Consider the following 115,343-nt stretch of genomic DNA (forward strand, 5'->3'; position numbering starts at 1 on the left):
TCTGCACAGACCCTTCCAATCCGGCTACGGAATTTTTTGTTGGATTATGTGACGTCCGTTTTGGGGATTTCCCGGAAAATTATCTGCCGCTGCATTTAAAAGATCTGACATCCGATCCAGCCACACAGTCTCCTATTTTACATACCTCCGGCGAACTGCGCCAGAAGCTGTTTAAGATCTGCACAGCCATGAGCGTAGAAAATGACGTCTGCCGCAGCGGACGTTATATCATGTTGAAAAGTTATCTGATGCAGATGCTGATCCTGCTGCTGCGGGAACAGAGTGAACCGGTAAAAATCAATACCGGCTGCTCTTTTGAATCTACCAGCAAAAAATATGTGGTTGACCAGATCGTAAATTATTTTGAGGATCATTACAGTGAAAAGATTTCTTTAGATCAGATTGCAGAAAATATGTACTTAAGTCCTTTTTATATCTCACGTATTTTTAAAAGTGAGACAGGCGATACACCGATCCGCCACCTGATCAATATCCGCCTTGAAAAAGCAAAAGAATTGTTGGAAAACGGCTTTGACGGCAGCATCCAGGAAGTTGCAGCCGAAGTCGGCTATGATGATGTCTATCATTTCAGCAAGCTGTTTAAAAAACGGTTTGGGATGCCGCCGTCAAAGATCCGTAAATTATTATGATTCATTTAAAAATTTTTTCCAGAAATCTTTCGAGCCTGCGAATTCCAGTTCCTTGCCATTCTGGAATCTTTTACTGATAATGCCATCCTCTCCAAAACTTGGTGTGTATGTCAGATTTTTATATATTCATCGTCATATATGGGGGAATGCATATAATTCCATCTTTTACAATTAAATTTCCTGGATGAATAATATAACTTTCCCCTATGCGCTCCTTGTATTTTTCTCTGAAATTATTTAATGAGGTCGTTTTGTATTGCTTTCCTGACTTCACTTCAATCGGAAACATCTTATATTTTAATCTGCTGTTATTGGAAATGATAAAATCTATTTCCATATCATTTCGATGCTTATTTTCATTATAGTGTGTATAAAAATATAATTTATGTCCATTTGCCACCAGCATCTGAGCTATTGCATTTTCATAAAGCATTCCTTCATTAATCTGTAATTTGCCTGCCAATATCTGTTTATATACTTCATCTTCAAGTAATTCATTTTCATCAAATGCATGGCTTACCAAAAGTCCGGTATCACCCATATAACACTTTACATAGCTTCTTGTCTCATTTAATGATAAGCCAACATTCGGATCATTACACAAAAAGCACTCATTGGATATCATAGAATCCGACAGCCAGAAAAAAGTTTCTTCGTACTGGTCTGCGTAACTACCATCCTGCAGCTTTTTGAATACAACTCTTTTTTCATGCTGTGAAAGAAATCCCGGAATCTGGTCATAAATTGCAAGTACCTTACTTCGATACTTTGCATCTATTTTCATAATATCTTCCCGATACAATTTAAGAATGTCCCTTTTTTCTCTATCCACTTCTGTAAAATCTTTTTTGCTTTCAATAAATGTTACTACAGGCATAGGCATCCCACCAACAAGCATATACTGATGAAACAAAAGCATTGCCTGATTATGCATACTTCTTTCCAAAGGTTCTCTTTTTTCAAAACATTTTTTTATATATTCAACCAGCAAATCTTCTTCTAATGCTATTGCAAATTCTTCAAAATCCAATGGATACATATTGATATGTCTTTCTTCTGACGGTATGACGATGTTCTTTACATTTTCTCTGATAGATATCAATGAACCAGTTTCGATATAATCATATCTTCCATCTGCCACTAAATATTTTATCGCTGCTCTTGCCTGTGGAAACATCTGCACCTCATCAAAAATAATAAGAGAGTTTCTCTCTGTCAGTTTTGTTCCAAAATGTGTCTGTAATAACATAAAAAATGTATCCAGATCATTCAGATATTTCTCAAAATACCCCTCAACTTCCTTATCTTTTTTAGCAAAGTCAATCAGAAGAAAACTTTTGTATTCGCTTTTTCCAAATTCTTCGCAGATGGTAGACTTTCCAATACGTCTGGCACCTTCTATCAGTAAAGCTTTTTTCCCCTGACACTCCTTTTTCCATTCCAGTAGTTTTTTATATATTTTTCTTTTTAATATCATAGCTCCTCCAGATTATGCGCATATATATTTGTTCTATATTTTATGATTATACGCATATTATAAATTGTTTTTTGATTATACGCAAGTATTATAACCATATTTTTTATGATTATACGCACATTCTATAAAGTCATATGTTCATGCTTTTCCTCATTTCCAATCATAAATCTTACCTAATTATATCGGGAAAAGCATTTTATATTATATACTGTGTTATTAATTTTCTGGAATTTGCGATGATATATTATATAGTACTGATTCTAAACGGATTTTGAATTTATTTGCAGGGAGGCTTTTATATGTCAATGAATATTAACGGTTTAGGTAATACCTATAATAGTATCAATACAAATAGTAAACAGTATAAGGCATTGAAAGAAAAAAGCTGGTTATCTGGAGTAATTGAAAATGAATCCATGATGTCTCCGGAAGAAAAGATGATATATGAAATATTCGGTGGAAGGGATACGATTATTAAAAATCTGATGAAGCAGTTTGATTCGGACGGAGATTTATTAAATTCAAATGGTGTTGCAGGTATGGATGTTACTGGAAAAGGTACATCATGGCAGAAACTTACAAATATATCCGAAGATCATCGTCAAAAAATGTTTGATAATGTGAAGCGGGAATTTATTCAGGAAAAAGGTCTTTCAAATGGTGACACAACAAAGCGTTCCGATATTTTCAAAGATTATCAGTTGAGCGTCAGCAAAGATAAGCGTTTAAGTGGTACATGGACTTTAGAACAATATGAAGGACAGTATAGAGCTGCTATGTATGCGGCAGTAAAATCAGCCAATCCAAATTGGAAGCCCAGACAAGCATTTGATGCAAGCATTCTTGATAATGTCACAAGAGAATCCGTAGAAGCTACACTTGTCCAAAATGGTAACAGACTCGTTCATAATTCTATTGATGTATCGGTATAAAGGAGAGAAATGTATATAGGCGGCAAATTATTAACTAATCTGCCGCCCAACTTTTAGCTTCCTTATTTCTGATATTTACACCATTGATTTCACAGCATTTGCTATTTCTGTACACTATTCTTCATTATTAAAGGTGTCATTTTTTCCATGAGTGCATCCGCGATACCTCTGTTGGCACACCACAGGTGCGAACCCCTTCACCGACGCCGCGCTCGGCGGAATATTGTCAAGTGTGTATGTAAGATTTTATGAAATTGCTTCTATTCTCATCTGAATAAACTAAACTGAAAAATCAAATCTTCCGCCGATTTTATTCTCCTCCGACTTGATGGAATCCCAGTCAACGTTTTTGATCTTATCCAAAAGTTCTTCTTTTGAATTTGCCTGAACCGTAGTTTTTCTTACTTCGATTTGCTTGGATTGTTCCTTTTTCTTTATCTCTTTCTTCTCAGCAGCTTTCTTTTCCTGAATTTTTTCAAGATATTCTTTCTGACTGGCTGATGATTTTTCTAACTCTGCATAGAATGTTGTAGTTCCGTCACTATTAAAAGAGATGCCAAATTTTGTAATTTTTGTATCAGTATCTGCATTGCCGTTAGTCTTACCGAATACTCTTTCAAATCCGAACTGGGCATTGATTTCATCTGACATACGCAAGGCTCCCTCAATGCTATGCATTTTTTCTGCATAATACTTCGAATCTGATTATTTACACCTTCAAATCAACCTTGTTCTTTTTTATAACTTCTTTATGCTTTTTCATCGAGAATACTTCTTTTTCTTCCTTTGTATCCTTTGCTTTTTCCAACTGCTTCTGTAGGATTTCTTCGGCTTTTTCACTCATATTCTGGAGAAAGGATTTTACTTTTGAATCTTTATGTCCTATTGCTCATGAACTAATATTTCCATCTTTATCTATTGCCCATCCCTGTTCAACTCTCCATCCAATATCTGCTTGTTGCTTTGCAAACTGCTCATCTATTTTTTTCATGTTACCAATTTCTTTTATGTACTCATCTTCTAAGTCTGAATCATTTGCCATTTTTGTTAAAAACTGAGGAAAAATCGCTACATTCGTGGTAGTTGATTTACCATATTTCATCCCCGGACTATAATTTGCTGATACAAAACTATAATTGTCATTTTTTAGAAAGATAGGAAAGTTCATCCGCTGCAGTTTTTCGGGTTGTCCCTGTCTTTACATCTTCTGTTTGCTCCACAACCTGCTTTTCTGTGGTTTCCTTAGCATTATTTTTCCGTATATTACCGGTATAAGCATTTGTGTAAATATTAGAGTAATTGTTTACACCTGTAACTGCCATACTAACATCTCCTTTCGTATTACAAAGCTTTCATTACCTTTTATTAGCATAATAATCCCAAATACCATTAAGCATTTTCCGATCACCATCTGATACATTCAGATTTAGCCTTAAATCTTTCCAATCACCCGAATACTGCTGCGATAATTTCTGGTTATCCGACTGGATGGCGGATAAAAATGCCTGATATGCCGAATTTTGGATAACCCCATTTTCTTTAGATCTTGCAGTATTCTCCTGGTTCTCACCTATGTTCTGTTCATTTGCTGTCTGTTCACTTCCTTTATGGTAAACTACCGATGGGGTAAAATCCTGTAATTCTGACCAGATTTCTGTTGAAGTTGCCATAAAATTACTGTGATTTTCATATGCCTGATTCAGCATATCCAGTTCTTTTTCTTTGGTTAATTCCTCAATTTTGCCCGATTCTGTCACATAATACTCCGGCTCATAATCTTGTTCCGCATATTTTTCTTCAATGCTGTTTTTCATTTTGTTATATGCTTCTGCCATTCTGTTTACATGATGTTCAAAGGAATCAGTTTTTACACTCTCTGTATCTTCTTTGACAAATATATCCGTCACTTCCTTCTCAAAACGGTTCTGATAATCCATAGAACTGACAGAAGATAAATGTCGAAAGCTCTCCTGCCCTGTTTTGGAAATGGAAAGTGTATCTGTATACTGTGTCATTTTCTTTTCTAAATCTGCCGGAACATTTTGCTTTGTATTTTTCCTGCTGTTATGTTCGATTGCAGAATATGTAATATTTGTATTATTGTAAATCTTCATAGCTGTTTCCTTCCCAGATAAATACCATTAGACTCTAATATCAATCGGCACATACCTTTTAATTGTGTCTGTTTGTACCATTTCTGCTGCCTCTAAACTATCTGTAGCAAGCTGCTCCTGCAAAACCTCGTCTGGAAGTTCTTCCATATTCTCCACAGTTTTTTCCGTCATCTGCTCTGTCATTTCTTCGGTTGTCTCCGAAAGTTCGTCCATGATTTCAGACATCATGCCCTTGTTTTCCTCTGTTCCAAGAGCTTCATCCACCATTTCTTCCTTTCGTTCTTCTTCTGTTTTAGGCTTATTCCTCTCAGCAGCTTCCGCAATCTTTTCGCCATGTTCTTCTGCCTCGTCCATGACATGAAACATCTGTGAATTATTATACTCCTGATTTGCTGCCGCAATTTCATCCTCATAATTATGAAACATTTCCAGCTTTTCAGAGATTTCTTCCAAACTGTCAGCCTTTCGGTTTTTCAAATTTTCTTTTTGTGCTTCAAAAAAAGCCACCTTATTATCCCGTTCCTGCTGTCGCTGCAATTTTTCCTGTGTACTTTTCAACATATTAGAACTATTAAATCTATTTATCAGTAAACCTCCACCGGATAAATTGACTGTAAAACTCATCTGGTTCCTCCTTCCCGACAAATTAATACAAAAGATTTTTCTTCTTGTCATTTAGGCTTAACATACTATACTTCCTTATCTATCTTACTTGACGTTAGAGAGGAATCCTTTTTAGAATATGTACCATTGTTTGTATAAGTCGCACTTGCGCGGTTCGCAGCATTTGATATACCAGTTGCTTTCTGGGCTGTTTTGCCTGCAAAGGAATTGTAACCTGTAAAAACCGTTTTCAATGAACTGATATCTGCTTTCTTCAATTCATCTTCATCCAGCTCCAGCTTGTTACCCTTTCCTATGGTAATACCTATTTTAGAAAGTAAATGACTGGTTTTGTCTGTCATGCCTGTCATCCATGAAGCATTTCTAAGGACATCTTTTGTATTGGATTCTCCTGCCTCCTTAACAACATCATTATAATCATCAATAAAAGATTTCACTTTTTTGGTAATTGCATCCCAGTCATAATCCTCTACCTCTGTTTCTTCCCCGGTCTTTTCATCCTTCTTTTTTATTTTCTTTTTTTCCCAGAGTGACGCATCGTTTAGTGCATCTGCTGATTTTTTCAGGGAATCCGCACTTGTTTTCATCAGTGTAAGCTTCTGTGAAGTATCGCCTTTCCCCGATAATTTTTCTGCATCCTGCTTTGCATAATATGCTTTCATAAGTTTTCCATAGCTTCCGTTTTTAATCGCAGCATAATCAGAAAGCATATTGGTGTTTCCTACGGATGAACTGTCGGAAGTTCCTCCAAATAATGCGGAATAATCTACATTGCTGTTATATTTACTTGTGTAATCACTAAAACTCTTAATCTCTGACATAATACCATTCTCCTTTACCAACTATAAACGAATATCAATCGGTGTATACACTGCCTGCTGTGTTGCATTCTGTGCATTTTCCAGAGTCGGTGTTTCTACTGTCACCTGTGTTTCCCCTTTGATATCCGTATTCTTTACGCTGTCTGTCTCCTCTGCCGCAGCCCCCGCAGATTCCTGTGTTTTCTCGGATTTATCAGTATTGTTCTTTGTTGCAGTGTCTTCTGTATTGCTGTTCTCCGCTTTTGCAGCTTCTTCTACTGATTTATTTGCATCTGCAAGTGTAGACATCTGTGCTGCTGTCGCAGACTGTGCCTTTGCCTGCAGCTCTGCCAGTTCTTCTTCCTTCTTCTCAGTATTTCCTTTTCCGGCATCCTGTTTGATTTCAGATTCAAGCACACTGGCACGTCCCTGTATCTGTGTTGCCATACTTCCCTGCACCTTTGCCTGTTTCATGGAAGAATCTGCACAGATCATCGCCTGCATACTTGCCTGTGACAATCCAGTGTCTTTCTTTTTAGAAGTGTTACTTGTTCCAGCCACCATATCATCCATAGATGACGAATTTTTACTCTGCTGCTTATTTCTCTGCTCGATCTGGTGCTGTCTTAACTGCTGATTGAGATTGTTAATCTCCTGCTGTATCTCCTGACGCTTTTTCATCTTATCCTCTAATGACATTTCTTCATTCGAAGATAAATCCTGTAGCTTCTGCTGTGCATTTGCAATCTGATTCTGAATATTTTTACTTACAGAATCATTCCCCTGTATCATTCCCATTGTTCCTGTCTGCGTATTTGTCCCACTAAATCCATTGATTCTCATTTTAATCCTCCTTGTTTTGCGAAGCAAAATCCGAGCCCCATGGCGAGGAGAGGATTTAGCCTCCTTGTTTTGCGAAGCAAAATCCGAGTCCCATGGCGAGGAGAGGATTTAGCCTCCTTGTTTTGCGAAGCAAAATCCGAGTCCCATGGCGAGGAGAGGATTTGGCCTCCTTGAGCTTAAATTCTGAAATCCGTTTTCTAAAAAATCTGTACAACATGATTTCTCTTTACTGATTCTTTCGGCATATCTTTCTTTACAATAAACAGCGATGTTGTGAACCGCCCTTTTTTTGTTGTGAAGCAAATAAAAAACACCTCGAAGGTGCTTTTTGTCCTTATTCTACCTGTAACATAATACTTAGAACCACTTCCTGATTCTCCTGTTCTAAAGATATATCTCCCATATACATCCTTGCAACCCTCCGGATATTATGCAGTCCAATTCCATGCTCCTTCCCGGATTTTGTTGTCTCCGGCAAGTCACAGTCCTTATATGTTAATACTCCCTCATATCTGTTCTTTATGGTTATCATAAAAATACTGTTTTTCCGAAAAGAAGAGATACTGATATAAGGATTTTCTCCACTTACATTTTCCATGCAATTATCCAGTGCATTGTTTAAGATCACGCTTAAATCAAATGCATTTAATTTCGTATCCCCCGGATAATGAAAATCTGATATAAAACGAATCTGCTTTTCCTTTGCTTCTCTTAACTTTTCCATCAGAATCACATCAATGACAGGACTCCCCGTTTTTATCTCAGGAGATATTTCATTCCACTCCTTTTTCAAATGCTCCATATATTCTGCTGCATCATCCATATGATTCTCTGCCACAAGATGTTCCAGCATCTGTATATGATTCCCCATGTCATGACGCAGGCTGCGGATATCCTGATACAGCTTTTCCACTTCCCCGATATGCTTTTTCATATCACTGACCTGATTTAATACCAGCTCCTGACCTGTCTGTTCTTCCTGTGCCACCTTCCAGTTTTGAAACATCGTAGTCATAACAAGAATTGCTATGATAGAGATAAAATAATGCACAAAGCTTAAAGCTCCATAAAATCCATAGGTATCTGTCAGGCTCTTTCCTGTATCTTTTTCATAAATATTCAGATAATATTGTAGAATGCCATATCCTGTAACTCCCACAAGAGAAGGTATGATGAGCATTACCAGCTCTTTAACGTTCATTTCATCATTTTTGTATACATATGCTTTATTGATCAGACCGATTGCAACTGCAAAGAAAACGATACAAAGCACAATATCCAGAATTCTCGTTCCAGCATAAAGTCCATATTGCAGCCATTGTCTTTCTGCAATCGTATTCCCAAAAACCAGAGCTTTTGTGATAAAATCATCCAGTCTGTCTGCCATTGCAACCGCAAGCCAACGGATAGAAAAAAATGTCACTGCAAGAAATATTTTCTGATAGATGTTTCTTCTGTCCTGTACATACATCACAAGAAATGCAGCCACAACCCCCAGCATATATGCAGAAAAATTGCCAATCTGCTGTGGTATCAGATACAGCACAGACATAATTCCAATATAAACAATACTGACCAGAGCAGCTTCCCTTTTCTTTTTCATATATGGATATACAAAAACACCAAAACAGATTCCTGTAATAATCAAAATTGCAATAACAGAAAACTTCGATGTGATCATCCAACATCTTTCCACTAAACTCATCTGACTTCATTTCCTTTCCTCTGGTTATACTTCAGATACCTCCTCACAAACTCCGGATAATTCTTTTTTGCAATCAATGCAGTTCCATTTTTCATAGTTACACAAGTTGCATCATATTTTTCTACATATTTAAAATGTACAAGATAGGCTCTGTGTGTTCGGAAAAAATCTGTTCCTGCCATATCACTTAATTCCTGTAATTTACCATAGTATTCAATATCCGTACTTCGTGTATGGATAATAACTTTCCGGTTATACACCTCGGCATACACAATATCACGCAGAAAAATCTTTATATGACTTCCGGCGGTCTGTACCATAATATACTTTTCGTCTTTTTCAAGTCTGGAACTCCTTTTTATGTTATGGACTGCCTTTGTCACAACCTCTTTCAATTTCTCATCGGAAAATGGCTTAACCAGATAATGAAATGCTCCGACATCAAATGCCTGAAAAACATACTCCTCTGCTGCTGTCACAAAAATGAGTATCATATTCTCATTGTCCTGACGAAGCATCTTTGCCGTTTCCATCCCATCCATTCCCGGCATCTGAATATCCAGAAAAAGAATATCCGGCTTACTGCCACTTGCGATCAGTTCATCACCCGATAAATATTTATCTATAACCGCATCCGGCAATAACTTTTTTATCTTTTCTTCCAGTATCTGAACCATAGATACTTCATCATCACAGATAGCTATTTGCATTTTGCCACTTCCTTTTTGTCTGATAAATATATTTATTATATCGGACGAACAGATTATATCTGCCACAGTTGTTGTGAAATGACCTTTTTTTGTTGTGAAAAGAGCAGTAAACCATTATTGGTTCACTGCCCTGTCTTTTAGTCATGTCTGCACTATTAAAGAAATGAAATAAACTCCTTCATTGGTATACGCTGGGATTCGTGTCTATTTGCATCTGCTTTATCTTTTAACTTATCGGAATACTACTTTTATCTAGAGTAGTAGTAATTTATGAACTCAATGCCGCTACCAGCGATGAATATCTTTCCGTTTTTTATCTACTATTTACTAAAACGCAATCAACAATCTAAATCTGCAAATCAATAGTATTTCCTTCATTATTGTTCTTTTCCTTTGATTCCTCTGCGGATATATCTGCCTTTATTTTGCTATAAGAAACATTTCCTTTCGCTTTTTCGCCATACTCTTCCTTCAAACGGGCTAACTCATCATTATAAATTGATGTAAACACTCTTGCTCTTGCAAATTCTTCATCTGTACTTATAGCTTTCCAGTTTCTTGACTCTGGATTATAAGAAAGCGTTTTATTACCTTTTGAATCCCAAAACATACATGCAGCATTCATTTTGCCACCAGTTTTTTTCATGCTTGATTCATATATAGCCTTTCTATCAGGAGATACTGTTTCTCCATGCTGCATACACAATTTTCGGTAAGCATCATCATCCCTTTTTCCAGTAACAAATTCTTTTCTTGCAAGTTCTTTTATTGCTTCGTCAAATTCTTCTTCTGACATCGCAGGTTTATCTCGTTTTGTCATGATAGTATCCCAGTTCGGTTTTGTAAAGTTAATATCCACAGGCTTAAATCTTAATGAAAAATTGCCATAATCACATTGTGCTAACGGATCATTTGAACTTGCTTTTTTCCCGAACATCTGCTGAACCATTTGAGCATATTGCGAATAATTATCTCTTGTTATCTGCATAACATTATTCCTCCATATTGGCATATATTTCATCTGTTCCAAATTCACTAAATTGAAAAATCAAACCTTCCGCCGATTTTATTCTCCTCCGGTTTAATGGAATCCCAGTCAATGTTTTTGATCTTATCCAAAAGTTCTTCTTTTGAATTTGCCTGAACTGTAGTTTTTCGTACTTCGATTTGCTTGGACTGTTCCTTTTTCTTTGCCTCTTTTTCTCCTCAGCTTTCTTTTCCTGAATCTTTTCAAGATATTCTTTCTGACTGGCTGATGATTTTTCCAATTGTGCAAAGAAGGTTGTAGTTCCGTCACTATTAAAAGAGATGCCAAATTTTGTTATTTTTGTATCAGCATCTACACCACCGTTAGTCTTACCAAATGCTCTTTCAAAGCCGAACTGGGCATTGATTTCATCTGACATACGCAAAGCTCCCTCAATGCTATGCATTTTTTCTGCATAATATTTCGGATCAGACGCCATCTTCTCCATTTCTTCCTTTGAGAAAATAACCGTATACTCCTTATCACTTTGGGCTAAAATATCTTTGGCATTATCACCATTTTCAAAATCGGCAACCATAAAATCCATGTCGTTTCTTGATCCACGCAAATTCTCCAGCATTTTTTGTGCCGCTTTACTGAGATTTTTTTCAGCGATGCTTTCAGTCGTATTTTTCTTTAATTTCGTATTTTCTGTTGTTTGTGCTGTTTCTTTTTCTTATTTGCTGTACCAGTCTTGTAGTTGTTCTGGTAACTTGCATAAGCAGCCGTGGTTGTGCTTACATTCATTGACATATCCGTTGTCCTCCTTGTACATATCACATCGTAAATCCGTTTACCTGTTCTTTTCTATATATCGGCATAATTGTTTCGATTATGAATCTTATCATAAAGTTCTGGACTTCACGTGAAAAATCAAAAGTGCCACCTGGCACTGCTCCTATGCTCATTTTTTCCTTGCGTACAATATTTATTTTATGCTCTGGCTTCAAAAGAAGGTCTATCCTGATCCAAATAATCCGGCATCCCTCTCAATTCTGAACTTCCATTCTCTTTTACGAAATTATATTCGCTCCAATAAATAGAATAAAATTCATCTTTTTTTGCAAGTTCCGCTGGTGTCATCTCATAGCCCCAGCCATTTCCAAGATTAGATAATACCGTTACTCCCTGATACTGAATTTCAGCACCATAACCACCAGTAGTTAGAATTGGACAATTCAATGTTCCTCCTCCCGCCAGTGCAAACTTCTTTTCAGCAAAATTACTGCTTTTTCCTTCTGCCTTCTCCAAAAAATCCAATAATGATAATTCTCCACATCCTTTGCATTTCGAATTGCCAGTTTGTTTTTTTATAGTATTTTTAGCCTGTTCATATAATTGTTTTCTATCAGGTGCAACATCTGATAGATATTCTGCCCGTAAACCAAGAACCTGTCTGGAAATATATTCGTACTCTGTCTTATTTGCTGTCGTAGCTGCTCGTCGTGCCAGTTCTTTAATTTCACTAACAAATTCCGCATGCGTTTTTGAACTTTTCCCTTTTGTTGGAATATAAAGCCAATTCGGTTCTCCGTTACTGCATGAGGAAATTAATTGCTCTTTTCCAACAGTTCCTATACCTGACAATGATATACCCATTAACTCAACTCCTTATGTGACACTTCATAATCACCAAATATGTCATTAATTCTTGTTTCATATGCATACCACCGTGTAAATACAGACATATTCCCCAGGAAATTTTTAACTTTAGAGGTATCTTCTGACTTCGGATAATAATCTTCCATCAAATCCCAGACATTACAAATTTCCCCTTCCGATCCGGTGCGTAACGTCTGAAATGGAACCTTTAAATCGTAATTATTCTCTCCGATTGTTATTTTCAGATTTCCATTAAATTTATTGTCCTCTGTAAAAGATGTTACCTGTTCCTTGAAAAACATCTTAAAATTCTCAGGCGGTATCGCTGATTCCTTTGCCAGACTGCTCCTGCCAGCCTGATTTCTAAATTCAAAATTCCATGTGCTGTTAAAATCAAAACCACCGTCTAATGTAAGGCTGGAATTTGCTTCGATTTTATCACAGTCAATCTCATCCAAATCCCATTTTTCGGTCATTTGCTGGACAGATTCCCTCAATGCCGCATTGGTTTCATTGCATTGATAGTAATAATCTGAATTATAATAAGTCCAGTCACTGTGACTATCAGAATAGTATTTCTCATTCAATGCTTTTCCTTCCTGATAGTTTGCCTGACTTGCTGCCCTTGCATTTTCTTTTGCAAATACCTCATACATCTCACTTACGATTTGTGTATTATCTGCTTCATTGGTTCCGGATGTCTGATGCTGACTTGTCCGATAGGTACGCATGGAAGTACAACATTCCTCAAAATAGGAATTAAGTTCCTCTCTGCTCACCTTTCCGGCATAAAAATCGGTCATATGACTGGATATATCTTTCTGCATATCATAGCCAAAAGAATCTCCGAAGTTACTCTTGGGCATCCCTGTCACTACATTAAATTTTTGATAACAGTCACATACATATACCAGTGGTTCTGCCATATATGGATTTATATTTTCATTTTCCTGAACCGCACATTCCGTACTAAATTGAGGGATATTATTCTGCTTACGTTTATTATCATACGGCACGCCATTCACAGAATAATTAGCATTAATCTGCATAGTGCAAGTCCTCCTTATTAATCACGTGACACTTTATAATTAACATAATCACCGTCACTTTCATAATGACTCATTAGATTTTTTGTTCCCTGAACATTGCCATACATTGCTCATTCCCATATAAGACACATTATTAAATCACACATTTTACGCTTTCATATCGAAGTTGCCTTGTGATATTATGTCTTCGTTTATACTGCCAGCCTTTTCTTCACTATTTAATGCTTTTCTCGCCTCACTAAATGCCTCATAATATGTCATTTTTAATGCTGACTGAACCTGTGACTCTGCTTTTGTTTCTTTTTCCTGCCAGCCTACCCCCCCTGTATAGGTCAAAACTTCTTCGCCATCTTCATTGTATACATGAATTGCCGAGCCTGTCCCTGTTCCCTGATATTTTGCCTCATAAGGTATTCCAAACAGCATACAGAGCCATTTTTTGTCTGCTTCCTCAACTTCTTTCATTGCTGACATATTACCTGAATTCATTGATTGACTAAACTTTCCAATTAAAGCAGCTCTATTCGGGGCTACTTTGCTTACTTCCGTCTTTCTCAAATTCATAAATGCATTTCCCATATATACATTGTCCTGTGCATCTTTTTTTGCCAGATCAACAATCTTCTCTTTTAAAGAATCCGTTAATTTCCATTTGTTTTTTTCAGAAGATTTAGAAACATTTTTATTCGATGTGTTCCACACTTTTGCTGTGCTATAATTATTTGATATTTCCATTTAATTGAATCACCTCTCTGTTCTGTCATTTATGTAATCATACAATTCCTTATATGACAGATAACCTGATAAGTTGTTCGAATCATATTGTAACTGCATAAATTCTTTAATCATGCTCATATAGTCTTTCTTTTCATTTATGCTGTCAGAATCATAAGTGATGTTGCCATTCACACCACCAGCCGCATTCATGAAATCTCCAAAAGCATTTTTCGTAAAGCCTTCTACATCACTATATGTTGTATATGCAAGCATTTCCAAATAACTTGCATTTCTTGGATCAACATCATTTATCTGTACATTTGTATCTGTGTAATTTCCTTCTTTGTCCCAATATCTTACCCTGTATTCTGGGTTTGCCGAATCATATGCATCTGATTTATATACAGATGCACTACTGCCATCCGGAAATCCTGCTGCTGTTAATGCATTTCCACTAGCTTCTGTTCCCGACATATGTAATGTAATATTAGAAGATGTACTACTTACATTTGATAACAAACCGGAATTCATACCGTTTGCTTTCGCAGTGTTTCTTTTTGTTCCTGTATAATAATTTGAATAATTATAACCGTTAATTCCTGCTATACTCATTTTCGTTTCCTCCAATTATTTTCATTCCTCTGTCATTCGGAATCTATTCACTCTCCATAGCATAATAATCCCAAATACCATTAAGCATTTTCCGATCACCATCTGATACATTCAGATTTAGCCTTAAATCTTTCCAATCACCCGAATACTGCTGCGATAATTTCTGGTTATCCGACTGGATGGCGGATAAAAATGCCTGATATGCCGAATTTTGGATAACCCCATTTTCTTTAGATCTTGCAGTATTCTCCTGGTTCTCACCTATGTTCTGTTCATTTGCTGTCTGTTCACTTCCTTTATGGTAAACTACCGATGGTGTAAAATCCTGTAATTCTGACCAGATTTCTGTGGAAGTTGCCATAAAATTACTGTGATTTTCATATGCCTGATTTAGCATATCCAGTTCTTTTTCTTTGGTTAATTCCTCAATTTTGCCCGATTCCGTCACATAATACTCTTGCTCATAATCTTGTGCCGCATATTTTTCTTCAATGCTGTTTTTCATTTTGTTATATGCTGTTGCCATTCTGTTTACATGATGTTCAAAAGTATCTGACTTCACCCCCTGTGTCGTATCTTCCTTTGCAAATACCTCTGTTACTTCATTTTCAAACCGATTGACATAATCCATAAAACTAACTGATGATAAATGCTTAAAGATTTCCTGCCCTGTCTTTGAAATAGAAAGTGTATCTGTGTACTGTGTCATTTTCTTTTCTAAATCTGCCGGAATATTTTGCTTTGTATTTTTTCTGCTGTTTTGTTCGATTGCAGAATATGTAATATTCATATTATTATAAATCTTCATAACTGTCTCCCCTAAAAACCTTACCTGTACTCATATATTCACTTGTTTTCGCATTAATCTGTGTCCCTGCATTATCAATTATTTTTTGATTTGTTTTTTGGGCTGAAGCTATATAGGATTTCAAATCAATACTTTTGTCAACATTTGTATTATGTGTTCTTCCTTTCGTATTTTTTACAAGTTTTTCCTTTCCTGATGCACTTATCGTTAAAGTATCTCTTGTACCGTTGCAACCAGCATCTTGACTTCTTGTAGTCTTTTGTTGTTTTCCAAACAGCGCATTAACGAATGACTGATTGGTATAAATTCGGCTGTTAAAAAAAATATTCATAATATCACCTATATCCTTAATATGACTTATATCATGTTCCATTCTTTTATAATTTCATCGGCACTATTCTTCACATATTTTATACGCTCTGCACCAACTACGATTTTTTTGCACCAACTACGATTTTTTTGCACCAACTACGATTTGAGCACAAAAAAAGGACGAAACCGCCCTTTTCATGAATTCAGAAACAAATCTGCTACAAATCTGTTTCCATCCTGTTTTAATTGTAAATCCCCATCATACTTATCTATGCTCTGTTTCACATTTAAGAGTCCTATCCCTCTGCCTTTTCCCTTATCTGATACCGGCATACGTTTTTTCCATTTTACCTTTCCACAACTGTTTTCTATATGAACTACCGTCATCTTATGATAGGCACTGATTTTAATAAAAATATATTTGTCTCCGTCAGCATTTGCGGCAGCTTCAATCGCATTGTCCAGCAGATTCCCGAAAATAGTTGTTATGTCTATCGGCTCTATGTAAGATAATTCTACATTGTCTATCTTAATGTCCGAATGTATCCCTTTCTCCTGCATGACAGCATTTTTATCTGTCAGCAGAATGTTCAGTATCGGATTCTCTGTGTAAGATATAGGAATCAGTGGTGCCAGTGTACTTCTGATTGCCTCTGCATATTCGCCAGCCGTATGCTCCCTCTCTGTTCCATACAAATTCTCGATAGCCCTGATATGCTTATCCACATCATGTAATATCCGTACTGTCTGACTATATTTTTCATTCTGTGCAAGATAATACTCATACTGCATTTTTGCCTGTTGCTCCAATGCCTTTACGCGGTTTTCATAGTATCTCTTTTCGTCTGCCATTTTGACATAATACAAAAGATACAGGTCAGCCAAAACGATGCAACCCATATTTACCGCTGACAGATAGCTTTTCTGTCCATCCCTGAAATTCTGCACAATCACAAGCATATTGACCAGACTGTAAAAAAGCAGGATTCCATATATGATATATTGTTCTCTGGAACAGGCTACCTCTGTCCTTTTTATCAATCTGTTTATCAAAACATAGTATAGGAAAATCAGCACTATCTTTGAAAATGTCACTTCCAGACAATATTGCATGACCACATCAATATTTGATATTCCACAAATCTGCAAAAAACAGTGTAACAGAAGCACTCCCAGCGTTTCACATACAGACATACATAAAACCAGTACTTCACACTCAGTGATTCTACGGATTGGTCTGTCTGCATCTTCGTAATACAGAAAATATACCGTTACACCAACTCCAACAAACCATATCAGCAGATTCAATATTGCAAAGTTCAGCATATTTATGCCAAATGCAGTGATTCCCATCGCTATCTCTGCTGCTATGTACAAAGTTTTATTGCTGTAACTTTTCTTATATCTTTCATTCATAAATTGAAAAAGAATTGTACAGATAATAAAACAGGAAAGTCCATTACATATCGCAAGTAAAATCTTATCCATCTTCTATTCTCTCCTCTGGGTTTTCTGCAAAAATTTATTCATTTCTTCCCGGAAATCAGAGTTTCTTTTTTGTGCAAGGGACAGTTCTTTCCCATTGTCCAGATAAATATGAAATCCCTGTATCTTCTCAATATGTCTCAGATTTACAAGACAGCCTCTGTGATTTACCGCAAAATCATATGGTTGTAATTCTTCCACAAGGTTTTCAAATGTACATTCACATTCATATCTGCAATCTTCCAGAATAATTGCTGCTTTTCTGGATCTTTTTATGTACTCAAAATATAATATCTCGTTTAATTTCAAACGCACACAACCTGCTTTTGTTCCTGATTCATCTAGTATTTCAAATTCCTTTTCTATTTCCGGACATTTCTCCTGCCCCAGAATTTCCATAATCTGCGTTTTCATTTCTTCTTCATTGATCGGTTTACACAAAAAAGAAAACGCATGTACCTTATTAATCGCCTGTGCCATGTATTCTTCATAACTGGTAATGTATATAATTTTTATATCATGATTTTTTTCTTTCAGCTTTCTTCCGAGCGTAATTCCGCCCAGTTCTTCCATGGAAATATCCAGTATTCCGATATCAATCTTGTCATTATTGTTCAGCAGCTCATTCGCCGATAGAAATGACCGAATCTGATATTGAACCTGATATTCTGAAAGAATTTTATCCAGCATCAGCGCCGCTTTGTCAAGATCTTCCTTATCATCATCGCATATTGCTACTTCTAACAATCCATTCTCCTCCCTGTAATAACTTTTATTTTTCTATTATACCATATCGGCACTTTTTATAATTGCCGATATGGTATGGTCATCAAAATTATTTTTACCTTCCCTCTCTGCCTCGTTTCCTTGTACCCTGTCTGCCATATGCCTTCGTTCCATGGTATTTCTTTCTGGCTTCCAGTTTCTCTAAGAATTCATCATATACACTCATCTTATAACGGATACTCTTCATCTTAGCCGCACCATATCTCATCCTGTTCTTATATGCTTCAAACTCCTGTGACGTGTCCTCTGTTGGCGGCGGAAGCTGTCTGACACGCTCATGCATTGACATCTTCGTATAATCTGGTGGTATCTCCTGCTCTTCTTTATGGGAAGTCGGTTCTGTCTGTTCTTCTGATGCTATTCCCTGCCACTCCCGATTAAATTCATCAAACGCAGCACCATAGAACACTTTCTCCTCGTCATCACGAATGTTCTCTTTCTCACAGAACCGGTCAAAGCCCTCATATACACTGATATCCCCTTCTGTCTTTTCATATTCCTTTTGAACACTCCCTGCTGTATCTATACCGACACTTTCCTTAACATCAGATATATCCCATTCCGCATAATCATCATATCTTCCAGATTCCTGTTCAATATCAGCCTTTATGCGTTCATACTCCAGTCTGCTCTTTTCCTTCTTTTTCAGATATTCTATGCAATAGTTGTCTTCTGATTGGAGACTCTAGAAAAAGTGACATGATTACTGCAGAGATCGTCATGCAGGCAATCAATAATAATGAGATTTAGCAGTAAAAGCAGGGCAGCCTGCTTTTATTGTATTTTCCCTGATCTCTTAATCTGCATCATTTTTTATGTCGATCAGATAACTTGCAGATGTTGGTGCAGACAATCTGCGGATGCATAACAAATAAGATCTAAATCAGGTGCATCTAATTTGACGGACAACATTATATTCTCTGATCTTCTCTGTCATAATAAAATCCTCTCTTTCTTAAATTGCATACTTTTCTTTTACCTCTTCTGCTGTTGGGAAAATTCCGGTATCAACATATACTTTGTTTTCCCCGGCAACTACCTCTGCGATATGCGTATCATTATCTGCCATAAGCAGTTTTTCCGCTTTTGCACTCGCATTCTCCAAAGCTTCTTTTATCTCAGCCTCCTGCACCTTTGCACGGATTGCTTTTGTTTTTGGCATGAACTTTGCCCTGCGCCGCCTCTGATACATGGCATTGCGCTCACGAAGTCTTTGTTTTTCCTTTATTTCAGCCAGTTCTTCTTCCGTCAGTTCCTGTGCCGGAAGTTCCACTTTACCGATGAAGTTAAGGTAAATCTCTATCTCCATCACACGCTCGCCATCAATCTTTTCCGCTTTGTGGACAAGTATCTTATCCACAAATTCATTGATGATGACAGGTGTTAATTCCGTGATATCCGTGTATTTATGGACTAATGCCAGAAATTCCTCCGTCCGGTCTGTATCCTCGTCATACTGCGTAAGCTGCTCCCTGCATGCCTTAATGGACTGTTCCAGTTCTGCCTGTTCTTTTTCATACCCTGCCGATAGCATTTCATATCTTTTGTCAGGCAGTCTGCCAAGGGCATTGTCCTCATACACTTTTTTAAGAAGGATATCAAGCTCTGCATACCGCTTCTCCTGATGCTTTAACGCAGCCTTCAGCTTCTTCGCCTCACTCTGTTCCCGGATTTCTAATGCACTGCGGATGCTTTCGACAAATGCTCTCTCATCCATCCTTACACTTTTACACGCATACTGAATGGTTTCAAGCACAAACTGGTCAATCACCTTTGCCTGTATATTGTGCGAACAGCAGACCTTTCCTGACTGGTCATGGCTGTTATTATAATTGCCGCAGTTATAACAGGCTGGAGTTGTTCTGACACTGCCATCCGGCAGTCCTCTCCATTTTCTTCCGGCACGCTTTCCCTCATTACGATAATGCATCTTTCCACCGCAGTCCGCACAGAAAATCTTACCCACAAACGGATTTGACTCGCCCTCTGTGTTTATCCTGCGTTTGGTCTTTCTAAGCTCCTGCACCATATACCATGTTTTTCTGTCAATGATCGCCTCATGGGTATCCGTAAAGACCACTATCTCGTCACTATCATTTTTTACAGCAGTCTTATCCTTATAGGAAAGCTTCTTTGTACGGAAATTCACTGTATCTCCCATATATTCCGGTTTTTCAAGCATTCTTACGACACTTACTCCTGCCCATTCATATGGCTTTGACATATCACACCGGTTCTTATCTTCCGGATCTTTGATATATCCGTATGGCGGATTGTTGGTAATTGGTTTCCCGTCCCTGCCCTTTGCCTGCAATACCGCCTTTATCTTGCGGCTGCAGTCACGCAGATACCATTCATTCATGATATTTAAAAAAGGGGCGAATTCGCTGCTGGTGTTAATATCACTGTCAACACCATTAGAGATAGCAACGAAATGGACACCTTTTTCCCGAAAGAATACCTCCGTGTAAAATCCTACCTGTAGGTAATCCCTCCCGACTCGGCTCATATCCTTTACAATGACTGTGCCAATGCTTCCGTCTTCAATCTGTCGGAGCATTTCCTTCCATCCCAGTCTGTCAAAATTTCCACCGGAATATCCGTCATCTGTAAAATGCACCAAATCGGTATATCCATTACTCTTTGCATAGTCCTCCAGCATTTTCTTCTGGTTCACTATACTGTTGCTGTCTCCCGCAAGCTCATCGTCCCTTGAGAGTCGCTCATAAAGAGCAGTTATTCTGTTTTTCGATTTGTCAGTTGTCTGTCTGGTTCTGTTCATGCCGAACTCCCTTCCGGCAACTGACTTATTTGTGGTAGCTCTATCTTATCATAATCCGCTTTCTCTGTCAGCACCTCTCTTGAAATAATGTGGGAAATCTTGCCCGAAAAGGTATCTGTACTGTTTTTACTCGTTAATACCCTGATTTTGTAAACTGTCCCACCAATCCTGCGATAAAAAAATCCAGCTTCACATGAGCCGGACTTTCTATCGCCATTATTTAGTTTTTCTGCCTCCATAATCAATCCTTGCCTTTCTCTCTGATAAAAATTATAATTGTTTCATGCTTCCGCTTCGTGTAACCGAAGCTTTTGTTTATCCATACTTCATATCCTTTTTGCTCCTTTCTGTAATTGCTTTAGTGATAAAAAGAATTACTCTCTTCACTAATAGGAGAAATACGGCTACAAAATCGGAAGTGTTTTGAAATTATTTTTGAAAAAATTTTTAAGGACTGATTAAATTGCCAAAATATGAGGAACTAAAAGCTTTCCGCAAACAAAACTTAATACCGGAATACAACGATTCTTCCAGTGAGAAAACTATGCTGCACAGGGAAGCCCGTGCATTGGCAATCAGCCGTCTTGAAGAAACTGCACGAACCGAGGAAGAATTTGCAAATGTTATATCGTGGTGGGATAAACTTGATGACAACAGGGAACGCAGAGAGCGCTACCATGAAATCGGACGCTCTGAAGTACCGCTTGAATGGCACGCCTCTGATTATATCCTGCCCGGTAATGCCAACTATGATATGGTGCTGTGGCAACAGATACTTGCCGGCGATTTTATTGATTATATCTTTGATGAGCCGGATTACATCCATGAGCTTGTACGCAGTCAGGATTTATGCCTGATATTAAAGAATATGAAGGAACACCAGAAACAGCTTTTGTACTATGTGATTGTCCGGTCATACTCCACTCTCCAATACGCTGAGCTGAATGGAAAGACTGACCGCAATGTGCATGGTGTAAGGGAAACTGCCATAAAGCAGATAAGAAAGAAATATAAGACTGCTATTGAAACAAGGCTGCTTCATCTGCCTTGGACACTTACATTGGACGAAAAATATTTTCTTGAAAATGGGGCAAGAACTAAAGACGAAAAGAATTCTGAAAAACAGTGACTATGCTGCCTGAAATATATAACAGGGTAATATGATACTTTTAATGTTTTGTCAAAAAAAAATTGCGTTGAAATTTCAGAATGATAACCCTTGACCTATAATGTGTAATCGAATAGAATTGTTAATAGATTACAGTTTCTTTATATAGAAGTTATACGAATTGAATTTCAGACGATTGCTCTGATTCCAGTTAAATCAGATTGGAGTCTTTTCATGAAAAATCTATTTGAACATACCAGTTCCCCATGGATACGGTACAGTAGTTATGAATACAGCACTGCCGAAGATGGAACATTGTATATTGTAGTATCTGCGGATGCCAAACCAGAAATGTATAATCCTATGAAAGATGCAGAATCACTTGTACTGGATGCTGTCAACATCGGTTTGTAGGTCATGCATAAAGCGCCTGAAGATGAACTGAAAAGTATGGTACTTCGTTTCATCAATTCCTACGGATTTTTAGGCTTTATGACTGCACTTCCGACAACTGCGGAATTTATCACCTATGAATCTGTATATCTTCCGAAAAACCACTTTATTAAAGAAGAATCTCTATCAACAGAAAGTTATCTCGATTACTTTTATCCGTTTGATAAGATGGATTTTCATAAAAAAGGGATAGAATCCAGTTGGTCAGTATCTGACAGGAATGGCATTGCAATCGCACTTGCAACGGGAAAGAATCCACAGGCTGTTACGATGAGTTTTCAGAAGGAATATGCAGAACGCTATGACTGGCTGGTGAAAGAATTTTCCGACTGGGCATTTACCTTTACCACAAGTTTCTTATATTATATGGACTACGACAGTCTTGATGAACAGACAAAAAACCTGTATCGTCAGGGTATGTCTGCATTTGGCGGAATATCCCCGACTTACCATATCTCATTAGTGGAAAATGCCCCGGTTATCGTATGGAACTTCCATTCCCTGCTCGTCATGATCCAGATGTGCTTTTCTTTTATGCTTACGGATTCTGACTGCGATATGGAGCTGTGTAAGCACTGTGGCAGGGCATTTATCGCAAGCCGTAAGGGAAATGAGTTCTGCTCTCCGAAATGCAAGAATCAGTATAATGTCTATAAGACAAGGGTTAAGAAAAAAGAAGAATAGCTCCAATATACAAAACAAAGACGGCAAATCATCAACAACTTGTTGACGATTTGCCGTCTCTTATTTTTGCTAATGATAGTTACGCCATTGCAGACTCTCTCTTCTTAATAATCGCCTCAACTTCATCAACACCTGTTTCAGCTACATCTGCGATCTGATCCAATGTATAACCCTTTTTATACATATTCAGAATAAACTTTTCGCTTGTTTTTTCAGTAGCTTTTTCAGTAGCTCTTTCTTCAATTCCTGTACTCAGATTACACATAATTCTCACATCCTCTCTGAATTCTTGACTGATTGGAATATTATATTCATGTTCTATAATATCCAATTTTTCCTGTTCTTTCAATTCACTTGAAAGTAATGCTCCAATCAACCGGTGCATTTCATATTTTTCATCATGTTCCGGAATCTCATTTGTGATTCCTATTAACACAATGTTTAACAGATCGAGATTACCTTTCCAGTTACATGGTTTTAACATCTCATCTTTTGTCAAATGGATGTGGCTTAAGCTGTTATCATCCATGTTCATACATATCCATATGCTGAATACCTGCTTAATGTCGTCGTAGTTAGTATTTACAAAATCTCTTTCCTTTTGTGACGAAATCAGAATACCTCTGTCGCATTCTGCCATATTTGCCAATCTGATAATTGCTTCCATCTTCCAATTCCAAATCTGGAATCAATACATCGCCTTCCCAATGATATGTTAACTCCATACGCTGCTCCTTCCTTTGTGCTAAATGTTTACAGTTTCAATTAAAAGAGTATCACCTTCTTAATACAACATCTGCAATCTATCATTCACCACAAATGAGCCAGCCGCCTATGTTGTGTTATATCCGCGAACAATGAGCCAAGCTGACACGCTGGCGTGTCAATTTGGCGAATGTCGCGAGAGTCAAATGCTTGCATTTGACTAGCAGATGGAGGTTTCCGCTAAACAACACTGTTTTGGGAAATCTGACATCTACACTTCACAACATATCACTTCATTTCCGTAAGCCTGTGCCGTATCGATATGACGGTATCAAGGCTGACTGCCGCTTTCACTGCCTCTGCTGCCGCATTGTCTTCAATAAACCATGTTCCAAGTCCAAGCTGTGGAATCTTTACACCATTATTTAATGTTATCATTTTATCTGTCATCATGAATGATACCTCCTTTTTCCGAAGAGCATATTCCATGAAGTGAACTTCAAGTCAAGTATTTTCTTTCAATTTTTTCACTTTTTATTTTTCAGATACTTTTTTGTCTGCAGCCTTGCATACATACATATTCCGATCTGCCGCCGCGATCACATTTTTTAACTTTTCATGTTCGCCAATCGAATAACCGACTGCTGCGGTGATCGGTATTTCACAGTCCACCTGCACGGCTGCAAGTGTCTGTTTCCAGATTTTTATCATCTTTTCTGCCGTTTCACCGGTTCCTCCGGGAATAAGTGCAAGCATTTCATCACCACCGTACCGGAATGCCATACCGGTGTCACCTAAAGCAATCCGTATTGACTGCGCTGTTTTTACGATCATCTGGTCGCCTGCAAAATGCCCATAAGTATCGTTCACATGCTTTAAGCGGTTAATGTCCCAGTAAATAACAGCGATCTGCTGGTAATCATACGTCCTTTTCTCAATGATCGAAAGAAGTTTATTTTTATTATAGAGTCCGGTCATCTCATCCGTTGCAGCCTTCTGCTCCATCTTCATTGCACTTTTCAATGATTTCCGTATCACCTTGTTTACAATGTTCGATACAAACACAAATGAAATCGCCATGAGACAACGCGGCAGTACATAATATAACGCAATCGTCATACCCGGATCATCGTTAACCTGATTCAATAGAAAAATACCGTTTTGTGAAGAATTATCTAAAGAGCTCGTGGTAAGCAGCACCATATTTGCATCACAAACACCATAATAATACCCGGCATAAGTGCTGACTATAATCGAAAAAACCGTAAGCACAAATGTATAGATGGATAGACGTTTCGACGTATACATGCCTGCTATGATGATCGGCACCACAATAATAATGACCATGTGATATGTCAGTGAAATACTGGCAGCCATGATAATGAGGCTGATCGATGTTATACTGACATACTTTGTCAATGGATGCTCAAGTCATAACAACAGCAAAATCACAATATACAGGACAGCTAAAAAGCACCCGGTAAAATAACCTCTTGCAAAAATCGTTTTATCAACAATAAAAATTCCAGCGCAGTTTAACAACATTTCCACAGAATAGACAGCAATGCAGAATATAATAAAACGGAATACATAAATATTCTGTGTCACATTCTCTTTTTCATCATCTGGATCTTTACTGAATAACTTATGTATGGTAACATCCCATTTTTCCATTCACTGCACCTTACCCTTTCGGCTGATACCGGATATCCGACACATGATACACCGTAATAAATGCTTTCGGATCTTCATGATTCATATAATTCATTAATTTCTGATACTCATTTTTATCCACGATGGTAATAATCTCGTTGCGTTTCTGCATATTGTAAGCACCGATTGATTCATAGATTGTTGCCCCGCTGTGCAGATCATTGATGATAAAATTACGGAGTTCCTCTTCCTTCTCTGTAATAATGCATACACGGCGTTTGATATTATAATCAAAAATGAAATGATCTAAGATAATTCCATTAAAATAAGTTCCTAAAATACTGAGTACCACTGTCTTTTTATCATAAACAAAGGCTGCTGAAAGTGCAACACACATTCCTGATACAGACATTGCCCTTCCGAGATCCATATGCAGATATTTATTCATGATCTTTGCCACGATATCGAGTCCTCCTGACGATGCGTTACGGTTAAATAAAATACTTAACCCCACACTGACTACTAAAATATAGCATAATACATCCAGTTCCTGACTGTCTGTCATCGATCCGAAATCAGGAAAAACTCTTTCAAATACACCTAAAAATACCGGAAGCATGATGCTTGTATAGACAGTTTTCACTCCAAATTCCCTTCCACAGGTAAAAAAGCCGATGATAAGAAGCACCACGTTCAAAATCATGGTGATCGCCGACAACGGCAGCTGAATGAAATTTGAAAGCACGATTCCAAGACCGGAGATACTGCTGACAGATGCATGACTTGGCACCAGAAAAAAATACACTGCCGCCGCAATGATCGCCACTGCTGCTGTTAAGATCGCAGTCTCCTTCATAATCTCTATATAATTCACTTGTTTTTTCATAATGCTCCTCATTTCCATGCAATTTACTGCTAAGATATTTGCCAATGCAAATTGCTGTTTTTCTGATCATACTAGGTTTTCTACTTTGTTTTCCTTTGATGAAACACGGGATTTTTTATCAGCATTACGATCAAAGGTATCACCATGATGATCCATGTGACCGGTTCTGTCCAGATGACACCCCAGTAACCGAAATACCGGACAAAGACCGCTGTAAACACGATCTTACATATCATTTCTATAAAACTTGAAAGTATCGGTGTCTTATAATCTCCCACGCCCTGCATCGTATTCCGCAGGATCACGATCCACACACAGACCATTTCAAAGAGCATGTCCACCCGCAGATAGGTCGTTCCCCAGTACAAGATTTCTGCATTCTGTGTACTTGCGATAAAACTGACCAGATAACCGGCAATCGTATACGCCATGATCATTACCATCACTGCCCAGCCACATCCGAGCAGCAACGCTGCCTTTAACCCGGAAGTAATCCTGTCATATTTTCCGGCACCATAATTCTGCCCGCTGTATGTTGCCATGGTAGAACCAAGTACTGTGACCGGGAGTCCCCATATCTCGAATATTTTTCTTGCCGCTGTATGTGCCACGATCACAGATGTTCCAAGTGTATTGATCCCGGTCTGTAAGATCAGTGTTCCAAGATTTACAAGGCTCGACATCATTCCCATGGAAAGCCCGCCGGACAGCATCGCAAATACTTCTGATTTGTTCAGTTTAAAATGTCTGCGCTCCACCTGAAGGATTGGGAAATGCTTTTTGATATGTATCACACAGAGTACCACCGATACGACCTGCGAGATCACAGTCGCCACTGCCGCTCCGCCAACGCCCATGGAAAATACCAGAATACATACATAATCTAAAATCACATTCAGCACCGCCGCTAAGATCAAAAAGATCAGTGGTGTCATGGAATCCCCGATTGCGCGCAGGACATTTGCACACATATTATAAGCAAGCGTTACGAACATGCCGAGCACCAGAATACTGATATAAGTATACGCCATCTCTTTTTGTTCTGCCGGCACATGCATTACCGTAAGAAGCGGTCGTAAGAATACAAACACTCCTGTTACCAGTATGGCTGCCGTTATAAATCCTAAGAGAATCGTTCCCGCAACACTTCTTTTTAATTTTTCTGTGTCTCCTGCTCCAAAATACCTTGCAGTCACAACCGAAAATCCAAGTGTCATTCCATTAAAGAAACCGGTTAACAGGTTATAAAGGATTGAGACAGAACCGACTGCTGCAAGTGCGCCCTCGCCAAGCGTGCTCCCAACGATTTTTGTATCGATCAACCCATAAAAAAGCTGAAATAAATTGCCTAAAAACACCGGAATCGCAAACTGTAAGATCAGTTTTACTGGTTTTCCATCTGTCAGATTTGCACCATTTCGTTTCATTTTATTTTTATCTCCATATTAATCTCCATTCTTGCGCTGTTTTTTCAATAAAAACAGCGTTTTTATTTGCATCACAAGTTTGTGAGAAGCACAAATCTTGCGTGTGAAAAATGTATTTTTCACACTATGTTCTTCATATTATCTGAAATCTCCGTCCTTTTTTCTGCTCTCAAAATAAATAAAATGATCGATTGCATCTAAAATATCGGAAAAATCTTCCTGCGGCGCAAGGTCAATATAACGTTTTAAAAGCTCCTCTTCCTGATCTTTGTATCTTCCATAAAAAATATCATACAGGTTATGCCCGCGCAGATAGATTTTTATCTCCTCCATATGTTCTTTAATGTCGGATACACTCTGCATCTCATATCCTAATACTTCTGTCAGATGTCTGCCACTGCTGAGACGATACAGATATTCCTTCCATTTATCAAACAGCGTCTCATAAAATGCCTCCTCAGATGCGACCACTCCGAGTTCCGCCATCACTTTCGGATTAAAGAAATAGTTTTCAAAGGAATAATATTTTAAGATCAGAACATTCTCCGGTCTTACCTTTGGCAGTGTGTCGACATCCTCTAAACTCCGCTGTTCATAATAACGGCAGAGCTGTTTTCCTAATTCCATCCTGTCTTTTCCATCTCCGTCACGTATCATCAGAAACTGGTCACGCAGATAGATCTGATTCATATATTTCAGATTGGCATAAGTTTTGATATTTGTACAACTGTTTGTCGTGATGATCGCAATTCTTGAAAGTTTTCCATTTTCATCATAAGTCTCTGAATAATACTTCCGGATCAGAAGCGGCAGACGGCTCTTATCCTGCTTGCCTTCCACGATAAATACGAAATTCACATTCATCAGATCATTTGCCGTATAACCAAGGTCTTCAAGGATCGCACTCACATCCGTCTTTGCACACATCTTTGAATATCCTTCGCCATCTAAAACAATCTGTCTTATCTGCCTGCTGTTAAAATTTGCCAGCAAATTCGGCGAGTGCGTGGAAAAAATCACCTGATTTTTTCTGGACAGACGGTATAAAATCTCACCGGAAACCTTCTGAAGTTTCGGGTGAAGAAATATCTCCGGATCTTCGATCATAAGAATACTTGGAATCCGCCCTTTCGTCCCCGTATAAGTCTCAAGTAAAGACAACATATAAATGCTGCGCATGCCTTTTCCCATCTTCGCTACCGGTCTGGTCAGATTCTGCGCCGGATTATGGATCTCCGTCGTAACTTTTAACATCCGCTCCACATCGCGGTTCATGGAATAAAGGATTTCATCCTGTCCGCCGTTCTTCTTATAATTCTGGTTTACTTTTTTCGCAAATTCATCCAGATTCAACTGGTAAAGTTTATAATCTAACAGCTTTGCTGTCTCAAATGCATCCAGCTCTGCAGGCGACTTTTTCTCGATCAGACCAATACAGGAAAAACAGTGGCCGCATTTTTTTGCCTGATTAAACATACAGGTGTCCGCGCGCATCCGCTTTAACAGCTCATCCTCCTGAAGCATTAAAAGATCTCCCTGAAGCTGATTTAGATCACGCTCTGCATCCAGATAGTATATCTTTGGAAATATCTGTGGGATGCAGGAATTATTTTTGTGCTCCTTATCCTGATACCGCACCCATCCATCCCTGTGCGCGATAAAGGTAAACTGCAGCGCACCGCCTTCTTCGTTATTTTCTTTTACCGAAAAAGAAGGCAGCTTTTTGCAGAAATCTTCAAACCATGTCTCATATCTTTTATACTGGCTGACCACGCCATTCTGATGCAGCCATTTCAGATCTTCATCCAAAAATTCCAGTGACAGATCCATCTCGATATTGGCGCTGTCCCCGTCAAAATCTTCCGAAGAAATGCGATAGTCTCCAAAAGCCGCACGGATCGCCTCTAAGATTGTCGTCTTTCCGGTATTATTCTGCCCTACTAAGATCAGCGCATTTTCAATGTTATCGATCTTCATCTCATGGATTGCTTTAAAATTTTTAATATGGATACCGGTCAGCTTCATTTCCGTCTCCCTTCCTGCATCATTCTTTTCTTTTTTATTTTAACACCGAAATACCCGTCCGTCATCCATCTTTTTCCTTCCATAACTTATCAGTCATATTAAAAAATATAGTATGAAATATAAGTTCTTCTTTACAATGTTATAGCAGTGTGCTATAACAGAACTTGTCAAAACTAATATTTCATATTAGCAGAGTAGAACTCTGTGCGTTAAGTGCCATGTGAACAGGGAGTTGTCACACGGACGAAAAACAAAAGCAATGCTTTTGTTTGCGGTACAGAATTCGCATCCCGCTGCTGCATAAAGGTATATGTCTCCTCTATGCGGTTTTAGGAAACTGCTAAGGAAGGAGGCTTTTTTTATGAAAAAATTAAAAGAACTGTATCAACAATCACTAAAAGAGCTGTGTCGCACAAAGACGATCGTGCTCTGTGGACTCTTAGCTGCACTCGCCATCGTGCTTAGTCTTGTGGCAAGTATCCAGCTTGGTCCCTACATCAAGATCGGCTTTTCCGGTCTGCCGAACCGCATTGTCGAATTTTTGTTTGGTCCGGTTGTCGGATGCCTGTTTGGCGGTGCACTTGACCTGTTAAAGTATGTCTTAAAGCCGGATGGTCCTTTTTTCTTTGGATTCACCTTTAATGCCATGCTTTCCGGTCTGATCTACGGCAGCCTGCTCTACCGTCGTCCAGTCTCCATCAAGCGTATCGTGATCGCCGAGTTTTTTGTAAAGCTGGTCATCAACTGCGGTCTGAATACGCTCTGGATCTCCATGCTTTACGGCAAAGGATTTATTGCACTGCTCGGCCCGCGTGTGATCAAAAACGTGATCATGCTGCCGATCGACAGCTTTATCTTATTTTTCGCCCTGACTTACGCCAGAAAAATCGCAGCACAGTTTGGATTTTTCACAATAACAACAGGTGCCAAAGAGCGCGCCTGACAGGAATCCGATTTCATTAAAACAAGAACAACTTCTGCCCGTAGGGCTTTTTATGTAATAGGGAAAGACACTCCTTCACTACTCTGTGAAAGGGTGTCTTTTTAAATAATATCGGATTCCATACACATCTGCAAGCAGCCATCCGATCGGGATTGCCACCCAGATGCCGATCACTCCTATTCCGGCTATTTTCGGCAGTGTGTATGCCAGAAGAACTCTTGTTCCAAGTGAAATGATCGTCAGTATCAGAGACATTTTCGGAATATTCACCGCCCGGTAATAACCGTAAAGCATAAAAAGTACACCGATTCCGATATAACATGCCCCTTCAATCCTTAAATAGGTCACTCCGACTTCTATGATTTCTTTCTTACCCGCTCCCACAAATGCAGACATTACGACCGTGCCAAAGCTGTTTACGACGGATAACATATATGATAATAGATCATCAGTCCCACTCCCGATATATACTGGGAAATGGTCGTCGCCTCTGCAGTCCCTTTGATTCCCACCGCTGCCATCGCATCCGATCCGATATATCTGCCAACGATCCAGGTATCTGCCAGATTATAAAACTGCTGCATGACATTGCCAAGCATGAGCGGCAGTGCAAACATCCACAGCTTCGATGTGATATTTCCTGTTGTAAGATCCTGCTGTAACATACTAATCTTCATTTTTACACTGTTTTTAAGCACAAATCTTGCGTGTAAAAAATGTATTTTTCACACTATCCTCATTTTTTGCTGTTCTTTGTACATTCCATATTTGTACAAAAATACACTACCACGTTTTCCGCAGTCCTTTCGGATAATGATTTTTCATGACTCCACCAGCCAGTTTTCCCCAGCCGGTACTAAATCCAGCCGCCGTGATCAGGTACCAGCCCTTTTCACCATCATAAGAAAATGTTCCACCGTTTAAGTAACTGCGGATCATATCTCCATCCGAAGCTAAATCTGCAGCATAACGAACCTGTTCTTTTTTCAGTGCCAGAGCAAGTGCATGGGATGGCTCCAGACGATTCTTCTTTAACGTTCCAAGATGTAGTCCCGGACGTAAGACTTTAAGACCTTTTACAGACGGCATACCCTTCGGTGCAAGGTAAAGCTGATCTCCAAACTTCAGATATGTACCATTTTTCTCCAGTCCGGCTAATGTCTGCGGATCTAATGTATCTTTCGCAAAATCCAAAAATTCTACAATTCCCTTTCCCTGTACTTTCAGATCTTTTGCCGCGATTCCTTTTTCTTCACCATTCCGGCAATATCCCTGTCTTAGCGTTCCTTCTTTTTTAAGCACAGCCAGATAATGTCCTTCTCCATTTAAATGCTGTGGCCAGAGCCGGATCGTCTGTGCGATCTCCAGGAGTACCTGTCCTTTCTCTTCTTCAAAATAAGCCCACTCCGGTACTCCTGCCGACATGCCTTCTGCCTTTTTTACTTCCACGATATGAAACTCCGGGTGCCGCAACAAAAAGCGTGTCATGCTTCCTTCATTTTCTGCCGGTGCAAAAGTACATGTTGAATACACGATTCTGCCACCCGGTGCAAGCATGGATGCCGCACAGTCTAAAATGCCATCCTGCCTTTCGGCACAGATTTTAACATTTTCTGTACTCCATTCTTCACACGCCGCCTCATTTTTACGGAACATTCCTTCCCCGGAACACGGTGCATCCACCAGAATCCTTGTAAAATACTCCTCAAACACCTCTGCTAAACGCTGCGGTGTTTCATTTGTCACCATCGCATTTGCAATGCCCATCCGCTCCACATTTTCGGACAAAATCTTTGCCCGTGCCGGATGGATCTCGTTACAGATGAGAAGACCCTGCTCGTTCCACTGACCGGATATATACATTTCATTCATTCTTGCCGCGATCTGTGTACTCTTTCCACCCGGTGCTGCGCAAAGATCTAAGATCCGCTCCTGACAGGATGCAGCCTCTTTGTGCGCTATATCATGAAGCTCCGCTTCATGATCGCTATCTACACTCGCTCCGCTCGGCAGTCTTTTTATATCATAATCCCCCATCAGATAAGATACCGGAGCCATGGCACTCGGCTCCTGGATATAATACACACCAGCCTCATGAAGCGGATACTTTCCAGGGGTATCATCCTTTTCATAGTAAAATCCGTCTTTCGCCCATGCTACGGGCTGTAATTGAAACGGCACCTTGTCTTTCATCTGCGCAATATCTCCCTTGATGCTGTTTAACCGCAGTGCCTGATATTTTTCTTTCTCATAACTTTCTAAAAATGCTGGATATTCCTCTCCAAGCATCGATTCCATTCTGTTTAAAAACGCTTGTGGAAGCATTTTAAATCCTCCCTGCTTCTTCTTCCGATTCTTTCTGCTATAATTTTAATTCTTCCATTCGTTCAGCTCTGCTTAATTATCCAATAGCCACTTTTACTTGAGCCCTCATATTCAATTAAGCCATTATCTTTCAATTTATTTATCGAACGCTTAACCGTGCTTAATGAAACCTTCATCTGACTTGCCATTTCGTCCCGTGTCACATGCCCATCCTGGCGAATCAAATTCAAAAGTCCTTCTTCCAAAACACCAAGTCTTTGGGGGTCATTTTGAGGTTCATTTTGGGGTTCATTTTGAGGTTCATTTTGAGGTTCATTTTTTCTCTGATATACCCTACCAATCACATCATTCACCCTCTGGTAAATTTTCTCGTTAATTTCTGTATCAGTCTCCTTTTTTCGATATAAATTTACCCTAAAATCGCCATCAAAATCAATCAGCTCCGGTTTAGGCAAACCATACTCCTCGCAGGCTTCAAATAACCTCGGTATTCCGGTTCCCCATTTTTCAATGATTTTCATGTATGCAAAAGCTCTTGCGATTGCAGGATTTCTCGGTTTTGAGTAACCTTCCATCATTTTTGCAATCGTAACATTGTTCAGAAGCATACCTGGAGAAGTAATCTCCAGCCTGTTATCATACAATGCTACCTGTATGTTTCCCGGTTCCAGGTAACTACGATGTGCAACAGCATTTGCAATCAACTCTCTGATACTGTCTGTAGGCAGCTCATACACATCCTGTCTATACATTCCTTTTATCGTCATACCCATATTGATTTTTTCAAGTACATACTGGTATGCAGCTTCCATCTGTTCCTGAATGGAACCTTCAAATTCTCTTCGATCCACAAAATGGGCTCTATTGATTCCCTTGAATACACCACATTGAATAACTGGCTGCTGAAACATCCGTCCGGTCAGAAGTGCATACGCATTCGTCGGATATACATTTCCGCCTTCTTCCTTCAGAACCCCCCATGAAATCAGCACATTTTTGGTAACATCCTTAATCTTTGCCTTTTCGCTGTCCTGCCATGTATTTCGTATAGCAGTCTCTTTCATGCTCTTACAAAGTTCCTCAATCTCACCGTCAGTTATTTTCATATTCTGGCATATTTCACTGTCAAAATAGCGATTCTTCCCCTCCAGAATCAGTTCTTTTAACATATAATCTTCCACATGTCTGGTCGTGCCTGCCACACGCACATAAGTACCCTCAAACATGCCCTGTGATTTGATATAATACGGACGCTCTGCACCCGGAAGTATCTCCAACACAATCACTGTCTTATCCCTGACGGCCTGCATAGCAACATCTGGTCTGATAGCCGGCTCACAGGAATCAGAAATTGCATTGGTAATGGCATCCATGGTCTTATAAATATTATCTACATCCATTCCAACAACATCTAAAGACTTATCATCTATTCCAAAAACAATCCTGCCACCTCTGCCATTGGCAAAAGCTACCACTGTTTTCATGTATTTTTCGCTTTTTTCTGGTACAGTAATCTTGTACTCAACATTCTTTGATTCGCCGGAAAACAACGTATCTTCTGCCATATTGCTACCTCCTGATCTGAAATCAAATTGGTTTCTTTGTAAAGTTTCTGCAAATTTGTAATAATGCATGCTTCAAGTTTTGTTTCTGTAAAAGATATATCCGGCGTCAGCCCCAAAAATTCAACGACAACCGGATTTTTTATAAACTCCAGTTTATCCTGCTGATAAGTCAGAGTTTTTTCTTTCATTTCATGCTCTACGGGTTCTTTGTCTTTAGACTGTAATAAACGGTAATAATACTGTGTATCTATATTTCTCTGTAACGTGCGCACACTCCAGGTCTGTTCATATGCTTCTTTCTCATACCATTTACGTGCAGCTTCGTCATGCACCTGTAATAAAATTCTATAATGTTCTGTACATCATTCAGGATATTATCTGTTTTTTGAAAATTATTCATAATATCATTATGATCCATTTTTGTCACAACATTCATCCGTCATTTCTCCTCTGATAAAAAGGATCTGGTATATATGCCCAGATCCTTTCAAATTTAATTCCAATTTTCTCAGTCACAGATCGGTATCCGGTATTTTACCTTGCGGAAAATCTTCCACACAATAATTATCGGCATAGCCAATACCAGATAAGCCGTGGACAAAAGTCCTGCGGCACCACCAACGATCATCATAACCCAAATAAGAATCTGCATTTTTTCTACCTCTCATAAAATAATATTTTTGTTTTTATTTCATGAGAGAAAAAATGCCATTCTTTTTTCCATCCGCCCTTCTCACAAACTGCACTAAAAGCAGTCCCCGTGGAATGATCTCATCCGCCCTGCGGTACCAGATACTCCAGAACTGCAGGATCAGTGCCGGCAGTATGACAAGAAGTATCCTTACCGTGACCCCCGCCATTCTGCGCCAGTTTATAGAAGCAAATTCTTTTGCTCTCCCGCTTTCTAATGTCTCAGAGCGTCCTCTGGCAGTCTCTAACAATGCATCATGTGTTTTTACGATACGCTCGCCGGAAAGCATTGTCTGACCGGATGTTTTCTCATAAGATATCAGCTGAAAGACATCCGACTGGCTGCCCACGCAGGTCGTAAGCAGGATCATCCATGCGAAAAATAACGGCAATATTCTTTTATAACAGGTTTGTAAATTTACCAATTTCCTTCGCTTTTTTGTATATCTCATCACAGTTCATCTCCAGATAGACTTCTAACCCTGCTACTTCCTTATCGGAAAATCCATGATTCTTTGTAATTTTTCCCGGCGGAACCATGCCTTCTGCAATATCACTTCCACGTTCAAATCTCACAGACACTCTTTTTTTCCCATCGATCTTTAAAAATCCGGACTGTGTAAAGTTTACTTCTTCCTTTTTATTCATGAGAATCTCCATTCCTGCGCATATCAAGCTGATGCATAAGCACAAATCTTACCTGTGAAAAATGTTATTTTTCACACTGATCCGCTTTTCTGACTGCTTCTGCTACCTCAGCAGAAATATGCTCTGCCATATGTACCTTCTTCTCCGGCTCACGTTTTGCATGATATGTCTCTAACATTTCCCCGCGTTTGCGTGCGATCTCTTTTTCCAGCTCTCTTGCGGAGATCAGCACACATCCGGCTCCCCGGATGATGATCTGCTCTAAACCATCCGAAGTCGCAACCGTCACACGGTATTTTCTGCCATTTTCATGTGCGAATTTCTCGATATACTGATCGGCAGTCTCTGCCTCTCTCGTATAAACCACATGAATATTGTGGTAATCAAACATTTCTGTCTTATGCCCCTGCACACGGTATGCGTCAAACACCACGATCAGCTCACATCCGCGCATACCCTGATAATCACACATAATATCGAGAAGTTTTCCACGCGCCCCGTCTACATTATCACGGGCAAGTTCATTTAACTCATCCCATGCAAAAATGACATTGTAGCCATCCACAAGCAGATATTCTTTTTCCGACAGCGGCGGCGTATAAGTTCTTGTCACCGGCGGTACATTTGCACTGCTCCCTCCTGACCTTTTCCAGACATTGCGTCCCGGAGCAGATTTTTCCCGTTTATTAGCATTGTATGTCTGATTTAAGATTCTGTCAATCTCATCCGTGCCAATCCATTCTTCTTCCCTGCTCTGCTGCTGCATGTAAACCTGCTTTGGCTGCCATTCCTCTGTTTCTTTTGCCGGCTTTAGCACACTTTCCAAATGCATATAATCCATAACCTGATCCCATGGGACAACAAATCCTGCTCCATGGGCACAGAATACAGACCCTGTCGGATTTGCCAGATCACGCTCTGAATCATAACCAAGCGCCTCGACAACCTCCTCTGTATTATGGCATGGCAGATAACCGTGCAGCGTGCAGGTAAGGCTTCCATGTCCCTTGGTATATGCCATAACATCTTTTGCATAATCACGTATCGATGCAACCGGAATGATCCCTGTGAGTACTGCCATCTCTCCGTTCCGGTTCGGAGCATCAAATTTACCTGACATTCCTTCGATATCATTCATGGCACGTCCAATACATTCATTCGGTAGTTCAAGCCTGAAATCATACCATGGCTCTAACAGAACGGACTGTGCCTGTTTTAATCCCTGCCTTAAGGCACGGTAAGTAGCCTGTCTGAAATCGCCGCCCTCTGTATGTTTTAAATGTGCACGTCCGGCAACCAACGTGATCTTCATATCTGTAACCGGTGAGCCTGTCAGCACACCGACATGTTCTTTTTCCTCTAAATGGGTAAGCACCAGTCTCTGCCAGTTTCTTGCCAGCATATCCTCACTGACATCCGCTGCAAAGGTAAGACCGCTGCCGTTTTCTCCCGGCTCCAGCAAAAGATGTACCTCCGCATAATGACGCAGTGGTTCAAAATGTCCCACTCCCTCCACGGTATCTGCGATCGTCTCACGGTAAAGGATCTTTCCTGTGCCAAATTCCACCTCCACACCAAAACGCTCAAAGATCAGTGCTTTTAAAATCTCGATCTGCACTTCCCCCATGATCTGTATCTTGATCTCCTGCAGTTGTTCATTCCACACAATGTGAAGCTCCGGATCTTCTTCCTCTAACATCGTAAGTTTCGGCATCATTGCCTGTGGCTGTACCCCCTCCGGCAGGATCAGTTCATATGTCAGCACCGGCTCTAAAATCGGCAGTTCCGACTCCGTCTGGATTCCGAGTCCCTCTCCCGGATAAGTATAGGATAACCCTGTCACAGCACATATTGTTCCTGCTTTTACCTCATCTTGGGTCTCAAATTTTTCACCGGAATAAATGCGGATCTGGTTTACTTTTTCCTCCCAGATATCATCTTCCTTATTCTGCTTATATCCAGTCAGCAGATTTCTTGCCTTTAATGTTCCACCTGTGACTTTTAAATGCGTAAGACGGCTGCCCCCTGCGTCGCGCGTGATCTTAAATACAGTTGCGCCAAACTTCTCCGGATAATCCGGAATTTTGGTATATTCAGAAAGTGCCGCCAGCAGCTCGTCAATCCCGTCCATCTTAAATGCTGAACCAAAAAAGCATGGAAACAATTCCCTTTTCTGTATCATTTGACGGATATCTTCTTCCCCGATACTGCCGCCTTCTAAATATGTTTCTAAGACTTTTTCATTGCAGACAGCCACGTTCTCATAAAAATCCTCATCCAGATATGTTCCATCTGTATTTTTTGAAAAATCCACACAGGCACTGCCCAATGTATCTTTGATCTGTGCCAATAATTTGTCGTGGTCTGTTCCCTGCTGATCCATTTTGTTGACAAAAATAAATGCCGGGATATTGTAGCGCGCTAAAAGCCGCCACAATGTCCTCGTATGTCCCTGCACACCGTCCGCACCGCTTATGATCAGCACAGCATAGTCAAGCACCTGCAAGGTACGCTCCATTTCCGCAGAAAAATCCACATGTCCCGGTGTATCTAACAGTGTAAATTCACATCCTCCATACGAAAAAACAGCCTGTTTGGAGAAAATTGTGATTCCACGGTTTCTCTCCATTTCATTGGTATCTAAAAACGCATCTTTATTGTCCACACGTCCGGCTTTCCGGATGCTGCCACTTTTATATAATAACGCTTCCGACAATGTTGTCTTTCCTGCATCAACATGTGCTAACATTGCAATATTTATATGAGTCTGTGTCATAAAAATCTCCACTCCTGCTTTCTTTCACCTGCACTCATGATAACACAAAATTTGCATTAATGCCTTGCTTTTTTCTCTTCTCCCGGTATTGTTTTATGACACAAAAATAATTCAACGGATATCTCCCCCTCAAAGCCTTCCTCCACTGCTTCTAACTGGCATACCCTGTTTTTGTATCCCATCGGTCCGATCTGCGTGTCCGGACGCATCGCGAAAAATAATGCCGAAGAATGATGCTTTGGTGCGCATTTCAGATATTCCGTTGTGTAAAACTGCATCTGATAATCCCTGTCGCACTCATATTCGATCATGGGCAGGACACAGCCTTTGGGACATATCTGCGGCAGAAGTTCCATAAAGTCGTGCTTCATCTGTGCAATCTGTTCTTTGCTGAAATGTTCCAGATAGTGTTTATCTTCAAAACGTGTCTCTGCCTCTTTCCAGACATCATGGAAACGGATGCCATGAATATAAACACTGCTTTCTGCCTCTCCGGTCAGATGGAGCACTTTGGGTTTTGTATATTCCCCCGTCTTTAAGCGGAATCTTTTTTGTACCAGAACAGATCGGTGCTGTTCTGACAGCGTAACCGTAACATCCTCATTTCCCATATTCCAGAATGCTTCTTCGGACAATTCCTGCCCGTCTTTTCCCGTCAGTTCATAGCAGGTGATAAACAGCCTGTCAAGCTCCACCTGTTCTAACTCCCCTAACTCCGCTCCCTGTCCAAGCATATATAAAAACTGTATCTGTTCCTCTATATTATATCTCTCGCCAAGACAGGTGCCTGTTGCTGAAGCGGCCTCAAAACAGCAGCCACCGCTTACAATTTTTTCGATCCACACCTGGTCTGCTTCTTCCAGATTCTGCTTTAACTCTGCCCGGTTTGTCTTCGCTTCTTTGTATGTTCTGTTTCTGTGTTCATATTCCTGTTCCGACATGGCTGAAATTTCCCACAGATAAAATGTATCCTCTTTTTTTGCAATCATGGGAAGCACTGTATAATGTTCTCCCTCGCCATATGACAGATTCAGTATTTTTTGTTTCGTTACAGTTGGAAAAAGGGTTCTTAAATTTTGTGTATTCATAATATCTCCGTTCCTCCTAAATATGAAAAATATCGATCAGAAATACCATCGCCAATCCATAATAAGTGATCACTGCAACCAGATCATTCACCGTCGTGATCAGCGGACCGGATGCAACTGCCGGATCAATATGGATCTTGTGGAAGAACATCGGGATGATCGTACCTACAAAACCAGAGATTACCATCGCAACGACCAGAGAAATCCCAACGCACCCGGAAATCAGGAATGCTGACATCCAGGCATATTTTTTGAACAGGTGGATGTAAATGCCAAGAAATACAAGTGCCATGACGCCAAGGCTCGCTCCGTTTAAAAAGCCGATCTTCATTTCTTTTCCGAGAAGAGCCAGTTTTTTTCTGGTATCTAAATCCTCATCCACAAGTACACGGATCGTTACTGCAAGCGACTGCGTACCAACATTTCCTGCCATATCAAGCACCAGCGACTGAAAGCAGATCACGATCGGCAGAACTGCAACCACAGATTCAAATATTCCGACAACAGAGGACACTGTCATCCCAAGGAACAACAGTATGATCAGCCACGGCAGTCTCTTTTTCATACTCACGATCGTCGGTTCCTTTAAATCCTCCTCGGAGGTCAGACCTGCAAGTTTTGCATAGTCATCTCCCATCGCATCATCTACTAACTCCACGATATCTGTTGCAGTCAGAATACCGGCTATCTTTCCATCCTGTGTCAGTACCGGGATGGAATCCTCCTCATAATCTGCGATCTTTTCCACACATTCACTGATATTTTCATGTTCATACACATATGGATAAGAGCTGCTTATGATCTCCTGCAGAGGTGTATTTTCTCTCGCGATGATCAGATCTTTCAGATCGATCGCTCCGGCAAATTTTTCCTCTGTATCAGTAACATAAATCGTTGAAATATTATCATGTTCCCCCGCCTGGCGGACCAGTTCGCTCATCGCTTCCCGGATGGACAGCTCCTCTGAAATACAGACAAAGTTGTTCGTCATGCAGCTTCCAATCTCATCCTCCTCATAGGAGAGCAGTTTCTGCACATCTTTCTGTGCGTCCGCATCCAGATGGCTCACGATCTCATTTTTCTTTGACTCGGACAAATCATCTAACACGTCAAGTGCATCATCTGCATCCATGTAGGAAATTACTTTTGCTGCCTGATCTAAAGACAGTTCCTCCAAGTACATTTCCGCATCATCAAAATAGGAAAATATCTCTGCGATCCTTTCAGAGCCGAGCACACGGTAGAGATGCTTCCGCTCAGTCTCCGTCAGAAATGTGATTGCCTCCGCGATATCTTTCTCATGATAATCTGACAGCAGATTCCGTAATTTCTGCTCATCTTTTGTAACACGGATGATCTTTATCAGTTCTTTTACATAGTCTTTTTTCGGGATTAATACTTTTCTCATTGTGACCTCCTTTTCGCCTGAAATGGGCATAAAAATACATCGCTTCATTGTGATTGCAAGGATCCTCTGATGCGATGTATAAAAAGGTGCTCAACAATATAGAATATGGCGGTCAGACTTTCACAGACAGCCACATTCTTTTTTTACATCTTCGTACATCGCATATTTTACTTCGTCCTACGCTATCGCAACTGTCCATGAAAATTCACCTCCATTAAAATTTGAATTTGGATATATCTAAAAATGACGTGGTCATTGTAGCAGAAATGGATGAGAAACGCAACCCCTGTTCTTTATAGAAATTTCCCCGTAACACTCTCCTCATTCGCTGCAATCTGCTCCGGTGTCCCGCAGGCGACCACTCTGCCGCCCTCCTCTCCGCCGCCGGGGCCCATATCAATGATATAATCTGCATTTCGGATCACATCCAGATCATGTTCAATGACGAGCACAGTCGCCCCGTTATCGACCAGCGCCTGAAATACGCCAAGTAACGTCTGTACATCCAACGGATGCAGTCCGATGGTCGGCTCATCAAACACAAAGACAGAATCCGACTGTCCTTTTCCCATTTCACTGGCAAGTTTCAGTCTCTGTGCCTCGCCGCCGGAAAGACTCGGTGTTTCCTCCCCCAGCGTCAGATATCCAAGTCCTAAATTTTTCAGGACACCAAGCCTCTGGTGCACCAGTTTCAGATCCTTGACTGCCTGCAGCGCCGTATTGACATCCATCTCCATCAGTTCCGGCAGGGAATACCTGTTTCCCTGTTTATTTTCATAGCTGATCTGCCATGCCTCTTTCGCGTACCGGGAACCGCCACATTCCGGGCATGGGATGTCCACATCCGGTAAAAACTGTACATCCAGACTGATCTGCCCGGTTCCATCGCAGACCGGGCAGCGCAGCTTTCCAGTATTGTAGGAAAAATCCCCCGCTTTGTATTTCCGGTCTTTCGCATCCGCTGTTTTTGCATAGATTTTGCGGAGTTCATCATGTATGTTTGCATAAGTTGCCACCGTTGAACGGACATTGATACCGATCGGTGAGGCATCGATCAGTTTCACATGGGCAATCCCTTCCGCCGAAATACTCTTCACATGTTTCGGCAGATGTTCCCCGCAAAAAGAGGCTTCCAGTCCCGGAATCAGACTCTCTAAAACCATCGTGGTCTTCCCCGAACCGGAAACACCGGTCACCACGGTAAGTCTGCCCTTTGGAATATCCACTTCCAATGGCTTTACCGTGTGAATGTTATCCGTGGATAAATGCAGTTTTCCAAGTGCAAAAACTTCCTCTTTCCCTGCCTGTGTGCGGACATGCATATCTGCCGTTTTCGCCAGAAAAGGACCGATCATGGATTTTTTATTGGAAATAATCTGCGGAATGCTGCCCTCCGCGATCACATATCCTCCTCCCACACCGGCTTCGGGTCCCATCTCGATCAGCCAGTCCGCCTCCGATAATATCTGCGTATCGTGGTCTACCAGAAGAACGGAATTGCCGTCCGCGACCAGATCATGCATCACGGCATTAAGCCCTTTGATATTCGACGGGTGCAGACCGATCGAAGGCTCATCTAACACAAACAAAACGCCTGTCGTGCGGTTTCGTACCGCTCTGGCAAGCTGCATCCGCTGCCTCTCTCCGGTCGACAATGTTGAGGCCGTCCGGTCAAGCGACAGATAAGAAAGTCCCAGATCCATCAGCCTTTTCGCAACGGCCTGAAACGATTCACAGATGGATTCTGCCATGGGACGCATTTCTTCCGGCAGGGAATCCGGCACTCCTGCCACCCAGTCCACCAGTTCTTTTAAGGTCATTTTGCAGGCTTCATCCAGACTTATCCCACGGAGCCTTGGTGCTCTCGCAGCTTCAGAAAGCCTGCTGCCGCCACATTCCGGACAGATATCTTCCTTTAAAAATTTTTCCACGCGCTTCATGCCCTTCTCATCTTTTACTTTTGCAAGCGCATTTTCCACGGTGTAAACGGCATTATAATAGGTAAAATCCAGTTCACCCGCCTGGTTGGATTTTTTTGCCTTATAAAAAATATGTTTTTTCTCAGCCGGGCCGTGATAGACGATCTCTTTCTCCTCGTCTGTCAGTTCCCGGAATGGGACATCCGTGCGCACGCCCATCTCACGGCAGACATCTGTCATCAGTGACCACATCAGACTGTTCCACGGTGCGACCGCTCCCTCATCAATGCTGATCGAATCGTCCGGCACCAGCGAATCAAAATCCACTGTCAGCACACTTCCCGTACCGCCGCATCTTTGGCACGCCCCCTGTGAATTAAAGGCAAGTTCTTCCGCACTCGGTGCATGTACTTTTTCCCCGCACACCGGACATAAGATTTCCTGCTCTGCTGCTACTTTTAACGTAGGCTCTATGTAATGTCCATTCGGACAGCGGTGGGATGCCAGTCTCGAATACATCAGCCTTAAGCTGTTCAAAAGTTCAGTTCCGGTTCCAAACGTACTGCGGATCCCCGGTATTCCCGGACGCTGATGGAGTGCTAAAGCTGCCGGGACATATAACACCTCGTCCACCTGTGCTTTCGCCGCTCCTGTCATACGCCTTCTTGTATAAGTAGAAAGTGACTCCAGATATCGTCTGGAACCCTCTGCATACAAAACACCAAGTGCCAGCGAAGATTTGCCCGAACCGGACACACCTGCGACCCCCACGATCTGATGCAGGGGGACATCCACATTTACATTTTTCAGGTTGTGGACTCTCGCCCCTTTTACCCTGATATATTTTGGTTCATTATGGTTGGTTTCCATGATGGTACTCCTTATTTATTCGTCTTATCCTGCTCACAGAACAAAGAGTCGCTTGCGACTCTTTCGCGCCCGAGCGGTGCTGTTTACAGCAAACTCTTCTCCGCGAAGAGCGCATCCCGCCCGTAGGGCTTTTTGAGTCATAGGACGTAATTTCCTATGAAGATTCGGGTGTCAAAAGGTGGATTTTAATTTAGTGGCTGGCAAATTGCACAAAGCAGAGACTGTTTTTGTGACTTGGAGAGAAAATTAGAAAATCTTAGTTTGCCTGTCGATGCGCAGTGTTTTGCTGCCATGGACGGCAGCAAAAGTCTTAATGTCCCATGGACGTCATCGTGCCATAACTGGCGCGAGTTTAAGACGTACACGTCACTTTGAGAGAATTTAACACAGGCAGACTTAGATTTTCTTATTTTCGGACAACGGAACAAAACAGCCCCGGCTTTGTACAATTTGACAATCAAAAATTTGGAAGCCACCTTTTGACACCCGAATCCTATGAATCAAAAAACTTTCCTGACACAGTATAACATAAAATAATGGATTGCACTCCCCTCTATCCCCATAAAAAAGACAGGCATCTTAAAAATTCCTCTAAAAGAACCTGTCTTTCTTATGATTTTATCGTTTTTCAGTTCAACTTTTACCTGCCATTCAGCTTCCAGTCCGCCGAAGCCGTCTGCAGTTCTACCAGTCTTGCATAAAGTCCGTTCTTTTTCATCAGTTCATCATGTGTTCCGCTCTCTGCAACAACACCTCCGTCAAGGACACATCTTCATCGGTCGCGTCTTTGCGCCCTATGCGGATATTTTCCATGACGGTATTGTTAAAGAGAACCACATTCTGGAATACCACGGAAAAATCTTTCATCATGGCAACTGAATCGACCTGCGCAATATCCGTGCCGCCAAGTGTGATTTTTCCACCGTTCACATCGTAAAAACCAGCCGCTAAATTTGCAACCGTACTCTTTGCACACGATCGCAGTCGACAGGATCGAACCCCAGAACTGCGGAACGGTATGAGAAAAACAGACTGTAAAACAGGAAATCCAAAATGACATCCTGATCACCGATCGCAGCATGGAAATTTTTAAAAGATCAGTACAAACACTGCGACCGGCATTACCACTGCCCCCGTCAGATCAGGAAGCTGATGTGCCAGAAAATTTTCGGTCAACCCTGCATTGTCATCGATCACTTTCCGCAGGCGTCCGCTGGCATTTGCGCTAAAATATCCCTAACAACACTTTCATATCCCGCTACAATCCTATCAACACTTCCGCACTCCAGACACAACAATCCCGGCGAAAAAGTCCAGTATTCCACCAAGCGCAATCGTGCCTGCAAACAACAGTATCAGTTCCAAAAGATCACAAAACCGATCAATAAAAAGATGATCGTATCAGACGCAAAGAGTTCTCCCAATATCGGTAAATACCTCATATTTTCTCCCCGCTCTAATCTATTCCAGTTTTTTCATAACAAGTCCAAACAACTCTGCCTTTTTCCACCATCACAAAAAACTGACAGACACAAGATGCCGCTCAGCACAATTCCTTCACAAAATTTCCACCTTCAAAATAAATATCATTTCCTTCACTGTCTTTATGAAACGAAATCCGCTGTGTTCCAACCAGTTGAAAACCAACACTGTTAAGTAATCCAACAGAAAGGAGATTATTTTTTGCTGTTCCGGCATATATTTTTTTTACGCCCTGTTCTTTCATATAATCAAAAATTGCAAGCAGACTTTCTTTCGCATATCCCTTTCCCTGATATTGATCAAGGAATCCATATCCGATCTCATATATTTCTTCTGTATACCCCCTTTCCCTCAGTCATTCATTTACAGAATGTCTTTTCCTTTGCAGTAAAAAAGTGTCTAAATCAAATCTCTAACAATGCCTCATCCCTACAGTCCCAGCCTCCGATACCGGTTCACGCACGCAAACACTTCCTGCTTTCTCGGCATTGCAAGTCCGCACGGCAGATAACTGCTCTCGCAGACTGCTGCGATCCCCCTCTTCTGCAAAACATCCCAAAGTGCATCGACCGCCTGTGTCAGTGTGTGTTTCCCATCAAAAAAATGGATCTGCATATATTTTAACATATACCCCAGTGATGCAAGCTGTTCCGTATCCATAAGCTGTTCCACATAGCGGACGTCTATGACTTCCCGGTTGATAGAAATAGAATCCCTTCCCATCGTTTTCATCTTTAAGCGGTTGTCCTCACGAAACATCCGGTCAGGCTTTACTTTTCTATCAAAATCAGGCTGCTTTGACGGAGCAATGTCCTGTTTTGGAAGCGGGAACTCTGCCGCTGCCTGCTTTGCTGACTCAGTGATCTCAATCGGCTCGTAACGGTTCATCTGGATGATGCAGTCTGCCTTGTGAAAATAGGAACCGGAGCTTCCGGCAACAAGAACCGTTGAAATACCATATGTGTGATACAGTTCCTCCACACGGTCAATAAAAGGCACGATCGGCTCTGCATCACGGTTGACCACACGCTGCATCAGCTCGTCACGGATCATAAAGTTCGTTGCACTGGTATCCTCGTCGATCAGAAATGCTTTTGTGCCCGCCTCCATCGCCTCGATTACATTCGCCGCCTGCGACGTGCTTCCGCTGGCATCTTCCGTATAAAAGGATACCGTATCTTTCCCATTCGGCAGGTCATGAATAAACATGGAAATATCCACGTCACGGATGCTTCTTCCATCCTCGGCACGGATTTTCATCGCTGTATCGTCCGTGATGACATACTCCCTGCCATCCCCTGCAATGTGGTTATAGACACCTGTCTCAAGCGCTTTTAACAGTGTTGATTTTCCATGGTAACCACCGCCTACGATCAGCGTGATGCCCTTCTTTATTCCCATTCCGGTCAGTTTTCCGTGGTGTGGCAGCGTCAGCGTGACGGAGAGACTTTCCGGTGACTGAAAACGCACTGCATCCTTCATCGGTCTGCCGGAGACACCGGACTCCCGCGGCAGGATCGCACCATCCGCCACAAACGCACAGAGTCCCATCGGATTTAACTGCTCCCTGATATATTCCTGATCCTCGGCGAGATCTGCTGCTGCCTCTACCGCTTCTTTTTTCAGTGAACGATAATATAGAGAACCTTTCACACACTCCGGCAGAAAATCAAAGAAAATCTTTTCGAGTTCTCTTGCATTGACCGTTCTCCCGTTTGCCGGAAAACCGATCTCCATGCGCAGCACAATATCGCCGTTTTTTGCATCCATCTGACAGGCACTGCGCTCTAACACTTCCTGTCCCGGACGGCTGACCGCCATAAGACCGCTCTTTCCGGAACCTTTCGCTTTAAAGGAAACTTTCTCGACTTGGCGCGCAAACTGGCGCAGCAGATAATCCTGCACAGCGATTCTTCTGCAGTCTTTCTGATAAAGATGTTCCGGAAATCCCGCCTGTTTTCCACGGACATGGATGCTTACCTTCGATGGTGCTGCAAACGGATCTCCCTGCACATGGTCAATGGAAAGCACATATCCAGGAAACTCATAAGTCCCCCTTGTGTCCTTATATGCCGGATAACCTTTATGGTCGATACGCTGTAATAAATTTTTTAACTCTGCTGCTGTCTGCATAATTCCCTCCTGCTAAAAAAGCATACTTTCCTGCTCTATCGTACAACCGGTTTTTAAAATATAATCCTTAAGTTCTTTTAATTCTGCCGGAACTTCTGTGTCCCTTACTTTTTGCAAATATTTTTCATCCCGTTTTTCCCCATATTCCTGATATTTGAAAAACGTCTCCCCATCCATTGCAAGCGGTTTCACATCCGGAAAAATTTTCTCTTTTATATTCATAAATATACGGATTCCGCCATAATCTAAGTCACTGGTGTGAAAATACTCTGCCCCCTGCTCTCCCAGACACTCCCTGAGATTTTTCAGGAAAAGCCTCTCTTTCGGTGAGAAAAAACCGTGCGAATAGACAAGCAGCGTTCCCTCTTCATATGACATTTCCATAAAATTGGCTTTATTTTCAACCGTTACAATTTTTCGGATCGTCTGCTCCGGCAATAGTTTTGCATATTTTAATGTCTCTGCATTTAAAATCGTACCATAGGCAAACAGGGCGGTATCAATTTTGTTTCCTGCAAGCTCAAACTGCAGCGGACCTTTGACAGAAAGTTCCTGATGGTATGTCTCAATCCCAATTTCCGATAATACTTCGTCATTTCCCATAACTTCTTCGTCAGCATCCACATCCGGGCAAAATTTTCTCGCATCCGAAATAATTTTATCCTGGACTGCTCTCTGAAATGATTTTGAATTTTTCAGGTATTTTTTACTGAATATCCGTCTTGAAACCGGTTCCTCTATCTCATTTAATCCGGCTAACGTGTTAAAATAAATTTCCTTTGTTTCTTCATCTTTGCATATTTTCGGAATTTTTTCACGTTCCAGGTCATTTTCCAGCTCCCCAATACATTGATCGATCCATGGTTTCCAGGTCTGCTGGCGCCCTCTTAATTTCTGTAACTCCTGACGAAGTTTCAAAAATGGTTCAAAATAGCGCTCATATTTTGGCACCCGCCCATCCATTTCATAAAATCTCGGAATATCAGACAAACGATATACGATCTGCTCTAGTTCACTTCCCCTTGTGTACCATCCACTTATCTTCTGCCCTTTTCCATCCTGTAACAGATGACGTGCCTGCAACTCTAAAACCTGCCTGTTCAGCTCTGTTTTTCCGATTTCATCATACAGCGCCTGAACGATTCTGATAGAACGTTTCCCATCATTTTGCCCCTGATTAGGATATTTTCTCCAATCAGTATCGCCATGTTCATAATCATCAAGGATCACCTGAACGATACTGGTTCTTGTCTCTTTTTCCTTCTCCTTCTTCAACCGCTCTTACTCCTCCTCCACAACCAACTGTGAAAAATCCTTTTTCTCAAACTCCTGAATCGAAATGCTCTTCTTATTCGGATTCGCATAAACGAATGTCTTATCTACATTTTCAATGTAATTCTGGATCTTATCGTTTGTTGCACTGATGATCGCCTGAAAACCAAGCCCGCGGATGAGCTCGATACAGCTCGCCACTTTCTCTGCATCCATCTTGGAAAATGCCTCATCTAAAACAACAAGACGGATCGTCGGACGTCTTGTCAGTCTTGCAGACAGATTGATATGGTATGCCTGCGCAAAACTTGCAAGCAGTGCAATGTAAAGCGGGTTCTGTCCCTCACCGCCGGAATTTTTCTTGATCATCTTGCTAAGACCAATGACAAGACGTTCATCACCTTCCACGATCTGTTCCATCTCAAATGAAAGATACGTACGGTAATCTGCATACTTCACCATGTTCTGTTTTGCCTCATCAAGTTCCTGCTGCGTGGCATTTTCCGGCGGAATAAAGATATGGATCAGATCACTCATCAATATACCATATTTATTTTCATGCTCCATCGAAAACAGATTCATCTGATGCTCCATCGGCGATGCAAGTGAGGACGGATCGATATCTAAGTCCTCATCCATAAACATATCATAAAATGCGCCGTCGGCTCCCTTATTTCTCGTGATCTTAAACTGATAGCGGTCTTTACCAAAATTCAGGTTGCGGATGATACGGTTTAATTCATCCCTGCGCACATAGGCTTCTTTGATAGCGCTGCGGATCTTGTATACAAAATCCTCCTTAAAATGCTCCACTGCTGCCTTTGCCTGCTCAGCCGCTTTTTTCTGGTATTCTTCCAGTTCATTGCAGGAAAGTTCCGAGAGCAGGCTGTCATAATCGTCATTATTCTCTGCGCTCGCTGAGAAATCACGTTTTGGATGATTCTGAAGATAATTCATACGTACATCCACCAGTTTATTTTTCTGTACATCACACTGACCGGACACCTGTTCCATTTCTTCCTGTGTCGATGCTTTCAGGCTGTCATATTTTTTATTTTTCTGCCCGGCAATATAAACCTCAAATGCCTCTTCTTCCGCAGCGGAACCGCGAAGTTCTCTTTTTTTCGTAAGAAGTTCCTCATTTTTTGTAATGAAATCACTGCTGTCTTTTTCAATGGCATCTTCTTTTTTCCGGATCTGGTATTTTAAGTCATCGATCTTATCTTCCAGATCTTTTTGTTTTTCGTGAATCTCTTCTGCCTGTTTCTTTAAGATTTCAACAGTACCGGCACCGATCTCTGCCATTTTCTTTTCTGTTTTTGCCTTTTGTTTTTCCTTTTCTTTCTTCTCCGAAAGATCTGATATCAGGTTCTGGTATTCCTCAACCGTATCATTTAAAAATTCCTGGGCAAGAATATTTTTCGCCTCTGTCTCACGCTCTCTGTATTCTGCTCTGTCCTGCTCTAATTTCTCCAGGCTGGCTGCAAGTTCCTTCTGGCGCTGTTTCTTACTCTTTTCACCAATATATACATGTTTCTTATAATTGTCTGGATTTAAACGGCGTAACTGATAACTCTGGTATAATAAACAGTCTGCCGTCACACCGATCTTGCACTGGCGCAGTTCGTCCACCGAAGTACACTTGATGACATTTCCGAGTAAGAAGTCCACAAATGCCCTCACATATGGCTCTTTTGCTTCTACTTCTTCTGCAAGCGCATTGTCTTTTACGCGCCAATCCTCCTGCATCAGCTTTTCCGTATCCACTAAAGATACACGGAAGAAACGCTTCTCGTCGAGTGTTTCGTATACTTCCATCGCCTGTTTGACATAGGCAGGCTCCACGATCAGCGCAAGTTTGTTCCAGGAAAGATAACCCTCGATCGCATTACGCCATGTTTCATCTTTAATATCAATGAGATCTGCAAAAATACGGACCTGGATATTTTTTCCGGTCTGTTCAGAAAGTTTTCTTGCAATTTCGGATCTCGCAAGTTCTAACTCTCTCGGATATGCTTTTTTACCAAGTTTTAACTCTGTGAGTTCTTTCTCTAACACATCCGCTTCTTTATTCATGGAACGGATCTCCGAGGAAGCCTCCTGCCTGTCCTTTTCTGCCTCTTTCTGCACTTCGACCAGGCTTCGTTTCAAACGTTCGATCTCCTCTCCGGTGATCGTGCCTTCTTTGAACTTCTCGATATCCCATAGAATCTGATTCGAAACGATATCTACATCTTCCCAGCCGTTTAATCTTGCACAGATACCATCCCACTTGTTTTTACTTCGCTCTAAAAGGCTTAAGTTTTCTTCCAAACTCTTTAACTGCTCTTCTAATCTTGCATAACCGGTTCCGGCGATCTGCTCATTGATCTCGCCGTATTCTTTTTCATAATTTTCTTTTACCTGAAGCAATTCTGTAAGACTTTCATTCTGCAGTACGACATCCTTTTTCCAGTTTTCCACACGCTGCTGCATTTCCTCTATGGTCTGCTCTAACTGTAAGATCGTCAGTTTGTCCATCCGGTAACGGCAGTTTAACAGTTCTTTTTTCTTCTCCTCCATCACCTGATACTGTGCACTGATCTGCTTTAATTCTTCGATTTCCTGCATCGTGGCTTCGATCTTACGGCACATTCTGCCATAAAGCATCGCCCCCTCCTGCATGTCCTCGATATGGATGTCCTGCTCCATGCAGATATATTCTTTTACAAAATCCTCTAACCGGATATTCATTTTAAATGGGATCGCACGCTTAAACAGGCGCGGGAATTTTTCCATATCCAGTCCGCCTAAATAGACATCATAAAGGTTTCTGCGGAATCTCTCATTATTAGAAGTGTAAAACATCTCATCTTTGGGGAAATTCTGCTGTAAATAGCTGCGCACTTCACCGATCGTCATTGCGCGGCTCTCTGTCCGGTAATCCCCCGGGATCAGCTCGCCCTTATGCCAGAAAAACAGCCTGTTTATCTCATTGGTAGCGGTCTCCACATCAAACACAACACCGATACATTCTTTTTCTTTTGTGATCGTCTGTTCCATCTCAAGAACAATCGTCGTGGAAAAGTTTTTGTTTCGCTTATACTCTGCCTGATTATTCTCGCCAATGTTGATCATACCGCGCAGGTACTCGATCAGGCTTCGGTCAGAGTCATCTGCCGCTGCCTTGTTGAAAAATCCACGTCCATCCGTGTTCGCATAAAGTACGATCTGCATTGCATCGATCACTGTTGATTTTCCACTTCCGGAATGACCGGTAAAAAAATTGATGCTCTCGTTTAACCCTAACACCTTACGGTCAATATAATGCCAGTTATTGAGGCAGATTCTGGTAAAAACTTTATATGCCTGATTCATCTGTTCCATCTTCTGTCTCTCCTTCCTCATCCACATTCATTTCTTCTGGTTCAAGATCACTTTCTTCATCCGTCATATCATTTTCTGAAAGTGCTTCCTCACTGTTCCACTCCAGATTCTCCTGACCGGCTACCTCATCACTTTTTACCTCATCAGAAAAACTGCCGAGCAGCCCGTTTACATCCTCCCGCATCAGCACTAAATTGATGCACGGATAGATCATGATCCTCGTATTTTCAAGCTGTTCTTCGAACACATCCAGAAATTCTACCATCTGATATTTCTTTAAAATAGCAAATGCTTTTTTTATCTCAGTCATGGAGGACGGACCTTTGATCAGACGGAACTCTCCTGCTTTTCCATTCAGTTCTCCAAACGTCGTTATAACATTGACACTGGAGGAAACTGCCGCCATCTTTTCGTCGTAGATCAGTTTTAAAAGCAGCAGGTAAATCGTTGCAAGTTTCGGCAGTTTCTCCCCGATTCCGTCTGTTCCCTCCAGATAAATGATTCCAAGCTCTGTATCCTGGCTTAGTTTTATCCCTGCAACCGCAAAATACTCCGTCAGAAATTCCAAATGCCTGTCGCAAAAATCGTACATGCGATCCGGCATCATGCGTCCGTATTTTTTATCATATTTTCGTTCCGGCAGAAATGTCTGGGAGAGCAATGTTCTTATCACTTCCTGCATCCGCTCCACATCCTGCGTATTTAACTCTTCGTAACCTTCAAACATTAATTCTGTTCACTTTCTATTGATTTTTGCTTTGTGCTAAAAGTCATTTTCGGATAACAATAATTGCCATTCTGAATCTGACTATCCTCCACCTGTACCCGGTATCTGCTGTTTTTGCGCATACTGATATCGTAGGCAAGGATCAGCTTTTCAAATGACTCATCATCCGCTATATCCATATGTTCTGTTTCTAAAATACCATCTGTCATCTTCTCTTCGATGAACTCTTCGATCTGTTTTGCCGTATAACGGTGTTCAATCTTATTTAAGCGCAGTACATCTTCCCTGGAAAGCTCTGCATCTTCCTCTTCTTCCTGCAGATCATCCTCAAATTTTCTGCGGCGTCTTCTCTTATAAAGAGGATTATCACTCAAAACATCAAAAGATGACAGATTCATGTGCCCCGCCACTTCTTTTAACATCTCACTCTGTTCACTTTCCGTCTCAGCCGCTCCAAGTCTGTTCAAAAGCAGGATCAGCATACCGTGACGCTCTGTCTCATCACTGAGCAGATAATTTAACCGGCTCACAGTTGCACGGATATACTTGCTGTGTTCTTTGTCCATGTTTGAGATCCGGTGTTCAATGTCATCAAATCCACGCTCGATCTGGTCGATCAGATCCAACACATCTTCCTGTCTGTTTCTTCTCGCATGTAAAAATGGCAGATCCTCTTCTGACCGCTGCGTTTCAAGTACAGAAGACCTGCTTCCCGCATTTTTCTGCTCCATGCGCTGTTTCTGCCGGATGCGCTCCACCCAGACGTCATCCTCCCGCATTTCCTTTAACCAGCGTTTAATGTCCATTTTATAAATATAAAAATTGTCACTCGTCTTTAAAATGTGGTATTTGCGTCTGACAACTTCCTCCACATAGCCCTCTAAATGCTCCTTTAACAGTTCGTCATAAGACTGTTTGTTCAAAAGGCGTTCAAAAAATTTATCCATGTTGTGCAGCATATCCTGCAGTGCCTTATTCAGTTTTCTGGTATTGACAAGTGCTGTCTTTAACATGGCAAGATTCATGCGGTGGTCATTCTTAAAAGAAAAAAGAGTCGCATAAACATTCTGGATATAAAGATCCGTGTCATCTAACGGTTCGTCCGCTAATTTTTCAAATGCCTCGATCATCACTGCCGCATAATCCGGTATGACGATATTGGTAGTCATTGCCTCATAATCTTCAATTTTTCTAAGCCATTTTGTGCGTACCAGCCAGTTTAGGATTCGTCCCGGCAATGCAGTTTCTACATCTTCCTCTGTCTCATTATCCTCTCTCATAAAGGCATAACGACGAGAGGAGCACATGTCACTTAAAATCTGGACACATGCTTCTCTGCTTAAAAAGTAATTGTTGTACTGGTATTCGTCATTGATGGTCAGAAGTGCTTCTATATAGATGTCCCGGTTTACGGACCGGAACAGGCCCCAGAAAGATGCTGGGATGTCGTATATCAATTTCACGTTATTCTTTCCTTACTATCATTTCTTACAATCTCATGATACACTGCTTATCTGTATCTGCACACGTCTTATTTTTGCACAATGCATGCAGCATATCCGTCTGCACACACTTTATCTGGTGCGTGATTCATGCAGCATATCCATCTTCATCTCGTAATATGCCGGACTCATATCCAGATAATGTTCATGTGGATTTTCAAAACGCTGTTCTTCTTCCCACACTTCGGTATTAAGCTGTTTTTCCACATAAGCTCTGATATCTTCTAAGGTTTCCGGCTCCACGATACGTTTTCCTGCCTTTACGACCTGCTGCTGAAGTTTTTTCGCTGTGCAGTTTTCAAAAGAACGGTTTTTCCATGGTTTTTCCGGATCCGCATAGCGGTATGGCACAGACATATCAACTTTCTCTCCTGCCTTTGTGATCAGATCTGCAACGGAATGTCCTGCTTCATCATAGATACGGTACACATCTTTGAGTCCCGGATTTGTGATCTTCTCCACATTTTCTGAGATCTTGATACGCGGAGCAAATGTACCGTTTTCCTCCACTGCCGAAATCTTATATACGGCACCAAAGACAGGATCTGATTTTGCAGTAATCAGACGTTCACCGACACCAAAACTGTCGATCTTTCCGCCCTGCTGTAAAATGGATGTGATCGTATACTCATCTAAGCTGTTTGAAACAACGATCTTGCAATCCTCTAATCCCACATCATCTAACATCTTACGGATTTTTTTGGAAAGATATGCAAGGTCACCGCTGTCGATACGGATTCCCTTTAATCTTTTTCCCATCGGCTCTAAAACTTCTTTTGCCACACGGATCGCATTCGGGATACCGGAACCGATGACATCATAAGTATCTACTAAAAGCACTGTTCCATCCGGATAATTCTCTGCGTAATGTTTAAATGCCTCATATTCATCCTTATAATACATCACCCAGCTATGTGCCATGGTCCCACTGACCGGAATATCAAACATCTGACCGGCAAGCACAGTTGCCGTTCCGACAGCGCCTCCGATATAAGCAGCTCTGGCACCATAAACTGCAGCATCCATATTATGGGCACGGCGTGCACCAAAATCAGAAACTGCACGTCCCTCTGCCGCACTCACGATACGTCTTGTTTTTGTTGCGATCAGCGACTGATGATTGACCTGTGCAAGCAGTGCTGTCTCAATAAGCTGTGCATCGATTAACGGTGCAACTACCGTAATGACCGGCTCATTCGGGTACATGATCGTTCCTTCCCGGAACGCATAAATATCACCGCTGAATTTAAAATCTTTCAGATAAGTGAGAAAATCTTCGGTAAAAATGTGAAGTGAACGGAAATATGCAATGTCCTCCTCATCAAAATGAAGATTTTCAATGTACTCCAAAATCTGCTCTAATCCTGCAAAGATCGCAAATCCACCGCCGTCCGGATTACTGCGGTAAAATACATCAAATGCAACTCTCGTATCCTTGTCCTGATCGTTAAAATAACCATTTGCCATCGTCATTTCATACAGATCCATCATCATTGTAAGATTTCTTGTTTCACTCTGTTTCATCATAATCCTCCATGCCTGCACCTTGCTGCGCAGGGTGTATTTCCTATCGTTTCAATTCCGATAACAGTTCTCTTTTCCGTTTTCCGATCAGAAGCTGTTCATTATATGTCATATACCGATCACAGGTATGCTCCGCCAAAAACATTGCCGCTTCCGGTGACAAGGTCAGTTCTGTCACAAACACAACCATCTCCTCACCATCCTCAAATGCCTGTTCCATAAAATCAAATGCATGCTCTAACGCATCCGATGCATCCTGCTCTGATTCCTCTAATGCCTCTCTTTGGATATCAAATCCTGTCTTCGCCTGCGCAAAACTTTCCTTTGCATCCAGACCTTTATCCGGCATATTTTCTTTCCAGAGAGCAAATATCTGTTCCCATCCGGCTGCCTGTGCCTTCGTACAAAGCTCCGCCTGTTTTTCTGCTTCTACCATTGCCATTTTCTCCTCAAGCAATGCCTGATAACAGTCTGCCGGTGCTTCGCCCTCTTTCAGATGTCTTTGATATTCTTTTAAAAATTCATACCAGTTATCCGTGATCTTTTTCTTTTCCTGCACTTTTACAAAAAATGCAGACAGACCATCCAGCAAAAGATTGACCACACTCAGTCTCTCATCGAATGCTGCCGCGTAAATCCTTGCAAATGTCTCCGGTCTTATCCTGCCCGCAAGGATATCTGTGATCCCATAGTCATCACGGTACTTGCGGTACAGTTCAAAATATGCCGCTGCATCTTCCGCCACATCCTCATGATGGATAAACTCACGGATGACACCCTCATCCACCGGCAGATCCATCTCCTCATAAACCTGCATCAGATTGCTCAGATCTTCCCAGCCACGCGCTGTCACAAAGCGGATACCATCCACATCTGCCTCCACGCGGTAAAAATTTTTCTGTCTGAGTTCCAGATAACTTAAAATGGCATTGTGAAGATGTTTTTCCCTCGCATATTCTTTCCATACCTTATAATCAGCCTCAATATTCAGATAACGCACACGATCTAAGGTGACCATATCAAAATCGCGGACTGACTTGTTGTATTCCGGCGGGTTTCCGGCTGCAACGATCAGCCAGCCTTCCGGGATCGCCTGGTTGCCAAACGTCTTACACTGTAAAAACTGCAGCATCGTCGGCGCCAATGTCTCTGAGACACAGTTAATCTCATCAATAAACAGGATTCCCTCTTTCTGCCCGGTTTTCTTCATCTTGCGGTAAATACTTGCAATGATCTCACTCATGGTATATTCCGTAACAGAATATGTCTTTCCTTCAAAAGACTCCTCTTTTATCATCGGAAGTCCGACTGCACTCTGTCTCGTATGATGAGTGATCGTATAGGCGACCAGTCCGATCTTACACTCTGCGGCGATCTGTTCCATGATCTGCGTCTTTCCAATGCCGGGCGGTCCCATCAGAAGGATCGGACGCTGTCTGATCGCAGGGATACGGTACTCTCCCTGTGCGTCTTTCGCAAGATACGCCATCACCGTATGCTTAATTTCTTCTTTTGCCTGTTTTATATTCATTTTCGAAATCTCGTTCCTTTATTTGTTCGCCTACTATCTTAATACATTTTTGCTGTTTTTCCAATCATTTTTGGATTTTATTTCAAAAAAAGACAGGCAAACACAATCTTTACGATTTGCCTGCCTGCTTTTTCATACTATACCCTTATCTTCCTTCAAGATTCTTAAGAATCACATCCATATCATACTCCGGTGCCATCTGCAGCCCAACTTTTAACGATGCTCTTACATCGAGAACATTTCTGTTCCTAATCAGCAACACCTTATTCAGCATACTTCATCATTGCATCCACGATCTCCGGGTATCTCCAGGTAACTGTCTTACGGTCAAGAAGTCCAAATAACTCTCCGTCCCCTGTGAATGCATTATTATCCCACCAGTTGCAGCTCATGCCGTAAGCGCGTGCTGCAGCAACATAGTATGCAGTACAATCTACACGGCTCTGCAGGTTTCCGTTTTTGTCACGGGAACCGAACTCTCCGATCATAACCGGTATCTCATTACTGATGTATTTTGCATACAGTTTTTCCATCATCTGATCGATATCATTGGTACTTGTCTTGTCGGAAGCATCAAAATGATCTGTGCTCTCATTTTCCGCTGCAGCCTGCAGTGCAAAATGATATGGGATATAAGCATGCACAGAAACAATGATCTTCCCATCATTTCCGGCAGTATCTGACGGCAGTACAAACTTGTCATTTAAGACTCCGTCCGCCGACGCATCATAACCCGGCACCATCAGATAGCGTATAGCATTATTGCCTCCGGTTTTCCGCACAACATCCACAAAGTTCTGGTTCCATTCATTGATACATTCTACTGCCTCCACACATTCCGCAGCATTCATATCCAGCCACCACTCATGATCAGTATCTTTCAGCCGCGGCTCGTTGATGCTCTCAAAGATCACATGATCATCATAACCTCCAAAGCGGTCGGCAAGCTGCTCCCAGATGGATGTCATGTAGGAAAGAGACTGTTCTAAATGCTCTTTATCCGGATAACAGTATTCGAGATCCGTATCATGATGGATATTTAAGATCACATACATATCGTTATCTATCGCATAATCTAAAACTTCCTGCACACGGTCAAGCCATGCCGCACTGATCGTATATTGATCCCCGGATACATGATTATGCCATGATACCGGCAGACGCAGCGTCTGAAATCCTGCTGCTTTCACTGCATCGATCATCTCTTTTGTTGTCTTTTCACCGCACCATGACCACTCAATACTAAGTTCATCCTCTTTCTGCGCATTTGTAATTGCATCAAATGTATTACCGAGATTCCAGCCGACTTTCATATTCCGCACAAATGCCATTCCGTCTGTATCCGGTATCTTCTTCGGTTCGATCACAACTTCTGGTATTGTCACCCCAGCATCCTCCATTTCTGTCTCTGAATTATCCTGTTCTGCCACCACATCTTCTGTTGACACGTCTTTCACTTCTGTATCTTCTGCATTTTCATTCTTTTCTGCCGCCACATCAGCAGCACTTCCGGTCTCTGTTACTTTATCCGCCGGATCTCCTGTTCCACAGCCGCTAAGCAGCATACATCCTGCCACGCACAAGGCGGCTAACTTTCCCAATTTATTTAACTTCATAACAATCTCCATTTCAGAGGAACTTATCTTCTTCCGATCTCCGTATCGGATTCCCCTGTTACACTGTGTTCCTTGATATATGTTACAATCTCGTCTGCTGTTGTAAATGCAAGACCGACATAACTGTCCGCAGCACCGTAGTAAATTGCAATTCTTCCGGTTGCAGAGTCGTGGATCGTTGCACATGGGAAGCAGACATTCGGAACAAATCCGCGTTCCTCATACCATTCTTCCGGTGTCAACAGGAAATCCGTACAGCGGTATTTTACGATAGATGGATTTTCTTTATCTAAGATTGCTCCGCCGATCGAGTATACATATCCGTTACAGGTTCCACTGACACCATGATAAAACAGCAGCCAGCTATCTTCCAATTCGATCGGTGCTGCTCCGCCGCCGATCTTTAAAGACTCCCACCATTCATTGCCGCGTCCCATCACATGACGGTGTTTTCCCCAGTAAGTAAGATCTTTGCTCTCACTGATAAAGATATCACCAAACGGTGTATGTCCGCTGTCGGACGGTCTTGACAACATCAGGAAATTTCCATTTACCTTACGCGGGAACAGCACTGCATTCCGGTTAAATGGCAGAAATGGATTTTCAATCCTGGTAAATGTCTTAAAGTCCTTTGTCTTAGCCATTCCGATCGCTGCACCATAAAAATCGCCACACCAGATAATATAATAGGTATCTTCTACTTTTACCAGCCGCGGATCATATGCATATACCGGCATAAAATCGTTTCCGTCTTCATCGACAAAGCGTACTTTATCTTTCTCAAAATCCCAGTGAATACCATCTTCACTTCTTCCTAAATAAACATATGGTATTCCATTTGTCTGCTCCCCGCGGAACACACCGATGAACTTTCCTTCATACGGTATGACAGCACTGTTAAAAATCCTTGCCACCCCTTCTACCGGATTTCTTCCAATGATCGGATTCTCCTTATAACGCCATACCGGCGCGTTCACGATTTTCTCCGGTCTCTCCTGCCACGGCATGTTTGGCACTGCCGGACTGATCATTTTTACATTTCCCATCTTGCTCCTCCATTCTGCACAGACTTTCATTTTATATTTTTATTTTGTCTCTAAAACCTGTGCGATCCTTCTCCATTTTTATTCATAGCGGCATCTGTTTTCTGCCGTTTCTGATTCATTTCATTTATACCCCTGTCAACCGCTTTTTACGGTATCTCTGACTGATTTACGGCTCTGTCGCCGATTAACAGTCATTTCGAAACCGTTACGGCTCCACCACTTTCCCGGTTGATTCCCGGATCACGATATGACCACTTACCACACGTCTCACAAATGTTTCTCTTTTTTCATTGAGGCGTTCTAATAAAAGTTCTACTCCCTCAGATGCCATCATAGCGATATCCACATCCACAGTCGTGAGTCCCGACGCATTACGCCGGATGAACGGATAATTATCAAAACCTGTGACCGAAATATCCTCCGGCACACGATACCCCATCTTTTCTAACTTTTCGATCAATATACATGCTATCTCATCATTATTGCAGACAAATGCCGTCGGCATATCTTCCGGCAGAACCAGTTCTTTAAATAACCGATCTGCTCCCCTGTCCTCTATCAAATAGTCCTCCCTGTAAGGGATGTTGTAATGATGTAATGCCCTTCTGTATCCCAAATACCGGTCCATGATACTCGTGGTAGCATCAATAGAACCAACATAGGCTATTTTTTTATGTCCAAGTCCGATCAGATACTCTGTCATCTTGTATTCTGCACTGATATTGTCCATACTGACGGAATCCGTCTCCATGGAAAGATCATAGAAATCCATATAGATCATCGGTAGATTAGTCTGTCTGAGTTTTTCCAGATACGATTCATCCAGCTCCCCCATTAAGATCATCCCGTCTAACCGGTTGTCGTCCACGATCTGTGGCAGGATCATCATTTCCTGCATCCGCGTATCAGCCAGTTCAAGCATTGTCGCATAATCATAATTGGTCAGACATTTTGCAACACACTGATACATTTTCACATAAAAAGCATTGCTCGTATCATCTGTATAATAGGAAGGGATAATTACACCAACATTATAATTTTTCCCCTCTTTCAATCCTTTTGCCCCAAAGTTATAACGATATCCAAGCCTGTCGGCTTCTTTTTTTATTTTTTCACGAAGTTCCTCACTGACTCCAGCTTTTCCCGTGAGTGCCTTCGATACGGAAACGATGCTTATTCCCAGATTTTCCGCAATATCACGCATAGTCACGTTTGCCATCTGAATTCCTCCTAAAAACCGCTTACCGGTAATACCATTTTTCTTCGTCTTCTTTTGTTTCCGGTTTTGCCATATATTTTCTCAAAATCCTCTCCATAAGGAAACTTCCCACATAACAGCATACACCCGGCATAACAAAGATCATCGGAACCGGGATCAATAATGCAGACACTATGCCGGCTGTTACGATCAGTAAAAGTAAAATAGTCGTCGGAAGATGTTTAAAGACCATAAACAATGCCAGTTTAAAGCACGAAAATGCATCCATCGTAAATCTCGACAACACCGGGAACAGATAAAGCACGATCCCTGCGATCACAAACGCAAGTAACAGATATACCATTTCAAGCGCCCCTGCCATGATCGATATCTGCTTTACCGTATAACTGTGATCAAGCCACAACACTGCCGCTAATACAAGAAAGATAACTGTCAGCAGTATCCCCGTTTTTAAATTCTGCCGGTAAGAACGGATAAACTCTTTTGAAACATATCCTTCCTCACACCGCACAGCTTTTACCATTGCATAATACATTGCGATCGTCGATGTTCCGATCGTAACAACCGGAATGCATCCGATCAGCCATAAGACCGACACCAGAAGTATATTTCCAATCTTATTCGTTACCTTAAAAAACTTCGTCTCCGGTCCAAACATACTATTCATACTTTCTGTCCCTTTCCCTGAAAAAAATTCTGCAAGATAAATATCGGTCAGATATTTGTTTTGCACAATTCTTTTCGCCGGAATATTTCAATTCCGATCCGGATTACAAATGGTTAGTTATACCACGCAGCGTTTGGCAGATTGATAAAGGCACAGATTATTTTGTGACTTTGGAAGAGAATTAGAAAATCTTAGTATACCTGTCAACATACAGTGTTGTGCTGCCACGGAAGGCAGCGCAAGTCTTAATGTGCCATGGAAGGCACATTTAAGACGTACACGTCACTCTGCCATAAACTATATCAGGTATACTTAGTTTTTCTTATTCTCGTACATTGGAACAAAATCAGCAGTGACTTTATCAATCTGCCAATCACTCAACATGGCATACCATTTGTCATCCGAATCAGAATCACATATTACTGAATCTTTAATGTATCAATCTCATCCTGTAAGATCTGTTTGTTAGACTCAATCGCCTGTGATACTGTGCTGTCGCCATTTACAACATCACCGTAAAATACTTTGCTGACTGCACCCTCAGAATCAATGCTGTTCCAGAGATCATTGTTTGCAAGTGCACCAAGTTTGTTTGCAAGTGCAACCTGATCCTCATCAACAAAACCAGACTCAAACCACTCAGGATCATCACGATAAGAAATATCATCATGATACCAGTTCATCATCTCCTCAAATACACAGTAAACAGAAGTTGCATCCTCAACACCAACCGGAATCATGTAGTTGTTTGTGATCATAGCAGGTGTCATGCTTCCATCTCCGCTTGGTCCAACCGGTGCTGGGCAGATTCTCATATCAAAATCATGATTGTCGATCTCCTGGATTAAGATCCATGGCTGTGCAAATGCGAAAGCTACTTTTCCGGAAGAGAAAGCTAAAAGATCGTTGTTCCAGTCATCCTGATAAGGTCTTGCAGATTTATCTACATTGTATAACTGATCGATAAAGTTGAATGCCTCAACTGTCTTAGGATCACTTAAACCTTCTGTGTCGGAATCTGCGATCGTAGCATTGTTCGATGCGCAGAAGCCCTGAACCGTCAGTGTCCATGCGCTTCCGTATCCATATACATCCATGTTGCCGTCACCGTCAGTATCCTGTGTGCATGCTTTTGCGTATTCTGCGAATTTATCCCAGGTCCACTCTCCTTTTTCTGCAAGGGATTCCGGAGCCTCTAAACCTAAGGAATCGATCATGGCTGCATTGTATGTCATATACATTGCGCCGGATGGGATCGTGGTTGATTCATGGAATAAATAATCATCATTACCAAGCAGGTTCTGTTTTGTAAATACGGTTCCGTCTGTCATGATATCAGAATCAGCCGGTGCATAATCAGAAATTTTCTGTACATATCCGTTTGCAACCGGTGAGATACCAAACTGAAGATCTGTCAGATAGATATCGCAGTCCGGTGTACCAGCTGTGACAGAGGTATTGATACTATCGATAATTCCATCCCAGCCAAGGTTTACCCATTCGATCTTGCAGTTCCATTTTTCCTCTACGGCACGGACTGCATCCAATTTCATCTGCATAGTCTCCTCATTTGTCCAGGAGCCGCCTGCTGCCTCAATATCATCCAGAGACTGATAATTGCTGTCCCAGTATTCATCCCACCAGAGACCGATCTTTATGGTTCTTCCTCCTAAATCCTTTGCCTCATAACCGCTGTCAGCCACTGCTGCATCAGAGCCTTCCTCAGTATCTGCTGCTGTTTCGCTCTCTGCACTGTTCGTTTCTTCCTTTGTGCCTGCATCTGCTGCGTTATTTCCTGCATCTGCCCCCGTGTTAGCAGTATTTCCGCCGCATGCTGTAAGTGATGCTGCAAGTGCACCTGCTAAAAGTACTGAAACCACCTTGTTTCCAACTGTTTTCCTTCTCATGTGAAAACCTCCTTCTTATAAATAAAAATATATGTTTCCGAAGTTGCCATGCTAGCCAACGATACCACTGCGGCTGGCTCCCTCGATAAAACGCTTCTGTAATAAAATGTAAATAATGACGATCGGTATTACCATTAACACGATTCCGGCATACAGATAAAGCTGTGATACCGCTGTATCTTTGATCTGATCGATAAACTCGATCGATGCCCTTAAAGTAGAAATTCTCATACTCATTAAAAGTTTTGAGTTGATGGAAAATAATTTTGCATAAAATGTATCATTGTACTGCCATACCAGTGAGAAAATGCTGACAGTCAGTACAGACGGCATCGCATTGACTAACATGATACGAAAATACGTGTAAAACGATCCTGCACCATCCACAACCGCTGCTTCTTCAATCTCCTTTGGCAGCCCGCGGAAAAACTGGTTAAAAATATAAATATAAAGTCCTGACCGCAGTCCACAGCCTAATGCTGTCATAATATACATCGGGACTTCCGTGCTTAAAAGATTGATGCCATGTCCTGTCACAAGATGTAATATCCCAAAGATATCAAAGTTACGGAACTGTGTGTATAGCGGAAGCATCAATGTATCATTTGGAATGACGATCGTTAAGATCACACAGCCGAACAATACTTTTTTAAACGGAAACTCATATCTTGCAAATCCATACCCTGCCATGGAACAGATCAGAATCTGGATCAGTGTCAGTGAGATCACATATGCAAATGTTGTCGCAAGTGTTCTCGGATACGTCATTCTTGTAAAAGAAGTGATGTAATTCTGCAGCGTACCCTCTGCCGGAAGCAGCATGACGACCGGATTGTAGAGGTCATTTGCCGTAAAAAATGAATTTGCAATGATCGTGATCAGCGGTCCTAATATAATGTAGGAAATACCGATAATGATCACAACTTTAAGCAGCCCGATCAGAAAACCTTTGATCTGTCTTCCTGCTTTTTTTACCTGAATCTCGTCGAGAGGCTGGTCTTTTAAATTTCTGATATTCATATACTCTGCCACCCCCTAATTATAGTAAAATACTTTCTTTGAAATCAGCTTACATACAATGATCAGCAATGTGATGACGATCACGGAGCTAAGTAAACTCATCGCTACACTCACACCCCAGTCAAAGTTGACAAATGCCATATCATATGCTTTTTCCACAACATCACTGTCTACGAAAGAATCAACGATCGTATACACAACATTTGTGATGATAAGCGGAGATACCATCGGGAAAGTTACTTTCCAGAATGTCTCATATCCTGTTGCACCCTCGATCTTTGCAACCTCATATAACGCTCCCGGCACTGACTGCAATGCTGCAATAAAGATGATGATCTGCACACCGGATGCCTGCACGATATCGAAAATCCTTCCGACTGCCGCTGTGATATAGTCGAGCAATGCGACCGGAAATCCAAGATCCATAAACAGGCTCATAAAATAATCTACATTTACGCCCGATGCAACTGCCGCCTCCGCAGATACTGCTGCAACACCGCCGGTAACTGCCTCCCTTGCCATCTCGATCGCATTATTGATCGCTCCGGCATTCATGATGATAGGCAAAAATAAGATTGCACGGACAAGTGTTCTCCCCTTAAACTTTCCATTACAGATCATCGCGATGAACAGACTGAAAAAGATGATCAACGGAACATCAATGATGATATCCCGGATGGAAGTTGCTAAGATCTGGTTGTAAGTCGGGTCCTGAAACAGTGCATATTTGAAATTATCAAGTCCGGTAAACTTTAACGTATATCCACCGGATTCAAGCATCTCCATTTTGCTTAAACTAAACCGCACTGCCTGGATCAGGCTTTTTACATAAAACCATAAAAATCCGATCAGCCACGGTGTGATAAATGCAAAACCTGTCAGGGCACGTTTCTGCAATAACGATAACTTTTTCTTTTTCTTCATTATGCCTTACCTCCCTTTACCTGATAACTCATTGCATCTACAGTCACACCGCCCTCTGTGATACTCTTATCTGTTTTATTAATGTAAATAGAAACGCCGTTGTCATATTCTGTCTTAACAAGACCGCCATCTGTCACTTCGTGATGAACCATTGCTGCTCCCTGCACCTGTTTTAATGCCCCATTGATCGTCTGGTATGCATTTATGGCATCTTCCATCCAGGTCTGATAACAGGTGGAATACTGGTCTGCCGAGGAAGTATATTTCATAATGCTGGAATCTTCCCAGGAAAATGTAAATCTCGGTGCACATCCATACTCGATATAAGTAAGAAGAAGCGCATCATCAATATCTGCATCCCGTAGGTTCAGTGCCTCCCCGGAGTAATCAATACTTCCATGAATGACCATCTGGTAAAATGGTATCTGCTCGTCAATGATATAAAACTGGCTGTATTCTACCGGCGCATCAATGATGTCGGACACATAACCAAATGTGTATGCGTTGCCGCCCTCTTCCATCAGTGTCTTTTCTGTCGCCGCAAGTTTTCCATATTGTGCTTCCACAATCTGTTTCGCTGCCTGTCTGTCGATCAGTTCTGTTCTCTTTTTATCCGAAGCGAGCACATTCGAAAGATCCCTTAAACAGATACCGCTGATATCGTAATTTGTGATCTTACCTGTAAATTGATCTACATAACGGTTTAAAAACTTCGGTGAGATCATATAATATGCAAGCTCATCATACCATTCCAAGGTACTTGTCTGCCGCATTGTCGCCGGGTTTACGGCCCCGAGTTCTACCACATAACCGGAATAATATTTGGATGCCTCAAGCACATCATTAAAACGTTTCGAAGTATAAGGTACTTTCTGGAATGAAACATTTCCATATAAAGCTCCGCCGTTTTCCTCTAAAACATCACTTAAATGTTCAAGTTCTTTTTTACTTCCGACTTTCTTAACCAGCTTGATCTTATCTGCCACATCATGATAGATACCGCCGTTGAACCAGCCCTCATAATTCATGCGGATCTTTGTGATATCCTCTCCGTAAAACTCTTCTAAAATCTTTTCTGCTTCCCCGTATGTGGTCATTGTCGAAATTCCGGTGTAAGGAATGCCCATCACATGCTTTTTCGTTTCCACTCCGCCAAGAACATCTAAGTACAATGGAATATCTCCGGTTTCGTTTGTCTCTTTTAAGGTACCCTCTTTGATGAGCTGATCCCGGTAACATTTTGCCATACCGGAATAATCTGCCTTATTTCCGGAAAGGAAGGAATAACATACGGTAAGATTTTCATCGTAAATATTATTTTCAAGTACCGGTACGTCTGCCTGGTTTCCGCTGACACCAAACATATTTAAAAGCTCAATCTCTCTGACGCAGAACTCCGGATAAACATAATTGTAACTGTTGAGTTTTCCGGATACATCTGCATTTACGATCGCAAGTGCATCACCACCTGTGATCCTGCCTAAAAATGCGCTGTCACCGTTTTTCATTCCGAATACCGGAATCCTTGCATCCTCCGTATATTCTGTCACAACGTAACTCTGCACAACCGGATCGATTCCATAGATGTTCTGGCTGTATGCAGCATTTTTACATCCATTATTTAAATTGATCAGTGCTCCTGATCCGTCCGGCACAAACATATAACCATCCGCATCCGTTCCCGCTGCCCCGAAGAATGGCAGAACCCTTATTCTTGAAATTACAGCTCCGCCTTTTTCCTCGATCTCTTTTGTCGGAACAGATACGCTAAGTCCATTGTCTGTCAGGCGGTACTCAAGTGGAATGGTAAAGGAAATATTCTCTTTCTCATCCGTCTCTGCCATATCTACTGCATAGTCATCTGCAGTGTATCCTGCCTGTTCGAATAATTTATTTAATTTTCCCATTCCGACTTTTGAGGACTGCGCTTTTTCATTCAGTTTATATACCCCGTCTTTCAGACGGAACTTTGCTTTTACCGTCCTGGCATCTTTCTTATCCAGCTTATCTAACACCAGTGTCTGCAGACGTTCCTCTGTGATCTGTAACGGCACGATTCCGGTTGCCGAATCAAGATCCGCAAGTGTATATGTATAGCGGATACCGTCTTCAATGCTCTCTGCTGTGAACTGTCCTTTTTCGATGCTCATATCATAATTGTTCATCGTAGCACTGTTCCTTGCCGCATTGTAATAGGTAAGTGTCAGTGTTGCGTTCAGTTCTGCCGCATTTACCCCGGAAGCGATCGCATCAGAATCACGTCCCACCGGATTGGAATAAGTAATATTACCGGATTCTTTTTCATAAACCGCGATCTCTGTCGTCTCTGTGTTGGTATAAAGTTTTAACGTATCGTTTTCTGCAACTAAGACCATGCCAGGTACACATGTTTTATCATCTTTTGCTGCCTGAAATTCGCTTCCGCTCTCCACTTCATAGGAAGAAAGATATTGTTTGTACGCATCATATCTGAAATAACGGAATACGACATTTGCGATCACACCCACGGCTATGACCGCTGCCCCTGCGGCTACAACCACTTTCCATTTTATTTTCCGTTTCATAATAAACTCCATTTCTGCCCCCATTTTCTATATACGCAGCATGATCTCGTTATAGAGACTCTCTACAAATGCGACCACCTGACCGATCAGTGAAAATAAAAGCATTACCACAAAAATAATGATCAGCATTGCAATAAAAGTCAGTATCATGGTTGCAAGTGTTTTTCCCAGTGTATAATTGTGTACCGTCATGATACCCACCAGCACCAGGAACAAAAACCATGCGATTCCGACTGCTAAGAGCAGATAATAAAATGCTTCTTCATCTTCTGCCACTACCTGTGAAAACAGGATCGCCGGAATAAATGTAAGTATCATTGGAAGCATTGCGTAACCGCACACTGTAACGATATCCTTAAATCTTCCTTCCCCATCCATCAGACAGGTGATCGACCAGTTTCCGACACAGAATAAAAGGAACAAAAGAAATACTGCACAGATCTCAGCAAGGCTGTTGATCTCCATCGGATTCACATGATTGACCACAAACCCCGCATACTGTCTGTTTGCCGAAAAACAGACTGCAAACAGAAAAACAAACAGAATAGAGAGTCCCACGCTTCCTCTGCCACGGTGTCTGATCTCGTAAAAACCATCGGACGGATGCCCCAGTGTATAAAATGCATACTTTACTTTTTCCTTAAACATGAGACGCCCTCCTCTCTTTCCATTTCTTTTTACCTATCTTATTCCAAAGTATCAAAAGAATAATAAGGATCAGTGCTCCGGTCAGATAACCTGCCAGGTTTTCCTTTAAGATTTCATTCCGGTAACGCTTATATGCGATGGAATAATACTGTCTGTTGTTTCCGGTCTTAAAGCACTCCATTGCTTTTTTGTTTTCCCCTGCGGCAAGGTAACTTTTTCCGATTCCGACATAGGCAAGCTCAAAGTTGGAATCTAATTTTAAAACTTCCTTCCAGCACTCCACAGCACTTACCTCGTCACCGTCGTAACGGAGACCGACCGCCTGATTGATCAGGAAGCCATAATTTGTTGCTCTGTATTTATCCACAAGGTTTTTTGAACCATCTAATACAATGATCTCATCTCCGATCGTATCGATCGCAGTCGGTGTGTCAAAAGTTCCCTCCTGGCTTCCGATACCGCCAAAAATATAGAGAAGATTGCCTTCGTGGTCGTAGGTGAAGATCCTTCCTCTCGTGGAATCAATGATTGAATAGATTCCCTTATCCCTGACCACGACATCAGTGATGCGGGATGCTCCTGAATAGTCGCCGGTAAGCCGCCATGTAAGATCTCCGGATACCCCGGCAGCCCCTTTCTGGATCACATCCTCACCACTTGGATTTAATCGGCGTACAGACTGTTCTCCCTCTGCGTCCACGTTCGTTGCATAAACGAAACCGTCAGCGTCGATCTCCATTCCGGTAAATTCTGTCGGAATAAAAAGCTGTTGTTTGGCACGCTGTGCTTTTGTGGACAGCTTTCTCCAGATGATCTCTGCTGTCGTGATCTGCACATTGATGGTTCCGGTAAAACCGGTAAAGTTTCCCTCTGCATCAAATGCCATGATTCCCTCAAACTGATTCTGTGCTATGACATAAATTCTGTCTGCATAGTCAACAGCCACCTTGAGCGGAGAAAACACATAATTTTCTCCAAGGATATCTGACTGTGGATTTTCAATGATCTGGATCAGATTTCCATCTTTATCTAACTCTACCACACGGTAATTTCCGGTATCTGCAACATACAGATATCCGTTTTCTGAAATATAAACTCCATTCGGAGATGAAAAAGTATCTTCCTTTCCATCATTTAAGAACCCTTCGATCACCGTCTTTAACCGGAAACCGGCATCTGTCACAACGATCCTGTTATTTCCGGTATCTGCGATATAGACATTTCCGTCTGCATCGGTATTTAAGTCCTGCGGACTGGAAAAATTCCCGCACCCGATGGCATCCCCCGTTACCGTGCCATCCGGCACATAAGCTGCCGGTGTGTATTTGATATCTTCGTAATAGTCGTAATTATAAGTTTCATAAGGCACATTCTCTCCGGCATAAACAGCCGTCCCCCCGATATCGGAAAGAAGTACTGCAACTGCTGCTGCCGCCGCAAATATGCACTTTCGCATTCCTTTTTCTGGCATTTTCTTCTCCCCCTGTTAGTCCTTCATACCGGACGTGGTCATCGTCTCGATGACGTTACTCTGGCATATGATAAAGAACGTGATCGGTATTGCAGCAATGATAAGCTGTACTACCGCACCAGCTCCCTGTCTTGCCGGCCCTCCTGCAACGATCTGATACAGTGCATACTGAAGAGGCTTTAACTGCTCACTTCTTAAAAATCCGCTTCCTGTATTTGCCCATAATGTCTGGAACTGGAAGATCGCAAGTGTCAGCCATGCAGGCTTTACATTCGGCATGATAATGGAAAAGAAGATCCGGAACTCTCCGGCTCCGTCAAGTCTTGCCGATTCGATCAGTGAATCCGGGATCTGCTCCATGAACTGTTTCATCAGGTAAAGTCCGAGTCCATATGCAAATGCCGGTAAGATTACCGCTAAATATGTATTGTTGATCCCCAGACAGGAAATGATCATGTAGTTCGGGATGGCGGTAACATTGTAGGAAAACATCAATGATAATACGACTATCGAGAATAAAAATTTCTTTCCCGGAAAATCATGTTTTGCAAGCGGATATGCTGCCAAAGATGCAAACAGCACATGTCCTACGGTTCCAAGTCCTGTAATGATCAGGGTATTTAACACGTATCTGGTAAAAGGCACCCAGGAACTTGACATCAGTACATACAGATCACTGAAGTTATCCAGTGACGGGTTCCGCACAAAGATCTGCGGCGGATAGCGGAATAATTCATCTAACGGTTTTAATGCATTGTTTAAGATCATTACTAACGGCAGTGCCATGAACACACCACAGATTCCCATGATCACAAACAATATCGTGTTTCCCGCCATGGAACGGTTTAACTGTTTCGTGTGTTTTATTTTCCACCGGGATGGTTTTTTATAGTAATCTTTTTTACGCTTCAAACTATTCACCCACCCTTCTGATTGCTTTTTGTACAAGCTGGTTCGTTCCAACCATCAATGCAAACAGGACAGTTGCGATTGCACATGCATAACCCATCTCATAACGGGTACCACTGCCGTAATCGATCAGATGTGTCACGATCGTCGCACCGGAATAATTCACACTCGGATTTCCTGCAAGATTGATGGAAATATCCGCCACTGCAAATGACTGTGTGATCTGCATAACTGCACCAAACATGAGCTGCGGCCGCATGGACGGGATCGTGATATACCACAATTCCTGCCAGCGGTTTTTGATTCCATCCATCGCTCCCGCCTCATAAAGGCTCTTGTCAACGGTCTGTAAACCTGCGATAAAGGTTAAGAATCCGGTTCCAAGACTCAGCCATAGCTGTACGATAATGAGGATCGGCAGTACGTATTTTTCTGTTTTCATCCACTGGATCGGCTCGTAGAGAAATGACCATTTCATCAGCCATCCATTTAAGTAACCGTAACGGTCACCGGAGATAATGATCGACCATACCATAAAGGCGTTGCCTGAAATCGACGGTGCATAAAAGATCAATGTCAGGAATGCTCTTAGTTTTCCTTTAAACTCATTGATGATCCACGCAAACAGGAAACACATGATATAACTTAACGGTCCTGTTACCACCGCAAAAATGATCGTGTTTTTGAATGCTTTCTTAAAAATATCATCATCCAAAAGCAGTTTGATGTAATTTCTCCAGCCGACAAAATTCGGTGTCTCTAACATGTTGAAATCGGTAAAACTGATCCCGATCGAGGCAAGTACCGGCAAAACTGTGAATAAGAAGAAAAGAATAAAATACGGTGCGATCATCACATAGGACATTTTGTATTTTTTCATTTCCAGTTTTGTCTGCTGCCACTTACTCCTTTTTTGCATTTTCTTTGTTTCTCCCATCCCAATCTCCATTCCCTTTGTCCGATATACATTTACTGTTTCGTATCGGACGCGGTTTTCATACCAAACTCCTCGCGTTTACTTGTGATCTCAGCATTGATGTATTCGAGATATTCATAAAGTGCTTCTCTTGGCTGCATCCTCTTATCTTCATCTGCAACTACAACCGTATAGAACGCGTTGTTTACATTTCGCCATGTAAAATAGCTTCCCGGAACCTGACGGATTCCTTTTACATTTGCAAACTGTGCCTCTAATGCCTCATAGTCATCTGTCGGCCACGGCAGATTTGCAAATGCCTCGATGTTTGCTGTCGGATAACGTGCTGCCTCACCCATCAGACCTTCCATCTCTTCTCCATAGGAAGTCTGTATCTCTGAGGAAAGCCACCATTTCATAAACTCCCAGGAAGCTTCCTTATCTTTCGTGCCACTCATCATCATACATGCAAGTCCTGTGCTTGCAGAAGTATTATTGATGGTTCCGTCTTCCTCTTTTACACCCGGCAATGCCGTAAATCCCCATAAACCTTTGATATCCGGTGCTGATACTTCAAGTACGTTGTAAGTCGTATAGTCAGCAATGATGATCGGTGATTCTCCGGTACGGAAACGCTGTTCCACAGAAGTCTCACGGTCTAATTTGTAATCTGTATAGAACTCACAGTAAGTCTTAAATGCATTGACCGCCTCATCCGAATCTAATGCAGATGCGGTTGCATCTTCATTGTAAAGCTCTCCATCGTGCTGATATAAAAGACTGGTAAAAGTCAGTTCCGTCGGCAGCATGCCAAGCGACATCTGGTTTTTGGAAAGTTCAGATAATACAACCTTCATATCATCCCATGTCTTTGGTATCTCAATTCCAAGTTCATTCAAAATATCTTTCCGATAGAACATCATCTCAAATGACTGTGTCTCCGGCAGTGCGTATAATGCCCCATCATACATAAACGACTCCACTGCGCTTTCACGGAAGCGTTTTACCACATCCTTATAATCGGAAAACTGTGTCAGATCCACAACTGCACTTCTGAGTCCGTAGTTGACTGGAAGATCATTTGATGATGCAGTCGTTCCGGTAGAAGATGTCGCTACCGTTCCATTCGTGCCATTTGCTACCTGAAGTGCCACATCCGGTCCCTGTCCGGCTAACGTTGCCTGCAGCAATGTATTCATATCTACAAGCTGTACATTGACATTGATATTTGTCTCCGGCGTAAATGTCTCATCGATCAGTGCTTTTATAACATTCGCCTGGTCACGTCCGCTTCCGATCCACACGGTGATCGTCCGGCTGTCCTCGCCTTCCTCTGCAACATTTCCGATCGCATTGTAATCTACGATAAAGGAATAGAATAATTTCTTAAACTCGTGCACGACACCTGCTGCCACGGAACCCTTATCTTCTGTTACTTTCTGGTCCGGCGAAGTAATATAGATGGCATCTAACTGCAGCGGCTGCTGCTGTGCGTTGGTGATCCAGGTTCCAAGTGCACTGACATTTGTTTTAAATGCCTTTACCATTTTCGTGATCTTTTCTGTATCACGCAGGATCTCGTTCAGCTGATCCCTCATGGTAATGATGACTGTCTCCTCGCTTCCGGCAACTCCTAATGTATCAAGTGTATCTAACACCTCATCAAGTTCATCACGGATCACTTTCAGTTCTCCCTCCAGCTCCGGCAGACGTTTTTCTATCTGATAATCACGGTACTCATCCGGTGAAACACCAGTAATTCTTATGATCTTGCGGTATTCACTGTTTAACTCCGTCACAATGCTCTGCACATCGCTGATAACTCCGGCGAAATCTCCAAGTATCACCTGCATGCGCAGTGTGTGATGTCCTTTATCCAGATAAAACCGGTATGCATCTCCTGCATGATCAGAGAGCGTTGTCATTTTCCAGGTACTGTCATAAGTAAAACCATAATGGTTTAATTCCTCAAAAGGTACTTCTCCATCGATCATGATCTTACGGGAAACATAGATTCCTTTGACGAAATTCTGTTTAGAATGTAAAGTGATATTGTAAAAACCATTCTCCTCCACATCAAATTCCCATTCGATCCACTGACCTGTCAGTCTCCAGCTGTTACCACCGATGGAGTTATTTTTCAATACTTTTGCACTGTACGGTGTGATCGCCGGTGAGGATTGGTCCTGTACCGGATAGAGCATTCTGGATGATTTCTTTGTCGCATGTTCTGCCTGAATCTCAATGCACTGTCCACTGGTATCGGCTGCTCCGTCCTTTTGCTGCTGCTCATATACCGTCTGATAATCTAAAAGATTTTCTTCATTCTGTAAGCAGATCGAATGAAGGATCATCGGCTCTCTGCGTGAAACGATAGTGATCTCATGTTTTCCCTTTGTAAGGAAAACTGAAAGCGGCTCCGTCACATACCCATCCTGATCATAAAACCGTGAAAAAAGCCATTCAGGTGACTCCACCTGCGTAGGCTTTAAATCATTTCCCTGATTGTCTTCATCCCAGATATCTGAGGTATTTACCCAGACTCTGGAAAATTCGATCAGTGAAAGTTCCCGGTACGGAAGCTCGCCGTCCACAAAAAAACTTCGCTGGATGGAAGAACCATTTCCCTCTACCGGATAATAAGAGATACCAAATTCATACATTCCCTCATCAGCAATGTCTACCTCATAGGTAAGCATCCCGCTCTCTCCGGTATAAACAGAAGTTCCTTCCATCCCCTCGTAATCGGTAAGAACTTCCGGCTCCATACCTGCACAGTCAATGTAATCGGCAGCATTGATCTCGTAAGACGTCTCCGGCCTTTTTACATTCTCAAGCCCTTCCTTATATGCTTCATACCCCTGATATTCCGCCGTATAATTGAGGATCTTTTTATAATCCTCATACGTCTTTGCTCTAATCTCTGCATGCAACGTTACATTCTGCCCTGCACAAAGCCCTCCGGATATAAAAATCATCACTGCTGCCAGTGCACCCGAACCCCCCTGTTTCAAAAATCCCATCTTCACAGCTATCCCCCTCTTATTTATAACAGTGTTTCTAACCTTCGAACCCTCCAAGATAACTTTGTTAGCTTTGATAACTTTGTTAACCTTGTTAATATTTAAGTTATCGTTAACTTAATTTTTATTATATATATTGTATTATTTTACGTCAATATTTTCAATTATTTTTGTATAATCTGCACATTTTTCTACTTCTTTTTTTGTAGAATATATTTCACTAAATTTTCATATTTTGTTTATATTTACTTAATTTTTAATTTTTTAAGTTATTTCCACGCTGCTTTTCGGGCAATATCCACAGAAACTGTTGTGTGGTAAATAAGTACTACTCTATGTATTTTCGCTTATTTTCGTTGCATTTCACATGTTGTCTGACAATTAAATTTAAAAAATTTTATGCATTACAACATATAATTTTTAATTTGTTGACGCAGAATTTATTATAACAGTTGTCGTTTTTCTCAAATACTGTAATTTCCGGACTTTTTTTGCATGAATTTTCTGTGAAAATGCATTTTTATCAGATTGTAAAATTTCCTGTCACAAAAAAACATGCAGCTTCTAAAATTGTCGATCACCCAGACGATCGGTTCGATATCTGTTCCGTCTAAAATTGCAGCTTTTGCATCCGTTATGATATCCCACCACTGCGGTGTCTCATATTCTTCTGTCACAAACTCTGCCAGTGCCGGATGTTCTGACTGAATATAAAGTCCCATCGTTCCTACCGGTTTTGGTCTGTTCATGCTCTCGGAGATTGACGCAAACATCGGATAACACCAGAAATCCGTGCAGTAAGTTCCGGGAATCGTATACTCTTCCCGGATTCCGGTACCGAAGAACAGAACTTTTCTGCCCTCTGCCACCGCATGTTTTAATTTCTCATACTTATTCTCTATGCCGCTTCCTGTTTCACAATTTTCATGATGCACTGCGTTTTTCTTTAAATTCTTCCGGCTCAAGTCTTAGCCGGATTGCCCAAGGCGGAACCGCCGCATCATCATAGTCCTCCAAAAATAAAAATGCTGTCTGATAGTCCGGTCTTGCTTTCGGATAAGTCCCCCTGCCATCTGTAAAATACAATAAACCGCCAATATTTTTTAACTCCCCACATTCGATCAGGTTATTGACATAGGAAAATACCGGCCGGAAATCCGTACTGCCGCCTCCTGCAACTGTAAACTTCTGCATCAGTGCCGTAATATCACGTTCACTTTTTAATTCAATATCCGACCGGATCTGGTTATCACATTGGATGACACGTATCCTAGACTGCGAAAAAAAACTGTTTTTCTGTGTCAGTATCGAAAATGTCTCCTTTAAAAACTGTTCCACCAGTGTGCCGCTTGTGGAATAGCTGGTATCAATAGCGATCACAAACTCCCGGATCTTTTTGACTTCCCGGCTCTCAAGCGGCTCCATTAACGGCATATTTCCATACAATTTCAATCCATATGTATAATAATTCAGATCAAACTCATCTTGGTTTACACCGATTTCCTCACGCAGTACCGAAAAACGCTGTAAAAAATCCTTATAACTTCTTCTGCTTTTTTCTGCTGTCGCCTGTGCCAAAAATAAATCCTCACCGTCCGTTGTCTCACCGCCACGCAGTTCCTGCTCCATCTTCGTCTGTCTTGCGATCTTATTCCACTGATTCTGGTTTCTTACCGCCTGTTCCTGCTTTGCCTGTCCATCCTCTTTTTTCGGCCAGTAACAATGGTCATCCGTGTAAAATTCCTTTTGCAGCAGAATCTTTTGTTCTAACTCATCCCCCTCGATCATCCGGTATATCACAGCTGCAGAGATCCCCTGTTTCTGCTCTTTTAATCTGTCATACATCTGTTTTCTCGTCCAGCTTAAAATACGTTTTGTACATTCCGCCTGCATCTGGTCGATCGTATATTCCACTGCGATATCACATGCTAAATTCCATGTCCTTCTGTCCCTGCTTCCTCCGATCCACAAATGCGAAAAAATGCAGTGCAGTACCGTATGCAGATATGCACGGTCTAAATACAGCGCATTCTTTTCAAAAATCCCGATCAGCCATTCCGGTGCTACATAAAGATATGCACCGTCTGTTGCAAATGCCCGCAGATTCGGATCAATTTTTAACTGTAACTGCGACAATGCCAGTTTTAAATACCGCAGTTCCATATATAATTCATGCCGTACAAACTCCATGATCTTTGCCGACATCTCTTCCTGCCATTCTGACTCCGTCTGTATATGTGCCACGTTTTTCTCCTCTGATACAATAAACTATATGCCATGCGAAACATGACGCGCTGTTACCATAACTCATCAAATGTATATCGTTCGTTTTTGGGTTCCGTAAAATATTGACTCTTTAGACGCAAAAGCTCCGCCGTTCCTTCTGCCCACTCCATCCGGGAAGCCTGTTCTAATCCTGCCTTCACTGCCCCCTGCGTGATCCAGCCATTTTCACAGAAAAAAGTGATCATTTCCATATTTTTCTGCTCCACAAGTTTCGGTATCATATATGATTCCTGCTCTTTTAAATATTTTACATAGCGTTCTTTGGTCTCCTCTGTAAGACTGACCGGATACCGTAACCGCAGGCTTAATATGTGAAGCAGTGTGCTTTTCTTTTCTTCTGCACATGCTTTTGGAAAAATGAGGTCATACTGACTTAAGTCCGGGATTCCCTCCTTAAAACATTGCCTTGCCCGGAAGCCTTCTCCCTCAATGCTCCGTCCAAAAATATGAGCCGGTGCGATCTCATCATAGCTCTCATAATATTCCGGATAAAATACCGCCGTCTGTCTGCTCTCTCCCGCAAACGTCACTTCCATATCTGCCGAAATCCGGCTTAAGATCTGTTTTGCCCCACTGCCTTCAAAAACATCACAGCGTATCATCAGAAAATGAAACTTTTTACAGTTCATAAAAGCGTCGCTTCCGATCTCCTCAAGATATTTCCCGATCTCAAGTGTTTCTAATGCATTACAATTATAAAATGCATAATTTCCAATTTTATGCACTGTATCCGGCAGTGTCAGTTTTTTTAATCTTTCCCCGCCAAGTTCCACAAGGCGCATGCTCCAGTCCGCACTATCTGCCGGCATTTTCTGCCATGTTTTTTTCTCCGTGTCATAGATACAGACTGTGTGCTCATACTCCGTTTTCAAATGCGCTGACGCAGCAAAACAATAATCGCCAGTTTCCGTCACTGCATATCCCTCTATCGTATCCGGTATGACAGCTTCTTCTGACTCACCAAAAACGCGCAGAATCTTTATGTTTTCCCCATCTTTTTTTTCCCAGTAAAACTGATAATATGTCTGCATATTGCTCCTTATTCCTGTGTGTGAAAAATATTTTTTTCACCCTGCTTCTCTTCCAGACAACTGCGTATCGCATCCTCCGACAGTTGTTCTCCTATGACGATAATGACTTCCTGTCCCATCCCGATCGGTGAAACCACCAGATTGTTTTTTGTCGCATTCAGCTCGATCCACTGTTCGTTTTCATTTTTCATAAATCCCTTGATACGAAAAACTTTTCCACAGGATTTGTCTAAGAACAGTTTTTGGGTTACTTCCTGTAATCGTTCTTCTGTCATATGCATATTCATAAAGTAGAGAGACTGAAACGTTTCCTCCTGTGTCAAATCCGGTTTGCGGTAATTTTCCATACGGTAGCCACAGGATACGATCTGCCGGAAGTCCTCATCTGTCATCTGCTCCCAGTCTTTAGAAAAGACCTCCTCAAACTGTCTTTTGCACCCAATATTTTTCAACGCTCTGTTTAGATGGTAAACTGCTTTTTTCTGTTCCTCTTCGGTTGTTTCCTGTGTCTTACTTAAAACAATACATCCTGCATCTGCCGCCTGTGATGCCAGCAGAAATTCTGCGCTTTCCGGCAGATTTTCTTCCAGATTCGAATCTAAAACTGTGATCACATTTCCGATTTCATACCATCCGTCTAACGGCTCCTCATGCAGTGTGTCAAAAAACTCGTCCACATCATAGATCCCGGAAGGCTCCACGATCACACGGTCATATCCGCACATGCCCATGGATATCAGTTTCGTCTTAAAACGTCTCCTGTGCGTGTCAGCATCACAGCCGCCCGATATCATCTCAAGTTCACAGTTATCTCCCCTTAGATCACCAAGCAGCATCATATCCACATTGACTGCACCGAAATCGTTTTCCAAAATTCCGATATTCTGTCCCTGTGTGATCAGATAAGAAGCATATTTTCTTAAAAAAGTTGTTTTCCCGGAGCCTAAAAATCCGGTGATCAGATCTATTTTCACCATTGCATTCTCCCCTTTTCCATGTAAATCTCTGCTGGCAGCATGCGCAAAACTTTATATGGGGCTGCGAAGTTACAGTTCACAGGGTAATCTGTGAACTGCAACTTTTTCTGCATCTGCCATTCTTTTCTTCTGATTTTACCGCAGCTGCATCATGCCGCCAACTAAAATTCCTTTATTATCGTGATAAATTCTCTCAAACTGTGTCATCGGAAGCGGATTTTCTCCCATGCCAGCCTCGATCGTATAACCTGGTCTGTCATATTCCTTAATAAACCAGTCTTTATATCCGGCATAACCTGACGCACCAGGTGTTTCTTCCACCGCATATCCGCTCACACGCCCGAAGTAGTCTGCAATCTCTTTTGACCTTGCCGGTTCGTAATCCAGATATTTCCAGTAAATAACCTCACCCTGTGTGTGATATGTCAGGATCAGCAGAAAGTCATTTTCTCTTGTCAGCTCATACACTGCTACACTCTCCGGCGCCGTAAGCGGTGCTTCCCCCACATAGTCCCGCGGTGCAGGTTTGTCATACCCCTGCGAAAACTTGATCTGTTTTGCCATCTCCCATCCTGCCGGAAACTGCAGGTTCAGATCCACCCCCTCAATATTTGCCTTCCATCCGTCCGGGAACGGAATTGCAGGATAATTCTCCGCGATCAGTCTCGCCCTGCGGTAATAAACACCACTGTTTAACAAACCATTGACTAAATCCACACCATCCGGATTCACAAGCGGCACCATGCATAACTGAAATTCATTATATAGAGTACGCGCATCCACCGACTCCTGTCCCATATCCGTCTGTCCATCATTTTCCGCACCGGCAGCAGATGAAAAAACAATGTTTCCACCTGAAGCGTAAGATGCCGCATATTCCTCCGCAAATGCTAACAGCACCGGGGTTGTAATACTCTCATTTGCATGGTAGGATGCACTGTAAAATACCTGTTTTGCACCAGTTCCGATCCAGATGCTCCAGATATCTTTTCCCATCACACTTTTTCCTATGACACCGGCAGATAAAAACGGATAGCGCACTACAAGACCTTCTACGATCCACCTTGTCAGAACCGAAGTATATTTTACCATCTGCGGAACTAGCGGAAATCCAAGTGGAATCGCTAAAATGGCATCGATCACAAGCTCATCCGGATCAATCAGCGGATTCGCAGTAAGAATCGCTTCCTCCGTTGTCCCATATCTGCGCGCCAGTCCAAAAACCGTATCTCCTTTTTTAATCGTATGCATACGGTATCCGGTCAGATAAGGTTTTAAATTTTCCCATACCACACGGTTTACCGTACAATTATCAGTATCCCCGGTAAAATCTTTCAGTGCCTGACAGGTACGCTCCCCGAAAATTCCGTCGATTCTAGCCGGATATCCCGCTCTGGTCAGTGCAAGCTGTAAATATTCCACCCATACGCCGCGGTCCCCCTGTATTAAAAATTGCATGAACTCCCCTTTGTATCATTCTTTCTGCTATTATATGCAGCTTACAGTAAAAATTTTCTTTCCCTACTTCACAAAAGCGATGTTATCTAAGTTTATGGCACCATTTTCTATCCTGTCAAATACAAACCGGATACTTTTGATCTGTTCCCGGTTAAATCCATCTTCCGCCACAAACTGATCTGCTGTGATATGCACGGTCTGAAGCTGTCTTTTATATTCACTTTTTCCTGTGAGATACTGGATTTTGGAAAGTTTTACCGGAAATGCCGGATAAAGGATCACAGAATCACTCACAGAACTGACTGCGTGATTTCCATGGATATCCGTCAGAACTACAGAAAAATCCATCGGTTCATCATCTGCTTCTTCCCTTAAATCCATCGCGTCAAAACAAATTCCTCCATCTTCCATCGCCATCTGTCCATCTGTCATGATCTCATAATATGCATCATTCGTATCTTTCCATTTCAGCCGCACTGCATGGTTCTCCCTCTTTCCCATCGCCGATTCAGAATCCGCCAATTCTTCCTCCGTCCACATCGTAAAATGTTCTGCAGATATGCTTCCCCCCGGCGCTGTCTCTAAATCAGAATCCTCCTCGTAGTCGGTAATAAACGAAGCATCTGAAGTCTCATATTGCTGCACATAAAGCGTTTTGGGCAGATATGCCGCATACTTTGCATAATCAGTCAGAAAATCCGCATAAGTATTATTTTCTTTTAAACTCTTATCTAAAAAAACAAGCGATGCGATCTTTAAGATTTCCTGCTGATCTTCCGCTGTAATGAAATTTTTTACATTCAGCCACAGCGAAAACGGTCTTCCGATATCATACCCGCCCCATTCCGTATTAAACTGTCCATGATTTGCCCCGGCAATATAGAGTGAAGATGCAATGTAAGCCCCGTCTTTTGAAAAGGAAACATTTTCATACTGCTCATTTCCAAGGAAAACACTGATATCCTGATCATTTGCTCCCTGTAAAACCAGATAATCAACATCTGAGAGTTCCGTCTCATGTCCTGCAGGCAGATACTGGTTGACCGACGGTGCCACTGCAATAAGTGCCTGGATCGAATAATGATAATCAAATGTAAACATCCCATTGCCCGGATATGCATCATACTCATTGAACAGGTAAGCATCTGCGATCATTTCTCCGCCCCTTGAGTGTCCCATCAGTGCAATATGATTTTCATCGATCTTACCGTATACCGGCAGTGACTCATCTTTATTTTTCTTTAAGATTTCCCCGATATTTTCCAGCAGCAGGACGGCACGCGCATCATTTTCCCCGCTTCTCTCGTTTAAGATATTTTCATCCACTGACACAAATACATAGCCGTGCGATGCTAAGTATTCACCGAGATAATCGTATCCCAGATAAGATTCTGCTGTAATGCTGTGGTTGCCATGCGCCATAAACACAACAGGACAGTTTTCTGCCTCCGCAGGATACCAGATCTTTCCCGCAACCGGCGCATCTTTTCTGGTATGCTTCGTAAAAAAATTCCGGTAGATTCTGTGCCACTTCTTCTCTTTTGCCACATATGGACTTAAATCCACAGTGCCGGTTGCCATATCTGTTTCACCGTCCGGACCATAAGTCACACAGACCGGTGTATATTCTCCCTGTGCAATGTAATCCACAAACCCATCCACCTCGCCTGCCTGCGTCACATAAGTGTTATGATTCCGATACTCCGAAATATAATCATCCACAAATCCCTGCCCGAACAGAAATACCAGAAATACACACCAGATAACACATCCTGCCGCAAAGTGGATTCCACAAAACAGCGTATGATGGCGTTTTACCAGCCACGCCCAGATGAAGCGTCCCGATAAAAGCAGTAAAATATAAATCAATGTAGCAAAAAAAGTGCTGACCATATGTTCATTGCCAACACTTCCATATACACAGCTACAGACGAATATCAAAGCTCCTGCAATCCCATACAGAATATTTCCAATATTCCTATGCCAGATGCGGTCACCGATATGCGAAAGCAGACGTACTATACCCACAAGCAGCATGTCACTTAATATCACGCCACCGGAAAAAAAATATATCCTGTTTCCAAAATACTCGGTTGCCAGTGCACCACAGAAAAAGCCTGTGATCACCAGCACCACTAATTTCATTCCCCATCCGGTATCTTTCAATTCACACCGGCACGCTCTGCCATATTCGAGCAGTCTGCCGCACAAATTTTTTTTCATCTGTCAACTGTCCCTGCTTACTTTTTTCTCCGTTTTCTCTTCATACATCAGCATCTCAGCCCGTTTGACATAGCTTTCCAGCGCATTTTCCTCGCCAGGTTGTGCAACAACAACACCAATACTTGCACTTAAGTCAAACGGTAGCTGCATTTTTTCCCGCAGCGCACTCAGTTCTGCCCTGATCTTATCTGCTAACAGCATGCCGGCTTCCTCATCTTTTGCACTTTCCAGCACAATAAATTCATCGCCGCCCGTCCGCGCTGTGATCGCATCTGCATCGCAGTGTTTTTGCATAGCCTTTGCAATAGAAACAATCGCAAAGTCACCATATTCATGTCCAAAGGTATCGTTAATATATTTCAAACGATCCAGGTCAACAAACAAGACTAACACTGGTATCTTCTTCTCTCTCATAATAGAGAAGTAGCTCTCCGACAGCTTCTGATATCCCATACGGTTATAAAGCCCTGTCATGGAATCTTTGATATACAGACCCGATAAAATCTGGTTCATGTATTCTAATTTTTCTTTTTTATGCAGGTTCTCCATCGCATTCGTCAGCGTTTTTACCACCTGGAACAGATACTGTTTTTCCATCAGATAAACAGCATTTTCAATGACCAGATAACCGACTGTACGATTTCTGAAATGCATCGGAAGGAATAAGAAATCCGTGCCACCCGCCTGTGGTTCAAAAAATGGAAAAATACCTTCAATCTCCATCTGGTCTGTATCAATCATCCTGCCATTTTTATATGCAAATTTCACCTGCATACATTTCGGATAGCCTTCTACATGAAAATCTTCTTCATCAAAAAAACGAAGACTCCGGTGCGCTTTTACCTGCTCCTTATACGCATCCATGTGTGAATCAAGGATCAGATACATTGCGTCACATTTCAGGGAAGGAATACACTGTGGGATACAGTACATCATCTCACGGACCGTATTACATTTGAGCAGTTCGTATTCCAGTGAAAATACCTCATCCTCAAACCGGGCAGTTTCAATTCCGTACATGATCTGCCCTTTGAGATAATTTGCCTGATCCGGCACTTTCGCCGCCTTACAGCCGCAACTGTCCCAGAAAATGCCTTCTGTATCCGTATAATAAAACCTTTCTGAATCTTCCCCTTTCCAGATGCGTAAGAATAAATCTGCACATGCAATTCCAACATTTTCCCGGATATGACCGATCGTTGAAATCCTCGGCTCATAATATGCTGCCTTGTCAAAATTATCAAAACCTGTCACACAGAAATCCTCTGGAACCTGATATCCATGTGCCGCTGCCGCCTCACATACACCGACGGCGATATTGTCATTTCCACAGATGATCGCCTCTGGCAGTGCATCATGCGTTTCAAGCAACCTCTCAAAGCCATTTACCCCACACTGATATTCAAAACTATCGCAATAAAAATCAGATTCCGAATATACAAGCTGTTTTTCATCCATATATGTCTTTAAGGCAGATATTCTTTTTACATTCTCATAATTATCTTCCGGTCCCATGACAAACCAGTATTTTTTACATCCGTGTTTCTCATGGAGATGTTCGATCATCATCCGCATTGCTTTTTCATTATTGATCCCGACATAATAAAAATCTTCGATCTCATTTGCAATGGAAATAACCGGTACACCGGACTCTTTTGCCCGCTGTATCACTTCTTCCCGTACCTTCGGATAAGCAATATTATTCAGATCAAGAATGATTCCGTCAAACTCATGTAGATCCGGAAGCCTGTATATATTATATTCACCGGTATTATACTCCTCATCGCAGCTCCATCCACCGGAACTGTTAAAGATATACAGACTCACTTCTTCGCCAGTCTGCCTGATTCTCTGAAGAATACCTGCCGGCCATGCAAAAGTAAACCACCTTTTCCAGCCATCCATGATCAGCGCAATTTTCTTCATGATTCTCTCCTGTCCATCTTAATCCTAAAAGCACTATATTAGACGAAAAACCCCGGAAACAAAATGCTTCCGGGGCCTTTTATGCCAAATCAGCACTCGCACCCATTAAACTCTGGATAAGTACTCACCTGTTCTTGTATCAATCTTGATCACATCATCCTGCTCAACGAATAATGGAACAGATACAGTTGCACCAGTCTCAACAACTGCCGGTTTTGTAGCACCTGTTGCTGTATCACCTTTGAAACCTGGCTCTGTGTCAGTAATTCTTAACTCTACGAACAGAGGCGGCTCTACTGCGAATACGCTTCCGTTGTGAGAGCACATTTTTACCATTTCGTTCTCTTTTACGAATTTTAAGGCATCACCGATATCGTCTTTGGATAAAGCGATCTGGTCATATGTCTCAACATCCATGAAGTAGAATAAATCACCATCTGCATACAGATACTGATAATCTTTTCTGTCAATACGTGCCTGTGGGCATTTCTCTGTAGGACGGAATGTTTTCTCAACAACACCGCCACTCTTAATATTTTTTAACTTAGTTCTAACAAACGCTGCACCTTTACCTGGTTTAACGTGCTGGAATTCAATAATCTGGTAAATGTTCCCCTCTAACTCGATGGTAATACCATTTCTGAAATCTCCTGCTGAAATCATGTAACTTCCTCCTTAAACATACGCCCGAGTTTTGGACTCTCTGATTTTTCTATTTTATAATAAATGCCTGTACATTTCAAGTTTTTTTTCGTTTTGCTCCATCAAATTGACAAAAAAGACTTATATTTATGAATTTCGTTCCTCAATCTCATGGATCATATCAATTCTGGTCTGATGTCTTCCACCTAAAAATTCAGCATCTAAATACGCTTTTACAATATCTTTTGCCAGCTCTGTTCCAACGATTCTTGCACCGAATGCAATAATATTCGCATTATTATGCTCTTTTACAAGTCTTGCCGTTGCACAATCCGAGCATACAGCTGCACGCACGCCTTTTACTTTATTTGCTGCGATTGAAATACCGACACCTGTTCCACAGATCAGCACTCCACAGTCTGCCTCACCTGCCACAACAGCGCGTCCGACTTTTTCTCCATACTCCGGATAGTTGCAGCTATCTGACGTATCTGTTCCAAAATTAATAACCTCATGTCCTAATTCTTTCAGATAGTCCATAATAACAAATTTTAACTCAGTTGCTGCATGATCATTTCCAATAGCGATTTTCATTGTTCTCCTCATTTCCTTTTATTTATTTGCTCTTATAGAAACATTTTATTCCAAACAATAAATTTGCCCAAAAACATGCAATCTATTGTTTTGCTTTGTTTTTCTTTGCCAAATCCCTTCTGTAAAAAAACAGCACGATTTTTTCCAGATAGCGTTTTAACACGATCTGTATCTCTTCTTTCGGATGAATCGGTTTTACCAGAATGGAACGGATACCGGCACGCTTTGCACCGTATACGTCTGTAAAGATCTGATCCCCGACAAAAATGGTATTGCCGGTATCTGTACCTAACTCTTCCATTGCTTTTTTATAATTTGCCGGATTCGGTTTGCCTGCCTTGTAAATATATGAAACGTTCACTGCATCGTTAAACATTTTCACACGTGGCTCTTTATTATTCGATAAAAGCATACACGAAAATCCCAGTTCCTTTAAATGTGCAAACAGGGCACATGCACGCTCATCTGCCGGTGCTCCATGCCGTACCAGTGTATTGTCAATGTCAAATATCACCCCCCGGTACCCTTTCGCATATAATTGATCAAAATCTATCTCATAGGTTGAATCCAGATATTCATCCGGATAGAACTTTTCCATCATATTTTTCCTCTTTTTCATTTTCAGTTAAGTTCACATCTGCCGCATGATACTGCATACATGCTCATTGATATTTTTTATACGAGATACAGTGTACTATACTTTGAAAAAAATATCCAGTAAAAAAGAGAATCGCTCACCTGCAATTCTCTTTTTATCATCATTTATATTCTATAATTATAATGAAAAATTCTCATTCGGACGGATATATAATAATCCGGTCTGGCTCATGCGCTCTCCAACAAAGAACTGATACTGCTGCAATACCTGATCTTTCTTCATATCAGAAACAGCCTTCTCAACATCGAGACTTGCAATATCACTCGCCATTCCTTTCAACTCATATTCGGCATCCGGCTGATACTGTTTCGCATACTCTGTGGCACCATGATCCGGTTTGTTATCTCTCTCTCTTTCCGTAACCTCCGCCACTCGGGTGTCTTTTGCCACCTCATCTATGGTATTCGGTACCGTCTCCTCCTGAATCTGAGTATTCTTTATGGTATTGTAATCATAAAATCCCGCCTGTATGCGGATACCTGAAATATTCATACCACTACCCCATCTATCTGCATCTTCTACTTGATAAAAAATATATCGGTCTGCCTTTGTAAATACTTTAGCACAATTTTAATGTTCTGTTACTTGTCTAACATCTTTTTCAATTCACTCATAAATGTATTCACGTCTTTGAACTCCCGATATACCGAAGCAAATCTCACATAAGCAACTGCCTCAAGATCCTTTAGCTTATCCATCACAAGCTCTCCGATCAGGCTGCTTGGTATTTCCTTCTCTTCACGGTTAAATATCTCCGTCTCAACCTCATCAACTAACTGATTGATCTGATTTACGGAAATCGGTCTCTTATGACATGCACGCAATACACCTGCCTCGATCTTAGAACGGTCATACTGTTCCCTGTTATTGTCCTTTTTAATAACGATAAGTGGTATGGTCTCTACTTTCTCATAAGTCGTGAAACGCTTCCCACATTCATCGCATAACCGTCTGCGGCGAATCGAATTATTATCGTCTGCCGGTCTCGAATCAATAACTCTTGTATTTTCACTGCTGCAAAACGGACACTTCATAAGCTACCTCCTATGCACAGACCCCCATTTATTAAAAGTATATCCATTGTTTTTGTAATTGTCAACATAATTTTCCCTGTCAGATACGCCTGTTTTTGGTCATTTCAACAAAATTTTTCGAAACGTTTTCGTTTTATTTTGACAATAAAATTTCTATATGTCCTATATTCTATTGTTGTATTTTCTTACGGACTTCCTTTTCTTCTACCTCAACCAGTATGATATCCGGCCCGATCTTTACGATCTTACACCACGGAATGTGCAGTTCAAATTCTCGGCCCACACATCCAAAAAATTTAGCCGGCCCCGGAATGATGATCGTCCGGATACATCCGTCATGTTCATCAAACTCCAGATCACATACATTTCCAAGGCACTTGCAGTCACAGACATTGATCACTTCTTTTTTCTGAAATTCACAAAAACGCATACAGTCTTCCAAACCAGTTCGTTTAAAAAACCATATGCGTCTTTGCATATTTTTAGACTATATTTTATACATTAAAGCGGAATAAGATCACATCCCCATCTTTGACGACATAATCTTTTCCTTCCATGCCCACGATTCCTTTTTCACGTGCTGCGGAAAGGCTTCCATTATCTAAAAGATCCTGATAGTTTACTACTTCTGCCTTGATAAATCCACGTTCAAAATCGGTGTGAATCTTTCCTGCCGCCTGCGGAGCTTTTGTGCCTTTTTTGATCGTCCATGCACGACACTCATCCTCCCCTGCAGTAAGGAAACTGATCAGTCCAAGCAGGCTGTAGCTTGCTGCCACAAGCTTATCGAGACCACTTGACTCTACACCAAGATCCTCAAGATATTCTTTCTTTTCATCCTCGTCGAGTTCTGCCAGTTCCTGCTCTATCTGTGCACAGATAACAAATACTTCTGCCCCTTCTTCTTTTGCCATTTCTCTTACTTTGGCAACATGTGGATTTGAAGCTCCGTCATCTGCAAGATCATCTTCAGATACATTTGCAGCATAAATCGTAGGTTTTGCAGTAAGAAGATTATAGCCCTTAAACCAGATCTGTGCATCCTCATCATCCGGCACTTCAAATGTTCTTGCCATTTTACCTTCTTCAAGATGTGCCTTTACTGCCTCTACAAGTTCAAGTTCTTTTGCAAGAGTTTTATCCATTCTCGCCTGTTTTGCAATTTTCGCAATTCTTCTGTCGAGAATCTCTACATCTGAGAAAATAAGTTCCAGATTGATCGTCTCAATATCCCTTGCCGGATCAACCGATCCATCAACATGAATGATATTCGTGTCTTCAAAGCAACGTACTACATGTACGATCGCATCTACTTCACGGATATTGGCAAGAAACTGGTTTCCAAGTCCCTCTCCTTTGCTTGCGCCCTTTACAAGACCCGCAATATCTACAAACTCGATCGTAGCAGGTGTAACTTTCTTTGTGTGATAGAGTTCACCAAGCTTTACGATTCTCTCATCCGGAACGGATACGATTCCGATATTTGGATCAATCGTTGCAAATGGATAGTTTGCGGAGAGTGCTCCCGCCTTTGTGAGTGAATTAAACAATGTAGACTTTCCGACGTTCGGAAGTCCGACGATTCCTAGTTTCATTTTATCTTATACCTGTCCGAAAATCCTTGATTTGTAGGGATTTTCGCCTTTCTATTGTTTTTTACTACACAAATTACTACACAATTTTTAAGGCTTTCTCTGTAATTTGTTATTGTGTTAGGTCTAATACTATCCCCCTTTATATTTTCAATCCAATACTCAAACCATGCTTTGACTGTCATATCACCACAAGCATTGATTCCACCATGTTCATCCTCGAACCTAGCGTCTGCGTACCAATTACGGCATTCTTGAAGTTTCGGAAAATATCTTTGAACGGACTTTCCTGTACGCATGCTGACAAATCCCGCTGTATACAATCCGTCTTTTCTTTGGCATATTCCTACGCCAAGCTCTCTTCCTTTTAAATCTTTGCCCGTAAAATCAACTCCTTTCTGCTGTGTAAGCATAAAGAGTTTGATACAGTCTAATATTATATCATAAGTCTTGCAATTTTGTAACCACAAAATTTCACTTTGGTTTTTTCCCAACATATTAATAGTGAAAAATAGTAACAAATTAAGCACCTTCAGAAAGATATATCTCTTTTTTAACTCCGGTGCCTCGTTTAATTCTTTCACACTTGCCAGCGTCGGCATCTGAAACATATGTATCTGGTAAAGTTTTCCATCTACATATTGTTCAGCGTCATCTAAATCCGAATGCTCTAATACGTAGTCAAAATACTCTATCATTTTTTCTACATATTCCCTAAGTTCCACTTTTCCTGCAAAATACATGCCCCGCCAGTAATTACAGTAGATCTCGTCCTCCATATCCAGCGGATTTTCGTTTTCCTTTAATACGTTATTATAAAGCTTTTCGATCACATCCTGTGACCGGCAGAACATATCCTCGCTTAAATCTTCCCTCTCATCCGTACCGCAGATCCAGTCGCCGTAAACATCATATTCCAGTTCTTCCTTTAAACCGTCAAGGTCATATTTATCCCCATCTAATGCCCGTACTTTTGGATCATCATAAACAGCGATCGCACGGTCTGTCTGTTCGATCAGACGTTTTTGAAATTCTACACTCTCGTTTTTTCACCGTGTCCAAAACCAGCACGCATGTTTACCTGAACCACAACATAATTATAATAGGCAAACAGTATCTTTTTTCGGATTTCCCAGTCTTCTATTTCAAAATACCGGTCAAACGCCTCCCGTTCAATCTCAAAGCATGCAATACTTTTCTTTGCATCTTCCACTTCACTGTAACGGCTGTAAAAACCGCCAAGTATATGTGTGGTCAGAAGATACTTTTCCCAGACTCCTGTTTTCTGATAATATTTCTGAACAACCTGCGCCATACCAATACAAATCAGCCTGTCACAATACCCTGACGCATTCATTCTGTCCAGCTGCTTATAAAACTCATCCGCAAGTTCATCATTTAATCTGTCTTCATGTTCGATAAAAGGCCTTGAGTGCCGTCTCATTTAAATATGCTTCCCGCTCCAGGTTTTTCGTATACTTTTCAAAAAAATCGGCTATATTGCTACTTGTAATCACGTTTGCACCTCTTAGGTTCTCTCAACAGATCAGTCTGGGAAACGTGTACTATTGTTTCTTAATTATTCCAGTCCGTCTGCAAATTGTTCAAATTTTGTTCTTACATTGCGGAATGTCTGCATCAGTTTCGGTGAAAACACCCCACATTCTCCATTTACGATCATATGGAATGCATCTTCCTTTGAAAAGGCATCTTTATAACAACGCTTATTGATCAGTGCATCATATACATCTGCTACTGATACCAACTGTGCAGATACCGGTATCTCTTCTCCTTTTAATCCATCCGGATATCCTTTTCCGTCATAACGTTCATGGTGGGATCTTGCGATCTCATAAGTTACCCCCTGTGTGACCGGATCCCAGTCATCTTTCATGGAATCTAAGATCTCACATCCACGCAATGTATGAGATTTCATATACTCAAATTCATCTTTGGTCAGTTTTCCCGGTTTTAATAAAATGCTGTCCGGAATCGCGATTTTTCCAAGGTCATGCAATGCACTCGCTGACACGATCGTATTGATCATATCCGGTGTCAGTTCATACTCCGGATAATTTTTTGCAAAATCCTCTGCAAGTATCCTCGTATAACCTTTTACCCGCTGGATATGTTCTCCACTCTCTAAATTACGGTACTCAACGATCGTACCAAGCATATCGATGATATCCTGGTTGCGCTTTTCAAGCATCTTCGTCTGCTGCTGCAGTTTATCATATGCCTTGCGCAATACGGCTGTCTGATCTGCCACTTTCTCTTCAAGCTGGTTTTTGTATACATACTGATTTACCATATTCTGTACACGTTTCTGTACCAGTGCTGTTTTATATGGTCTGCCGATAAAATCAGAAACACCGTAATCAAAGCATTTTTTCTCGATCTGCATGCTCGTCTCACCGCTGATTACGATAACCGGTATTTTATCTAAGATTTTTTTACTCTGCATATGCTCTAATACTTCAAATCCATCCATGACCGGCATAATAAGGTCAAGAAGCACTGCATTGATATTTCCTTTTTCTTTCTCAATGACCTCTAATGCTTCTTTGCCGTTCTCGGCTTCTAAAACATCATAATCATCTCTTAATATTTCTTTCAGAAGTTCCCTGTTTATATATACATCATCTACAATGAGAATTTTATATCTCATATCTGCTCCTCCTCGTATATAAAGCTACACGTTCATCTGTTTTTCGGACCGTAACATTTGTAACTTCATCAGAAAACCATCTTGCACCATTTACATCTATCTTTACACCCTGATATATGGTTCCTTTTACGATCAGCTTCGCATGTTTGCTCTTTTCAATCTCTTCATCCAGATACACATCTTTTTTCTGTATCTCTTTCATTTCAAGTTCCTTTGTGTAAATCGTATCTTCAACCTTCAGATACATCGGATTTACATTCCGCTCCTCCGGCATATATCTTTTCTGAAAATTCTGATAAGCACTTCTTAGCAGCGATAATTCTTTTCCTACTGATTTCATCTGCAATACAAGCTGATTTTTATCATTGATATATTTATCTCCCCTGCCGACATAAACCTCGGTACGTAACCTTACTTTATTACCAAGATCATACACCTCTAAGTTCTGCCCCGCCTGTGTAATGCCTCCGACGATCTTTCCCATTTTTCCGGCACTGATATGTCCTCTGTTTCGCGGATTGTTTCCTTTTCGCAGAATGATATTGGTCACTTCAACCTTTCCATTTCCGAGTTCCTTAATTGCCTCCTCATTGATTCCTGAGATGACACCTTTTTCTTTTAACGCTGAAAGTATCTGTTCTCTTGTAAGTACTGCGTTCTCATCGGTTAACAGTATATATGCTTCCATCTCACAGTATACATCAGACTTGAATACTGTTCCACCGGAAGACTCATCTCGATTCCAAGACGGTGCCCCAGTTCAATCTCATGTTTCTGATCCTGCGTAAAAGTAAGTTCTTCTATATTCAGTAATTTACCCCTCCATTGCCATCTTACGAACGACTTCTACAAGTTTGGTGTACTGCTCTTTCACTTTCAAAAACAGGTCATCTGTTTCCTCTACTGTATCTTTTCCCCGCAGCTGTTCAGTCAGATCTGAACTTGCCTGATACAGTTTGTCAAATCCAAGATTCAGGCAAATTCCTTTTATGGTATGTGCCGCCCGAAATGCCTGGTCTGCATTTTTTTCTTTTAAACCATCCTCCAGCATCTGAAAACTCGAGTCATCTAAAAATTTAATCACAAATTTTTTTAAAATTACTTCACTTCCCAGTCTGTCAAGCACTTCCTCATAGTTCTGTCCTAACTGTTCATAACATTCTTTAATTGTCATGTCCATCCTCTTCTCAAAGTACCTTTTACCTATTATATTTATCTTAAGTATTTTTACAGTAAATGTCTACCATTTTTTTAGTACTTTTTTACCAAAAAGACGGAATCTGTCGTAAAATTTACAGATTCCGTCTTTTTTTATATTTCATATGTCATTGCCGCATCATCCCTCGACTCAATGACGATCAATATCCCTTTTTCAAATGTAATTTCTGCCTGCTTTTCTGTAATCTCATTGCTTACTCCAAGCGAACAGAAACCCTTTAAGCAATAATCATCCAGCGGATATTTAAATCCTGTCAGACAAAGATGTTCCACCTTCGCAGTATACGGGATCAGTGAAACATATTTTCCAAACTGCTCCTCTTTCTTTAAAATCATGCCACAGTCTGTCATGCGGATACGGTTATTTGCATCCAGCAGCTCAATTTTAACGCCCGCTTCCAGACCTATGCCCAAAAGCTCAATATTTCCAAGCACATGGTCTAATCTCGAACCGGTTCCCCCTAGTACTGTAATGAGCTCTGCCCCCATTGAAATCGCAAGGCGAATTGCAGACTCCGTATCGGTATCATCTTTTACCGGATTTAATTTATGCCAGATAATATCATCTTTCTTCTGAAACCACTCCAAAGTCCCGCTGCTCACTGAATCAAAGTCACCGATAATAATCTGGGGAATGATCTCGTTTCTCCGCAGAAATTCCATTCCTGAATCCGCTGCAATCACCGTTTTTTCAGCAACGCCATTTAAAACTGCTTTCGCAAATGTATCCTCAATTTTTCCACCCGATATGATAAAAAAACGTTTCATACATTCTGCTCCCATCATGCATTTATAATATTTAAGAAGCGGATCGTGTTCTCAGTCACATCTCCGGAGAAAACGGCACTGCCGGCAACAATGATGTTGGCTCCTGCATCCATCAATTCCCCAACGTTTGAAAGATTAACGCCTCCATCTACTTCGATATCTGTCTTTAATCCCTGCTCATCTACGATTTTTCTTAATTCACGGACTTTCTCCACTGTATAAGGAATCAACTTCTGTCCTCCGAATCCCGGATTTACCGTCATAATAAGAACCATATCCACTTTTTCAAGTACACAGGATATTGCTGACACAGGTGTTGCAGGATTTAACGCAACTCCCGCCAAAAGTCCCTTTTCTTTGATTTTTTCTATCGTGCGGTCAAGGTGTCTGCAGCTCTCTGCATGGACAGTGATCAGATCTGCCCCCGCCTCAGCGAACTCATCAATATAACGTCCCGGTTCTTCGATCATCAGATGGACATCAAAAATACGGTCTGTACATCCTCTGATAGAACGGATAACCGGCATTCCAAATGAAATGCTCGGAACAAACATTCCGTCCATAACATCAATATGCACATACTGTGCTCCCGCCTCATCAAGTTCTCGTATCTGTTCTCCAAGCCGGCTGAAATCAGCAGATAATATAGATGGTGATAAACAATTCATTTCTTCCTCCGTAATTTTGTTGTTTATTTAATATTTCCGGACTGACTTTAATTCCTCATACAGCAATTTATAATTTTCATACCGCAGCAGGCTGATGCTTCCTTCTTCTAATCCCTGCTTGACGCCACAGTCCGGCTCACTGATATGATTACATCCCTTAAATCTGCAGTATGGCTCCCATCTGCCAAACTCCGGATAAAATTCTTTTAAATCTTCCTTTTCCATACCCGGAATATAGAGTGTGGAAAAACCGGGAGTATCCATAATATAAGTATCCCCACCGATCGGTATGATTTCAGAATGCCGTGTTGTATGCCTTCCGCGCTCAATCTTACGGCTGACTTCCCCTGTCTGCATCGTGATATTTGGCTGCAGACGGTTCACAAGTGAAGACTTACCAACCCCGGATGGGCCTGCCACCGCTGCTGTTTTCCCTTTCAGAAGTTCTAACAGTCCATTCACACCCTGTTCCTCTTTTGCACTCACAAAAAGAGTATGATAACCGCATGCTGTATAGATATCTGCAAACGCATGGAGTTCCTCTTCTGTAACCAGATCTGTTTTGTTAAAGCAGATCGCAACTGGTACCTTCTGATATTCCATCATAACAAGGAAACGGTCTAACAGATTAAAATTAGGCTGCGGTTTTGCAGCAGCAAAAATGATCAGTGCAAGATCAATATTTGCAACAGCCGGACGTACCAGTTCATTTTCCCGTGTCAGGATCTTTTCAATATTTCCTTTTTTGTTCTCCTCATCCAACACGGCAATCTCAACATTATCCCCAACCAGAGGCTTGATATTCTGATTTCGGAATATGCCTTTTGCCTTACACTCATAAATTCCGGATTCTGCTACATGAATGTAGTAGAATCCGGAAATTCCTTTGATAATCTTTCCCCGCATAAATACTTTTACTCTTCCTGAAACTGTACATCAATGGTCTGATCTTTTAAATCATTACCGTTTAGATCCAGCCAGGTAACTACAATCTTACCGCTGTCCGAAAGGATACCTGTCTTTGATAAAAGCAATCCTCCGGTACCAAAATCTGCAAGTGTCTTTCCATACCAGGTCTGTAAAACATTGCCCTGATCATCATATAAAACAATGTCTGCCCCGGAAATATTAGATGTATCCGACGGTAGCTGCAGACTGACATTCAATTTATAGGTCTTTGTTGTAATCTGCTGTGCCGGCTCCGGTCCAAGACTGACGGTGATCGTGATGGACGCACCCGGATCAGCCTGTGTTTCTGCTGCAAGAGACTGTCCGATTACGATTCCGGCATCCGTGTCACTGTATTTTGTCGTTGTTGAAACATTAAACTGTGATAACATTTCCCGCGCCTGTTCTTCAGACTTATAGCTTGTCGATACATCCGGCACTGTAATCTTCTCAGATCCAAGACTGATCTCAAGTGTGATCGTATCGCCTTCTTTTCCCTGTGTGTCTCCATTTGGTGTCTGGGAAATCACATATCCTTCCGCAACAGAAGAACTATAGGACGTTGTCTTTGTAACATTAAATCCCTTTGCCGTTAATGCCGCACTTGCATCTGTTTCACTCTGTCCGACAACATTTGGTATATCGACCGTATTTTTACTGCTGCCGTCAGCAGCTCCGCTGCTTATGATAACCTCGATCGTTGTATTCTTTTCCACAGTCTTTCCATCTGCCGGATCCTGGCTGATGATCTGTCCTTTTTCTACCGTATCTGACGATGCAGTTCCTGCCTGTCTGATACCGAGTCCTGTTCCGTTCAACTCCTGCTTTGCCTGATCCATAGTCTTTCCGGTCAGGGATGGTACTACCACGCCATCCTTGATCTGGGTACTCTGGCTGTCCCCTGTCTGTGTCTCCGTCTTTGTGGTCTCTGTATTCGAAGAAGTATTCTTACCGGATTTCATACCGCCTGCTAACGTAATACACAGATAAATAATAATGATAATGATCACCACACCTGCTGCGATTCCCATGATCGTGATCGCCTTTTCCATCTTCGGATTGATATCGCCATCCTCATCATCAATATCATCATCGTCATCGTCGTCATCATCAATAACCGGTTCCTGAATCTTGATAGACGCAGGATCCACATAAACATTTGCAGTCTGCTTTTTGATCTGGTTTAAATCATCTGCTCCGATCACTCTGGTTTTATCCTGATTTGCAAGTGGAACCATTACAACAAAATCTTCATTCGGGCTGATCAGCGCTTTTCGCAGATCTGCCAAAAGAGCTGTCATGGAAGAATATCTTCTGTCAGGATTCTTCTGTGTACATTTTAAGATGATCTTTTCCATGCTGATCGGAAGATTCGGCGCATAGACACTTGGCGGCACCATTTCTTCCTGAAGATGCTGGATCGCAACTGCAACCGTCGTATCACCATCAAACGGAACCCGTCCTGTCACCATCTCATACATCACGATACCCAGTGAATAGATATCACTCTTGCCATCCACAAATCCATTTCTCGCCTGTTCCGGAGAAGAATAATGCACAGATCCCATCACATCTGAACTAATCGTATTTGATGTCGCTGCCCTCGCAATACCAAAATCCGTTACTTTTACCTTTCCCTCTGTAGAGATCATGATATTCTGCGGTTTGATGTCACGATGAACGATGTTTTTATTGTGTGCAGCTTCTATACCTCTGCCCACCTGGATCGCAATACTGACCGCCTCCTTAAAAGAAAGCTGTCCCTTTTTCTCAATGTATGTCTTTAATGTAATTCCTTCCACATATTCCATCACGATATAATGCAGACCATTCTCACTGCCGACATCGTAAATATTTACAATATTCGGGTGTTCTAACCCTGCAGCTGCCTGTGCCTCGGAACGGAATTTCGTTACAAAATTAATATCCTCGGAAAACTCTGCCTTTAATACTTTAATCGCTACAAATCTTCCCAGTGTAAGATCTTTTGCTTTATATACATCTGACATTCCGCCAGCGCCAACTTTACCTAAAATCTCATAGCGGTCTGCTATGTACATACCCTCTGTCAACATTCTTTCACCTCATCAGAAAATGGTTCTATCAATACAACCGTAATATTATCCTTGCCACCATTTCGATTGGCAGTCTCAACTAGCTTTTCTGCTTTCTCAACAATATCCCTCTGTCCCAGCACAATCTGTCTGATCTCATCATCTTCAATCATATTTGTCAGTCCATCGGAACACATCAAAATCTCATCTCCCGGTTTCAGGCTGATCTCAAAGAAATCAGCTGTTACCTCCGGCAATACACCAACTGCCCGTGTAATGATATTTTTATCCGGATGATCTTTTGCATCTTCTTTTCTCACTTCACCTAAGCGGACCATTTCCTCAACCAGGGAATGATCCCTTGTAATCTGTGTAATATCTTCCTGATTGATCACATACAGTCTGCTGTCTCCAACATTTGCGGCATAAAGTGTATTCCCTATCACCGTTGCTGCGACAATCGTTGTTCCCATTCCATTTTTTGCCGGATCTGCCTGTGCCTCTGTCAAAAGCAGACTGTTTGCCATTGAAACAGCACTCTTCATAATTGCCACCGGCTCGTTCTCTACTGATTTACCAATCAATTCAACCAGTTTTTCTACTGTAAATCTGGAAGCATAATCACCTGCAGCGTGACCACCCATTCCATCCGCTACTAAAAAAAGATTCGGCAGATTTCCCACAGCGGTCTCTGATGTAAACATATAATCCTGATTCATTTCCCGTCGCTGCCCGATGTGCGTCATGGAAAACGTCTTCATCTTCTCTACTTCCTACCTTTCTGCATGACTGATATAACGTTTGCGCAATTGTCCGCATGCACCGTCTATATCCCTGCCCATTTCCCTTCTAATTGTAACTTGAATTGCATTTTTTTCAAGCCTATTTTTAAATTTAAGAATTGCTTCATGATCCGGCTGCACATAAGAACGCTCTTTGATCGGATTGACCGGAATCAGGTTTACATGACAATTCATACCGTGGATCAGCTCCACAAGCCTTCTTACGTCCTCCTCGGTATCATTGACACCGCCAACCAGACTATATTCAAATGTAACGCGCCTTCCGGTCTGTTCAAAATAATACCGGCACGCCTCGATCACCTCATGAATCTCATATTTATTGGCAACCGGCATCAGTTCTAACCTCTTCTCCTGTGAAGATGCATGCAGTGAAAGTGCCAGTGTGATCTGCAGCTTTTTATCTGCCAGTTCTCTCATCTTTGGAACAATGCCGCATGTCGAAACTGTCACGTTCCGCTGGCTGATATTCAGACCGTTTTCATCCGTCAGAAGTTCAATAAATCTGAGCAGGTTGTCAAAATTATCCATTGGTTCTCCGGTTCCCATCACAACAACATTAGAAACTCTCTCCCCGGTATCTCTTGTAATCCGGTAGATCTGATCTAACATTTCTGACGGTGTCAGACCACGCACCAGACCATCTAACGTCGATGCACAGAACCGGCAGCCCATCCGGCAGCCGACCTGAGAGGAAATGCAGACCGAATTGCCATGCTTATAACGCATCAGGACGCTCTCTATCACATTTCCATCATCTAATGCGAACAGATATTTCCTGGTACCGTCTAATTTTGAAATTTGTACTGCCTCCTGCTTTAAACTGACAAAATGACATTCATTCTTTAGTTTTTCCTGAAGGGATTTTGACAGATTTGTCATTTCATCGAAGGATGATGCCTGCTTTTGATGCATCCACTGATACAGCTGTTTTGCACGGAATGCTTTTTCTCCGATGGATTCCATATATGATTTTAATTCTTCCAGATTCATAGACTTGATATCTGTTTTTTCCTGCTGCATAACTTTCTCTTTCCATTCTCTTTTTCAATAACTATGAGATACATTTTAATTTCGCGTAGAAAAATCCATCTCCCACCTGCGCTCCCGGATAGATCTGTTCCATATCAAGCAGTTCAAATTCCGGATGTTTTCCCAGAAACCATGCAACGTTCTCCTGATTTTCTCCAGGATTGATCGTGCATGTAGAATAAACCATGATCCCATCTTTTCTGACATAGGAACAGACGGTATCTAAAATCCGGCGCTGAAGTTCTTCTAACTCTTCCTGCTGCCTGCGGCTCATTTTATAACGGATGTCAGTCTTTTTCCGCAGCACACCAAGTCCGGAACATGGAAGATCTGCGATCAGTACATCGGCTGTTTCCCTTGCGCTCTCATCTGACACCGTGGCATCCCAGACCTTTGTTGTCATATTTTTCACCTGATAACGGCTGATATTTTCCTCGATCAGTCCCGTCTTGTATTCCGTCAGATCCCGCGCCTCCACGCTTCCTGTGCCGTTTAACATTTCTGCAAGATGTATACTCTTACCTCCCGGAGCTGCACAGACATCGATCACATGTGCACCTTCCCCCGGTGCCGCAGTCTCCGCCACCATCATGGAACTGATATCCTGTACATAAAAAAGTCCCTCTCTAAATGAAGGAAGTGCCATCAGATGATCAAAACCGGAGATCGCAAAGGCATAGTTATATGCCTTTGCATAACCAGATCCTTCTGCATGCGGCAGTCCTTTATATTGAAGATCCTCTAACGTCTGGACCGTCACACCTTCCGCTTCTAACTGTTCTTTTAACGCTTCCGGTGTGATCTTTGTCACATTTGTGCGGATCGTAAGCGGTGCTTCTCTCGAAAATGCATCCAATATTGCCTTTGTCTGCTCTGATCCATATGCGCTAAGCCACTCTTCCACGATCCACTCCGGCATGGAATAACGGACACTCAAAGCACAAACCGGCTCTTTTTCTTCATCCGGATACTGGATGGAATCATGGTTTCTTGCAATATTTCTGAGCACACCATTCACAAAACCGCTCAATGTAGAAAATCCGCTTTTTCTTGCCAGTTTTACAGCCTCATTACATGCTGCCGAATCCGGCACAGAATCCATATAGCATATCTGATACACACCAAGCCTTAAAATATTGCGGATGACGGGTTTCATTTTTTTTACTTTCACTTTGGAAAACTGGTCGATCACATAATCAAGCTCTATCATGTGCTGGATCGTTCCCTCAACAAGTCTGGTTAAAAAGGCCCTCTCATATTTTTCCATATACTGATATTTTTCAAGTACTGCACGAAGCACCTGATTGCTGTATGCCCCATGCTCCGTCACTTCAACGAGAACATCTAATGCCAGTCTTCTTGTATTTACGGTATCAGTCATCACGATTACGTCCTCCAAACAAAAGAACCAGTCGAAGCAGCTGTAAAATTGCCGCAGCCGCACTTGCAACATAGGTCAGTGCCGCAGCCTTCAATACTTTTCTGGTATAAGGCAGTTCACTGTCAGATAAAATTCCCTGCTCGCCTAAAATCCGAAGTGCCCGGTATGAAGCATTAAATTCAACCGGAAGCGTTACAAGCTGGAATAACACTGCAAATGAAAAACATAAGATTCCTAGATCGATAAGCATCGCACCTGTTGACCGGTTAAAAAACAACCCGATCAGAATCAGCGGCCATGCCAGTGTTGAACCGATATTGGCAACCGGAACGATCGCTGTACGGAATGACAATGGCACATAATTTTTCTGATGCTGGATCGCATGTCCACACTCATGCGCTGCAACTCCGATCGCAGCAACGGAATTACTTCCGTACACGGAATCAGACAGATTCAGTGTCTTTTTCGACGGATTATAATGATCTGTCAGACTTCCTGATATATGACAGACTGTCACGTCATAAATTCCGGCAGAATTTAAGATACGCTCCGCTGCCTGTGCTCCTGTCATACCGCTCATGCTGCGGTACTGTGAATATTTATTAAAAGTACTCTTTACTCTTGCAGATGCGATCAGACAGATTACCGCACCAATTAAAACTAAAACATAAGTCGGATCAAAACCATAATAGTAATAAGGCATACTCATTACCTCCATTCACTTAACCACGTGTAAAATAAGTTCCTGCTTCCACCGTATAACCATTTAAAAATGCTTCCGTGGTCATACGTTTCTTTCCTTCTAACTGTACTTCAAGAAGCTCTAGGACACCATTTCCTGTCTGTACCAGAAAACTTCCCTTTTCCGCTTTTATAATGCAGCCCGGAGCAGCTTTGCCTTCATCCGGAAGTACATTCGCTCTCCATATCTTAAGTGTTTTTCCATCCAGTCTTGTATATGCACTCGGCCACGGATTTAAGCCACGGATCAGACATTCAATCTCTTTTGCACTCTTTTTCCATTCAATACTGCCTAATTCTTTGTGGATCTTTGCCGTATGTGTTGCTTTGCTGTTATCCTGCGGTGTATAAACAGCCGTGCCGTTTTCAATCGCTTCTATGGTCTTTACACAGAGTTTCGCTCCAACTTCTGCAAGACGGTCAAATAAACTTCCACCTGTTTCATCCGGCCGTATCTCAACTTTTTCTTCTAAAATGATATCTCCTGTATCAACGCCTTCGTCCATACGCTGTGTGGACACACCGGTATATGGATCGCCATTTATGACTGCCCATTGGATTGGTGCTGCACCACGGTATTTCGGCAACAATGACGCATGTACATTTACACAGCCGTATTTTGGCATGTCTAACACTGCCTTTGGTATAATCTGCCCAAAAGCCACTACAATCATGATATCTGCATGAAAAGATTTCAGATATTCGATACATGCACTGTCCCTGACGCGCTCCGGCTGATATACCTCTATGCCATGTGCCAGGGCACACTCTTTCACCGGTGTATATTTTAATGCCTTGCTTCTTCCCACCGCTTTATCCGGCTGTGAGACAACCAGTACCACCTCATGACCGGCTTTTATGATTTCTTCTAATGTCCCCACCGAAAAATCCGGTGTTCCCATAAAAATAACTCGCATATATTATTCCTCCGGATCATCATAAGTTACATCATGTAACGGTCCTTCTACGAGTTCCGTGTACATATGTCCGTCAAGATGATCTAACTCATGGCAGATTGCCCGTGCCATAAGCTCTGTTCCCTCGATCTCGTATTCCTCCATATTTTCATCGAACGCACGCGCCTTCACATAATTTGGTCTTGTAACAGTACCGGCTTTTCCCGGAAGACTTAAGCATCCCTCATCCCCGGTCTGCTCACCGGATTTTTCAAGGATGACCGGATTGATCATAACGACCGGTCCTTCTCCGATATCAATGACTACGATTCTCTTTAACACACCAACCTGTGGGCCTGCAAGACCAACTCCGTTTGCCTCATACATGGTATCAAGCATATCGTCGATCAGTTCTTTGATCTTTGGTGTTATCTCTGTAATTTCCCTGCATTTTTTTGTAAGTACAGGATCTCCCTGTATTCTGATTGTTCTAAGTGCCATTTTTTTATCCTCCATTATACTATTTTAAAATCCGTTGACCGGGTTAAAATCAAATCCTACTGCCACATTCTGATACAGACGGTTATCCTTCATAAAACCTTCCAGTTTATCCTTTAAAAGAACAAGTGTCCTGTACTCTTTTGTTTTTACATAGATCACCTTCCGGTAGACATCGGATATTTTTGCAACCGGTGCATCTGACGGTCCGATCGGATAGATTCCCTCGCTGCTTTCTTTCGCCGCCTGACCGATTCTTTCCATCAACGCCATCGCTGCTTCCCCCGCTGCCATTTCATTTTTCGACGCACATAAAATATAAAGCATATTCCATACGGGTGGATATCGCATCAGTTTGCGGTATTCGATCTCCTGACCGTAAAAAGCCTCATAATTCTGTTCTTTTGCTGTCGTAATACTGTAATGCTCCGGGTCATAAGTCTGTATGATAACACTGCCCGGCACATCACCTCTGCCGGCACGTCCTGCCGCCTGCGTCAGAAGCTGAAAAGTCCGTTCAGCCGCACGGTAATCACTGATATGAAGCGAAAGGTCTGCCGCAAGCACACCCACTAACGTAACCCCGGCAAAATCATGTCCCTTTACGATCATCTGTGTACCGATCAGTATATCAGCCTCGTGATTTGCAAACGCTGACAAAATCTGTTCATACCCTTCTTTGCTCCTCGTGGTATCCATATCCATCCGAAGCACACGTGCCTGTGGGAAACGCGCCTTTACCACCTGTTCTATTTTCTGTGTTCCTGCCTTAAAGCCACTGATATACTTAGAGCCGCAGACCGGACACAGATCCGGCTGTGCCGTCGTATATCCACAATAATGACAGACTAAACGTGTCCTATCACCGCTTCCATGCTGACTCAGAGAAACATCGCAATGCGGACATTTTATCACATGACCGCAGGCTCTGCAAGAGACAAAGCCTGCCATGCCACGCCGGTTGATAAAAAGCATCGTCTGTTCTCCCTTTTTCAGACGGTCCTCCATGAGCTCACTCAGACGGTCACTTAAGATTGACCGGTTGCCCCTTCTTAACTCCTCCCGCAGGTCGATGATCTCGCACAAAGGCATCGGTCGTTTCTGTACTCTGTGTTTTAATTCTAACAGACAGTATTCATTTTTTTCTGCCTTATAATAACTCTCAAGAGATGGTGTAGCAGAACCAAGCACTACGATCGCGTCTGTCATTTCTGCCCTCTGTATCGCAGTTTCCCTCGCATGATATCTTGGCACTGTCTCGCTCTTATAGGAAGCCTCATGCTCCTCATCTATGATAATGATCCCCAGATCGGGGAACGGTGTAAATAACGCTGAACGCGGGCCGATCATCACTGAAATTTCTCCGTTTTTCGCACGTTCAAACTGGTCATACCGCTCTCCCGCCGACAGTTTTGAATTTATGATCGATACCTGTGCCCCAAAACGGTTGTAAAAACGTCTAACCGTCTGGTAGGTTAACGCAATCTCCGGTATCAGCACGATCGCCTGTTTTCCCTGGGCGAACACATGTGCGATCAGCTCCATATAAACTTCCGTCTTTCCGCTTCCGGTGACGCCTTTGATCAGATATGTCCTGCGTTCTCCCGCATCATACTCCGCTGTGATCTTTGAAACGATATTCTGCTGTTCCTCATTCAGTTGTTTTCGTTCCCCACCCGTGTCCAGTCCATCAACCGGATTGCGGTATGCTGTCTTACTGACAACTCTTACGATACCTGCTTCCTCCATTGCACGGATTACAGATGCTGAAACTGTCAATTGCTGCGTTGCCGTCTCCCATTCTAACTCCTGCTCATTTAACAGTGCCATAAGAAGTTTTGCCCTTGCCGTCTTATGCTTTCTCTCACATTCCGCCAGCTCATTTTTTGCCTCAACGGGATGCAGCGCAAGTCTTATTGTTCTCTGTTCTTTTGCTTTCTTTTTTTCCTTGACCGGCAGTACTGTCTTTAGGGCATGGTTCATGGTTCCGCCATAATTTTCCCGCATCCAGCCTGCGAGTGCGATCATCTGTGACTCGATCCGGACACCGTCTTTTACGACCGCGAGTATCTCTTTGATCTTATCTTCCTCATACTCACAGACATCTGTCAGTTCTATTACATATCCCTGCATTTTTCTGGAACCAAATGGAACTGAAACTAATATACCGACTGCGATCGTACTCTTTAGCCTCTCCGGCACCCGGTATTGAAACGTTTTATCTAATTTTCCCTGATAAATATCCACAATGATATTTGCATATTCTGCCATTTCAGTTACTATGCCTTTCTCTTTGTCTGTCCCGCTCTGCTGCCTTTTTTATAAGTTCTTTATCCTCCATCGGATAACGTACCCCGCAGATCTCCTGATAGTCCTCATGCCCTTTTCCTGCAAGAACGATAATATCTCCCTCTCTGGCGTGGTCAAATGCGTATGCCACCGCCAACCGCCGGTCTGCGATGCGTATGTATGCCCCTTCCGTACCCTTCATACCGTTCTCAATATCATCTAAGATCAGCTCCGGATCTTCCCATCTTGGGTTGTCGGATGTCAGAATCGTAAAATCTGCAAGCATTCCTGCCGTCTCACCCATTCTGCCTCTTCTTAATTTTGAACGGTTACCCCCGCAGCCGAAGATCACAATAAGCCTCCCCGGTTTAAATTCACGCAATGTCTGCAGCAGGTTGCGCAGACTCATCTCATTGTGCGCATAATCGATCAAAAACACGAATTCGTCTGATATTTTTGCATTTTCGCATCGTCCCGGAACCGTCTGTCTTTGCAGTGCATCTTTTATCACATTCTGCGCTATCTTAAAATGACGCGCCACAAGAATGGCTGCAAGTGCATTTGAAACATTAAAAATTCCTGGCATCTGCAGCAGAAATTCTTCATTGCCATCCGTAAAAAAATGGCTGTATAATCTTCCTTCTTTCATGGAAAACGTAATCTTTTCTGCCACAATATCTGCCTTCTGCCCTAAAACTTCCATATGATTTTCTTTTTGCACAGAAAAAGTCTCTGTCTTACAGGTATGACCAAACAGTATTTTTTCTGTATTCCGGTCATCAAGATTGACAATCCCTGACGCACACTGCCTGAGCAGCCTGCTCTTACAATACAGATACTCTGCAAATGATGCGTGTTCTCCCGGTCCGATATGATCCGGTTCAATATTTAAAAATATCCCGATATCAAAAAAAATCCCTGCCACACGCTGCATCTTGATTCCCTGGGAAGATACTTCCATCACGCAGCACACACATCCATTTTTTACCATCTGCGCCAGTTCTTTTTGCAGATCGCTTGATTCCGGCGTCGTATGACCTGCTTTTTTTATATCTTTTCCATTATCCACCCAAATAGTGCCTATCATACCGGTCTTATATCCTGCTTCTTTTAAGATTCCTGCTATAAGAAATGATGTCGTCGTCTTTCCTTTTGTTCCGGTGATCCCGATCATCTTAAGTTTTTTTGCCGGATAGTCATAAAATGCTGCAGAAATCCGGGCAAGCGCCAATCTGGTATCATGTACCCCGATCACAGCCATGCCATAATTGCGTACCAGCTCATGCACACGCACTTTTCCATGCTCTGTATAAATAAAACATTCCCACCGGACATTTACCATACAGTTTTCATCCACTACCACCGCAAATGCACCTGCATTTACCGCATCCATAATATAATCGTGTCCATCCGTATATTGTCCCTTTATACAGACAAACAGGGACCCCCGCTTTACTCTTCCGGAATGATAACAGATATCCGTAATGATAAGGTCGTGGCTCCCCTGCACGCTTTCGTATGAAATATGTTCGAGTAATTGATTCAGCCGCATTCTCTTTCCTTGGAATACACTTGTTTTATTATATGACAGAACGTCTGTTTTTACAAGTTTTCCGCCTTTATTTTAGAAAAATGTTACATATTTTCCAATACCATGCGGCATACTGATATCATGATTTTATAAAAGGAACACACGAACATGATTACAAAAAACTTCTTTGTCTGCGGACTGACCGGCTGGTGCATGGAAATTCTTTTTACTTCCACAGGCTCTTTTCTGAAACAGGATAAACGTCTGATCGGGCGGACATCCGTATGGATGTTTCCTATTTATGGAACTGCTGCGGTAATCGCACCACTGTACCGGCATATCAAAAATCTGCCGGCTCTCCTTCGTGGCTGTATCTATTCCGTTGGCATTTTTTCATTTGAATATATCAGCGGCACACTTTTAAAACACCATGGCATGTGTCCCTGGGATTACAGCCAGGCAAAAGCGAATATAGGCGGCGTCATCCGGCTTGATTATGCCCCACTGTGGATGGCTGCCGGATTGTTATTTGAACGCATTCTTATTCACTGTAACACTCCAGGCTCCTCCTGATATTTTTATTTTCAATTACTGATATATAGACTTATCTGCCCAAAAATATCTGAAAACAAGCGCATATTTTATCAATATAACGTAAATTTTTTTCTTCTTGAAATCAGATAATGATTATTATATGATAGAAAAAATGCTGAATATTAGGAGGATTAATATGCGTCATTTAATGAGCCCATTGGACTTCTCCATCGATGAATTAGACAGGCTTTTAGACCTTGCCAATGATATCGAGAAGTACCCGAACAAATATGCACACGCATGTGAAGGCAAAAAATTAGCCACCTGTTTTTACGAACCAAGTACACGAACCCGATTAAGTTTTGAAGCTGCCATGTTAAATCTTGGCGGTTCTGTTTTAGGTTTCGCCAGTGCTGATTCCAGTTCCGCAACAAAAGGCGAAAGTGTTTCCGATACAATCCGAGTTATCTCCAGTTACGCAGACATCTGTGCAATGCGTCATCCAAAAGAAGGTGCACCTCTTGTAGCTTCCCAAAAATCCAGAATTCCCGTTATCAATGCCGGCGACGGCGGTCATCAGCATCCAACCCAGACATTAGCCGATCTTCTTACCATCCGCTCCTTAAAAGGACGTCTTGACAATATGACGATCGGACTCTGCGGAGACTTAAAATTTGGCCGTACTGTTCACTCTCTGATCAGTGCCCTGATTCGTTATCCAGGCATTAAATTTGTACTGATCTCACCGGAAGAACTGCGTATTCCAAGTTATATCCGTGAAGATGTCCTGCGTGCAAATAATGTTCCATTTACTGAAGTTGAGCGTTTAGAGGATGCCATCCCACAGCTTGATGTACTTTATATGACAAGAGTCCAGAAAGAACGTTTCTTCAACGAGGAAGATTATGTCCGCTTAAAAGATTTCTATATCCTGACCAAAGCAAAAATGGATCTCGCACCGGAAGATATGATCGTTTTACATCCACTCCCACGTGTCAACGAGATCTCCGTAGAGGTAGATGACGATCCGAGAGCTGTTTATTTCAAACAGGCACAATATGCTGTCTATGTCCGTATGGCTCTGATCTTAACGCTGCTTGAAATTAAGGTTGAATAAGGAGGAGAACAATGTTAAATATCAGTGGAATCCATGAGGGCTTTGTCCTTGATCATATTCAGGCAGGTATGAGCCTGCAGATCTATCATGATTTAAAATTAGACCAGCTTGACTGTCCGGTTGCCATTATCAAAAATGCAAAGAGCAGTAAAATGGGTAAAAAGGATATTTTAAAGGTAGAATGTCCAACTGACGCACTCGATTTCGATATCTTAGGTTTTATCGATCACAATATCACGGTCAATGTGATCCAGAATGACCAGATCGTATCCAAAAAAGAACTTTGTCTCCCAAAACAGGTCAAAAATGTGATCAAATGTAAAAATCCACGCTGTATCACTTCGATCGAGCAGGAACTGGATCAGATTTTCGTTCTGACCGATCCGGAGAAAGAAATATACCGCTGTAAATACTGTGAGGAGAAATACACAAATCCAAACCGTCGTTAATCTAAAAATACTGCCAGATCATCCATTTATCGATCTGGCAGTATTTTTATGTAATCTTCTGTTTGCCAATATAAGCATATTTCTTTAGAACGGCCGCAGACAACAGCAGTTACAGAGCATATTCAAAAACAGCATACTAAGACACCAGTTGCCTGCACTCGAATACGGTCTGTCGTAATTGCTTCCCATGTTTGTATACCATGTTCCGCCATACTCTAAATGCTGCAGGAACTGCCGGTATTCAAAATTGCTCGGTTCCATCTCCACTGCACGTGTGGCATGCTCCTTTGCAATGATATTGTTTCCTGCTCCCTGATTTGCCAGGGCACTGTAATAATACCAGCGTGCATTTCTTTCTGAAAAAGGAATCCCATTTAAAACATTAAGTGCTTCCGCATAACAACGGTTAGCTATGTAATTTGCAGCCGCCTGTATTTTGGGATTTTCAGTGCTCTGGTTATAATGATAGCTCTGTCCGCCCCCATATCCATAACCATTTCCTGAATTATATCCATAGCTGCTTCCCTGCTGCTTTTCCTTCATGATCTGGTCATATGCCTGCTGTACTTCTTTGAATTTTTCCTCAGCCTGCGCCTTGTTCGGATTATTGACATTGGCATCCGGATGATATTTACGGCTTAAGGAACGATATGCTTTTTTTATCTCTTCATCAGAGGCACTCCGTGAAACACCAAGCACCTGATATGGATCCATCATACATCAAACCTCATTATTTATGCTCTTTCTTTTTTGCCTTTTCCTGAGTTCTGCGCTTTTTAATCTGCAGATATTCATACTTCGACCATACACCTGAATACAGAATATTACGCAGAATATCTGCGTGCAAAAGAATCGGCAGACGTTCAAATGATTTTGCACATTCTGACATCATACTTGTCAAAAGCAGCCGGCACCAGGTATCAAGATCCTGCGCCTGCTCTTCCTGGACAAATGTGAGCGGATTATAACAGTTTTTCTTTTTATCCCTGTCATAATCTTCATACGCATCCATCAGATAGATAAATTTACCCATGTAAAATCCCATTGTGCGGAGTTCTTCTGCCCATTCATCTTCCTTCCAGCAAAACACTTCTGCAACCATCTCTCCGGTCAGACCGGCAACAAGATCAAGATTTGTCTCCCGATGCTTTTCGGCATCTCCGATCTTTTTCATATATTCCTCAATGGCACCTACCTGTCTCGGATATTTTGACATGATACGAGTATAATCCTTATCCAGCATTTTTGCAAATGCCTTCTTTGTATAAGCCCTGTCATCCTTCCAGTCATCAATAAGATTATGATATGCCAAAATCAGATTCATATCCGCAGCATATTTTGTAGCCTCGTTGATCCACGCATTCCGCTTCTGTGACGGATGCAGTGCACAGGTAAACTGTGACTTTTCATCCGGCAGTTCATACAGGCCGGTCAGCAGAACGATCAGAAACGTCATATCATATGCAAGCAGCATCTGTCCCTTGGTTCCACAATTTGATTTAAGCTGTCTGCAAAGTCCGCAGTAATATGCCTGATATGCTTTTTTACCTTCTTCCGTCAGCTCTTTTTGATTGATATTAATATAACCAAACACAAAGCATTTCTCCTTTGTCAGCTTTTTTTGATAAATTCTGTCTTACATTTCGGACAGGTAATGCAGATCTTTCCTCTTCCCTTCGGCACCCGGACTGTCTGTCTGCACTGAGGGCATTTGAAAAAACGGTAAGTACCACGCTGTGCCCAGCGTTTTTTGATATTGTTTTTCTTTACCACTGCCTTGTATTTTGCATTTAGAAATCTCTGGTTCTCCTCATAACGTTTTGACACATTCCGCGAGAGTATTCTGAAATAAGAATAAATTAACAGTGCCAGTCCCAGCCAGTATAAAATATTCACCCGCAAAAATGTAGATACCAAAAGCAGTACCAGCGCAGCTATGATCTGCACTCTTGAAAGATCATCCACCCCATATCTGCCAATCATAAACTGTCGTAATTTTTCTCTCATCTATAACATTCCTTTCCATCCAGATGCCATCACATTTTTATATTTATGTACGGAAAAACGGTACCCATCTGGCACCGTTTTTTGTCCATGACGCTATGGTAAACCCAATACACACAAACGTCAACATTCCTATTGTCTTTTAAGAAACATTTTAGATTTTGGTTATATTTCCATTACTGATATCTGATTTAAGCAGGACGATAAGCCGGGTTATGTCTAAACTGTGGCAAGCCACAGTCGGAATGATCATCTATCTAGGACGACTGTTACCAGCCGCCTCAAGCAACCTACCTAAAGCTGGCGGGCCACGTCAACGCTTTTGTTCGGTCTTGCTTCGGATGGGGTTTACATATGCCCTCTCTGTTACCAGAGAGACGGTAGTCTCTTACACTGCCCTTCCACCCTTACCCGGTATATACCGGGCGGTATATTTCTGTTGCACTATCCTTAGAGTCGCCTCTACCGGACGTTATCCGGCATCCTGCCCTGTGAAGCCCGGACTTTCCTCACCCCGATAAACGGGCCGCGATCATTTGTCCTACTTAAATCCATCATTTGCCAGCCGGCACATTCTGCCAGCAAGGCACCCGATTAACTATACACTTTTTTTCTTATTTGTGCAAGCCTGTTTTTCTTATACATTAAAACACGAACCGCCGATAAATTCACGGATGATAGAATTCTGCCCGATTCCATCCGGGGACATCGGAAGAAAATAATCCAAAAACTTCAAAAGACGTTTTGCCTCAAGATATTCCGGACAGTCCTTGTCAATGGCAAACAGCAATGGTTCTGCATATATCTTTAATACTGCCAGTTCATAGATCAGTGCAGAATTGAACATCACATCTGCCCCTTCCTGAAATGGAAAAATGTTCTTTTCCTCCCCACGGCGCACAGAATCCCACATGGCTATCGTTTCTTTTGCTGAAGTGCCTCTGGTTCTTGCATCACGCACGATACGGCGTATCATTCTTCCATCAGTAGTCGGCAGATAGTTATGCTCATCAATATTTAACTGTGTCAGCGCACTGATATAAATCTTAAATTTGCTCTCTACCGGAAGAGAATAGGACAATTTATCATTCAGTCCGTGAATACCCTCGATAACTAACACGTCATCTTTTCCCAGCTGCATGATCTTATCTTTGTATTCTCTTTTTCCTGTTTTAAAATTAAAGATCGGAAGATTCACTGCCTTTCCTGCCAGAAGTTCATTCATATCATGGTTGAAAAGCTCCACATCCAGCGATTCAAGGCACTCAAAATCAAGTTCTCCGTTTTCATCACGCGGACACTTATCACGATCCACATAATAATCATCAAGTGGAAATGGATGCGGTTTTAAGCCTTTTGCCGCAAGCTGTATGGACAGGCGGTGTGAAAAAGTCGTTTTTCCAGATGAAGAAGGTCCCGCGATCATGATAAATTTCTTTCCCTCTTCCTTAACGATCATTTCCGCAAGTGCGCCGATACGTTCTTCAAACAGTGCCTCCTGTGTCAAGATCATTTCCTGCGTCTTTCCTGCAGAAATTGCATCATTAAGAGCGCCGATCGTATCGATCTGCTGCAGTTTTCCCCAGTCTCTCGAACGTTTTAATGTATAAAACAATTTATCCGAAGGCACAAATTCCGAAACTTTTTTTGCATCTTCCCCAGGGAACAAAAGTACAAAACCATCCTGGTATGCTGTCACATCGTAATATCTTAAATATCCGGTAGACGGCACCATAAATCCATAAAAATAATCCTTATAATGATCCAGCTCGTAAATATTTACCCTGGAACTGCGCCGGTAACGGAACAGCTTCTCTTTATCTTTCATTCCAAGTTCATGGAATAAAGCTACTGCCTCATCCGTATTCATACTGTATTTTTCGATTGGCAGATCCGCCATCACAAGACGATACATCTCTTTTTTCAGTGATCCGATCATCGCCTCCGTGATCTTACAGCTTTCCCCGTCTTTCATCAGTTCACAGTAATATCCCTGACCGATGGCATATCTGACATGTACTCCAATATGCTCTTTGCTCCACAGATTCCACACTGCTTTTTGCATCAGCAGCGTGACACTCCTGCGGTAAGCACGTTTTCCGGTCTTATCAGAAGTTGTAAGAAAAGACAGTTCTCCACCTTTTTCTATGGTTTTCTTTAATTCACGCAGTCTGTTATTATACAATGCAAGCACGATATCATCCTCATACCGGTCCTGATATTCCTGCGCTATACTTAAAAAGCTGATCCCTGCCGGATACGTTTTTTCTTCTTCCCCGATTTTTACAATGATCTGTTCTTCTCCCATATGATTCTCCATTCCCGCCCATTTCTTAAGACAGCACAAATCCAGCATGTAAAAAATGTCATTTTCCACAAGGATGGCTTATGCTTTATAATATGCAAGTGCAGCTTCATTATAACCAAGCGATTCTTTTACTTCTCCGATACGTGCAGTTATTTTCTCTGACTCAGGCTGTTTTAAAAGATTATCCAGAATAGTTTCAAACACCTTGTGTTCTTTCTGCAGATACTGATACAGTATGGGATTTTTTTCCATAAGTAAGTGTCTTCCGTATAAACATTCGACCTTATATCTGCTTTGATCCTGTCTTTCACAGTTTCCAGCATTTTTTAGCGCTGCATCTTTTTCTGTTATATCTGTATTTTTATTTTTCCCTGTCTGATAATGCACACGCATCATCGGATAATATTTGCCATCCTCAAATACCATACGCTCTGCATCGATCATGTATCCGTTTTTCGCAAGGTAATCCCTGACACCGGACAGTTCCGATTGTGGCTGAAGTATCAATTCGCCTGCCGCCTGGCAGACAGCTTTTCCTTCTTCTAAAATATGCATCACAAGTCCGCCACCCATCCCTGCAACCAGTATGGAGTCTGCCTCGCCCATTTGTAACGCTGCAACTCCATCCGAAAGCCTGGTCTGTATGTATGCATCCATACCATATAATTGAATATGTTCCTTTGCACGTTCCAGTGGTCCCTTATTAATATCCATTGCGATCGCACATCTGATCTTCTTTTGTTCTAACAGATAAATCGGTACATAACCATGGTCTGTTCCCACATCTGCTAATACCACACCTTCACTGACCAATGAAGCCGCCGTTTTTAATCTGTCTGATATCTTTACCATCTTACTCCAGATAATCCTTTAACTTGCGGCTTCTGCTTGGATGACGCAGTTTACGCAGTGCTTTCGCCTCGATCTGACGAATACGTTCACGGGTAACATTAAACTCTTTTCCAACTTCCTCAAGTGTTCTTGCACGTCCATCCTCAAGACCAAAACGAAGTGTAAGCACCTTCTGTTCACGCTCTGTCAGTGTACCAAGCACTTCTTCTAACTGTTCTTTTAGCAGAGTAAATGCTGCCGCATCTGCCGGAACAGGTACATTATCATCCTGGATAAAGTCTCCAAGGTGGCTGTCCTCCTCCTCACCGATCGGGGTCTCTAAGGAAACCGGCTCCTGGGAAATCTTTAAGATTTCACGCACACGCTCTACCGGCATGTTCATCTCTGCTGCGATTTCTTCCGGGGTAGGTTCACGTCCTAACTCCTGCAGTAACTGTCTGCTCACGCGGATAAGTTTGTTGATCGTCTCTACCATGTGTACCGGGATACGG

111 protein-coding genes, 1 other RNA gene, 2 pseudogenes and 1 riboswitch (2 of these 115 cut by a window edge) are annotated in these 115,343 nt (G+C 41.8%); of the genes and pseudogenes, 9 read left to right on the forward strand and 105 right to left on the reverse strand.

The annotated features are described in order from the left end of the window. Positions 1-650: the 3' portion of an AraC family transcriptional regulator gene (locus DW650_RS03440; RefSeq protein WP_118209065.1), read on the forward strand. Its footprint begins 226 nt before the window's first position; the window shows 650 of its 876 coding nt (coding positions 227-876); the start codon falls outside the window, past its left edge; its stop codon occupies positions 648-650. A gap of 118 nt (positions 651-768) precedes the next feature. Here the strand turns inward: DW650_RS03440 and DW650_RS03445 are convergent, their stop codons facing one another. Beyond that, positions 769-2,127, reverse strand: coding sequence for an ATP-binding protein (locus DW650_RS03445; RefSeq protein WP_118209066.1), 1,359 nt, complete (start codon positions 2,125-2,127; stop codon positions 769-771). A gap of 305 nt (positions 2,128-2,432) precedes the next feature. Here DW650_RS03445 and DW650_RS03450 point away from each other — a divergent pair, with 305 nt between their 5' ends. Continuing rightward, positions 2,433-3,059, forward strand: coding sequence for a DUF3879 family protein (locus DW650_RS03450; RefSeq protein ID WP_117918782.1), 627 nt, complete (start codon positions 2,433-2,435; stop codon positions 3,057-3,059). 279 nt (positions 3,060-3,338) lie between these two features. Here DW650_RS03450 and DW650_RS03455 read toward each other — a convergent pair whose 3' ends face one another. The 23 genes from DW650_RS03455 to DW650_RS03565 form a co-directional block, all read right to left on the reverse strand. Then, entirely contained in the window at positions 3,339-3,710 is a 372-nt protein-coding gene (locus DW650_RS03455; RefSeq protein ID WP_241070959.1) for a DUF6033 family protein, read from the reverse strand. Positions 3,711-3,948: 238 nt separating this feature from the next. After that, positions 3,949-4,161 (reverse strand): DUF6033 family protein, encoded by a 213-nt coding sequence (locus DW650_RS03460; protein ID WP_199654186.1) that lies wholly within the window; start codon positions 4,159-4,161, stop codon positions 3,949-3,951. Between the two features lie 37 nt (positions 4,162-4,198). Beyond that, on the reverse strand, positions 4,199-4,381 hold the full coding sequence (locus DW650_RS03465; RefSeq protein ID WP_118209067.1) for a hypothetical protein: 183 nt from the start codon (positions 4,379-4,381) through the stop codon (positions 4,199-4,201). A gap of 33 nt (positions 4,382-4,414) precedes the next feature. Beyond that, positions 4,415-5,173 (reverse strand): hypothetical protein, encoded by a 759-nt coding sequence (locus DW650_RS03470; protein WP_118209068.1) that lies wholly within the window; start codon positions 5,171-5,173, stop codon positions 4,415-4,417. 27 nt (positions 5,174-5,200) lie between these two features. Continuing rightward, a complete protein-coding gene (locus DW650_RS03475) occupies positions 5,201-5,797 on the reverse strand; it encodes a hypothetical protein (protein ID WP_006859435.1) in 597 nt (198 codons plus the stop codon). A 65-nt stretch (positions 5,798-5,862) separates the two neighbouring features. After that, positions 5,863-6,618, reverse strand: a complete 756-nt coding sequence (locus DW650_RS03480; RefSeq protein ID WP_227061396.1) for a hypothetical protein — start codon at positions 6,616-6,618, stop codon at positions 5,863-5,865. A gap of 21 nt (positions 6,619-6,639) precedes the next feature. Further along, on the reverse strand, positions 6,640-7,440 hold the full coding sequence (locus DW650_RS03485) for a FlxA-like family protein (protein ID WP_118209140.1): 801 nt from the start codon (positions 7,438-7,440) through the stop codon (positions 6,640-6,642). A gap of 334 nt (positions 7,441-7,774) precedes the next feature. Continuing rightward, positions 7,775-9,145, reverse strand: coding sequence for a GHKL domain-containing protein (locus DW650_RS03490; RefSeq protein ID WP_118209069.1), 1,371 nt, complete (start codon positions 9,143-9,145; stop codon positions 7,775-7,777). After that, positions 9,142-9,855: a LytR/AlgR family response regulator transcription factor gene (locus DW650_RS03495; protein WP_055193281.1), complete on the reverse strand. Its 714-nt coding sequence runs from the start codon at positions 9,853-9,855 to the stop codon at positions 9,142-9,144. The genes DW650_RS03490 and DW650_RS03495 overlap by 4 nt, the downstream gene beginning before the upstream one ends. A 346-nt stretch (positions 9,856-10,201) precedes the next feature. Next, positions 10,202-10,843: a hypothetical protein gene (locus DW650_RS03500; RefSeq protein ID WP_241070957.1), complete on the reverse strand. Its 642-nt coding sequence runs from the start codon at positions 10,841-10,843 to the stop codon at positions 10,202-10,204. Between the two features lie 4 nt (positions 10,844-10,847). Then, positions 10,848-11,462, reverse strand: coding sequence for a DUF6033 family protein (locus DW650_RS19930; RefSeq protein WP_442969706.1), 615 nt, complete (start codon positions 11,460-11,462; stop codon positions 10,848-10,850). A gap of 353 nt (positions 11,463-11,815) precedes the next feature. Further along, positions 11,816-12,481: a hypothetical protein gene (locus DW650_RS03510; protein WP_118209070.1), complete on the reverse strand. Its 666-nt coding sequence runs from the start codon at positions 12,479-12,481 to the stop codon at positions 11,816-11,818. After that, on the reverse strand, positions 12,481-13,533 hold the full coding sequence (locus DW650_RS03515) for a hypothetical protein (RefSeq protein WP_118209071.1): 1,053 nt from the start codon (positions 13,531-13,533) through the stop codon (positions 12,481-12,483). Before DW650_RS03515 ends, DW650_RS03510 begins: the two co-directional genes overlap by 1 nt. A 17-nt stretch (positions 13,534-13,550) precedes the next feature. Beyond that, positions 13,551-13,640, reverse strand: coding sequence for a DUF3879 family protein (locus tag DW650_RS20715; RefSeq protein WP_118096728.1), 90 nt, complete (start codon positions 13,638-13,640; stop codon positions 13,551-13,553). Positions 13,641-13,680: 40 nt separating this feature from the next. After that, on the reverse strand, positions 13,681-14,268 hold the full coding sequence (locus DW650_RS03525; protein ID WP_118209072.1) for a hypothetical protein: 588 nt from the start codon (positions 14,266-14,268) through the stop codon (positions 13,681-13,683). A gap of 9 nt (positions 14,269-14,277) precedes the next feature. Next, on the reverse strand, positions 14,278-14,862 hold the full coding sequence (locus DW650_RS03530) for a hypothetical protein (protein ID WP_118209073.1): 585 nt from the start codon (positions 14,860-14,862) through the stop codon (positions 14,278-14,280). Between the two features lie 43 nt (positions 14,863-14,905). Then, positions 14,906-15,670 carry a hypothetical protein gene (locus DW650_RS03535; protein ID WP_055231197.1) on the reverse strand — a complete coding sequence of 255 codons (765 nt, stop codon included), beginning with the start codon at positions 15,668-15,670 and terminating at the stop codon, positions 14,906-14,908. Beyond that, positions 15,657-16,043: a hypothetical protein gene (locus tag DW650_RS03540; RefSeq protein ID WP_243102847.1), complete on the reverse strand. Its 387-nt coding sequence runs from the start codon at positions 16,041-16,043 to the stop codon at positions 15,657-15,659. The genes DW650_RS03535 and DW650_RS03540 overlap by 14 nt, the downstream gene beginning before the upstream one ends. A gap of 134 nt (positions 16,044-16,177) precedes the next feature. Then, positions 16,178-17,470, reverse strand: coding sequence for a sensor histidine kinase (locus tag DW650_RS03545; protein ID WP_117918541.1), 1,293 nt, complete (start codon positions 17,468-17,470; stop codon positions 16,178-16,180). Positions 17,471-17,473: 3 nt separating this feature from the next. Next, a complete protein-coding gene (locus DW650_RS03550; protein WP_117918543.1) occupies positions 17,474-18,214 on the reverse strand; it encodes a LytR/AlgR family response regulator transcription factor in 741 nt (246 codons plus the stop codon). Between the two features lie 94 nt (positions 18,215-18,308). Next, the gene (locus DW650_RS03555) at positions 18,309-18,662 is read right to left on the reverse strand and encodes a hypothetical protein (protein WP_117918545.1); all 354 of its coding nucleotides are present in this window, start codon (positions 18,660-18,662) and stop codon (positions 18,309-18,311) included. A gap of 546 nt (positions 18,663-19,208) precedes the next feature. Beyond that, the gene (locus DW650_RS03560; RefSeq protein WP_241070955.1) at positions 19,209-21,035 is read right to left on the reverse strand and encodes a DUF4368 domain-containing protein; all 1,827 of its coding nucleotides are present in this window, start codon (positions 21,033-21,035) and stop codon (positions 19,209-19,211) included. Further along, entirely contained in the window at positions 21,032-21,274 is a 243-nt protein-coding gene (locus tag DW650_RS03565; RefSeq protein WP_117918546.1) for a transposon-encoded TnpW family protein, read from the reverse strand. Before DW650_RS03565 ends, DW650_RS03560 begins: the two co-directional genes overlap by 4 nt. A gap of 224 nt (positions 21,275-21,498) precedes the next feature. On the opposite strand from DW650_RS03565, the gene DW650_RS03570 reads away from it, so the two are divergent. The 3 genes from DW650_RS03570 (at position 21,499) to DW650_RS03575 (ending at position 23,280) form a co-directional block, all read left to right on the forward strand. Beyond that, positions 21,499-22,164, forward strand: coding sequence for a sigma-70 family RNA polymerase sigma factor (locus tag DW650_RS03570; RefSeq protein WP_118209074.1), 666 nt, complete (start codon positions 21,499-21,501; stop codon positions 22,162-22,164). 213 nt (positions 22,165-22,377) lie between these two features. Further along, positions 22,378-22,557 carry a hypothetical protein gene (locus DW650_RS20720; protein WP_330414579.1) on the forward strand — a complete coding sequence of 60 codons (180 nt, stop codon included), beginning with the start codon at positions 22,378-22,380 and terminating at the stop codon, positions 22,555-22,557. A 3-nt stretch (positions 22,558-22,560) separates the two neighbouring features. Beyond that, complete coding sequence (locus DW650_RS03575; RefSeq protein WP_330414580.1) at positions 22,561-23,280, forward strand: hypothetical protein; 720 nt, start codon at positions 22,561-22,563, stop codon at positions 23,278-23,280. Positions 23,281-23,359: 79 nt separating this feature from the next. Here DW650_RS03575 and DW650_RS03580 read toward each other — a convergent pair whose 3' ends face one another. The 8 genes from DW650_RS03580 to DW650_RS03615 all read right to left on the reverse strand — a co-directional run bounded on the left by DW650_RS03580 (position 23,360) and on the right by DW650_RS03615 (position 29,976). Then, on the reverse strand, positions 23,360-23,809 hold the full coding sequence (locus tag DW650_RS03580; protein ID WP_243006705.1) for a hypothetical protein: 450 nt from the start codon (positions 23,807-23,809) through the stop codon (positions 23,360-23,362). A 46-nt stretch (positions 23,810-23,855) separates the two neighbouring features. Beyond that, positions 23,856-24,005, reverse strand: a complete 150-nt coding sequence (locus DW650_RS03585) for a TnpV protein (RefSeq protein WP_330414581.1) — start codon at positions 24,003-24,005, stop codon at positions 23,856-23,858. 268 nt (positions 24,006-24,273) lie between these two features. Further along, the gene (locus DW650_RS03590) at positions 24,274-24,438 is read right to left on the reverse strand and encodes a hypothetical protein (RefSeq protein WP_330414582.1); all 165 of its coding nucleotides are present in this window, start codon (positions 24,436-24,438) and stop codon (positions 24,274-24,276) included. 81 nt (positions 24,439-24,519) lie between these two features. Next, positions 24,520-25,404, reverse strand: a complete 885-nt coding sequence (locus DW650_RS19935) for a GGDEF domain-containing protein (RefSeq protein ID WP_241070953.1) — start codon at positions 25,402-25,404, stop codon at positions 24,520-24,522. Positions 25,405-25,416: 12 nt separating this feature from the next. Continuing rightward, entirely contained in the window at positions 25,417-25,659 is a 243-nt protein-coding gene (locus tag DW650_RS19940) for a hypothetical protein (protein WP_241070952.1), read from the reverse strand. Between the two features lie 10 nt (positions 25,660-25,669). Continuing rightward, complete coding sequence (locus DW650_RS03605; protein WP_117918550.1) at positions 25,670-26,524, reverse strand: YitT family protein; 855 nt, start codon at positions 26,522-26,524, stop codon at positions 25,670-25,672. A gap of 80 nt (positions 26,525-26,604) precedes the next feature. Beyond that, entirely contained in the window at positions 26,605-27,951 is a 1,347-nt protein-coding gene (locus DW650_RS03610; RefSeq protein WP_117918553.1) for an MATE family efflux transporter, read from the reverse strand. 138 nt (positions 27,952-28,089) lie between these two features. Next, positions 28,090-29,976 (reverse strand): ATP-dependent nuclease, encoded by a 1,887-nt coding sequence (locus DW650_RS03615; RefSeq protein WP_117918555.1) that lies wholly within the window; start codon positions 29,974-29,976, stop codon positions 28,090-28,092. Positions 29,977-30,164: 188 nt separating this feature from the next. After that, positions 30,165-30,274: riboswitch (THF riboswitch) on the forward strand. A 63-nt stretch (positions 30,275-30,337) separates the two neighbouring features. Here DW650_RS03615 and DW650_RS03620 point away from each other — a divergent pair. Then, complete coding sequence (locus DW650_RS03620) at positions 30,338-30,919, forward strand: folate family ECF transporter S component (protein WP_117918557.1); 582 nt, start codon at positions 30,338-30,340, stop codon at positions 30,917-30,919. A gap of 78 nt (positions 30,920-30,997) precedes the next feature. Here the strand turns inward: DW650_RS03620 and DW650_RS20725 are convergent. The 66 genes and pseudogenes from DW650_RS20725 to DW650_RS03940 form a co-directional block, all read right to left on the reverse strand. Further along, positions 30,998-31,285 (reverse strand): annotated as a pseudogene (locus DW650_RS20725) (MATE family efflux transporter); the annotation flags it as partial. A gap of 50 nt (positions 31,286-31,335) precedes the next feature. Then, a complete protein-coding gene (locus DW650_RS20730; protein ID WP_117918561.1) occupies positions 31,336-31,596 on the reverse strand; it encodes an MATE family efflux transporter in 261 nt (86 codons plus the stop codon). 106 nt (positions 31,597-31,702) lie between these two features. Next, positions 31,703-33,244 (reverse strand): RsmF rRNA methyltransferase first C-terminal domain-containing protein, encoded by a 1,542-nt coding sequence (locus DW650_RS03635; RefSeq protein WP_117918563.1) that lies wholly within the window; start codon positions 33,242-33,244, stop codon positions 31,703-31,705. 62 nt (positions 33,245-33,306) lie between these two features. Beyond that, positions 33,307-34,809, reverse strand: a complete 1,503-nt coding sequence (locus DW650_RS03640; RefSeq protein ID WP_117918565.1) for an ATP-binding protein — start codon at positions 34,807-34,809, stop codon at positions 33,307-33,309. Continuing rightward, entirely contained in the window at positions 34,725-35,153 is a 429-nt protein-coding gene (locus DW650_RS03645; protein WP_330414588.1) for a DUF1016 N-terminal domain-containing protein, read from the reverse strand. Before DW650_RS03645 ends, DW650_RS03640 begins: the two co-directional genes overlap by 85 nt. A gap of 164 nt (positions 35,154-35,317) precedes the next feature. After that, a complete protein-coding gene (locus DW650_RS19680; protein WP_199536167.1) occupies positions 35,318-35,461 on the reverse strand; it encodes a hypothetical protein in 144 nt (47 codons plus the stop codon). A gap of 34 nt (positions 35,462-35,495) precedes the next feature. Then, positions 35,496-35,951, reverse strand: a complete 456-nt coding sequence (locus DW650_RS03650) for a hypothetical protein (RefSeq protein ID WP_243006707.1) — start codon at positions 35,949-35,951, stop codon at positions 35,496-35,498. Further along, on the reverse strand, positions 35,899-36,147 hold the full coding sequence (locus tag DW650_RS03655; RefSeq protein WP_117918567.1) for a hypothetical protein: 249 nt from the start codon (positions 36,145-36,147) through the stop codon (positions 35,899-35,901). Before DW650_RS03655 ends, DW650_RS03650 begins: the two co-directional genes overlap by 53 nt. Before the next feature lie 64 nt (positions 36,148-36,211). Next, the gene (locus tag DW650_RS03660; RefSeq protein ID WP_118209075.1) at positions 36,212-38,923 is read right to left on the reverse strand and encodes a translation factor GTPase family protein; all 2,712 of its coding nucleotides are present in this window, start codon (positions 38,921-38,923) and stop codon (positions 36,212-36,214) included. Between the two features lie 56 nt (positions 38,924-38,979). Then, complete coding sequence (locus DW650_RS03665; protein ID WP_118209076.1) at positions 38,980-40,011, reverse strand: hypothetical protein; 1,032 nt, start codon at positions 40,009-40,011, stop codon at positions 38,980-38,982. A gap of 16 nt (positions 40,012-40,027) precedes the next feature. Then, on the reverse strand, positions 40,028-41,449 hold the full coding sequence (gene mgtE / locus DW650_RS03670) for a magnesium transporter (protein WP_117918573.1): 1,422 nt from the start codon (positions 41,447-41,449) through the stop codon (positions 40,028-40,030). Between the two features lie 263 nt (positions 41,450-41,712). Beyond that, positions 41,713-44,208 carry an excinuclease ABC subunit UvrA gene (locus tag DW650_RS03675; RefSeq protein WP_118209077.1) on the reverse strand — a complete coding sequence of 832 codons (2,496 nt, stop codon included), beginning with the start codon at positions 44,206-44,208 and terminating at the stop codon, positions 41,713-41,715. A 765-nt stretch (positions 44,209-44,973) separates the two neighbouring features. After that, a pseudogene (locus DW650_RS03680) lies at positions 44,974-45,177 on the reverse strand (ATP-binding cassette domain-containing protein); the annotation flags it as partial. A 574-nt stretch (positions 45,178-45,751) separates the two neighbouring features. Continuing rightward, on the reverse strand, positions 45,752-46,045 hold the full coding sequence (locus DW650_RS20735) for a GNAT family N-acetyltransferase (RefSeq protein ID WP_118209079.1): 294 nt from the start codon (positions 46,043-46,045) through the stop codon (positions 45,752-45,754). A gap of 74 nt (positions 46,046-46,119) precedes the next feature. Next, a complete protein-coding gene (locus DW650_RS03690) occupies positions 46,120-47,823 on the reverse strand; it encodes an ABC-ATPase domain-containing protein (RefSeq protein WP_118209080.1) in 1,704 nt (567 codons plus the stop codon). Between the two features lie 12 nt (positions 47,824-47,835). After that, positions 47,836-49,098 (reverse strand): Wadjet anti-phage system protein JetD domain-containing protein, encoded by a 1,263-nt coding sequence (locus tag DW650_RS03695; RefSeq protein ID WP_118209081.1) that lies wholly within the window; start codon positions 49,096-49,098, stop codon positions 47,836-47,838. Positions 49,099-49,104: 6 nt separating this feature from the next. Continuing rightward, positions 49,105-52,461 (reverse strand): ATP-binding protein, encoded by a 3,357-nt coding sequence (locus DW650_RS03700; protein ID WP_118209082.1) that lies wholly within the window; start codon positions 52,459-52,461, stop codon positions 49,105-49,107. Beyond that, complete coding sequence (locus DW650_RS03705) at positions 52,436-53,188, reverse strand: DUF4194 domain-containing protein (RefSeq protein ID WP_117918592.1); 753 nt, start codon at positions 53,186-53,188, stop codon at positions 52,436-52,438. The genes DW650_RS03700 and DW650_RS03705 overlap by 26 nt, the downstream gene beginning before the upstream one ends. Then, a complete protein-coding gene (locus DW650_RS03710) occupies positions 53,188-54,651 on the reverse strand; it encodes a Wadjet anti-phage system protein JetA family protein (protein WP_118209083.1) in 1,464 nt (487 codons plus the stop codon). Before DW650_RS03710 ends, DW650_RS03705 begins: the two co-directional genes overlap by 1 nt. 111 nt (positions 54,652-54,762) lie before the next feature. Then, entirely contained in the window at positions 54,763-56,214 is a 1,452-nt protein-coding gene (locus DW650_RS03715) for a nicotinate phosphoribosyltransferase (RefSeq protein ID WP_118209084.1), read from the reverse strand. A 43-nt stretch (positions 56,215-56,257) separates the two neighbouring features. Then, a complete protein-coding gene (locus DW650_RS03720; protein ID WP_118209085.1) occupies positions 56,258-57,745 on the reverse strand; it encodes an AAA family ATPase in 1,488 nt (495 codons plus the stop codon). 145 nt (positions 57,746-57,890) lie between these two features. Beyond that, positions 57,891-58,019 carry a hypothetical protein gene (locus DW650_RS20285; protein WP_256451912.1) on the reverse strand — a complete coding sequence of 43 codons (129 nt, stop codon included), beginning with the start codon at positions 58,017-58,019 and terminating at the stop codon, positions 57,891-57,893. Then, complete coding sequence (locus tag DW650_RS03725; protein WP_243102848.1) at positions 58,009-59,361, reverse strand: glycoside hydrolase family 5 protein; 1,353 nt, start codon at positions 59,359-59,361, stop codon at positions 58,009-58,011. Before DW650_RS03725 ends, DW650_RS20285 begins: the two co-directional genes overlap by 11 nt. Before the next feature lie 23 nt (positions 59,362-59,384). Beyond that, positions 59,385-60,407, reverse strand: a complete 1,023-nt coding sequence (locus DW650_RS03730; protein ID WP_117918602.1) for a glycoside hydrolase family 130 protein — start codon at positions 60,405-60,407, stop codon at positions 59,385-59,387. 205 nt (positions 60,408-60,612) lie between these two features. After that, positions 60,613-61,626: a LacI family DNA-binding transcriptional regulator gene (locus tag DW650_RS03735; RefSeq protein WP_118209087.1), complete on the reverse strand. Its 1,014-nt coding sequence runs from the start codon at positions 61,624-61,626 to the stop codon at positions 60,613-60,615. 22 nt (positions 61,627-61,648) lie between these two features. Next, positions 61,649-62,293, reverse strand: a complete 645-nt coding sequence (locus DW650_RS03740; protein WP_147350137.1) for a YesL family protein — start codon at positions 62,291-62,293, stop codon at positions 61,649-61,651. 419 nt (positions 62,294-62,712) lie between these two features. Continuing rightward, the gene (locus tag DW650_RS03745) at positions 62,713-64,200 is read right to left on the reverse strand and encodes an ABC transporter substrate-binding protein (protein WP_118209089.1); all 1,488 of its coding nucleotides are present in this window, start codon (positions 64,198-64,200) and stop codon (positions 62,713-62,715) included. A gap of 51 nt (positions 64,201-64,251) precedes the next feature. Continuing rightward, a complete protein-coding gene (locus DW650_RS03750) occupies positions 64,252-65,220 on the reverse strand; it encodes a carbohydrate ABC transporter permease (protein ID WP_117918610.1) in 969 nt (322 codons plus the stop codon). 15 nt (positions 65,221-65,235) lie between these two features. After that, positions 65,236-66,144, reverse strand: coding sequence for a carbohydrate ABC transporter permease (locus tag DW650_RS03755; RefSeq protein ID WP_117918612.1), 909 nt, complete (start codon positions 66,142-66,144; stop codon positions 65,236-65,238). Continuing rightward, positions 66,144-68,708, reverse strand: a complete 2,565-nt coding sequence (locus tag DW650_RS03760; RefSeq protein ID WP_147403001.1) for a DUF5696 domain-containing protein — start codon at positions 68,706-68,708, stop codon at positions 66,144-66,146. The genes DW650_RS03755 and DW650_RS03760 overlap by 1 nt, the downstream gene beginning before the upstream one ends. Before the next feature lie 27 nt (positions 68,709-68,735). After that, complete coding sequence (locus DW650_RS03765; protein WP_117918616.1) at positions 68,736-69,356, reverse strand: Yip1 family protein; 621 nt, start codon at positions 69,354-69,356, stop codon at positions 68,736-68,738. Next, positions 69,349-70,827, reverse strand: coding sequence for an NHL repeat-containing protein (locus tag DW650_RS03770; protein WP_118209091.1), 1,479 nt, complete (start codon positions 70,825-70,827; stop codon positions 69,349-69,351). The genes DW650_RS03765 and DW650_RS03770 overlap by 8 nt, the downstream gene beginning before the upstream one ends. A 15-nt stretch (positions 70,828-70,842) precedes the next feature. Then, positions 70,843-71,748 (reverse strand): carbohydrate ABC transporter permease, encoded by a 906-nt coding sequence (locus tag DW650_RS03775; protein ID WP_182002541.1) that lies wholly within the window; start codon positions 71,746-71,748, stop codon positions 70,843-70,845. Then, complete coding sequence (locus DW650_RS03780) at positions 71,741-72,673, reverse strand: carbohydrate ABC transporter permease (protein ID WP_243102849.1); 933 nt, start codon at positions 72,671-72,673, stop codon at positions 71,741-71,743. The genes DW650_RS03775 and DW650_RS03780 overlap by 8 nt, the downstream gene beginning before the upstream one ends. A 32-nt stretch (positions 72,674-72,705) precedes the next feature. Continuing rightward, positions 72,706-75,675, reverse strand: a complete 2,970-nt coding sequence (locus tag DW650_RS03785) for an extracellular solute-binding protein (protein ID WP_118209093.1) — start codon at positions 75,673-75,675, stop codon at positions 72,706-72,708. A 464-nt stretch (positions 75,676-76,139) separates the two neighbouring features. Beyond that, the gene (locus DW650_RS03790; protein WP_118209094.1) at positions 76,140-76,610 is read right to left on the reverse strand and encodes a hypothetical protein; all 471 of its coding nucleotides are present in this window, start codon (positions 76,608-76,610) and stop codon (positions 76,140-76,142) included. After that, positions 76,600-77,919 carry a vWA domain-containing protein gene (locus DW650_RS03795; protein ID WP_118209095.1) on the reverse strand — a complete coding sequence of 440 codons (1,320 nt, stop codon included), beginning with the start codon at positions 77,917-77,919 and terminating at the stop codon, positions 76,600-76,602. Before DW650_RS03795 ends, DW650_RS03790 begins: the two co-directional genes overlap by 11 nt. A 53-nt stretch (positions 77,920-77,972) precedes the next feature. Then, complete coding sequence (locus DW650_RS03800; RefSeq protein WP_118209096.1) at positions 77,973-78,992, reverse strand: leucine-rich repeat domain-containing protein; 1,020 nt, start codon at positions 78,990-78,992, stop codon at positions 77,973-77,975. Positions 78,993-79,000: 8 nt separating this feature from the next. Then, positions 79,001-79,969, reverse strand: a complete 969-nt coding sequence (locus tag DW650_RS03805; RefSeq protein WP_118209097.1) for a GTP-binding protein — start codon at positions 79,967-79,969, stop codon at positions 79,001-79,003. Between the two features lie 135 nt (positions 79,970-80,104). Beyond that, positions 80,105-81,427 (reverse strand): M14 family metallopeptidase, encoded by a 1,323-nt coding sequence (locus tag DW650_RS03810; RefSeq protein WP_118209098.1) that lies wholly within the window; start codon positions 81,425-81,427, stop codon positions 80,105-80,107. 63 nt (positions 81,428-81,490) lie between these two features. After that, on the reverse strand, positions 81,491-83,650 hold the full coding sequence (locus DW650_RS03815; RefSeq protein ID WP_118209099.1) for an alpha/beta hydrolase family protein: 2,160 nt from the start codon (positions 83,648-83,650) through the stop codon (positions 81,491-81,493). A gap of 3 nt (positions 83,651-83,653) precedes the next feature. After that, positions 83,654-85,576, reverse strand: coding sequence for a GGDEF domain-containing protein (locus DW650_RS03820; protein ID WP_118209100.1), 1,923 nt, complete (start codon positions 85,574-85,576; stop codon positions 83,654-83,656). A gap of 105 nt (positions 85,577-85,681) precedes the next feature. Next, positions 85,682-86,239 (reverse strand): elongation factor P, encoded by a 558-nt coding sequence (gene efp, locus DW650_RS03825; protein ID WP_015560810.1) that lies wholly within the window; start codon positions 86,237-86,239, stop codon positions 85,682-85,684. A gap of 126 nt (positions 86,240-86,365) precedes the next feature. Then, the gene (rpiB, locus tag DW650_RS03830) at positions 86,366-86,812 is read right to left on the reverse strand and encodes a ribose 5-phosphate isomerase B (RefSeq protein WP_117918637.1); all 447 of its coding nucleotides are present in this window, start codon (positions 86,810-86,812) and stop codon (positions 86,366-86,368) included. An 82-nt stretch (positions 86,813-86,894) separates the two neighbouring features. Then, a complete protein-coding gene (locus DW650_RS03835) occupies positions 86,895-87,413 on the reverse strand; it encodes a YqeG family HAD IIIA-type phosphatase (RefSeq protein WP_117918639.1) in 519 nt (172 codons plus the stop codon). A gap of 174 nt (positions 87,414-87,587) precedes the next feature. After that, positions 87,588-87,962: a hypothetical protein gene (locus tag DW650_RS03840; RefSeq protein ID WP_118209101.1), complete on the reverse strand. Its 375-nt coding sequence runs from the start codon at positions 87,960-87,962 to the stop codon at positions 87,588-87,590. Positions 87,963-88,051: 89 nt separating this feature from the next. Continuing rightward, positions 88,052-88,504, reverse strand: coding sequence for a transcriptional regulator NrdR (gene nrdR, locus DW650_RS03845; protein ID WP_006858655.1), 453 nt, complete (start codon positions 88,502-88,504; stop codon positions 88,052-88,054). A 169-nt stretch (positions 88,505-88,673) separates the two neighbouring features. Continuing rightward, positions 88,674-88,934 (reverse strand): YlmC/YmxH family sporulation protein, encoded by a 261-nt coding sequence (locus DW650_RS03850; protein WP_117918643.1) that lies wholly within the window; start codon positions 88,932-88,934, stop codon positions 88,674-88,676. A 64-nt stretch (positions 88,935-88,998) separates the two neighbouring features. Beyond that, complete coding sequence (gene ychF, locus DW650_RS03855; RefSeq protein ID WP_117918645.1) at positions 88,999-90,099, reverse strand: redox-regulated ATPase YchF; 1,101 nt, start codon at positions 90,097-90,099, stop codon at positions 88,999-89,001. Next, on the reverse strand, positions 90,096-90,929 hold the full coding sequence (locus tag DW650_RS03860; protein WP_147403002.1) for a hypothetical protein: 834 nt from the start codon (positions 90,927-90,929) through the stop codon (positions 90,096-90,098). The genes ychF and DW650_RS03860 overlap by 4 nt, the downstream gene beginning before the upstream one ends. Before the next feature lie 200 nt (positions 90,930-91,129). Beyond that, on the reverse strand, positions 91,130-91,540 hold the full coding sequence (locus tag DW650_RS03865; protein ID WP_118209103.1) for a hypothetical protein: 411 nt from the start codon (positions 91,538-91,540) through the stop codon (positions 91,130-91,132). Positions 91,541-91,675: 135 nt separating this feature from the next. Further along, on the reverse strand, positions 91,676-92,764 hold the full coding sequence (locus tag DW650_RS03870) for an HD domain-containing phosphohydrolase (protein ID WP_118209104.1): 1,089 nt from the start codon (positions 92,762-92,764) through the stop codon (positions 91,676-91,678). Continuing rightward, positions 92,754-93,452: a FapA family protein gene (locus DW650_RS03875; protein WP_118209105.1), complete on the reverse strand. Its 699-nt coding sequence runs from the start codon at positions 93,450-93,452 to the stop codon at positions 92,754-92,756. Before DW650_RS03875 ends, DW650_RS03870 begins: the two co-directional genes overlap by 11 nt. Before the next feature lie 126 nt (positions 93,453-93,578). Beyond that, positions 93,579-93,938, reverse strand: coding sequence for an Hpt domain-containing protein (locus DW650_RS03880; RefSeq protein WP_118209106.1), 360 nt, complete (start codon positions 93,936-93,938; stop codon positions 93,579-93,581). Positions 93,939-94,075: 137 nt separating this feature from the next. Further along, entirely contained in the window at positions 94,076-94,750 is a 675-nt protein-coding gene (locus DW650_RS03885; protein WP_199654188.1) for a thiamine diphosphokinase, read from the reverse strand. A 14-nt stretch (positions 94,751-94,764) separates the two neighbouring features. Then, positions 94,765-95,418 (reverse strand): ribulose-phosphate 3-epimerase, encoded by a 654-nt coding sequence (gene rpe / locus DW650_RS03890; RefSeq protein WP_117918655.1) that lies wholly within the window; start codon positions 95,416-95,418, stop codon positions 94,765-94,767. A gap of 27 nt (positions 95,419-95,445) precedes the next feature. Then, positions 95,446-96,324: a ribosome small subunit-dependent GTPase A gene (rsgA, locus tag DW650_RS03895; RefSeq protein ID WP_118209108.1), complete on the reverse strand. Its 879-nt coding sequence runs from the start codon at positions 96,322-96,324 to the stop codon at positions 95,446-95,448. An 8-nt stretch (positions 96,325-96,332) separates the two neighbouring features. After that, positions 96,333-98,441 carry a Stk1 family PASTA domain-containing Ser/Thr kinase gene (gene pknB / locus DW650_RS03900; RefSeq protein WP_118209109.1) on the reverse strand — a complete coding sequence of 703 codons (2,109 nt, stop codon included), beginning with the start codon at positions 98,439-98,441 and terminating at the stop codon, positions 96,333-96,335. Continuing rightward, entirely contained in the window at positions 98,435-99,181 is a 747-nt protein-coding gene (locus DW650_RS03905; RefSeq protein WP_118209110.1) for a Stp1/IreP family PP2C-type Ser/Thr phosphatase, read from the reverse strand. The genes pknB and DW650_RS03905 overlap by 7 nt, the downstream gene beginning before the upstream one ends. A gap of 12 nt (positions 99,182-99,193) precedes the next feature. Beyond that, positions 99,194-100,243 carry a 23S rRNA (adenine(2503)-C(2))-methyltransferase RlmN gene (gene rlmN / locus DW650_RS03910; protein WP_117918663.1) on the reverse strand — a complete coding sequence of 350 codons (1,050 nt, stop codon included), beginning with the start codon at positions 100,241-100,243 and terminating at the stop codon, positions 99,194-99,196. Between the two features lie 31 nt (positions 100,244-100,274). Beyond that, positions 100,275-101,633 carry a 16S rRNA (cytosine(967)-C(5))-methyltransferase RsmB gene (gene rsmB / locus DW650_RS03915; RefSeq protein WP_118209111.1) on the reverse strand — a complete coding sequence of 453 codons (1,359 nt, stop codon included), beginning with the start codon at positions 101,631-101,633 and terminating at the stop codon, positions 100,275-100,277. Further along, positions 101,626-102,336 carry a zinc metallopeptidase gene (locus DW650_RS03920; RefSeq protein WP_117918667.1) on the reverse strand — a complete coding sequence of 237 codons (711 nt, stop codon included), beginning with the start codon at positions 102,334-102,336 and terminating at the stop codon, positions 101,626-101,628. The genes rsmB and DW650_RS03920 overlap by 8 nt, the downstream gene beginning before the upstream one ends. A gap of 19 nt (positions 102,337-102,355) precedes the next feature. Then, the gene (gene fmt / locus DW650_RS03925; RefSeq protein WP_117918669.1) at positions 102,356-103,291 is read right to left on the reverse strand and encodes a methionyl-tRNA formyltransferase; all 936 of its coding nucleotides are present in this window, start codon (positions 103,289-103,291) and stop codon (positions 102,356-102,358) included. A 3-nt stretch (positions 103,292-103,294) separates the two neighbouring features. After that, positions 103,295-103,771 (reverse strand): peptide deformylase, encoded by a 477-nt coding sequence (gene def / locus DW650_RS03930; protein ID WP_186899498.1) that lies wholly within the window; start codon positions 103,769-103,771, stop codon positions 103,295-103,297. A 24-nt stretch (positions 103,772-103,795) separates the two neighbouring features. Further along, the gene (gene priA, locus DW650_RS03935; RefSeq protein ID WP_118209112.1) at positions 103,796-106,039 is read right to left on the reverse strand and encodes a replication restart helicase PriA; all 2,244 of its coding nucleotides are present in this window, start codon (positions 106,037-106,039) and stop codon (positions 103,796-103,798) included. Position 106,040: 1 nt separating this feature from the next. Beyond that, complete coding sequence (locus DW650_RS03940) at positions 106,041-107,609, reverse strand: UDP-N-acetylmuramoyl-L-alanyl-D-glutamate--2,6-diaminopimelate ligase (RefSeq protein ID WP_118209113.1); 1,569 nt, start codon at positions 107,607-107,609, stop codon at positions 106,041-106,043. A gap of 147 nt (positions 107,610-107,756) precedes the next feature. Here DW650_RS03940 and DW650_RS03945 point away from each other — a divergent pair, with 147 nt between their 5' ends. The 3 genes from DW650_RS03945 (at position 107,757) to DW650_RS03955 (ending at position 109,688) form a co-directional block, all read left to right on the forward strand. After that, positions 107,757-108,161: a putative ABC transporter permease gene (locus DW650_RS03945; RefSeq protein WP_117918676.1), complete on the forward strand. Its 405-nt coding sequence runs from the start codon at positions 107,757-107,759 to the stop codon at positions 108,159-108,161. Positions 108,162-108,318: 157 nt separating this feature from the next. Beyond that, positions 108,319-109,239, forward strand: coding sequence for an aspartate carbamoyltransferase (gene pyrB / locus DW650_RS03950; RefSeq protein WP_118209114.1), 921 nt, complete (start codon positions 108,319-108,321; stop codon positions 109,237-109,239). Positions 109,240-109,250: 11 nt separating this feature from the next. Further along, positions 109,251-109,688 carry an aspartate carbamoyltransferase regulatory subunit gene (locus tag DW650_RS03955; RefSeq protein WP_117918680.1) on the forward strand — a complete coding sequence of 146 codons (438 nt, stop codon included), beginning with the start codon at positions 109,251-109,253 and terminating at the stop codon, positions 109,686-109,688. An 84-nt stretch (positions 109,689-109,772) separates the two neighbouring features. Here DW650_RS03955 and DW650_RS03960 read toward each other — a convergent pair whose 3' ends face one another. From DW650_RS03960 to rpoD, 7 genes are all read right to left on the reverse strand, one after another. Then, positions 109,773-110,405, reverse strand: a complete 633-nt coding sequence (locus DW650_RS03960) for a DnaJ domain-containing protein (RefSeq protein ID WP_117918681.1) — start codon at positions 110,403-110,405, stop codon at positions 109,773-109,775. A gap of 13 nt (positions 110,406-110,418) precedes the next feature. Then, positions 110,419-111,282: a DUF5685 family protein gene (locus DW650_RS03965; RefSeq protein ID WP_117918683.1), complete on the reverse strand. Its 864-nt coding sequence runs from the start codon at positions 111,280-111,282 to the stop codon at positions 110,419-110,421. Positions 111,283-111,299: 17 nt separating this feature from the next. Continuing rightward, the gene (locus DW650_RS03970) at positions 111,300-111,695 is read right to left on the reverse strand and encodes a hypothetical protein (protein ID WP_118209115.1); all 396 of its coding nucleotides are present in this window, start codon (positions 111,693-111,695) and stop codon (positions 111,300-111,302) included. Between the two features lie 185 nt (positions 111,696-111,880). Next, positions 111,881-112,240, reverse strand: an RNA gene (gene rnpB, locus DW650_RS03975) — RNase P RNA component class A. Between the two features lie 89 nt (positions 112,241-112,329). After that, complete coding sequence (locus DW650_RS03980; RefSeq protein ID WP_118209116.1) at positions 112,330-114,000, reverse strand: nucleoside kinase; 1,671 nt, start codon at positions 113,998-114,000, stop codon at positions 112,330-112,332. A gap of 78 nt (positions 114,001-114,078) precedes the next feature. Continuing rightward, positions 114,079-114,852, reverse strand: coding sequence for a tRNA (adenine(22)-N(1))-methyltransferase (locus DW650_RS03985; protein ID WP_118209117.1), 774 nt, complete (start codon positions 114,850-114,852; stop codon positions 114,079-114,081). A gap of 1 nt (position 114,853) precedes the next feature. Continuing rightward, positions 114,854-115,343: the 3' portion of an RNA polymerase sigma factor RpoD gene (gene rpoD / locus DW650_RS03990; protein WP_117918691.1), read on the reverse strand. Its footprint extends 704 nt past the window's final position; only the last 490 of its 1,194 coding nucleotides appear in the window; its start codon lies off the right edge, out of view; the stop codon is at positions 114,854-114,856.

The sequence above is a fragment of the Roseburia sp. AM23-20 genome, from assembly GCF_003470905.1.
Classification (GTDB): Bacteria; Bacillota; Clostridia; order Lachnospirales; family Lachnospiraceae; genus Roseburia; species Roseburia rectibacter.

Coding starts and splice junctions, on each gene's coding strand:
- DW650_RS03445 (WP_118209066.1), bottom strand. CDS start 2,127: ATGATATTAAAAAGAAAAATATATAAAAAACTACTGGAATGGAAAAAG.
- DW650_RS03450 (WP_117918782.1), top strand. CDS start 2,433: ATGAATATTAACGGTTTAGGTAATACCTATAATAGTATCAATACAAAT.
- DW650_RS03455 (WP_241070959.1), bottom strand. CDS start 3,710: ATGTCAGATGAAATCAATGCCCAGTTCGGATTTGAAAGAGTATTCGGT.
- DW650_RS03460 (WP_199654186.1), bottom strand. CDS start 4,161: ATGAAATATGGTAAATCAACTACCACGAATGTAGCGATTTTTCCTCAG.
- DW650_RS03465 (WP_118209067.1), bottom strand. CDS start 4,381: ATGGCAGTTACAGGTGTAAACAATTACTCTAATATTTACACAAATGCT.
- DW650_RS03470 (WP_118209068.1), bottom strand. CDS start 5,173: ATGAAGATTTACAATAATACAAATATTACATATTCTGCAATCGAACAT.
- DW650_RS03475 (WP_006859435.1), bottom strand. CDS start 5,797: ATGAGTTTTACAGTCAATTTATCCGGTGGAGGTTTACTGATAAATAGA.
- DW650_RS03480 (WP_227061396.1), bottom strand. CDS start 6,618: ATGTCAGAGATTAAGAGTTTTAGTGATTACACAAGTAAATATAACAGC.
- DW650_RS03485 (WP_118209140.1), bottom strand. CDS start 7,440: ATGAGAATCAATGGATTTAGTGGGACAAATACGCAGACAGGAACAATG.
- DW650_RS03490 (WP_118209069.1), bottom strand. CDS start 9,145: ATGAGTTTAGTGGAAAGATGTTGGATGATCACATCGAAGTTTTCTGTT.
- DW650_RS03495 (WP_055193281.1), bottom strand. CDS start 9,855: ATGCAAATAGCTATCTGTGATGATGAAGTATCTATGGTTCAGATACTG.
- DW650_RS03500 (WP_241070957.1), bottom strand. CDS start 10,843: ATGCAGATAACAAGAGATAATTATTCGCAATATGCTCAAATGGTTCAG.
- DW650_RS19930 (WP_442969706.1), bottom strand. CDS start 11,462: ATGCTGGAGAATTTGCGTGGATCAAGAAACGACATGGATTTTATGGTT.
- DW650_RS03510 (WP_118209070.1), bottom strand. CDS start 12,481: ATGGGTATATCATTGTCAGGTATAGGAACTGTTGGAAAAGAGCAATTA.
- DW650_RS03515 (WP_118209071.1), bottom strand. CDS start 13,533: ATGCAGATTAATGCTAATTATTCTGTGAATGGCGTGCCGTATGATAAT.
- DW650_RS20715 (WP_118096728.1), bottom strand. CDS start 13,640: ATGTATGGCAATGTTCAGGGAACAAAAAATCTAATGAGTCATTATGAA.
- DW650_RS03525 (WP_118209072.1), bottom strand. CDS start 14,268: ATGGAAATATCAAATAATTATAGCACAGCAAAAGTGTGGAACACATCG.
- DW650_RS03530 (WP_118209073.1), bottom strand. CDS start 14,862: ATGAGTATAGCAGGAATTAACGGTTATAATTATTCAAATTATTATACA.
- DW650_RS03535 (WP_055231197.1), bottom strand. CDS start 15,670: ATGAAGATTTATAATAATATGAATATTACATATTCTGCAATCGAACAA.
- DW650_RS03540 (WP_243102847.1), bottom strand. CDS start 16,043: ATGGAACATGATATAAGTCATATTAAGGATATAGGTGATATTATGAAT.
- DW650_RS03545 (WP_117918541.1), bottom strand. CDS start 17,470: ATGGATAAGATTTTACTTGCGATATGTAATGGACTTTCCTGTTTTATT.
- DW650_RS03560 (WP_241070955.1), bottom strand. CDS start 21,035: ATGAACAGAACCAGACAGACAACTGACAAATCGAAAAACAGAATAACT.
- DW650_RS03565 (WP_117918546.1), bottom strand. CDS start 21,274: ATGGAGGCAGAAAAACTAAATAATGGCGATAGAAAGTCCGGCTCATGT.
- DW650_RS20720 (WP_330414579.1), top strand. CDS start 22,378: ATGAAAAATCTATTTGAACATACCAGTTCCCCATGGATACGGTACAGT.
- DW650_RS03575 (WP_330414580.1), top strand. CDS start 22,561: ATGCATAAAGCGCCTGAAGATGAACTGAAAAGTATGGTACTTCGTTTC.
- DW650_RS03580 (WP_243006705.1), bottom strand. CDS start 23,809: ATGGATGATAACAGCTTAAGCCACATCCATTTGACAAAAGATGAGATG.
- DW650_RS03585 (WP_330414581.1), bottom strand. CDS start 24,005: ATGGAGTTAACATATCATTGGGAAGGCGATGTATTGATTCCAGATTTG.
- DW650_RS03590 (WP_330414582.1), bottom strand. CDS start 24,438: ATGATGACAGATAAAATGATAACATTAAATAATGGTGTAAAGATTCCA.
- DW650_RS19940 (WP_241070952.1), bottom strand. CDS start 25,659: ATGGAAAAATGGGATGTTACCATACATAAGTTATTCAGTAAAGATCCA.
- DW650_RS03605 (WP_117918550.1), bottom strand. CDS start 26,524: ATGAAAAAACAAGTGAATTATATAGAGATTATGAAGGAGACTGCGATC.
- DW650_RS03610 (WP_117918553.1), bottom strand. CDS start 27,951: ATGAAACGAAATGGTGCAAATCTGACAGATGGAAAACCAGTAAAACTG.
- DW650_RS03615 (WP_117918555.1), bottom strand. CDS start 29,976: ATGAAGCTGACCGGTATCCATATTAAAAATTTTAAAGCAATCCATGAG.
- DW650_RS03620 (WP_117918557.1), top strand. CDS start 30,338: ATGAAAAAATTAAAAGAACTGTATCAACAATCACTAAAAGAGCTGTGT.
- DW650_RS20730 (WP_117918561.1), bottom strand. CDS start 31,596: ATGAAGATTAGTATGTTACAGCAGGATCTTACAACAGGAAATATCACA.
- DW650_RS03635 (WP_117918563.1), bottom strand. CDS start 33,244: ATGCTTCCACAAGCGTTTTTAAACAGAATGGAATCGATGCTTGGAGAG.
- DW650_RS03640 (WP_117918565.1), bottom strand. CDS start 34,809: ATGGCAGAAGATACGTTGTTTTCCGGCGAATCAAAGAATGTTGAGTAC.
- DW650_RS19680 (WP_199536167.1), bottom strand. CDS start 35,461: ATGCAGATTCTTATTTGGGTTATGATGATCGTTGGTGGTGCCGCAGGA.
- DW650_RS03650 (WP_243006707.1), bottom strand. CDS start 35,951: ATGAGATATACAAAAAAGCGAAGGAAATTGGTAAATTTACAAACCTGT.
- DW650_RS03655 (WP_117918567.1), bottom strand. CDS start 36,147: ATGAATAAAAAGGAAGAAGTAAACTTTACACAGTCCGGATTTTTAAAG.
- DW650_RS03660 (WP_118209075.1), bottom strand. CDS start 38,923: ATGACACAGACTCATATAAATATTGCAATGTTAGCACATGTTGATGCA.
- DW650_RS03665 (WP_118209076.1), bottom strand. CDS start 40,011: ATGAATACACAAAATTTAAGAACCCTTTTTCCAACTGTAACGAAACAA.
- mgtE (WP_117918573.1), bottom strand. CDS start 41,449: ATGCCCATTTCAGGCGAAAAGGAGGTCACAATGAGAAAAGTATTAATC.
- DW650_RS03675 (WP_118209077.1), bottom strand. CDS start 44,208: ATGGAAACCAACCATAATGAACCAAAATATATCAGGGTAAAAGGGGCG.
- DW650_RS03690 (WP_118209080.1), bottom strand. CDS start 47,823: ATGCAGACAGCAGCAGAGTTAAAAAATTTATTACAGCGTATCGACCAT.
- DW650_RS03700 (WP_118209082.1), bottom strand. CDS start 52,461: ATGGAACAGATGAATCAGGCATATAAAGTTTTTACCAGAATCTGCCTC.
- DW650_RS03705 (WP_117918592.1), bottom strand. CDS start 53,188: ATGTTTGAAGGTTACGAAGAGTTAAATACGCAGGATGTGGAGCGGATG.
- DW650_RS03715 (WP_118209084.1), bottom strand. CDS start 56,214: ATGAAACAGAGTGAAACAAGAAATCTTACAATGATGATGGATCTGTAT.
- DW650_RS03720 (WP_118209085.1), bottom strand. CDS start 57,745: ATGAATATAAAACAGGCAAAAGAAGAAATTAAGCATACGGTGATGGCG.
- DW650_RS20285 (WP_256451912.1), bottom strand. CDS start 58,019: ATGCTGAATAAGGTGTTGCTGATTAGGAACAGAAATGTTCTCGATGTA.
- DW650_RS03725 (WP_243102848.1), bottom strand. CDS start 59,361: ATGAAGTTAAATAAATTGGGAAAGTTAGCCGCCTTGTGCGTGGCAGGA.
- DW650_RS03730 (WP_117918602.1), bottom strand. CDS start 60,407: ATGGGAAATGTAAAAATGATCAGTCCGGCAGTGCCAAACATGCCGTGG.
- DW650_RS03735 (WP_118209087.1), bottom strand. CDS start 61,626: ATGGCAAACGTGACTATGCGTGATATTGCGGAAAATCTGGGAATAAGC.
- DW650_RS03740 (WP_147350137.1), bottom strand. CDS start 62,293: ATGAATAGTATGTTTGGACCGGAGACGAAGTTTTTTAAGGTAACGAAT.
- DW650_RS03745 (WP_118209089.1), bottom strand. CDS start 64,200: ATGAGAAGGAAAACAGTTGGAAACAAGGTGGTTTCAGTACTTTTAGCA.
- DW650_RS03750 (WP_117918610.1), bottom strand. CDS start 65,220: ATGAATATCAGAAATTTAAAAGACCAGCCTCTCGACGAGATTCAGGTA.
- DW650_RS03755 (WP_117918612.1), bottom strand. CDS start 66,144: ATGAAGAAAAAGAAAAAGTTATCGTTATTGCAGAAACGTGCCCTGACA.
- DW650_RS03760 (WP_147403001.1), bottom strand. CDS start 68,708: ATGAAACGGAAAATAAAATGGAAAGTGGTTGTAGCCGCAGGGGCAGCG.
- DW650_RS03765 (WP_117918616.1), bottom strand. CDS start 69,356: ATGTTTAAGGAAAAAGTAAAGTATGCATTTTATACACTGGGGCATCCG.
- DW650_RS03770 (WP_118209091.1), bottom strand. CDS start 70,827: ATGCCAGAAAAAGGAATGCGAAAGTGCATATTTGCGGCGGCAGCAGCA.
- DW650_RS03780 (WP_243102849.1), bottom strand. CDS start 72,673: ATGGGAGAAACAAAGAAAATGCAAAAAAGGAGTAAGTGGCAGCAGACA.
- DW650_RS03785 (WP_118209093.1), bottom strand. CDS start 75,675: ATGGGATTTTTGAAACAGGGGGGTTCGGGTGCACTGGCAGCAGTGATG.
- DW650_RS03800 (WP_118209096.1), bottom strand. CDS start 78,992: ATGCAGACATATTATCAGTTTTACTGGGAAAAAAAAGATGGGGAAAAC.
- DW650_RS03805 (WP_118209097.1), bottom strand. CDS start 79,969: ATGGTGAAAATAGATCTGATCACCGGATTTTTAGGCTCCGGGAAAACA.
- DW650_RS03810 (WP_118209098.1), bottom strand. CDS start 81,427: ATGCAATTTTTAATACAGGGGGACCGCGGCGTATGGGTGGAATATTTA.
- DW650_RS03815 (WP_118209099.1), bottom strand. CDS start 83,650: ATGAAAAAAAATTTGTGCGGCAGACTGCTCGAATATGGCAGAGCGTGC.
- DW650_RS03820 (WP_118209100.1), bottom strand. CDS start 85,576: ATGAAGAAAATTGCGCTGATCATGGATGGCTGGAAAAGGTGGTTTACT.
- efp (WP_015560810.1), bottom strand. CDS start 86,239: ATGATTTCAGCAGGAGATTTCAGAAATGGTATTACCATCGAGTTAGAG.
- rpiB (WP_117918637.1), bottom strand. CDS start 86,812: ATGAAAATCGCTATTGGAAATGATCATGCAGCAACTGAGTTAAAATTT.
- DW650_RS03835 (WP_117918639.1), bottom strand. CDS start 87,413: ATGATGGAAAAGTTCTATCCGGATGAATATCTGGATTCAACCTATGAG.
- DW650_RS03840 (WP_118209101.1), bottom strand. CDS start 87,962: ATGAATATTTCAGGTATCCGCATACAGGCGGGATTTTATGATTACAAT.
- nrdR (WP_006858655.1), bottom strand. CDS start 88,504: ATGAAGTGTCCGTTTTGCAGCAGTGAAAATACAAGAGTTATTGATTCG.
- DW650_RS03850 (WP_117918643.1), bottom strand. CDS start 88,934: ATGCGTTTTTGTGAATTTCAGAAAAAAGAAGTGATCAATGTCTGTGAC.
- ychF (WP_117918645.1), bottom strand. CDS start 90,099: ATGAAACTAGGAATCGTCGGACTTCCGAACGTCGGAAAGTCTACATTG.
- DW650_RS03865 (WP_118209103.1), bottom strand. CDS start 91,540: ATGAGACGGCACTCAAGGCCTTTTATCGAACATGAAGACAGATTAAAT.
- DW650_RS03870 (WP_118209104.1), bottom strand. CDS start 92,764: ATGAGATATAAAATTCTCATTGTAGATGATGTATATATAAACAGGGAA.
- DW650_RS03875 (WP_118209105.1), bottom strand. CDS start 93,452: ATGGAAGCATATATACTGTTAACCGATGAGAACGCAGTACTTACAAGA.
- DW650_RS03880 (WP_118209106.1), bottom strand. CDS start 93,938: ATGACAATTAAAGAATGTTATGAACAGTTAGGACAGAACTATGAGGAA.
- DW650_RS03885 (WP_199654188.1), bottom strand. CDS start 94,750: ATGAAACGTTTTTTTATCATATCGGGTGGAAAAATTGAGGATACATTT.
- rpe (WP_117918655.1), bottom strand. CDS start 95,418: ATGAATTGTTTATCACCATCTATATTATCTGCTGATTTCAGCCGGCTT.
- rsgA (WP_118209108.1), bottom strand. CDS start 96,324: ATGCGGGGAAAGATTATCAAAGGAATTTCCGGATTCTACTACATTCAT.
- pknB (WP_118209109.1), bottom strand. CDS start 98,441: ATGTTGACAGAGGGTATGTACATAGCAGACCGCTATGAGATTTTAGGT.
- DW650_RS03905 (WP_118209110.1), bottom strand. CDS start 99,181: ATGAAGACGTTTTCCATGACGCACATCGGGCAGCGACGGGAAATGAAT.
- rlmN (WP_117918663.1), bottom strand. CDS start 100,243: ATGCAGCAGGAAAAAACAGATATCAAGTCTATGAATCTGGAAGAATTA.
- rsmB (WP_118209111.1), bottom strand. CDS start 101,633: ATGACTGATACCGTAAATACAAGAAGACTGGCATTAGATGTTCTCGTT.
- DW650_RS03920 (WP_117918667.1), bottom strand. CDS start 102,336: ATGCCTTATTACTATTATGGTTTTGATCCGACTTATGTTTTAGTTTTA.
- fmt (WP_117918669.1), bottom strand. CDS start 103,291: ATGCGAGTTATTTTTATGGGAACACCGGATTTTTCGGTGGGGACATTA.
- def (WP_186899498.1), bottom strand. CDS start 103,771: ATGGCACTTAGAACAATCAGAATACAGGGAGATCCTGTACTTACAAAA.
- priA (WP_118209112.1), bottom strand. CDS start 106,039: ATGGCAGAATATGCAAATATCATTGTGGATATTTATCAGGGAAAATTA.
- DW650_RS03940 (WP_118209113.1), bottom strand. CDS start 107,609: ATGCGGCTGAATCAATTACTCGAACATATTTCATACGAAAGCGTGCAG.
- DW650_RS03945 (WP_117918676.1), top strand. CDS start 107,757: ATGATTACAAAAAACTTCTTTGTCTGCGGACTGACCGGCTGGTGCATG.
- pyrB (WP_118209114.1), top strand. CDS start 108,319: ATGCGTCATTTAATGAGCCCATTGGACTTCTCCATCGATGAATTAGAC.
- DW650_RS03955 (WP_117918680.1), top strand. CDS start 109,251: ATGTTAAATATCAGTGGAATCCATGAGGGCTTTGTCCTTGATCATATT.
- DW650_RS03960 (WP_117918681.1), bottom strand. CDS start 110,405: ATGATGGATCCATATCAGGTGCTTGGTGTTTCACGGAGTGCCTCTGAT.
- DW650_RS03970 (WP_118209115.1), bottom strand. CDS start 111,695: ATGAGAGAAAAATTACGACAGTTTATGATTGGCAGATATGGGGTGGAT.
- DW650_RS03980 (WP_118209116.1), bottom strand. CDS start 114,000: ATGGGAGAAGAACAGATCATTGTAAAAATCGGGGAAGAAGAAAAAACG.
- DW650_RS03985 (WP_118209117.1), bottom strand. CDS start 114,852: ATGGTAAAGATATCAGACAGATTAAAAACGGCGGCTTCATTGGTCAGT.